General features: G+C 62.7%; 108 protein-coding genes and 3 pseudogenes (1 of these 111 running past the window's edge). 40 read left to right on the forward strand and 71 right to left on the reverse strand.

The genetic code is table 11. The annotated features are described in order from the left end of the window. Positions 1-393 precede the first annotated feature (393 nt). Together JQ597_RS26015 and JQ597_RS26020 are read right to left on the reverse strand one after the other, a co-directional pair. The gene (locus tag JQ597_RS26015; protein ID WP_212268056.1) at positions 394-1,758 is read right to left on the reverse strand and encodes a hypothetical protein; all 1,365 of its coding nucleotides are present in this window, start codon (positions 1,756-1,758) and stop codon (positions 394-396) included. A 255-nt stretch (positions 1,759-2,013) separates the two neighbouring features. Further along, positions 2,014-3,285, reverse strand: coding sequence for an allantoate amidohydrolase (locus JQ597_RS26020; protein WP_212268058.1), 1,272 nt, complete (start codon positions 3,283-3,285; stop codon positions 2,014-2,016). 419 nt (positions 3,286-3,704) lie between these two features. Here JQ597_RS26020 and JQ597_RS26025 point away from each other — a divergent pair, with 419 nt between their 5' ends. The 10 genes from JQ597_RS26025 to JQ597_RS26070 all read left to right on the forward strand — a co-directional run bounded on the left by JQ597_RS26025 (position 3,705) and on the right by JQ597_RS26070 (position 14,381). Further along, positions 3,705-4,814, forward strand: a complete 1,110-nt coding sequence (locus tag JQ597_RS26025) for a BMP family ABC transporter substrate-binding protein (protein WP_212268060.1) — start codon at positions 3,705-3,707, stop codon at positions 4,812-4,814. Beyond that, on the forward strand, positions 4,811-5,920 hold the full coding sequence (locus JQ597_RS26030) for an ABC transporter permease (protein WP_212268062.1): 1,110 nt from the start codon (positions 4,811-4,813) through the stop codon (positions 5,918-5,920). Before JQ597_RS26025 ends, JQ597_RS26030 begins: the two co-directional genes overlap by 4 nt. Beyond that, positions 5,920-6,846: an ABC transporter permease gene (locus JQ597_RS26035; protein ID WP_212268064.1), complete on the forward strand. Its 927-nt coding sequence runs from the start codon at positions 5,920-5,922 to the stop codon at positions 6,844-6,846. Before JQ597_RS26030 ends, JQ597_RS26035 begins: the two co-directional genes overlap by 1 nt. Positions 6,847-6,859: 13 nt before the next feature. Next, positions 6,860-7,543, forward strand: a complete 684-nt coding sequence (gene biuH, locus JQ597_RS26040; RefSeq protein WP_212268066.1) for a biuret amidohydrolase — start codon at positions 6,860-6,862, stop codon at positions 7,541-7,543. Next, the gene (locus tag JQ597_RS26045) at positions 7,540-9,072 is read left to right on the forward strand and encodes an ABC transporter ATP-binding protein (protein ID WP_212268068.1); all 1,533 of its coding nucleotides are present in this window, start codon (positions 7,540-7,542) and stop codon (positions 9,070-9,072) included. Before biuH ends, JQ597_RS26045 begins: the two co-directional genes overlap by 4 nt. Before the next feature lie 9 nt (positions 9,073-9,081). After that, on the forward strand, positions 9,082-9,582 hold the full coding sequence (locus JQ597_RS26050; protein WP_212268070.1) for a nucleoside deaminase: 501 nt from the start codon (positions 9,082-9,084) through the stop codon (positions 9,580-9,582). Between the two features lie 92 nt (positions 9,583-9,674). Then, positions 9,675-11,246 carry an ABC transporter ATP-binding protein gene (locus JQ597_RS26055; RefSeq protein WP_212268072.1) on the forward strand — a complete coding sequence of 524 codons (1,572 nt, stop codon included), beginning with the start codon at positions 9,675-9,677 and terminating at the stop codon, positions 11,244-11,246. After that, on the forward strand, positions 11,230-12,321 hold the full coding sequence (locus JQ597_RS26060; protein ID WP_212268074.1) for an ABC transporter permease: 1,092 nt from the start codon (positions 11,230-11,232) through the stop codon (positions 12,319-12,321). The genes JQ597_RS26055 and JQ597_RS26060 overlap by 17 nt, the downstream gene beginning before the upstream one ends. Continuing rightward, positions 12,308-13,225 (forward strand): ABC transporter permease, encoded by a 918-nt coding sequence (locus JQ597_RS26065; RefSeq protein ID WP_212268076.1) that lies wholly within the window; start codon positions 12,308-12,310, stop codon positions 13,223-13,225. The genes JQ597_RS26060 and JQ597_RS26065 overlap by 14 nt, the downstream gene beginning before the upstream one ends. Positions 13,226-13,301: 76 nt before the next feature. Continuing rightward, positions 13,302-14,381 (forward strand): BMP family ABC transporter substrate-binding protein, encoded by a 1,080-nt coding sequence (locus JQ597_RS26070; protein WP_212268078.1) that lies wholly within the window; start codon positions 13,302-13,304, stop codon positions 14,379-14,381. A gap of 225 nt (positions 14,382-14,606) precedes the next feature. On the opposite strand, the gene JQ597_RS26075 is transcribed toward JQ597_RS26070, so the two are convergent. After that, positions 14,607-15,956, reverse strand: coding sequence for an 8-oxoguanine deaminase (locus tag JQ597_RS26075; RefSeq protein WP_212268080.1), 1,350 nt, complete (start codon positions 15,954-15,956; stop codon positions 14,607-14,609). A 144-nt stretch (positions 15,957-16,100) separates the two neighbouring features. On the opposite strand from JQ597_RS26075, the gene JQ597_RS26080 reads away from it, so the two are divergent. The 3 genes from JQ597_RS26080 to JQ597_RS26090 all read left to right on the forward strand — a co-directional run bounded on the left by JQ597_RS26080 (position 16,101) and on the right by JQ597_RS26090 (position 20,150). Continuing rightward, on the forward strand, positions 16,101-16,934 hold the full coding sequence (locus JQ597_RS26080) for an FAD binding domain-containing protein (protein ID WP_212268082.1): 834 nt from the start codon (positions 16,101-16,103) through the stop codon (positions 16,932-16,934). Next, positions 16,931-19,657 (forward strand): molybdopterin-dependent oxidoreductase, encoded by a 2,727-nt coding sequence (locus tag JQ597_RS26085; protein ID WP_212268084.1) that lies wholly within the window; start codon positions 16,931-16,933, stop codon positions 19,655-19,657. The genes JQ597_RS26080 and JQ597_RS26085 overlap by 4 nt, the downstream gene beginning before the upstream one ends. A gap of 220 nt (positions 19,658-19,877) precedes the next feature. After that, positions 19,878-20,150 carry a hypothetical protein gene (locus tag JQ597_RS26090; protein WP_212268086.1) on the forward strand — a complete coding sequence of 91 codons (273 nt, stop codon included), beginning with the start codon at positions 19,878-19,880 and terminating at the stop codon, positions 20,148-20,150. 17 nt (positions 20,151-20,167) lie between these two features. On the opposite strand, the gene JQ597_RS26095 is transcribed toward JQ597_RS26090, so the two are convergent. The 3 genes from JQ597_RS26095 to pucL all read right to left on the reverse strand — a co-directional run bounded on the left by JQ597_RS26095 (position 20,168) and on the right by pucL (position 22,015). Continuing rightward, entirely contained in the window at positions 20,168-20,434 is a 267-nt protein-coding gene (locus JQ597_RS26095) for a DUF3551 domain-containing protein (RefSeq protein WP_212268088.1), read from the reverse strand. A gap of 190 nt (positions 20,435-20,624) precedes the next feature. Further along, positions 20,625-21,059 carry a cupin domain-containing protein gene (locus tag JQ597_RS26100; protein WP_212268090.1) on the reverse strand — a complete coding sequence of 145 codons (435 nt, stop codon included), beginning with the start codon at positions 21,057-21,059 and terminating at the stop codon, positions 20,625-20,627. A gap of 113 nt (positions 21,060-21,172) precedes the next feature. After that, positions 21,173-22,015, reverse strand: coding sequence for a factor-independent urate hydroxylase (gene pucL / locus JQ597_RS26105; RefSeq protein ID WP_212268092.1), 843 nt, complete (start codon positions 22,013-22,015; stop codon positions 21,173-21,175). Between the two features lie 178 nt (positions 22,016-22,193). Between pucL and JQ597_RS26110 the strand changes: the two genes are divergently transcribed. Further along, a complete protein-coding gene (locus tag JQ597_RS26110) occupies positions 22,194-23,597 on the forward strand; it encodes a nucleobase:cation symporter-2 family protein (protein WP_212268094.1) in 1,404 nt (467 codons plus the stop codon). A 98-nt stretch (positions 23,598-23,695) separates the two neighbouring features. Here JQ597_RS26110 and uraD read toward each other — a convergent pair whose 3' ends face one another. From uraD to JQ597_RS26130, 4 genes are all read right to left on the reverse strand, one after another. After that, on the reverse strand, positions 23,696-24,580 hold the full coding sequence (uraD, locus tag JQ597_RS26115; protein WP_212268096.1) for a 2-oxo-4-hydroxy-4-carboxy-5-ureidoimidazoline decarboxylase: 885 nt from the start codon (positions 24,578-24,580) through the stop codon (positions 23,696-23,698). Between the two features lie 8 nt (positions 24,581-24,588). Beyond that, positions 24,589-25,527: an allantoinase PuuE gene (gene puuE, locus JQ597_RS26120; RefSeq protein WP_212268098.1), complete on the reverse strand. Its 939-nt coding sequence runs from the start codon at positions 25,525-25,527 to the stop codon at positions 24,589-24,591. Next, positions 25,528-25,941, reverse strand: coding sequence for a DUF3830 family protein (locus JQ597_RS26125; RefSeq protein ID WP_192734938.1), 414 nt, complete (start codon positions 25,939-25,941; stop codon positions 25,528-25,530). Positions 25,942-26,093: 152 nt separating this feature from the next. Next, positions 26,094-26,963, reverse strand: a complete 870-nt coding sequence (locus tag JQ597_RS26130) for an aldose 1-epimerase family protein (protein WP_212268100.1) — start codon at positions 26,961-26,963, stop codon at positions 26,094-26,096. Positions 26,964-27,158: 195 nt separating this feature from the next. Here JQ597_RS26130 and JQ597_RS26135 point away from each other — a divergent pair, with 195 nt between their 5' ends. The 4 genes from JQ597_RS26135 (at position 27,159) to JQ597_RS26150 (ending at position 32,372) form a co-directional block, all read left to right on the forward strand. Continuing rightward, positions 27,159-28,232 (forward strand): LLM class flavin-dependent oxidoreductase, encoded by a 1,074-nt coding sequence (locus JQ597_RS26135; RefSeq protein ID WP_212268102.1) that lies wholly within the window; start codon positions 27,159-27,161, stop codon positions 28,230-28,232. Between the two features lie 79 nt (positions 28,233-28,311). Beyond that, positions 28,312-29,289 (forward strand): NADPH:quinone oxidoreductase family protein, encoded by a 978-nt coding sequence (locus tag JQ597_RS26140; protein WP_212268104.1) that lies wholly within the window; start codon positions 28,312-28,314, stop codon positions 29,287-29,289. 10 nt (positions 29,290-29,299) lie between these two features. Beyond that, a complete protein-coding gene (locus JQ597_RS26145) occupies positions 29,300-29,887 on the forward strand; it encodes a DUF2889 domain-containing protein (protein WP_212268106.1) in 588 nt (195 codons plus the stop codon). A 250-nt stretch (positions 29,888-30,137) separates the two neighbouring features. Continuing rightward, positions 30,138-32,372: a hypothetical protein gene (locus JQ597_RS26150; protein WP_212268108.1), complete on the forward strand. Its 2,235-nt coding sequence runs from the start codon at positions 30,138-30,140 to the stop codon at positions 32,370-32,372. A 9-nt stretch (positions 32,373-32,381) separates the two neighbouring features. Here the strand turns inward: JQ597_RS26150 and JQ597_RS26155 are convergent, their stop codons facing one another. The 5 genes and pseudogenes from JQ597_RS26155 to JQ597_RS26175 all read right to left on the reverse strand — a co-directional run bounded on the left by JQ597_RS26155 (position 32,382) and on the right by JQ597_RS26175 (position 37,634). Continuing rightward, positions 32,382-33,008 carry a pyridoxamine 5'-phosphate oxidase family protein gene (locus JQ597_RS26155; protein WP_212268110.1) on the reverse strand — a complete coding sequence of 209 codons (627 nt, stop codon included), beginning with the start codon at positions 33,006-33,008 and terminating at the stop codon, positions 32,382-32,384. Positions 33,009-33,125: 117 nt separating this feature from the next. Continuing rightward, positions 33,126-34,361: pseudogene (locus JQ597_RS26160) on the reverse strand (SulP family inorganic anion transporter); the annotation flags it as partial. A gap of 111 nt (positions 34,362-34,472) precedes the next feature. Further along, positions 34,473-35,375, reverse strand: a complete 903-nt coding sequence (locus JQ597_RS26165; RefSeq protein ID WP_212268114.1) for a CHAD domain-containing protein — start codon at positions 35,373-35,375, stop codon at positions 34,473-34,475. Positions 35,376-35,620: 245 nt separating this feature from the next. Continuing rightward, complete coding sequence (locus JQ597_RS26170) at positions 35,621-36,757, reverse strand: NnrS family protein (RefSeq protein ID WP_349628884.1); 1,137 nt, start codon at positions 36,755-36,757, stop codon at positions 35,621-35,623. Between the two features lie 421 nt (positions 36,758-37,178). After that, the gene (locus tag JQ597_RS26175; RefSeq protein WP_212268116.1) at positions 37,179-37,634 is read right to left on the reverse strand and encodes a pseudoazurin; all 456 of its coding nucleotides are present in this window, start codon (positions 37,632-37,634) and stop codon (positions 37,179-37,181) included. 208 nt (positions 37,635-37,842) lie between these two features. Here JQ597_RS26175 and JQ597_RS26180 point away from each other — a divergent pair, with 208 nt between their 5' ends. Then, the gene (locus JQ597_RS26180; protein ID WP_212268118.1) at positions 37,843-38,541 is read left to right on the forward strand and encodes a Crp/Fnr family transcriptional regulator; all 699 of its coding nucleotides are present in this window, start codon (positions 37,843-37,845) and stop codon (positions 38,539-38,541) included. A 33-nt stretch (positions 38,542-38,574) separates the two neighbouring features. Here JQ597_RS26180 and JQ597_RS26185 read toward each other — a convergent pair whose 3' ends face one another. After that, the gene (locus JQ597_RS26185) at positions 38,575-38,769 is read right to left on the reverse strand and encodes a DUF1858 domain-containing protein (protein WP_212037499.1); all 195 of its coding nucleotides are present in this window, start codon (positions 38,767-38,769) and stop codon (positions 38,575-38,577) included. Positions 38,770-38,945: 176 nt separating this feature from the next. Between JQ597_RS26185 and nirK the strand changes: the two genes are divergently transcribed. Both nirK and JQ597_RS26195 read left to right on the forward strand, forming a co-directional pair. Beyond that, the gene (nirK, locus tag JQ597_RS26190) at positions 38,946-40,067 is read left to right on the forward strand and encodes a copper-containing nitrite reductase (RefSeq protein WP_212268121.1); all 1,122 of its coding nucleotides are present in this window, start codon (positions 38,946-38,948) and stop codon (positions 40,065-40,067) included. 55 nt (positions 40,068-40,122) lie between these two features. After that, positions 40,123-40,980 (forward strand): SUMF1/EgtB/PvdO family nonheme iron enzyme, encoded by an 858-nt coding sequence (locus JQ597_RS26195; RefSeq protein ID WP_212268123.1) that lies wholly within the window; start codon positions 40,123-40,125, stop codon positions 40,978-40,980. Between the two features lie 37 nt (positions 40,981-41,017). Here the strand turns inward: JQ597_RS26195 and uxuA are convergent, their stop codons facing one another. From uxuA to JQ597_RS26225, 6 genes are all read right to left on the reverse strand, one after another. Continuing rightward, positions 41,018-42,211 carry a mannonate dehydratase gene (gene uxuA, locus JQ597_RS26200; protein ID WP_212268125.1) on the reverse strand — a complete coding sequence of 398 codons (1,194 nt, stop codon included), beginning with the start codon at positions 42,209-42,211 and terminating at the stop codon, positions 41,018-41,020. Positions 42,212-42,236: 25 nt separating this feature from the next. After that, a complete protein-coding gene (locus JQ597_RS26205; RefSeq protein WP_212268127.1) occupies positions 42,237-43,277 on the reverse strand; it encodes an L-idonate 5-dehydrogenase in 1,041 nt (346 codons plus the stop codon). Beyond that, positions 43,274-44,680, reverse strand: coding sequence for a TRAP transporter large permease (locus tag JQ597_RS26210; RefSeq protein WP_212268129.1), 1,407 nt, complete (start codon positions 44,678-44,680; stop codon positions 43,274-43,276). The genes JQ597_RS26205 and JQ597_RS26210 overlap by 4 nt, the downstream gene beginning before the upstream one ends. 4 nt (positions 44,681-44,684) lie before the next feature. Further along, positions 44,685-45,263: a TRAP transporter small permease gene (locus JQ597_RS26215; protein WP_212268131.1), complete on the reverse strand. Its 579-nt coding sequence runs from the start codon at positions 45,261-45,263 to the stop codon at positions 44,685-44,687. Between the two features lie 129 nt (positions 45,264-45,392). After that, a complete protein-coding gene (locus JQ597_RS26220) occupies positions 45,393-46,370 on the reverse strand; it encodes a sialic acid TRAP transporter substrate-binding protein SiaP (protein WP_212268133.1) in 978 nt (325 codons plus the stop codon). 77 nt (positions 46,371-46,447) lie between these two features. Continuing rightward, positions 46,448-47,182, reverse strand: coding sequence for a FadR/GntR family transcriptional regulator (locus JQ597_RS26225; RefSeq protein WP_212268136.1), 735 nt, complete (start codon positions 47,180-47,182; stop codon positions 46,448-46,450). Between the two features lie 188 nt (positions 47,183-47,370). Between JQ597_RS26225 and JQ597_RS26230 the strand changes: the two genes are divergently transcribed. The 5 genes from JQ597_RS26230 (at position 47,371) to JQ597_RS26250 (ending at position 51,431) form a co-directional block, all read left to right on the forward strand. Then, entirely contained in the window at positions 47,371-48,840 is a 1,470-nt protein-coding gene (locus JQ597_RS26230; protein ID WP_212268138.1) for a mannitol dehydrogenase family protein, read from the forward strand. A gap of 296 nt (positions 48,841-49,136) precedes the next feature. Beyond that, positions 49,137-49,469: a hypothetical protein gene (locus JQ597_RS26235; RefSeq protein ID WP_212268140.1), complete on the forward strand. Its 333-nt coding sequence runs from the start codon at positions 49,137-49,139 to the stop codon at positions 49,467-49,469. Between the two features lie 78 nt (positions 49,470-49,547). Beyond that, complete coding sequence (locus JQ597_RS26240) at positions 49,548-49,742, forward strand: hypothetical protein (RefSeq protein WP_212268142.1); 195 nt, start codon at positions 49,548-49,550, stop codon at positions 49,740-49,742. A 306-nt stretch (positions 49,743-50,048) separates the two neighbouring features. Continuing rightward, entirely contained in the window at positions 50,049-50,498 is a 450-nt protein-coding gene (locus JQ597_RS26245) for a nuclear transport factor 2 family protein (protein ID WP_212001960.1), read from the forward strand. Positions 50,499-50,690: 192 nt separating this feature from the next. Next, positions 50,691-51,431 (forward strand): DUF3750 domain-containing protein, encoded by a 741-nt coding sequence (locus JQ597_RS26250; RefSeq protein WP_249148203.1) that lies wholly within the window; start codon positions 50,691-50,693, stop codon positions 51,429-51,431. Positions 51,432-51,988: 557 nt separating this feature from the next. On the opposite strand, the gene JQ597_RS26255 is transcribed toward JQ597_RS26250, so the two are convergent. The 9 genes from JQ597_RS26255 to JQ597_RS26295 all read right to left on the reverse strand — a co-directional run bounded on the left by JQ597_RS26255 (position 51,989) and on the right by JQ597_RS26295 (position 60,249). Next, positions 51,989-52,336: a RidA family protein gene (locus JQ597_RS26255; RefSeq protein WP_212268144.1), complete on the reverse strand. Its 348-nt coding sequence runs from the start codon at positions 52,334-52,336 to the stop codon at positions 51,989-51,991. Between the two features lie 18 nt (positions 52,337-52,354). Next, positions 52,355-53,476: an NAD(P)/FAD-dependent oxidoreductase gene (locus JQ597_RS26260; RefSeq protein ID WP_212268146.1), complete on the reverse strand. Its 1,122-nt coding sequence runs from the start codon at positions 53,474-53,476 to the stop codon at positions 52,355-52,357. Continuing rightward, entirely contained in the window at positions 53,473-54,891 is a 1,419-nt protein-coding gene (locus JQ597_RS26265; protein ID WP_212268148.1) for an FAD/NAD(P)-dependent oxidoreductase, read from the reverse strand. The genes JQ597_RS26260 and JQ597_RS26265 overlap by 4 nt, the downstream gene beginning before the upstream one ends. Next, positions 54,888-55,184 (reverse strand): (2Fe-2S)-binding protein, encoded by a 297-nt coding sequence (locus JQ597_RS26270; RefSeq protein WP_212268150.1) that lies wholly within the window; start codon positions 55,182-55,184, stop codon positions 54,888-54,890. The genes JQ597_RS26265 and JQ597_RS26270 overlap by 4 nt, the downstream gene beginning before the upstream one ends. A 44-nt stretch (positions 55,185-55,228) precedes the next feature. Then, on the reverse strand, positions 55,229-56,368 hold the full coding sequence (locus tag JQ597_RS26275; protein ID WP_212268152.1) for an NAD(P)/FAD-dependent oxidoreductase: 1,140 nt from the start codon (positions 56,366-56,368) through the stop codon (positions 55,229-55,231). Positions 56,369-56,378: 10 nt separating this feature from the next. Continuing rightward, on the reverse strand, positions 56,379-57,185 hold the full coding sequence (locus tag JQ597_RS26280) for an ABC transporter permease (RefSeq protein WP_212268154.1): 807 nt from the start codon (positions 57,183-57,185) through the stop codon (positions 56,379-56,381). After that, the gene (locus tag JQ597_RS26285) at positions 57,182-58,063 is read right to left on the reverse strand and encodes an ABC transporter permease (RefSeq protein ID WP_212268156.1); all 882 of its coding nucleotides are present in this window, start codon (positions 58,061-58,063) and stop codon (positions 57,182-57,184) included. Before JQ597_RS26285 ends, JQ597_RS26280 begins: the two co-directional genes overlap by 4 nt. Then, on the reverse strand, positions 58,060-59,103 hold the full coding sequence (locus JQ597_RS26290; protein WP_212268158.1) for an ABC transporter ATP-binding protein: 1,044 nt from the start codon (positions 59,101-59,103) through the stop codon (positions 58,060-58,062). The genes JQ597_RS26285 and JQ597_RS26290 overlap by 4 nt, the downstream gene beginning before the upstream one ends. Positions 59,104-59,214: 111 nt before the next feature. Beyond that, a complete protein-coding gene (locus tag JQ597_RS26295; RefSeq protein ID WP_192734967.1) occupies positions 59,215-60,249 on the reverse strand; it encodes an ABC transporter substrate-binding protein in 1,035 nt (344 codons plus the stop codon). 253 nt (positions 60,250-60,502) lie between these two features. Here JQ597_RS26295 and JQ597_RS26300 point away from each other — a divergent pair, with 253 nt between their 5' ends. Then, on the forward strand, positions 60,503-61,414 hold the full coding sequence (locus tag JQ597_RS26300; protein ID WP_212268160.1) for a LysR substrate-binding domain-containing protein: 912 nt from the start codon (positions 60,503-60,505) through the stop codon (positions 61,412-61,414). Positions 61,415-61,421: 7 nt separating this feature from the next. Here the strand turns inward: JQ597_RS26300 and JQ597_RS26305 are convergent, their stop codons facing one another. Then, positions 61,422-62,954, reverse strand: a complete 1,533-nt coding sequence (locus tag JQ597_RS26305) for a porin (protein ID WP_212268162.1) — start codon at positions 62,952-62,954, stop codon at positions 61,422-61,424. Positions 62,955-63,133: 179 nt separating this feature from the next. Here JQ597_RS26305 and JQ597_RS26310 point away from each other — a divergent pair, with 179 nt between their 5' ends. Continuing rightward, positions 63,134-63,388, forward strand: a complete 255-nt coding sequence (locus JQ597_RS26310; protein ID WP_212268164.1) for a hypothetical protein — start codon at positions 63,134-63,136, stop codon at positions 63,386-63,388. Between the two features lie 202 nt (positions 63,389-63,590). Further along, a complete protein-coding gene (locus JQ597_RS26315; protein ID WP_212268166.1) occupies positions 63,591-63,902 on the forward strand; it encodes a hypothetical protein in 312 nt (103 codons plus the stop codon). A 166-nt stretch (positions 63,903-64,068) separates the two neighbouring features. On the opposite strand, the gene JQ597_RS26320 is transcribed toward JQ597_RS26315, so the two are convergent. The 7 genes from JQ597_RS26320 to JQ597_RS26350 form a co-directional block, all read right to left on the reverse strand. Further along, on the reverse strand, positions 64,069-65,328 hold the full coding sequence (locus tag JQ597_RS26320) for a TRAP transporter large permease (RefSeq protein WP_249148205.1): 1,260 nt from the start codon (positions 65,326-65,328) through the stop codon (positions 64,069-64,071). A gap of 50 nt (positions 65,329-65,378) precedes the next feature. Further along, on the reverse strand, positions 65,379-65,906 hold the full coding sequence (locus tag JQ597_RS26325) for a TRAP transporter small permease (RefSeq protein WP_212268168.1): 528 nt from the start codon (positions 65,904-65,906) through the stop codon (positions 65,379-65,381). A gap of 36 nt (positions 65,907-65,942) precedes the next feature. Beyond that, positions 65,943-66,848, reverse strand: coding sequence for a TRAP transporter substrate-binding protein DctP (gene dctP / locus JQ597_RS26330; protein ID WP_212268170.1), 906 nt, complete (start codon positions 66,846-66,848; stop codon positions 65,943-65,945). Between the two features lie 94 nt (positions 66,849-66,942). Further along, on the reverse strand, positions 66,943-67,974 hold the full coding sequence (locus JQ597_RS26335) for an L-idonate 5-dehydrogenase (RefSeq protein WP_212268172.1): 1,032 nt from the start codon (positions 67,972-67,974) through the stop codon (positions 66,943-66,945). A 24-nt stretch (positions 67,975-67,998) separates the two neighbouring features. Further along, complete coding sequence (locus JQ597_RS26340; protein WP_212268174.1) at positions 67,999-68,766, reverse strand: SDR family oxidoreductase; 768 nt, start codon at positions 68,764-68,766, stop codon at positions 67,999-68,001. Positions 68,767-68,971: 205 nt separating this feature from the next. Continuing rightward, positions 68,972-69,640: a glutathione S-transferase family protein gene (locus JQ597_RS26345; RefSeq protein ID WP_212268176.1), complete on the reverse strand. Its 669-nt coding sequence runs from the start codon at positions 69,638-69,640 to the stop codon at positions 68,972-68,974. Between the two features lie 233 nt (positions 69,641-69,873). Then, a complete protein-coding gene (locus tag JQ597_RS26350) occupies positions 69,874-71,448 on the reverse strand; it encodes a hypothetical protein (RefSeq protein ID WP_212268178.1) in 1,575 nt (524 codons plus the stop codon). Positions 71,449-71,587: 139 nt separating this feature from the next. On the opposite strand from JQ597_RS26350, the gene JQ597_RS26355 reads away from it, so the two are divergent. After that, positions 71,588-74,290: an AMP-binding protein gene (locus JQ597_RS26355; protein WP_349628885.1), complete on the forward strand. Its 2,703-nt coding sequence runs from the start codon at positions 71,588-71,590 to the stop codon at positions 74,288-74,290. A gap of 56 nt (positions 74,291-74,346) precedes the next feature. Here the strand turns inward: JQ597_RS26355 and JQ597_RS26360 are convergent, their stop codons facing one another. Beyond that, positions 74,347-74,838, reverse strand: a complete 492-nt coding sequence (locus JQ597_RS26360) for a septal ring lytic transglycosylase RlpA family protein (protein WP_212268180.1) — start codon at positions 74,836-74,838, stop codon at positions 74,347-74,349. A gap of 711 nt (positions 74,839-75,549) precedes the next feature. On the opposite strand from JQ597_RS26360, the gene JQ597_RS26365 reads away from it, so the two are divergent. Continuing rightward, complete coding sequence (locus tag JQ597_RS26365) at positions 75,550-75,822, forward strand: hypothetical protein (protein WP_212268182.1); 273 nt, start codon at positions 75,550-75,552, stop codon at positions 75,820-75,822. Between the two features lie 140 nt (positions 75,823-75,962). Here the strand turns inward: JQ597_RS26365 and JQ597_RS26370 are convergent, their stop codons facing one another. The 21 genes and pseudogenes from JQ597_RS26370 to JQ597_RS26465 all read right to left on the reverse strand — a co-directional run bounded on the left by JQ597_RS26370 (position 75,963) and on the right by JQ597_RS26465 (position 97,254). Then, the gene (locus tag JQ597_RS26370; protein WP_212268184.1) at positions 75,963-76,781 is read right to left on the reverse strand and encodes a DUF2066 domain-containing protein; all 819 of its coding nucleotides are present in this window, start codon (positions 76,779-76,781) and stop codon (positions 75,963-75,965) included. 1,244 nt (positions 76,782-78,025) lie between these two features. Next, a pseudogene (locus JQ597_RS37785) lies at positions 78,026-78,190 on the reverse strand (aldo/keto reductase); the annotation flags it as partial. 81 nt (positions 78,191-78,271) lie between these two features. Then, complete coding sequence (locus JQ597_RS26375) at positions 78,272-78,973, reverse strand: HpcH/HpaI aldolase family protein (protein ID WP_212268186.1); 702 nt, start codon at positions 78,971-78,973, stop codon at positions 78,272-78,274. 16 nt (positions 78,974-78,989) lie between these two features. Continuing rightward, positions 78,990-79,793, reverse strand: a complete 804-nt coding sequence (locus JQ597_RS26380) for an SDR family oxidoreductase (RefSeq protein WP_212268188.1) — start codon at positions 79,791-79,793, stop codon at positions 78,990-78,992. Between the two features lie 8 nt (positions 79,794-79,801). Continuing rightward, positions 79,802-81,478, reverse strand: a complete 1,677-nt coding sequence (locus JQ597_RS26385) for a hydantoinase B/oxoprolinase family protein (RefSeq protein WP_212268190.1) — start codon at positions 81,476-81,478, stop codon at positions 79,802-79,804. Between the two features lie 12 nt (positions 81,479-81,490). Then, a complete protein-coding gene (locus tag JQ597_RS26390) occupies positions 81,491-83,554 on the reverse strand; it encodes a hydantoinase/oxoprolinase family protein (RefSeq protein ID WP_212268192.1) in 2,064 nt (687 codons plus the stop codon). 159 nt (positions 83,555-83,713) lie between these two features. Then, entirely contained in the window at positions 83,714-84,655 is a 942-nt protein-coding gene (nac, locus tag JQ597_RS26395) for a nitrogen assimilation transcriptional regulator NAC (RefSeq protein WP_212268194.1), read from the reverse strand. 103 nt (positions 84,656-84,758) lie between these two features. Continuing rightward, the gene (locus JQ597_RS26400) at positions 84,759-85,967 is read right to left on the reverse strand and encodes an aspartate transaminase (protein WP_212268196.1); all 1,209 of its coding nucleotides are present in this window, start codon (positions 85,965-85,967) and stop codon (positions 84,759-84,761) included. A gap of 22 nt (positions 85,968-85,989) precedes the next feature. Further along, the gene (locus tag JQ597_RS26405) at positions 85,990-86,730 is read right to left on the reverse strand and encodes a branched-chain amino acid ABC transporter ATP-binding protein (protein ID WP_212268198.1); all 741 of its coding nucleotides are present in this window, start codon (positions 86,728-86,730) and stop codon (positions 85,990-85,992) included. Continuing rightward, positions 86,723-87,493 carry an ABC transporter ATP-binding protein gene (locus tag JQ597_RS26410; RefSeq protein ID WP_212268200.1) on the reverse strand — a complete coding sequence of 257 codons (771 nt, stop codon included), beginning with the start codon at positions 87,491-87,493 and terminating at the stop codon, positions 86,723-86,725. The genes JQ597_RS26405 and JQ597_RS26410 overlap by 8 nt, the downstream gene beginning before the upstream one ends. Further along, positions 87,490-88,476, reverse strand: a complete 987-nt coding sequence (locus JQ597_RS26415) for a branched-chain amino acid ABC transporter permease (RefSeq protein ID WP_212268202.1) — start codon at positions 88,474-88,476, stop codon at positions 87,490-87,492. The genes JQ597_RS26410 and JQ597_RS26415 overlap by 4 nt, the downstream gene beginning before the upstream one ends. 17 nt (positions 88,477-88,493) lie before the next feature. Beyond that, positions 88,494-89,366: a branched-chain amino acid ABC transporter permease gene (locus tag JQ597_RS26420; protein WP_212268204.1), complete on the reverse strand. Its 873-nt coding sequence runs from the start codon at positions 89,364-89,366 to the stop codon at positions 88,494-88,496. A 22-nt stretch (positions 89,367-89,388) separates the two neighbouring features. Then, the gene (locus tag JQ597_RS26425) at positions 89,389-90,531 is read right to left on the reverse strand and encodes an ABC transporter substrate-binding protein (RefSeq protein WP_409363253.1); all 1,143 of its coding nucleotides are present in this window, start codon (positions 90,529-90,531) and stop codon (positions 89,389-89,391) included. 516 nt (positions 90,532-91,047) lie between these two features. Next, complete coding sequence (locus JQ597_RS26430; RefSeq protein ID WP_212268208.1) at positions 91,048-91,278, reverse strand: hypothetical protein; 231 nt, start codon at positions 91,276-91,278, stop codon at positions 91,048-91,050. A gap of 95 nt (positions 91,279-91,373) precedes the next feature. Continuing rightward, positions 91,374-92,243, reverse strand: coding sequence for an alpha/beta fold hydrolase (locus JQ597_RS26435; RefSeq protein WP_212268210.1), 870 nt, complete (start codon positions 92,241-92,243; stop codon positions 91,374-91,376). Between the two features lie 18 nt (positions 92,244-92,261). After that, positions 92,262-93,029: an enoyl-CoA hydratase/isomerase family protein gene (locus JQ597_RS26440; RefSeq protein WP_212268212.1), complete on the reverse strand. Its 768-nt coding sequence runs from the start codon at positions 93,027-93,029 to the stop codon at positions 92,262-92,264. 12 nt (positions 93,030-93,041) lie between these two features. Next, on the reverse strand, positions 93,042-93,947 hold the full coding sequence (locus JQ597_RS26445) for an amidohydrolase family protein (RefSeq protein WP_212268214.1): 906 nt from the start codon (positions 93,945-93,947) through the stop codon (positions 93,042-93,044). Then, positions 93,944-94,555 (reverse strand): carboxymuconolactone decarboxylase family protein, encoded by a 612-nt coding sequence (locus JQ597_RS26450; protein WP_249148206.1) that lies wholly within the window; start codon positions 94,553-94,555, stop codon positions 93,944-93,946. Before JQ597_RS26450 ends, JQ597_RS26445 begins: the two co-directional genes overlap by 4 nt. A 24-nt stretch (positions 94,556-94,579) precedes the next feature. Then, positions 94,580-95,824 carry a CaiB/BaiF CoA transferase family protein gene (locus JQ597_RS26455; protein ID WP_212268217.1) on the reverse strand — a complete coding sequence of 415 codons (1,245 nt, stop codon included), beginning with the start codon at positions 95,822-95,824 and terminating at the stop codon, positions 94,580-94,582. Beyond that, positions 95,817-96,431: a glutathione S-transferase family protein gene (locus JQ597_RS26460; RefSeq protein WP_212268219.1), complete on the reverse strand. Its 615-nt coding sequence runs from the start codon at positions 96,429-96,431 to the stop codon at positions 95,817-95,819. Before JQ597_RS26460 ends, JQ597_RS26455 begins: the two co-directional genes overlap by 8 nt. Positions 96,432-96,531: 100 nt before the next feature. Then, a complete protein-coding gene (locus JQ597_RS26465; RefSeq protein WP_212268222.1) occupies positions 96,532-97,254 on the reverse strand; it encodes a GntR family transcriptional regulator in 723 nt (240 codons plus the stop codon). A 131-nt stretch (positions 97,255-97,385) separates the two neighbouring features. Between JQ597_RS26465 and JQ597_RS26470 the strand changes: the two genes are divergently transcribed. Then, the gene (locus tag JQ597_RS26470; protein WP_212268224.1) at positions 97,386-98,393 is read left to right on the forward strand and encodes a Bug family tripartite tricarboxylate transporter substrate binding protein; all 1,008 of its coding nucleotides are present in this window, start codon (positions 97,386-97,388) and stop codon (positions 98,391-98,393) included. Positions 98,394-98,975: 582 nt separating this feature from the next. Here the strand turns inward: JQ597_RS26470 and JQ597_RS26475 are convergent. The 8 genes from JQ597_RS26475 to JQ597_RS26510 form a co-directional block, all read right to left on the reverse strand. Then, on the reverse strand, positions 98,976-99,923 hold the full coding sequence (locus tag JQ597_RS26475) for a ribokinase (RefSeq protein WP_212268226.1): 948 nt from the start codon (positions 99,921-99,923) through the stop codon (positions 98,976-98,978). A 22-nt stretch (positions 99,924-99,945) separates the two neighbouring features. Continuing rightward, positions 99,946-100,392 carry a ribose 5-phosphate isomerase B gene (gene rpiB, locus JQ597_RS26480; protein WP_212204225.1) on the reverse strand — a complete coding sequence of 149 codons (447 nt, stop codon included), beginning with the start codon at positions 100,390-100,392 and terminating at the stop codon, positions 99,946-99,948. Between the two features lie 66 nt (positions 100,393-100,458). Next, entirely contained in the window at positions 100,459-101,253 is a 795-nt protein-coding gene (locus JQ597_RS26485; protein ID WP_212268228.1) for a transporter substrate-binding domain-containing protein, read from the reverse strand. A gap of 17 nt (positions 101,254-101,270) precedes the next feature. Next, complete coding sequence (locus JQ597_RS26490) at positions 101,271-102,026, reverse strand: amino acid ABC transporter ATP-binding protein (protein WP_212268289.1); 756 nt, start codon at positions 102,024-102,026, stop codon at positions 101,271-101,273. 1 nt (position 102,027) lies between these two features. Next, positions 102,028-102,696 carry an amino acid ABC transporter permease gene (locus JQ597_RS26495; protein ID WP_212268230.1) on the reverse strand — a complete coding sequence of 223 codons (669 nt, stop codon included), beginning with the start codon at positions 102,694-102,696 and terminating at the stop codon, positions 102,028-102,030. 7 nt (positions 102,697-102,703) lie between these two features. Next, positions 102,704-103,387, reverse strand: coding sequence for an amino acid ABC transporter permease (locus tag JQ597_RS26500; RefSeq protein WP_212268232.1), 684 nt, complete (start codon positions 103,385-103,387; stop codon positions 102,704-102,706). Positions 103,388-103,397: 10 nt separating this feature from the next. Then, entirely contained in the window at positions 103,398-104,336 is a 939-nt protein-coding gene (locus JQ597_RS26505) for an NAD(P)-dependent oxidoreductase (RefSeq protein ID WP_249133588.1), read from the reverse strand. Beyond that, positions 104,333-105,073 carry a FadR/GntR family transcriptional regulator gene (locus tag JQ597_RS26510; RefSeq protein WP_212268236.1) on the reverse strand — a complete coding sequence of 247 codons (741 nt, stop codon included), beginning with the start codon at positions 105,071-105,073 and terminating at the stop codon, positions 104,333-104,335. The genes JQ597_RS26505 and JQ597_RS26510 overlap by 4 nt, the downstream gene beginning before the upstream one ends. A gap of 195 nt (positions 105,074-105,268) precedes the next feature. Between JQ597_RS26510 and JQ597_RS38525 the strand changes: the two are divergent. Together JQ597_RS38525 and JQ597_RS37790 are read left to right on the forward strand one after the other, a co-directional pair. Then, positions 105,269-105,541: pseudogene (locus JQ597_RS38525) on the forward strand (enoyl-CoA hydratase-related protein); the annotation flags it as partial. A gap of 13 nt (positions 105,542-105,554) precedes the next feature. Next, positions 105,555-105,773, forward strand: a complete 219-nt coding sequence (locus JQ597_RS37790) for a Clp protease/crotonase-like domain-containing protein (protein ID WP_249133576.1) — start codon at positions 105,555-105,557, stop codon at positions 105,771-105,773. Positions 105,774-106,078: 305 nt separating this feature from the next. Here JQ597_RS37790 and JQ597_RS26520 read toward each other — a convergent pair whose 3' ends face one another. After that, positions 106,079-106,456 carry a carboxymuconolactone decarboxylase family protein gene (locus JQ597_RS26520; RefSeq protein ID WP_192734580.1) on the reverse strand — a complete coding sequence of 126 codons (378 nt, stop codon included), beginning with the start codon at positions 106,454-106,456 and terminating at the stop codon, positions 106,079-106,081. A gap of 48 nt (positions 106,457-106,504) precedes the next feature. Next, positions 106,505-107,848 carry an MmgE/PrpD family protein gene (locus tag JQ597_RS38340; RefSeq protein WP_212268238.1) on the reverse strand — a complete coding sequence of 448 codons (1,344 nt, stop codon included), beginning with the start codon at positions 107,846-107,848 and terminating at the stop codon, positions 106,505-106,507. A 182-nt stretch (positions 107,849-108,030) separates the two neighbouring features. Between JQ597_RS38340 and JQ597_RS26530 the strand changes: the two genes are divergently transcribed. The 6 genes from JQ597_RS26530 to JQ597_RS26555 all read left to right on the forward strand — a co-directional run. Further along, the gene (locus JQ597_RS26530; protein ID WP_212268240.1) at positions 108,031-108,924 is read left to right on the forward strand and encodes an NAD(P)-dependent oxidoreductase; all 894 of its coding nucleotides are present in this window, start codon (positions 108,031-108,033) and stop codon (positions 108,922-108,924) included. Then, positions 108,890-110,353, forward strand: coding sequence for an MmgE/PrpD family protein (locus tag JQ597_RS26535; protein ID WP_249148207.1), 1,464 nt, complete (start codon positions 108,890-108,892; stop codon positions 110,351-110,353). The genes JQ597_RS26530 and JQ597_RS26535 overlap by 35 nt, the downstream gene beginning before the upstream one ends. 115 nt (positions 110,354-110,468) lie before the next feature. After that, on the forward strand, positions 110,469-111,419 hold the full coding sequence (locus JQ597_RS26540) for a branched-chain amino acid ABC transporter permease (RefSeq protein ID WP_312012289.1): 951 nt from the start codon (positions 110,469-110,471) through the stop codon (positions 111,417-111,419). Continuing rightward, on the forward strand, positions 111,416-113,200 hold the full coding sequence (locus tag JQ597_RS26545) for a branched-chain amino acid ABC transporter ATP-binding protein/permease (protein ID WP_212268242.1): 1,785 nt from the start codon (positions 111,416-111,418) through the stop codon (positions 113,198-113,200). Before JQ597_RS26540 ends, JQ597_RS26545 begins: the two co-directional genes overlap by 4 nt. Next, the gene (locus tag JQ597_RS26550) at positions 113,187-113,894 is read left to right on the forward strand and encodes an ABC transporter ATP-binding protein (RefSeq protein ID WP_212268244.1); all 708 of its coding nucleotides are present in this window, start codon (positions 113,187-113,189) and stop codon (positions 113,892-113,894) included. The genes JQ597_RS26545 and JQ597_RS26550 overlap by 14 nt, the downstream gene beginning before the upstream one ends. Positions 113,895-113,923: 29 nt before the next feature. Continuing rightward, positions 113,924-114,512 carry the 5' portion of an ABC transporter substrate-binding protein gene (locus tag JQ597_RS26555; protein WP_212268246.1) on the forward strand. It continues 680 nt past the right edge of the window, so only the first 589 of its 1,269 coding nucleotides appear in the window; its start codon is at positions 113,924-113,926; its stop codon lies off the right edge, out of view.

Below are 114,512 nucleotides of genomic sequence, written 5' to 3' on the forward strand. Positions count from 1 at the left end.
TTATCCACGCCGTCGTCGAGGCGTAAACCAGCGTCCACCGCAACCCGTCCAACGTCCGTGACGACGGCCGACGCCCTCTGAGAGGGACGGGATGGCCAAAGATATGCACCTGATTTGCCTTCTGTAAAACAGAAATATTTTTTATTTCGGGGCTTGACACGATTTCCGTAAATCGTAAGTGATTTGCCCGTCGGGCTGTTTTGTCGCACTCGGCCGTCATTGCGAGCGGAGCGAAGCAATCCATAGAGCGGCAAACGAAAGATGAATTGCTTCGTCGCTTCGCTCCTCGCAATGACGGAAGAGGTCCGTAGGGTGGGTAGAGCGCAGCGAAACCCACCAAATCCCACCACCCGCAAGGCGATGGGTATCGCTACGCTCCACCCATCCTACGAGTTAGCTCCCCAGCAGCGACGTCCCGAACGCGCGCTGCCAGACCGTCAGGAAGCGTGGAAACCAGGAGTGCGCGACGGCGCTCTGATAGGCCCAGGTGCGATATTTGAGGCCTTTTTCGGAAATCAGTTCCTGATATCCACCGTGGGTTTCGGTCACGGTGCGAATGTCACGCAGGATATCGCGCGCATAGGCCCGATAGGTCTCGGTGCCGGAGCATTCGTCGTGATCCAGCATGCGATCGGCGAATTCGACGTTGAAGGTCGGCCAGGACGAACGGCCCTGATAGGCCGGCGCCGCAATCTTGTGAATGAGCTTGTTCAGCGGATTATCGGCGGACACCAGAAAGTGCGATGTATTCGGGACTCGAAATCGCGGCTCGGCAAGGATGAAGTCGGTCGTGGCCGCGAACAGCGCGCGTTCTTCCGCGTCGTTCAAATCCCAAAAGCCCTGATGCACATTCACGAAATCGAGCGCGATGGAATAAACCGGCGACGGCGCGCGGCAGTCCAGGGAATGACTGATATAGCCGTGCCTGCCGAACAGCAGCAGGAGCTCCTTCTTGTACTGCGAAAGCGCGCGTCCGAGCAGCTGCTCCAGCTCAGTCCGCTCGATGATCCCAAGCTTGATACCGCGCAGGAACGTCGCATAGACGCAGGCATTGGTGACGAACCGCCGGCGTTCGGCACGGGTATCGGTCGCCGCAGAACGGGGCCCGCTGACGTCGCACAGCAGCGCTGTCAGACCCTTGTCATCGAAGCGTTCCAGCGCTCCGGCGAGCATGAATATCTCCCGCTTCAAGTCGGCGCGATACTCCGCGAGCAACAGACGGCCGGCATGCGCACCTTGCGACATCGCCAGATACGAAGCCGGCCTTTGCACGGCAGAGAGCAGTTGCTCCAGGCCTGCAAGGATGCCGAGCAGCGTATCCGACGGCCTCGAGAAATAGTTGATGCCGATGTAGCGGTTGCGCCCCGCAGGCACGATCGTCGTGGTGACGACGCCGGCGCGCACCGCTTCCAGCATCAGGCGGACGCTTTTCTCCAGCAGCCGAACCCTGCGGACGGCATCCCGGGAATCCATGATGGTCTCGGGATCGAGGACATCGGGATAGAACCAGGCAAAGTCGCGCGGATAATAGGCGGAGGCGTGCGGCGCCCCGGTAACCAGAAAGGCTTCCTTCTCGGCAAACGCGGCATTCATCGAATGCCGGTACAGTTCCTCGATGCCCGCCGACAGATGATATTTTCGCAGGAAACGATCACCGAGAAAATTGACGGCCTGGATGCTGTTGGCGACAAGGCTCGCCAACATGCCTTGATGAAATCGGTATCCGCGATGCGATGAAAATGTGATCTGGCTGTTCATGGGCGGGGATGAGAGCAATGTCCGGCGAGTCAGATATCACGCGTTGGTACTCCGAACATCACGATTCGTCTCTCCGCAACAGCGCGGGGGCGAAATGTCATCTAACTGTCATGTAGCCCCACGTCGTCCCGGCGAAGGCCGGGACCCATAACCACCGGCAACAATTGTTTTTGCACGCAGGACGTTATCTTCCTTTTACAGCAACAAGGGCCGCGGCGTATGGGTCCCGGCTCAAGGCCGGGACGACGACGTCAATTATGCTTCCCTCGGCCTGAAATTCTCCACCAACCTTAGCAGCACCCTCGCCCCTGCATCGGCATCAGCGAGTTCGACATGCTCCGCCGGATTGTGACTGATGCCGCCGCGGCAGCGGACGAACAGCATGGCGACGTCTGATATATCGATCATCGCCATGCCGTCATGCCCGGCGCCGCTCGGCAGTTCGAACACGCCAAAACCCTCCGCGGCGACGGAGTCCGCGACCTGCGCTTTGAGCCAGGGCGCGCAGGGCACGGTGCGGTTTTCGTGGGTGACGTCGAGCTGCAGCGCGAGATTACGGCGGTTCGCGATGGCTTCGATGCGGCGCACGATGTCGGCGACGGCCATCTTGCGGTGTCGATCTGATGGCGCGCGGATGTCTAGCGTGAAGGAGACGAGACCGGGGATCACGTTGGTCGCGCCGGGCATTGCGTCGATATAGCCGACGGTGCCAACGAGGCCGGCCGCATCGGTCTTGCAGAACTCCTCCACCATGCAGATGCATTCGGCGGCGCCCGCCAGCGCATCGCGCCGGAACGCCATCGGCACCGTGCCGGCATGGCCGGCCATGCCGGTCAGTTTTGCCGCCAGCCGCGTCGCGCCCGCGATCGCGGTGACGACGCCGACCGGCAGATTGTTCTCTTCCAGCACGGGGCCCTGCTCGATGTGCAGTTCGACATAGGCGTGGAGTTCGCGGCGGGTCCGCGCGGCCGCGCCGATATGATCGGGGTCGAGGCCGAATGTGACCAGCGCATCGCGCATCGAGATGCCGGCATGGTCGCGCGAATTGAGCGCGCTCTCCACAAAGGTGCCCGCGACCGCGCGGCTGCCGAGCAGCGTCGAAGCAAACCGCACGCCCTCCTCGTCGGCGAAACCGACGACCTCGACCGCGAATGGCAGCCGCCGTCCGCGTTTGTTCAGATCGGCGACGCAGGAGATCGCCGTGATCAGGCCAAGCGGGCCGTCCCATTTGCCGGCATCGCGCACGGTGTCGTAATGCGAGCCCAGCATGAGGCACGGCAGGCCGGGCCGGTCGCCTTCATAGCGGCCGCAGACATTGCCGATGGCGTCGAGATGCGCGGCCATGCCGGCCTCGCGCATCCATGACAGAATGAGATCGGCGGCGGCGCGGTGCTCGGGCGAAAGGAAGATCCGCGCCAGATGCTCCGGCGTCTCAGAGATCGCCGCGAGTTGGTTGATCCGGCCGACGATTTCATCGCCAAGCGCTGCCGGCTTAGGTCCGCTGCTGGCCACTTCTGTCTTGCTCATGCTTTTCCTGTACAGCACCGCGCCATTTCCAGCGCGGGCCGATCGATACACATTCAATACCGGCGGTATCGACGCAAGCCGCGGGCCCCTGACTGGTAGCAGCCTCAATTCGCCTGACCAGCCGGCAAGGCAAGAAATCCGCCGCCAATTCGGCCGGCTGACGGCTCTGCTGGAACTAACAATTGCTTAACGACCTTGCATACAATGATGAAATGCCGCCTAAAAAATAGACATTTCGGCCCTGCACAAATTTTACCTGACGGGCAACGTCCCCGGATAATTCAATCTACTCATTAGCTTATGCAGGAATGCCCGTGGCGCACGCTCTGGCATGAAGATTGCGACATCCCTCCCCGGGCCCGCCGCATCGGCGCGGCCCACGAAATAGGGGGCGGTCCAACCGCCAGAGGGAGCAGCACATGGAATTTGGCAGGATTTCACGACGGCATCTGTTGCAGGGCGGTGCGGCGCTGACACTCGGCACCGCTTTCGGCGCGGGCGCCGCGCGCGCAGCCGGCACCACCATCGGCTTCGTCTATGTCGGCTCGCGCGACGACTACGGTTACAACCAGGCCCACGCGCAGGGCGCCGCGGCGCTGAAGAAGATGCCCGGCCTCAAGGTGATCGAGGAAGAAAAGGTCCCCGAAACCGACGCGGTCGAGAAGACCATCGAGTCCATGATCAACCTCGACGGCGCGTCGCTGCTGTTCCCGACCTCGTTCGGCTACTACAACCCGCACGTCATCAAGATGGCGAAGAAGTTTCCAAAACTGCGCTTCGAGCATTGCGGCGGCCTCTGGAGCGATAAAGACCCGACCAACGCCGGCAGCTATTTCGGCTATATCGACGAGGCGCAGTACATTTCCGGCATCGTTGCCGGCTACTCCACCAAGAGCGGCAAGCTCGGCTTCGTCGCGGCGAAACCGATCCCGCAGGTGCTGCGCAACATCAACGCCTTCACGCTCGGCGCAAGGCTAGCCAACCCGAAGGCGACCACGCAGGTGATCTTCACCGGCGACTGGTCGATGCCGGTCAAGGAAGCCGAAGCCACCAACAGCCTGATCGACCAGGGCGTCGACGTTCTCACCTGTCACGTCGACGGTCCCAAGACCATGGTCGAGAACGCCGCGCGCCGCGGCGCGATGGTGTGCGGCTATCACGTCAACCAGTCGCCGCTGGCGCCGAAGGCGTATCTCACCGGCGCGGAGTGGAACTGGGAAGCGCTGTATCCGAAATTCGTCAAGATGATCGCGGCCGGAGAGACCATTCCGAACTTCTATCGCGGCGGCCTCAAGGAGGAGATCGTCAAATGCTCGCCCTATGGCGAGGCGGTCTCGGCCGAAGCGCGCAAGCATGCCGACGACATCAAGGCCAAGCTCGTCGCCGGCAACTACACCATCTTCAAGGGCCCGATCATGGACAACAAGGGCAACGCGGTCATTACGTCAGGCACCGATCGCGGCCAGACGGATCCTGAACTCGAGAAGATGAACTATCTGGTGGAAGGCGTGCTCGGAGCCACTTCGTGACAACAGGTTCGGCGGATCCGGTGGAGGCGGTCGGCGTTGCGCCGGCCGCTGATCCCGGCTTCCTCCAACGCTACGGCGCGACCATCGAATATATCCTGATCCCGGGCGCGGCGCTGGTCGGCGCGCTCGCGACCTTCGGGCTATTCGTGGCGCTGTTCGGCAAGAACCCGCTCGATCTCTATTTCTACATGTACCAGGGCGCATTCGGCACCTGGTTCTCCTGGCAGAACACGCTGACGCGCGCCGCGCCCCTGATCCTGACCGCGTTGTGCACGGCGCTGCCGGCGCAACTCGGCATGGTGATCATCGGCGGCGAAGGCGCGCTGCTCATTGGCGCGCTGTCGGCGACCTCGGTCGCATTGGCGATGCCGTGGGCGTCGCCGCTGGTGGTGCAAACCGCGATGGTGTGCGCCGGCGTGATCGGCGGCGGGCTCTGGATCACGCTCGCGGGCGCGCTCCGGCAATATCGCGGCGTCAACGAGACGATCTCGAGCCTGCTGCTGGTCTATATCGGGCTTGCGGTGCTCAACCATCTGGTCGAGGGCGCGATGCGCGACCCCGCCAGCCTCAACAAGCCATCGACCCGCGAAATCGGCGCGGCCAACATGATCGGCAGCATTCCCGGCACCGACGTCCACTGGGGGCTGGCGTTCGGCCTGGTCGCGGCGTTCGCGTCCTATATCCTGATCTATCACACCGTGTTCGGCTTCTCGGCGCGCGTCGCCGGCGGCAACATCCGCGCGGCGAAAATCGTAGGCCTCGGCGTCAACAAACTGATCCTGACCATCTGCTTCCTCGCCGGCGGCGCCGCCGGCATTGCCGGCATGGTCGAAGTCGCGGCCGTGCAAGGGCGCACCAACGCCAACCTCGCGGCCGGCTATGGTTTTACCGGCATCCTGGTCGCCTTCCTGGCGCGGCATAATCCGCTGGCGATTATTCCCGTGGCGATCCTGCTCGGCGGCATCAGCGCCAGCGGCGGGCTCTTGCAGCGCCGGCTCGGATTGCCTGATGCATCCGTATTGGTGCTGCAAGGCATCATCTTCGTATTCGTGCTGGCGAGCGATGCGCTGTACGGACGGATCGGCTTCCTGAAAGGAAAATCCTGATGGCGGATGGATCGCTCGGACTCTGGACCGTTCCATTGGCCGTGTTCGGCGGCGCCATCCGCGTCTCGACGCCGTTTCTGTTCGTCAGTCTTGGCGAATGCATCACCGAGCGTTCGGGGCGCATCAATCTCGGCCTCGAAGGCACGCTGGTCATGGGTGCGATGAGCGCCTACGGCATTTCCTATCTCAGTGGCTCGCCCTGGCTTGGCGTGCTCGCGGCCGGGATCACCGGCGCGATGCTGGGCGCGCTGCATGCCGGCATCTGCTCGCTGCCGCGCGTCAACGACATCGCGGTCGGCATCGCGCTGATGCTGTTCGGGACCGGTCTTGCCTTTTATCTCGGCAAGCCGTTGATCGAACCGACAGCGGCACGGCTTCCGGCGATCGATTTCGGCTGGTGGAGCGATATGCCGCAGGTCCGTGCGGCCTTGCGGATCAATGTGCTGTTCCTGATCGGCATCGCGCTGGCGCCGATATTGTACTGGGCCTTCAAGACCACGCGCTGGGGCTTGCTGATCCGCACCGCCGGCGAAAGTTCCGATGCCGCCCGCGCCATGGGCTATTCGGTGCTGGCGATCCGGCTGCGCGCGACGATGGTCGGCGGCTTTCTGTCCGGGATCGGCGGTTCGTTCCTGTCGCTGTTCTATCCCGGCAGCTGGAACGAGGGCCTGTCCTCCGGCCAGGGCATCACGGCCGTGGCGCTGGTGATCTTCGCGCGCTGGGACCCGATGCTGTGCCTGTGGGCGTCGCTGGCGTTCGGCGGCGCCGCGGCGCTGGGACCGGCGCTGCAATCGGTCGGCGTCACCTCGGGCTATCACCTGTTCAATGCCGCGCCCTACATCCTGACGCTGGCGATCATGATCATCACCTGTTCGCCGAAGCGCACGCTGACCGGCGCGCCGGCCGAATTGTCCATCACCCGATAAGCGAGAACGTGCCATGCCCGAGCGCTATATCTCATCCGAACCCTATGCCTGGCCCTACAATGGCGATCTGCGCCCGCAAAACACCGCGCTCGTCATCATCGACATGCAGACCGATTTCTGCGGCGTCGGCGGCTATGTCGACAAGATGGGCTATGATTTGTCGCTGACCCGCGCGCCGATCGAGCCGATCAAGAAACTTCTTTCGGTGATGCGCGCGCAGGGCTTTCACATCATCCACACCCGCGAAGGCCATCGTCCTGACCTCACCGACCTGCCCGCCAACAAGCAGTGGCGCTCGCGCCAGATCGGCGCCGGGATCGGCGACCCCGGCCCGTGCGGCCGCGTGCTGGTGCGCGGCGAGGCCGGCTGGGAGATCATTCCCGACCTGGCGCCGCTGCCCGGCGAGCCCATCATTGACAAGCCCGGCAAGGGATCGTTCTGCGCCACTGATCTCGAGCTGATGCTGCGGCTGCGCGGCATCGAGAACCTCGTGCTGACCGGCATCACCACCGACGTCTGCGTCCACACCACGATGCGCGAAGCCAACGACCGCGGCTTCGAATGCGTGCTGATCGAGGATTGCTGCGCCGCCACCGACAAGAGCAATCACGACCACGCGCTGAAGATGATCAAGATGCAGGGCGGCGTGTTCGGCGCGGTCGCGACCTCGGGCGCGTTCATCAAGGCCGTGTCATGATCATCGGCGAGACACCGCTTCCCGAAGGCCCGCTCGGCGTCGACGCGGTCGCGGTGACGATGAAGTTTGGCGACTTCCTTGCGCTCGACAACGTCGAGCTCAAGGTGCGGCCGGGTTCGTTCCACGCGCTGCTCGGCGAGAACGGCGCGGGAAAAAGCACGCTCGTCAAATGCATCATGGGTTACTATCACGCGACCGAGGGTGACATTCTGGTCGGCGGCCGCGAGCAGGCGATCGCCAACCCCAAGGATGCGCACGCGCTCGGGCTCGGCATGGTCTACCAGCACTTTACACTCGTGCCGGCGATGACGGTCGCCGAGAATCTCGTGCTGGCGCGCGATGACGTTCCTGCTGTCGTCAACTGGGCCAAGGAAAAGCAGGAGCTGGAAGCGTTTCTGGCGCGGATGCCGTTCAAGGTGCCGCTCAACGCCAGGGTCTCCGACATTTCCGCCGGCGAACGCCAAAAGTGCGAGATTTTAAAACAGCTCTATCTGAAGCGGCGCTTTCTCATCCTCGACGAGCCGACTTCGGTACTGACGCCGGGCGAGGCCGACGAGGTGCTCGGCATGCTGCGCGACATGGTCGTGAACGGCGGCCTGACCACCCTGATGATCACGCATAAATTCCGCGAGGTGATGGCGTTCGCCGACGAGGTGACGATCCTGCGCCGCGGCAAGCTCGCCGGCAACGGCAAGGTCGCCGATCTCACGCCCGACAGCATGGCGCGGATGATGATCGGCGCCGAGGAACTGACGGTTCAGCCGCCGCGCGTCGGACAATTGGGCGAGGCGCGGCTGGAACTGAGCAAACTTTGTGCGATCGACGATGCCGGCGCGGTCGCGGTCCACGACGTCTCGCTCACCGTTCGCGGCGGCGAGATCGTCGGCATCGCCGGCGTCTCCGGCAACGGCCAGCGGCAACTGGTCGAGGTACTGGCCGGACAGCGCGAGGCCGAGAGCGGCGAGGTTCGTGTTCGCGGCGATCTCTATTCAGCGAGCCGCGAGGAAATGCGCCGGCACAGGATGTCGCTACTCCCGGAGGAGCCGCTGAAGAACGCCTGCGTCGGCGGCATGAGCGTTGCCGACAATATCGCGTTCCGTGAATTCGACCGCGCGCCGTTTGCCACGCGCGGCTGGTGGCTCAATCGCTCCGCGTTCCGCAAGGATGCCGAGCGCAAGATCGGGCTGTACAAGATCAAGACCCGCTCGCCGGACACGCCGATCTCGGCGCTGTCGGGCGGCAATGTGCAGCGCGCGGTGCTGGCGCGCGAACTCGGCGGCGAGGTCGAGGTGCTGATCGCCGCCAATCCCTGCTTCGGGCTCGATTTCGCCGCGGTCGCCCAGATCCATGCCGAGATCATGGCGGCGCGCAACCGCGGCGCCGCGGTGCTTTTGGTCAGCGAGGACCTCGACGAACTCCTCGAATTGTCGGATCGTCTGGTGGTGATGTTCCACGGACAGTTCGTCCATGAAGCCCGCGCCAGCGAGGCCGATCTCACCGAGATCGGGCGGCATATGGCCGGACACTGACAGGCATTGATGGCGGATATCGCTGCGCTAACCCAACCAGAGCTCGACGCGCATTTCCTGCGCCTGAGCTTCGACGTCGCCCGCCGCGCCATGACCCACGGCAATCATCCGTTCGGTGCCCTGCTCGTCGATGCGAACCGAAAAGTGCTGCTCGAGGCCGAGAACGGCTACATGCCGTCCCATGACGGCACGGCGCATGCGGAACGGTTGCTGGCGACCCAGGCCTGTACCACGATTGATGCCAACATCCTGCGCGGCGCCACGCTCTATTCATCGGCCGAGCCCTGCGCGATGTGCGCTGGTGCGATCTACTGGGCCGGCATCGGCCGACTGGTTTACGGCCTGAGCGAACATCGCTTGCGGGAATTGACCGGCAACCATCCGGAAAATCCGACCCTCGACCTGCCGTGCCGGGAAGTGTTCGGCAGCGGCCAGCGATCGACCGAGGTCGTCGGTCCGCTGCTCGAGGACGAGGCCGCGGCGGTTCATGCCGGGGTGTGGAAGAAGTAAGAAAATCACGCCTGCTACTTACGCGCGGGTTTAAACTAGCCCAGTATTGAGGCATCCATTGCTTAGGACTCCCTGGGGACGCGTGACCACGAATGCCGGATTCGACGCCTGCCGTGCAGCACACGGGCGCCACACCGCTGCTCCAGACGGTGGGCCTGACCAAGCGCTATGGCACGCTCCTCGCCAATGAGGCTGTCAGCATCGATATCTGGCCGCAGCAGATCCACGCGCTGCTCGGTGAAAACGGCGCGGGCAAATCGACGCTGGTCAAGACCATCTATGGATTGATCCAGCCGAGCGAAGGCGAAATGCGCTGGCAAGGCGAGCAGATGGTTCTGTCCGGACCATCGGACGCCCGCGCGCGCGGCATCGGCATGGTGTTCCAGCATTTCTCGCTGTTCGACAATCTCACCGTTGCGGAAAACGTCGCGCTCGGGCTCGATGGCAAGGAATCCTTCAAGGACATGTCGGCGCGCCTTGAGGAAGTATCCCGCGTCTACGGGCTTCCGCTCAATCCCAAACGCGAGGTCTGGCAATTGTCGGTCGGCGAACGCCAGCGCATCGAGATCGTGCGCGCGCTGATGCAGAACCCCAAATTCCTGATCCTCGACGAGCCGACCGCGGTGCTGACGCCGCAGGAGGCCGATCAGCTCTTCATCGTGCTCGACCGTCTCAAGGCGGAGGGGTGCGCGATCCTCTATATCAGCCACAAGCTGGCAGAGGTGAAACGGCTCTGCGACACCGCGACCATCCTGCGCGACGGCAAGAAGGTATCGACCTGCAATCCCAAAGCGGAGACCGCGGCCTCGCTCGCGCGCATGATGGTCGGCGGCGAGATCAGGCGAGTGAAGGCTGCCGCCAACCGGCACACGAACGCGCCGAGGCTTGTTGTCAACGACCTCACCCTCGCACCGGACGATCTCCACGGCGTATGGCTGCAGCACATCTCGTTCGAACTCAGGGGTGGCGAAATCCTCGGCATCGCCGGCGTGGCCGGTAACGGCCAGGACGAACTTTTCGCGGCGCTGTCGGGGGAACGGCTGGCGTCGGACCCCGGCACAGTCGTAATTGACGGGCGTGCCGCCGGGCACCTTTCGATCACGGAGCGGCGCAAGCTCGGTGCGGCCTTCGTTCCCGAGGAAAGGCTCGGACACGCCGCCGCGCCGCGCATGAGATTGTCAGAGAATGCGCTGCTGACCGGCCATGCGGCCTCCGGCATGGTCCAGCACGGCTTCGTCAACACCGCAGCAATGCTGAAAACCGTCGACCGCGCCACCGAGGCCTTCGACGTGCGCAAGGCCAGGCGCGATCCGGAAGCCGCCAGCCTCTCCGGCGGCAATCTGCAGAAATTCATCGTCGGCCGCGAAATCCTGCGTAGTCCTGCCGTGCTGGTGGTGAGCCAGCCCACCTGGGGCGTCGACGCCGGCGCTGCCGCCGTGATCCGCCAGGCCCTGCTCGATCTCGCGGCCTCCGGAGCTGCGGTGCTGGTCACGAGCCAGGATCTCGACGAGCTCGCCGAGATCACCGACCGTATCGCCGTGATGTTCCACGGCCGTCTGTCGGAGCCGATGGCAACAGTGGATGCGAGCCGCGAGAAGCTCGGCCTGTTGATGGGTGGCAGCACATTGGAGCAGAAGGAAGCGGCGCATGCAGCTGGTGCTTGAAAAACGCGCCGAGCGGTCGAGCGCGATCGCGCTGATCTCGCCGCTGATCGCAATCGGCCTGACGCTGGTGACCATGAGCATCCTGTTTGCGATGCTCGGCAAGAACCCGATATCTGCGCTCGGCGTCTACTTCATCGCTCCCCTCGTCGACGGCTATTCGCTGCAGGAGATCGCGGTGAAGGCGACTCCCCTGGTGATGATCGCGATCGGCCTGTCGCTGTGCTATCTCGCCAATGCCTGGAACATCGGCGCCGAAGGGCAATTCCTGATCGGCGCCGTCGCCGGCAGCTGGCTCGCCGTCAAGACCCAGGGCACCGACGCCGGGCCCTGGGTATTGCCGGCGATGCTGCTGCTGGGGGCTGTCGGCGGCGCGCTCTATGGCCTGATCCCGGCGATCTGCAAGGTCCGGTTCGGCGCCAGTGAAATCCTCACCAGCCTGATGCTGGTCTATGTCGCCGACCTGCTGCTCGATTACCTGGTGCGCGGTCCGTGGCGCGATCCCAAGGGCTTCAACTTCCCGACCACCGCCGAGTTCGATCCGGTCGCGACCGTGCCTGTCCTGATCGAGGGCGGACGGCTGCACCTTGGCGGCGTCATTGCGCTTGTCGTGGTCGCGGCGGGTGCGGTGCTGCTCGGCAGGACCCTCAAGGGTTTTGAAATCCGCGTTGTCGGCGCCGCGCCCCGCGCCGCACGTTTCGGCGGCTTCAATTCCAACCAGCTGATCCTGCTGGCCTTCGCTATTTCAGGCGCGCTGGCGGGCATGGCCGGGATCATCGAGGTCGCAGGGCCCGTCGGACATCTGCAACCCGGCATCTCGCCCGGCTACGGTTTCACCGCGATCATCGTCGCGTTCCTGGGACGGCTGAACCCGATTGGAATATTAATTGCAGGACTTTTCCTCGCACTCACCTTCATCGGCGGCGAGCAGGCGCAGATCGCAATGAAAATCCCGTTGGACGTCACCAAGGTGTTCCAGGGCATTCTGCTGTTCTTCGTGCTCGCCTGCGACTCCCTCATTCTCTACCGGTTCAAACTCGTCTTCGCGTCACCAAAGGTGTCCCGTGGGGCTCATTGAGGCCATCATCCTTGCCGTGCTGGCGGCCTCCACGCCGCTGCTGCTGGCTGCGACCGGCGAACTCGTGACCGAACGCGCCGGCGTACTCAACCTCGGCGTCGAAGGCATGATGATCGTGGGCGCGGCCTGCGGCTTCGGCGGCGCCTGGCTGTCCGGTTCGGTCATCATCGGCGCGCTGTGCGGCATCGGCGCCGGCGTGCTGATGTCGCTGATCTTCGCGCTGATGACGCTGGGCCTTGCGGTCAACCAGGTCGCAACCGGCCTCGCGCTGACCATCCTCGGCGTCGGCCTTTCCGGCCTGATCGGCTCCCGCTTCGTCGGCGAAAAGATTTCGCTGGCGCCGCATCTGTATATTCCCGGCCTCACCGACATCCCGCTGGTCGGGCGCATCCTGTTCGGCGAGGACGCCTTCGTGTACCTCTCGCTCGCGCTCGTGATTGGCGTCTGGTTCTTCCTGTACAAGACGCGGACCGGGCTGATCCTGCGCGCCGCCGGCGACAACCACACGTCAGCGCATGCGCTCGGCTATCCCGTGCTCCGGATTCGGATGTTCGCGGTGATGTTCGGCGGCGCCTGTGCTGGTTTGGCCGGCGCCTATCTGCCGCTCGCCTACACACCGTTCTTCATTCCGGGCATGACTGCCGGGCGCGGATGGATCGCGCTGGCGCTGGTCGTGTTCGCGTCGTGGCTGCCGGGGCGCCTCGTCATCGGCGCTTATCTGTTCGGCGCGGTGACGATCCTGCAGCTTCATGCGCAGGGCTGGGGCGTCGGCGTGCCCTCCCAATTGATGTCGGCATTGCCGTATCTTGCGACCATCATCGTCCTTGTCCTGATTTCACGTGCACGAACCGGGGGCTCGACCGCGCCTGCGGCGCTCGGGACCGTGTTCGTGCCCGACCGGTAACATGCCCGAAGCGCGCGCGACGGGGCGCTGCGCATCGGGAAGAGCGCGTCCACCCGTCAGTGAAACGGAGAGATCCATGAAAAAGATTCTGATCGCGGCAACCGCAGCGGTGCTCGCCACCGGCGCAGGCCTCCTCAGTGCTTCCGCCGCCGACAAACTCAAGATCGGATTCATCTATCTCGGCCCGGTCGGCGATCTCGGCTGGACCTATCAGCATGACCTCGGCCGCCTCGAGATGGTCAAGGAATTCGGCGACAAGGTCGAAACCACGTTCCTGGAGAACGTCAGCGAAGGCCCGGACTCCGAACGCTCGATCGAGCAACTGGCGCGCGCCGGCAACAAGCTGATCTTCACCACCTCGTTCGGCTACATGGAGCCGACGCTGAAGGTCGCAAAAAAGTATCCGAACGTGCATTTCGAGCACGCCACCGGCTACAAGCGCGACAAGAACCTGGCGACCTATTCAGGACGGTTCTACGAGGGCCGCTACATCCAGGGCATCATCGCCGCCAAGATGTCGAAATCGGGCGTGCTCGGCTATATCGCCTCGTTCCCGATTCCCGAAGTGATCTCCGGCATCAACGCCACCATGCTCGGCGCGCAGACCATCAATCCCAACATCAAGGTCAAGATCATCTGGGCCAACACCTGGTTCGATCCCGGCAAGGAAGCCGACGCCGCCAAGGCGCTGATCGACCAGGGCGCCGACATCATCATGCAGCACACGGATAGCCCCGCCGCGATGCAGGTCGCCGCCGAGCGCGGCAAGCTGGCGTTCGGCCAGGATTCCGAAATGATCAAGTTCGGCCCGAAGGCGCAGCTCACCTCGACCATGAACAATTGGGGCCCCTACTACATCCAGCGCGTCAAGGCCGAGCTCGACGGCACCTGGAAGTCGGAAGATTTCTGGGGCGGCCTCAAGAGCAAGCTCGTCGTGATGGCGCCCTACACCAACATGCCCGACGACGTGAAGAAACTGGCAATGGACACCGAAGCCGCCATCATCGAAGGCAAGCTGCAGCCGTTCAAGTGCCCGATCGTCGGCCAGGACGGCAAGGAAGTCGAATGCAAGGGCGGGACGCATCTCGACGACGGTCAGGTGCTCGGCATGAATTTTTACGTGAAGGGCATCGACGAGAAGATTCCGGGGAAGTGAGGGGTGGCCTTTCACCTCTCCCCGCTCTTCGCGGGGAGAGGTCGGATCGCCCTTGCGATCCGGGTGAGGGGCGAGGCACATTGTCTCCACGTTGACGCTTTCGGAAGACTGCGCTCGCAAGACAATTCGCATCCGACTTGGGGAGAGAGCCCCTCACCCCAACCCTCTAAGAGCGAGCTTCGCTCGTCTCGACCCCGCAAGCGCGGGGCGAGGGAGCGCACCGCCTCACCCCGCATGCATCGCGCGGGCGGCGGCGCTGTGGCGGCGGATCAGGTCGGGTACGTCGAGGCTGGGGATCGCACCGTCAGTAACTACCCACTTGCCCGCAACCATCACGCGGTCGGCGCGGTGCGCGCCGCATAGCACCAGTGCGGCCAGGGGATCGCCATGGCCGGAAAAGCGCAGCTCATCGAGCTTGAACAGCGCGAGATCGGCCGCCTTACCGACAGCGATTTCGCCGAGCTCGGGACGGCCGATGCAGGCCGCCGAGCCCCTGGTGGCCCAGCGCAACGCGTCCCTGTGGCTGACGCGGCTGACGCCGTAGCGGGCCCGTTGCAAGAGAAACGCGGCGCGTACTTCCTGCATCAGGTTGGACTCGTCGTTCGAGGCCGAGCCGTCGACGCCGAGGCCGATCGAAACCCCCGCCTCCTCCATCTCGCAGACCGGGCAGCAGCCGGAGGCAAGAGTCTGGTTACTGCAGGCGCAATGCGTAATCGCGGTCCTGGCCTTGCCCAGCCGCTTCATTTCCGAGGCGTTGAAGTGGATGCCGTGCGCCAGCCAGGTCCGCGCATTGAGCCAGCCGCATTGTTCGAGATAATCGAGCGGCCGGCAGCCATGCATCTGCTCGCAGAACTTGTTCTCGTCCTCGGTCTCGGCCAGATGGGTGTGCAGGCGAACGTCGAGTTTATCCGCTAGCGTGGCGGTCGCCCGCATCAGCGAGCTCGTCACCGAAAACGGCGAGCAAGGCGCCAGCGCGATCTGCACCATCGCATCCTCGCCGCGCTGGTGGTGTTTTGCCACCACGCGCGCGCTGTCGGCCAAGATCGTGTCCTCGTCCTGCACCACGCTGTCGGGTGGCAGGCCGCCATCCTTTTGCGAGCGGTCCATTGAGCCGCGCGTCAGCAGCACGCGAATGCCAAGGCGCTGCGCGGCGGCGACCTCGATATCGATGGCATCCTCGAGGCCTGCCGGAAACACGTAATGATGGTCGGTGGTGGTGGTGCAGCCCGACAGCAGCAGTTCCGACATCGCCACGGTGACGCCGAGATGCAGCGATTCCGGCGTCAGCCGCGCCCAGACCGGATAGAGGGCCTGCAACCACGGAAACAGCTCGCGATCGAGCGCCGCCGGCAGCGCCCGGGTCAGGGTCTGGTAGAAGTGATGATGGGTGTTGATCAGCCCCGGCAGCACGACATGGGCGCCGGCATCATAGACGGCGGTATCTGATGTCGCGGGTTCCCGGCCGCGCGGCACCAGTTCGACGATCTTGCCGCCGCGGACCACAACGCCGCGCTCGGCGCCGTCGGCGAAAATAGAGAGCGGATCCTTGATCCATATCGCCTGCGTTTGGTCCATGATCCCACCTGATTTGCGGAAGGCGCCGTTGCGAACTTCCACCTTCACCAATGCAAAGACCATCCCAACGGCATTGGCAATTGGCGCTGGTCTTGCAACACTTCATAATCGGAGATGCATCACCTTGAAAGCGTTAGCGTATCCATGGACCTGAACACTATCCGCGCCGTTGCACGACCGACCACGCGGGACGAATTGCCTGTTTGGACGGCAGACGCTGCCTGGCTTGCCGGCGGGACCTGGTTGTTCTCGGAACCGCAAACCCATCTGACCCGGCTGATCGACCTCACCGGTCTGAAATGGCCGGCGCTGACCGTCAGCGAAACCGGCTTGTCGATTGCCGCCACCTGCACGGTGGCGCAAATCGATGCACTTTCCTGCCCGCCGGAATGGACCGCCTCGCCGCTGATCAACCAATGCTGCCGTGCGTTCCTGGCCTCCTTCAAGATCTGGAAGACCGCGACCGTAGGCGGCAACATCTGCATGTCGCTGCCGGCGGGGCCGATGATCTCTCTGACCGCGGCGCTCGACGGCGTCTGTACGATCTGGCAGGCCGGCGGCGGTGAACGGCAAATTCCGGTGGCGGATTTCGTCACCGGTGACCAGCGTAACGTGCTGGCGCCCGGTGATCTCCTGCGGCAGATCGATATTCCTCTTGCGGCGTTGAAGCGACGCTCCGCGTTCCGTCAGATCTCGCTGACGCCGGTCGGCCGTTCGGCAGCGCTCTTGATCGGCGGCCTGAACAGTGACGGCGGACTGGCGCTGACCGTGACGGCGTCTACCGCGCGGCCCGTTCAGTTTTCCTTTGCGGGTGTTCCAGCAGCAAAGGACCTGCGCGATGCGATCCTGCAGCGTATCCCCGACGGCCTTTATCACACCGACGTCCACGGCAAGCCGATGTGGCGCAAGGCAATGACGCTGCGGCTGGCCGAAGAAATCCGCGGCGAATTGCAGGCGGTGCCAAGAGTGACGCCATGAGCATCGAGATCAATGGCAAATCATTCTCGGAATCCCCACAGCCCGGACAATGCCTGCGCACTTTCCTGCGCGAGCTCGGGCATTTCGGCGTCAAGAAGGGTTGCGATGCCGGCGACTGCGGCGCCTGCACCGTGCTGCTCGATGGCGAGCCGGTGCATAGCTGCCTGATCCCGGCGTTCCGCGCCGCCGGTCACGCCGTCACCACGATCGAAGGCCTTGCGCCTGACGACGGCATTCACCCGATGCAACAGGCGTTTCTCGATGCGCAGGGGTTTCAATGCGGCTTCTGCACGTCGGGCATGATCCTGACCTGCGCATCGCTGAACCAGGCGCAGCGGCAAGACCTCAGCGCCGCGCTGAAAGGCAATATCTGCCGCTGCACCGGCTACCGCTCGATCGAGGACGCCCTTAACGGCAAAAGCAACATTGAGGATGCCGACGCCGGCGCCGCGTTCGGCCGCAGCCTGCCCGCGCCCGCCGGCCCGCATGTGGTGCGCGGCACGGAACGCTATACGTTCGATGTCGCACTGGGCGGATTGCTGCACGTCAAGATGCTGCGCTCGCCGCATCCGCACGCGAGAATCATTTCGATCGACAAGACTGCGGCGCTCGGCGTCCCCGGCGTGCATACCGTCTTGACGTCAGAAGACGCGCCGGATCGCCTGTTCTCGACGGCGCGCCACGAATGGGACTGGATGGACCCTGATGACACCAAGGTGCTCGACACCGTTGTTCGCTTCGTCGGCCAGAAGGTCGCCGCCGTGATCGCCGACACCGAAGCCGCCGCCGAGGAAGGCTGCCGGCGGCTCAAGGTCGAATATGAAATCCTGCCTGACGTAATCGATCCCGCCGCCGCGATTGCCGCTGATGCGCCCGTGCTGCACGGCGACAAGACGAAAGAAAACCGTGTCGCCAACGCTGCCCGCAATATAGTGGCCGAAATCCATGGCGAATTTGGCGATGTCGCAGCCGCGCTGGCGCAGGCCGCCGTCACCTATCAAGGCACGTTCACAACGCAGCGGGTCCAGCACGCCGCGCTGGAAACCCATGGCGGCCTCGCCTGGGTCGACGCCGACGGAATTTTGAACGTCCGCTCCAGCACGCAAGTGCCGTTCCTGACCCGGCGCACGCTCGCCGACCTGTTTGATTTGCCGCCGGACAAGGTGCGGGTGTTCTGTGAGCGCGTCGGCGGCGGTTTCGGCGGCAAGCAGGAAATGTTCGTCGAGGACATCCTGGCGCTGGCGGCGCTGAAGACCGGCCGCGCCGTCAAATTCGAACTGACGCGGGAGGAGCAGTTCGTCGCGACCTCGACGCGGCATCCGATGCTGGTCACCGTCAAAGCGGGCGCCGACAGCGACGGCAAGCTCACGGCGCTGCAGCTCGACGTGCTCTCCAACACCGGGGCCTATGGCAACCACGCCGGGCCGGTGCTGTTTCATTCGGTCGGCGAATCCCTCGGCGTCTATCATTGTCCGAACAAGAAGGTCGACGGCATCGCCGCCTATACCAACACCGTGCCTTCAGGCGCGTTTCGCGGCTATGGCCTGCCGCAAACCCTGATCGCGGTCGAAGCCGCGATCGACGAGCTGGCGAAGCAGCTCGGCATCAGCCCGTTCGAGATGCGCCGCCGCAATGTGGTGAAACCCGGCGATCCCATGCGTTCGCCGCCGGAATCCAAGTATCACGACGTGCTCTACGGCAGTTACGGCCTCGACCAGTGCCTCGACCTGGTCGAGCGCGCGATGGCGGCGGAGGCGCCGACGCCCGATCTGTCAGCGGACTGGCTGACCGGCGACGGCATCGCGCTGACCATGATCGACACCGTGCCGCCGGCCGGGCATTTCGCCGATTGCAGCATCTCGTTGCGCGACGACGGCGGCTTCGACCTCACGGTCGGCACCGCGGAATTCGGCAACGGCACCAGCACCGTGCATCGCCAGATCGCCGCATCCGCGCTCGCAACCACCGTCGATCGCATTTCCTTGCGCCAGTCCGACACCGCGCATGGCGGCCACGACACCGGCGCCTATGGCAGCGCCGGCATCTTTGTCGCGGGGAACGCAACGCTGGCGGCAGCGGCGGCGCTGGCGGATCAGTTGAAACAATTCGCGGCGTCGATGCTGGGCGAAAACCCTGATGCCTGCGCGCTGGACAACCACGCCGCGGTCTGCGCCGGACGCCGCACGCCCTACGCCATGCTCGCCGCTTCAGCGCAATCGCTCGGCAAGGTGCTGAGCGCCAGCGGGAATTCATCAGGCACGCCGCGCTCGATCGCTTTCAACGTGCAGGGCTTTCGCGTCGCGGTGAACAAATTCACCGGCGAACTCAAGATCCTGAAAAGCGTGCAGGCCGCCGACGCCGGCCGCGTCGCCAATCCCTTGCAGTGCCGCGGCCAGATCGAAGGCGGTGTCGCGCAATCGCTGGGCGCTGCGCTCTATGAGGAGATGGTGATCGACGAAGGCGGCCGCGTCATCAATCCCAAGTTCCGCGACTATCATCTGCCGTCGTTCGCCGACGTCCCCCGCACTGACGTGCTGTTCGCCGACACGTCGGACGCGCTGGGGCCGATGGGCGCCAAATCGATGAGCGAGAGCCCGTACAACCCGGTCGCCGCCGCGCTCGGCAACGCCATCGCCGATGCCACCGGCATCCGCTTCACGGCGACGCCGTTCAAGCCGGACCGGCTGTGGCCGGCGTTGCATGAGAAGTTTGGGTCCGGGTGAAGGGGCGCCTGTCAGCCCTGCGCGAATGACGTAAACTTGGCTGGGCGCCCGCGGATGGGCATATCTGCCCTACGCGCATTCGCGGAATAGTGATCCGCCGGCAGCACGCTTTTTCAGCGGCAATGCCTAGATGGCCCCTTAGAACAATCCGGAGACAGCGCCCGAAGGCAGCACGCGCCGCCGCAAACTATTGCGCAGAAAGCGATAATGGAGAATGACCATGACTGGACCCGGGACGCTGGTCGGGGCAGCGCTGATGTCGATCGTTCTGGCGACATCTGCGCTGGCGCAGGAGCCGGCAGCTTATGCGGCACAGAATCCGGATCGGGATGTGCTGAATGGCGGCGTGCTCACGCCTGCGGGCAGACTGGCGCGGGAGCAACCTGGTGATGCCGCTGCCGCGCTCTATGCGCTGAACAAAGCCAACGCGGGATTGGGCAGCGCTGCGCCATCAACCGGGGTCCAACGCCATCGACGTCGTTCGTTGCAGTGAAACGATGGCATGATAAATCAGTACGCGGGAGGATACGGCCGACGAGACGACCCGCGGGGCATTTGCGCGTTCGCAAAATAGGGATTGGCGAGGCACTGGGCGGAGAGACCCGACGCCGTCGCGGCGCACTGCTCCATCGACGTAAAGCGGCAATCGATGTCGCTTCCTCCCCAGCGGTAGTTCTGGATGCAGATCGGATAATTGCCGCCATACGTCTGGGCCGGAGCCGGCGCAGACGTCAGAACAGTGACGGCCGTCAATATCATCAAAGCCGGAATGCGCATCGGGACCTCCATCGGGATTGACGTCACAGCATCAACCTACCAACCAGACAAGCCATACTGCCGGCAGTCAATTCACATTCACGCGCGGGTCCGCGAAAGCGCCCTGCGTCGAATTCAGATGCCCACCATTCAGGGTTATTGAGATAGTTGCTCGGCACGGCGCAAGCGCGCCTTTAGCTATCTTTCGCAACTATCTCGCTGATGGCGGTGGCGCCGGAATAAGCCCATAGCGGAGCATCGTTGCCTTCATTTTTGCCGGATCGGGCGCGCCACCAACCAGCAGCGCGGACATCTCCTTGAAGTAAGACGGCCCCAGCACACCGGGGGTAAGCGTGCAGAGACAAACTGCCGGCCCGGCGGTGTTATTTGTAAAACCGTGGACGACGCCGCGCTTGATGAAGACACTTTTGCCGGGCGCTACATCGATGTCTTGGCCATCGATGCGCCAGGTTGTCGTTCCCGTCAGGCCATAGATGATTTCGTCCCAGTTCTCGTGATAATGCGGCACCGGCATGCGGGCATTCGGCTGCAGCGTCATCTCGAACATATCAAGACTGCCTCCGGTGTCATCCTTGGTGTGCAAGAACCTGAGCTGCAGCGTGCCCATATTGATCAATTCCGGCATTTGTTCCTCTTTTCGTGAGAACCTTGGGTAAGTCTCGTGCCCCGGACGCAACGTACTGGACGATGCTTCGCATCGCCAGGAACACGTTGCACCGCGTCCGGGACACGACAGAATTATCCCCGACCCACCGTGCACTCGATCTGGCCGTGCGGCTCGTCGGTCGGCAGGAATACGTCGTTGTTGTTATCGAGCCCGAACGCCGAGAGGTTCATCGGGATGAAGTGCATGTTCGGGCAGGCCATGCTGATCTCGGAAATCTCCGGCACCGTTGCCAGCGCCGCCTCGCCCATCCGGTAGAGGCTGTCCTGCACGCTCTTGCTGTAGGTCATCGAGAACACTTCGAGCACGGTGTCGAGGACCTTCCTGTTGGTCGCGGGATAGCTCAAAGGCTTGCCCGACCATTTCCACGACGCCACCATGCTGGTCGCGCACAGCCGGTCGGCGGTCGGGGGGATCGTGGTGTAGGCGTCCTTGACGTAATTCTCCCAGCCCGACTGCGTCGACTTCAGGAAGGCAAAGCCGTCGATGCCTGATGACATCGTGGTGACACCGCCGCGGACAGAAGAGAGTTCAACGGTGGGCTTGCCGTTGCTGTCGAGCACGAAACTATGCGGATGCGGCTTGCCGTCGAAACTGAGCCGGCTCCATTTGGTCTCGTGCACGGTCAGCGCGACGGAGGCGATCTGCGGATAGGTGTCGAGATATTTTGTCGCCAGCACCTGGCAAAATTCCTCGGTGCACAGGCCGGTGTTTTCGCGCGCGATGACGTTGACGACGTTCTTGATGGTGTCGGTCGAAACCGAAGTCGAATTGTCGCCATGGGTATAGGCAGGCGCAAAGTCGCCCTCGACCATCGCTTTGACGTTGAGCTGGCTGACCTCGTGACGGTCGCCGTCGCGATGGAGGCGCATCACGCGGACGCGGCCCTTCCCGTATCTGTTCCTGATCAGCGGCACGTGGAAGCCTCCAGTTCAGCCAGCAATCTTGCGGGACTATAGTCGCCCGATATGATCCAATATTGAGCAACGTTCGTGCCATTGAGCAAGTGCCGGGACTGGCTTCCGGGGGCAAGCTTTGGCACGGGCCTTGTAACGGTTCGCATGGGCCGGCGTGCCCGCGCCAGGGGAGCCATTCATGACCACGACCACCGAAATCCATCCGGTCGACCAGACGCTGCCGGCGCCACGGTTGCTGGCGCTTGGCCTGCAGCACGTGCTTGTCATGTATGCCGGCGCTGTCGCGGTACCCTTGATCATCGGCCGGGCGTTGAAACTGCCGCCGGAAGACGTCGCCTTCCTGATCTCGGCCGATCTGTTCGCCTGCGGGCTGGCGACCCTGGTGCAATGTATCGGCTTCCCCGGGGTCGGTATCCGGCTGCCCGTGATGATGGGGGTCACGTTCGCCTCCGTTGGCCCGATGCTGTCAATGGCCGCGGCGCCCGATATCGGCCTGCTCGGCATCTACGGCTCGGTGATCGCTGCCGGAAGCTTCGGCATCATTGCCGCGCCCTTCATCAGCCGGCTGCTGCCGCTGTTTCCGCCGGTGGTCACCGGAACCATCATCCTGGTGATCGGCATCTCGCTGATGCGCGTCGGGATCAATTGGGCCGGCGGCGGCCTGCCGACCCTGACCAAGGTGATCGACGGCGTCCCCGGCGCTTTCCCCAATCCTAATTATGGCCAGCTTCAAGGGCTTGGCATCGCGCTGTTCGTGCTGCTGGTCATTCTCGCCTTAATCAAATGGGGCACCGGTTTCGTCGCCAACGTGGCCGTGCTGCTCGGCATCGTCGCGGGTGCGGCGCTCGCCAGCGTGCTCGGCGTCATGCATTTCGACAAAGTCACGGCGGCGCAATGGGGCGCGCTGGTGATCCCGTTCCGCTTCGGCATGCCGACATTCCACCTGGTGCCTGTTATCACCATGTGCATCGTGATGATCGTGGTGATGATCGAATCGCTCGGCATGTTCCTGGCGCTCGGCGAGATCACCGGCAAGAAAGTCGATCGCGACGCGCTGACCCGCGGCCTGCGCGCCGACGGCGTCGGCACCTTCCTCGGCGGCATCTTCAACACGTTCCCCTACACATCCTTCTCGCAGAACGTCGGCCTCGTCAGCGTCACCGGCGTGCGCTCGCGCTGGGTCACGATAACAGGCGGCGCCATCATGCTGCTGCTCGGGCTGCTGCCGAAGATGGCCGCATTGGTCGAAGCGGTGCCGCTGGTCGTGCTCGGCGGCGCCGGGCTCGTGATGTTCGGCATGGTGGCCGCGACCGGCGCGCGGATTCTGGCGACCGTCGACTTCAAGAACAACCAGTTCAACCTGTTCGTGGTCGCGATCTCCGTCAGCTTCGGCATGATCCCGCTGGTGGCGCCGAATTTCTTCAAGAACCTGCCGCACGGTCTGCATCCGCTCCTGGAGTCCGGCATCCTTCTTTGTGCGCTGGTCGCGGTCGCGCTGAATGCGTTCTTCAATGGCCTCGGCGGCAAAGCGGCTGCGGAAGCGGATGCCGCGGCCACAGCGTCATCGGCGCAGCATGTGTGAGGACTGATGAGGATGGGTAGAGCGAAGCGAAACCCATCATCTATCCGCAAATCGCAATTGATGGGCTGCGCTCTACCCATCCTACGATTTAGCGAAACCTAACTCCCCCGATACGTCGCGTAGCTCCACGGCGTGACCAGGAGCGGCACGTGGAGATGGCCCTCGGGATCGCTGACCGAGAAACGTAACGGGATCTGGTCGAGAAAAGGCGGATCCGACATCGGCACGCTGCGCGCGGAAAAATATTCGCCGACGCGAAACATCAGCTCATAGCGCCCGATCGGGACCGGGCGGCCGCCGATCAGGGGGTGATCGGTGCGGCCGTCGCTGTTGGTGATCGCGCGCGCCACCACGCGGGCTTCGCCGAGATCGGACAGTTCGGTCAGTACCACCGAAATTCCCGCCGCAGGCTTGCCGCTGTGGGTATCCAGCACGTGGGTCGACAGCCGTCCCTGCACGGCTAGCTTGTCGTCCGCCGTCATCAGCTGGTCGAGACGCAGCGCCGCGATCCGATAAATTTCCGCGATCGAGACCTGCGTTTCGGTTTTGGTATCGTTCGGCAGCCGGCGCTCGAAATCACGCAGGATGGAATCCCGGGTCTGCCGGCGCGCACAGACGATGTAGGGGAAACCGAATTTTGCGCGGTAGGCATTGTTGACGCGCTCGAACGCCTCAAATTCGGCATCCGACAACCGATCGAGGCCGACACTGTTTTGTTCGGCGTTGGATTCGGCCGTGAGCCCCGCGGCGCGCTGGGTCTTGTTGGCGAGATCCGGATGCGCCTTGATCAGCGCCAGGCGAATGTCGGCTGGTGCGCGATCGACCACGGCCTGCATCGCGTCGAACAGCGTTTTCAGGCTGACAAACGGCCGCGCTGCGGCCGCCTGTTCGGCGATCCAGGGTGAATATTCGAAGATATTGCCAAGCGTTTTGACGAACTCGTCCTTGCCAGCGAGATTAAGATCGGAAAGCTTCATCGGCATTCCCCGGCCTATCCGATCTCAGCGGCGCTCTCGGCGAGATGGCTGAGATTGGCGTGAAAATGCTGCGCGATCTGCAACCGCGTCGGCACCCAGACGCCGTCATGCTTCATGACGTAATCGAGGAAGCGCAACAGGGACGCTGCGCGGCCGGGGCGGCCGACGACGCGGCAATGCAGGCCGACCGACATCATCTTCGGCGCGGTCGCGCCCTCGGCATAGAGCACGTCGAAACTGTCCTTCAGATAGGTGAAGAACTCATCGCCGCCGCCAAAGCCTTGCGGGTTCACAAAGCGCATGTCGTTGGCGTCGAGCGTGTAGGGAATGACCAGATGCGGCTGCAATCCGCCTGCCTTGATCCAGTATGGCAGATCGTCGGCATAGGAATCGCTGAGGTAGAGCAGGCCGCCGGCTTCCATCAAAAGCCGCAGCGTATTGATCGAGGAACGTCCGGTGTACCAGCCGAGCGGACGCTCGCCGGTCGCCTCGGTATGAACGCGGATCGCCTCGGCGATTTCCGCCCGCTCTTCGGCCTCCGACATGTCCTTGTGTTCGATCCATTTCAGGCTGTGGCTGGCGATATCCCAGCCGGCCTCCTTCATGGCCGCGACCACTTCGGGATTGCGCTTCAGCGCGGTCGCGACGCCGAACACCGTGGCCGGCATCTTGCGCTCGGTGAACATCCGCCACAGCCGCCAGAAGCCGGCGCGCGAGCCGTATTCGAACATCGATTCGATATTGGCGTGACGTTTGCCGGGCCAGGGCTGCGCGCCCAGCACATCCGACAGGAACGCCTCGGAGGCGCGATCGCCGTGCAGGATGTTGTTCTCGCCGCCCTCTTCGAAATTCACCACGAACTGCACGGCGACCCGCGCATTATCAGGCCAGCGCGGATCGGGCGGATTGCGGCCGTAGCCGCGGAGGTCGCGGGGGTAGCCGGGCTCCGTCACCTAGATTTCCTCGAAGCGGATCTTCTGTGCACCCTTCCACAGTACGGTCTTGCCGAATGCGGTGAGGTTCTCAAGCCCCGAGGTCAGGGTGATGAAGTGGTTGCCGGCGAGCTGGCCCATCTTGCTGGCGAAATGCACGCCGCCATAGGCGAGCAGGATTTCGGTCTCGCTGATGCCGCCGGGATAGAGAATGATCTGCCCCGGCGCGGGATAGCTGGTGTGGTTCTCGTAGGAAACGCCGAAATCGAGATCGCCGAGCGGCATCCAGACCCCCTCGCCGCTCCAGCGGACATGGATCGCCTGGCTCTCGAACGGCATCGCCTTGCGAAAGGCGGCTACCGTCTTTGGCGCCAGTTGCTCTTCGAAACGGGCCTCAAAGGTGAAGTCGCCGGCGCGGACAATTAGTTGGCTCATCGATCTCTTCTCTTGGGTGGGGATAGGGTTCAGCCATATCCATTGCAGCCGGGAAAAGCGGAAGCAAGGACCATTCAACCCGGAAAATGCGGTTTGTTTGGCGCCCTGCCCCTAAAATCAGCCGAAAATGCCGTCGATTGACGTTCGCAACCTCAACCCGCGCGTATCCGATAGCAGAGGCTCCGCTTTTCGCCCGGCGCAATCTGCATCAATCCGGGCTTGCCGGTGAATTCGCCGTCGAACTCCGACGGGCTGGCGAATCCATGCCAGGGTTCGATGCAGAGAAACGCCGCGCCATCAGGTTTCGACCAGACGCCGAGCTCGCAAAATCCTTCCCAGGACATCTCGATCGAAGGCCCACGATCCGCCGCATAGCAAACCGATCCGCTCGCGAGCTGGTCGATGATAACCGCATCGTCTTCGAACAGCCGCTCCGAAAGGGGGAGGCTGTTGCCGCGAACCGGCGACGGTTCGGCCTTGGCGCGCATCAGGCCGCCTGCCAGCCTGCGGATCGGCGCGGGCTCTTCGTCCGCGAAGGTAAGCGCGTAGGCTTCCTTTTCCAACCCCGGCAGCAATGGCCAGTTGAACGCCGGATGGGCGCCGATCGAAGCCGGCAAAGTCTCGTTGCCGGTGTTGGTGATGTCGAACGCCAGTTTCAGGCCGGCATTTTCAACGCTGTAGGTAACCTCGAGCCGGAACGCGAAGGGATAGCGGGCGCGCGTCGCCTCGCTGTCGACAAGCACCAGTTTGCAGGACGTCGCTCCCTGCTCCACCCACTCGAACCGGTGATCCCTGGCAAAGCCATGCTGGGTCATCGGATAGGTTTTGCCACGGTGGCGCAGTTGATCATTCTTAAGGCGGCCGACGATCGGAAATAACAACGGCGAGTGGCGCGGCCATGCCGGCCCCGCCTGCCAAAGCAGCTCTATCCCTTCACTTCTCAGCGAGCACAGTTCGGCGCCATCGGCCTTGATGGTCGCCTCGATCGCGCCGCTGCGAAGCGAATGCTTGTCCATGCTCATACTTCACCACGCGAGGTGCCCCTGCCCCTCTCATAAGTCATGGCATTGCCCCCAGCAACGGCGATGCCCTGGCGGCGTCATTTCCTGATGGCATGGTTGCAAGGCTGACACAGCTTCCGGCCCCTGAAGCGCTTGATTTCCCCTGTTGTTGCGCGTTTCATTCGGACAACGAACAAATACCCCGGGGAAACAGCCATGCCAGCGAAAATCATCGGTATGATCGGCACCCAGCAGGAGGGCGTCGCGGTTCACCTGATCAAGGGCCAGATATCGCGCGAATGGGTGATCGATTTCACCCGCCTGCATGAGCAGTGGAACTATGATTCCGTGCTGGTCGGATATTACGCCTCGGCCGCCGAAGGTTTTGCGATCGCGCTGTATGCCGCTGATCATACCGAGCGAATAAAATTCCTGATCGCGCATCGCCCGGGCTCGGTGGCACCGGCGCTGGCGGCACGGCAGATCGCGACCTTCGACCAGCTGACGCAGGGACGGATGTGGCTGCACGTCATCGCCGGCACCAGCGACCAGGACCAGGCCAGCGAAGGCGACTTCCTGCCCAAGAACGATCGCTACCGCCGCGCCGGCGAGTATCTCGACGTCATGCGCCGGATCTGGACCAGCGACAGCCCGTTCAACCACCAGGGTGAATTCTATCGCATCGAGGGCGCGTACAGCGATATAAAACCGTTTCAGCAGCCCTATCCCCGTCTGTTCTTCGGCGGCTCCTCGGAAGGCGCGCTGGAAATGGGCGCCGCGCATTGCGATGTGTTCGCTATCTTCGGCGAGCCGCTCGCCGAGACGCGCGCCCGCGTCGATGATTTCCGCCGTCGCGCCGCCGCGTTTGGACGGCGCGCCGATTTCAACATGTCGCTGCGCCCGATCATGGCGGAAACCGAGGGCGCAGCCTGGGACAAGGCGCATGCGCTGCTGGCTGATGTCGAACGCAAAACGGGCGAAGCGCCGAAGCCGAGCAACCATTCCAGCGAACGCCTGCTGGGCTATGCCGCGCGCGCCGACGTGCATGATGAGCGCTTATGGATGGGGATCGCGCGCGCCACCGGCGCGCCCGGCAATACGTCCTGCCTGGTGGGAACGCCCGAGCAGATCGCGGCTGCGGTGCTCAGGTATTACCGGCTCGGCATCCATTCGTTCCTGCTGCGCGGATTTGAGAATCCGTATGACACGATGGCGATCGGCCGCGACCTCATTCCCCTGATCAAGGCCGGTGCGGAGCAGATCGACCGGCAGGCCGAGGCGGCCGAGTAGCGTTGGCCCTCAGAATCTGCAAACACATCAAGATGCCGGGTCACAGCACGGCGCCGGGGAAGACTTTGGGACCAATTGCATGAAAGCCGTGGTGGTCGAGAATTACGATTCGATTGACGGCATCTCCATCAAGGAGATGCCGATACCCGATATCCCGCCCGGCGGTGTCCGCGTCAGGATCGGCGCCGCTGCCATCGGCTTCGTCGACGGCTTGAAGGTGCAAGGGCTGTATCAGACCAAGGACCCGCTGCCGTTCGTGCCAGGCACGGAATTCGCTGGCGTGGTCGACGCTGCCGCAGGCGACGTCGCCGCGTTCAAGCCGGGCATGCCCGTGGTTGGCATGGTCAGATCCGGTGCGCTCGCCGAATACATTTGCGTGCCGTCAGCGACGCTGAAGCATTTGCCGCCAAAGATTGCCTTCGAGGCCGGAGCGTCTTTTCAGGCCAATTACCTGACCGGACTTTACGCACTGGATGCGCGCGCCGAACTGCGCAAGGGCGAAACGCTGCTGGTGCTGGGCGCCGCGGGCGGCGTCGGCATCGCGGCGGTGCAACTTGGCAAGCTGATGGGCGCGAAGGTCATCGCCGCGGCTTCGACGCAAGAGAAACGCGAATTCGCCGCAGGTTACGGCGCCGATGAAACCATCGACTACACCAAGGCGGACTGGCGCGACACCCTGAAGACGCTGACCGGCGGCAACGGTCCGGATGTTATTTTCGACCCTGTTGGCGGCGAGGTGGCGCTGCAGGCGTTTCGCTCGATCGCCTGGCGCGGACGGCACCTGGTGGTCGGATTTGCCTCCGGCACCATTCCGGCCCTGGCCTTCAATCTGCCGCTGCTCAAGGGCGGCGCCCTGCTCGGCGTCGATCTGGCGCAAATCCAGAAGCGCGAGCCGGAAACCCATACCCGCCTGATCGCACAATTGTTCGAATGGCTCGCCTCGGGCCAGTTGAGTCCCGTGGTCGGCAAGGTCGTTCCGTTCGAGAATTTTCGCGAGGCGTTCAAGACCATGCAGTCGCGATCCGCGCTCGGTAAAATGATCGTCAAATTCGCCTGAGGACAGCAACATGCCCCAAGACAAGGCCGCCGACGGAACCGGGCGTCGCCTGATGCATACGCGAACGGTCGAATGCAACGGCTACATCAGGGACGACGGGCTCTGGGAAGTCGAGGCGCGGCTGGTCGATACAAAGCCGTTCACGCAGGCCGCCGACCACTATCGCGAGGAACTGAAGCCCGGCGATCCCGTGCACGATATCCGCCTGCGGCTAGCGATCGACGACACCATGAGGATCCACGAGGCCGAAGCCACCATGCAGGCGACACCCTATCCCACCTGCATCGACGTCGAGCCGATCCTGCAGCGGCTGGTCGGCGAGAGCATCGGCAAGGGCTGGCGCGAGGTGGTCCGCCGCAAGATCGGCCGGCTCGAGGGCTGCACCCATCTGTCGGAGCTATTGGGCCCGGCCGTGACCACGCTGTTTCAGACCATGTCGTACGGCAAGGATCCGGAAGGCCGCGATTCGATGGACGAGCAGCGCAACTCCGGTGAACGGCCGTTCTTCATCGGCGGCTGCTATTCCTGGCGCACCGACGGCCCCATCGTCGCCGACAAGTTCCCGCAATTTGCGACCAAGCCGGCCCCGCGGGATTAGGCGTGGCACCGCGTCCAAGCCCATCCGCGCATGCGACGATCCGGCGCGGGCCTGATCACGAAGTTGCAATCGCCGGCTATGCTGCCTTGTGAAACCACGCGCTTGACATCGCCCTAACCTATGGTTGTCTTTCCTCCGAGATAAGTCTCTTTCATTTTGTGAAGTCGCGAACGGCAATCTGACCGGACATCGCGCTTGAAGCAAAGCGCCTGTTCCGGCCGTTTCTCGCTCCTGGCGCGCGGGGGATCTCATGTCGAAGCGTTTTGGAGTTGGATTGCTGGCCGCCTGCGTGACGGCAGTTGTGCTTCCGGTGCTGATCGTACTCGTTGACATGATTTTCCTTCACCAGACGATGGTCAACTCCATCTACAAGAACGTCGATGACGTTTCCGACAGCGAGATGCCACCCACCGTTGCTTCCTTCCAATCCGGCCCCGACGTCGTCAGCACCATCGGCGGCAGCGGCGAAGGATTGAACTGCAGCCTCCCTGCCCTGACGAACATTTTCTTCGACCATCGCGCAGACGATAAAGGCAGACGCCATCTCGTGTTGCAAAGGTTCCGGCAGGCGTGCGTGTTTCACGATCTGTGCTATCGCCATGGCCTGGCCACCTACGGCTATAACCAGAACGACTGCGATCGCATCATGCAGAATGCGGCTTTCCGGCTCTGCCTCTATATCCGGAACGGCGACGATGCGGATCAGGCGGCACGTTGCGAGACCGATTCAAAAATGGTTCTGGCGGGCGTGAGCATCGGCGGCGCCGACGCCTATCGCGCCTGGGACCGGTCGACCTACTTCGAATTCGATTCGGATCCCTGGCGTTCCAGCGGATTCCTGGTCAGCCGGGTGGTCGATCATCCCTTTAAATCCATCGATCGGGAGAAGTACCACGACGAGCCCGATCAAGTCATTCTGACATTCGAGAATAAACGATCAAACCTTACGGTGACCTGTGTCACCTGCAAGGACGTACCGGTCTTTCAAACCACCGAACGCCGGAGCGACGTCAGCGCGGAACTCCGATCGGTCGGGATCGATCGGCTTCCCGACGCCTTGCTCAGGCGCGAAGATCAAATTCTATCCAACACCAGTCCGGTTTGGCTGCCGCCGCGACGTCATCACGCCGCACCGCATCTGCTGGTCGATGGTGCGGGCAAGAATCATCTGATCTGGGTGACGCGGAACAATCCGGGAGACACCATCTCCTGCCTGGTCCTGGCGGATGCCGCGAAGCTGTTGACCCACACATTGCCAAAGCGTGACCTCTGCTCCGAGGAGGCGGGCTCCCAACTTACAATGGTTGAGGTCGATATGTATGCGAGCTCACCACTTCCAATGGAGATACCAACTGCGAATGGCATTTTCGCAGCCGCGATCAGCGCGAAGCGGGAAGATGATCGCAGCCTGAGCTTCTGTCTGCGGTCCGCGTCCAGGAAGGTCGAGCGAGAAACGGTAAAGAACGACGACCAAGCCGATTGCATTCTCCTCTCCGGACCGGAAGTTTCCGGCGGCGCCGGCCTCGGCGCCTTTCAAAACTTTGCAGTCGTCCGTCCAGGTCAGCAAATCCTGTTCGCGCGTGATATTGCACCATCACCGGCATTGCTTCCGGTCAGACTTCTCCAGAATGCTCTGGGCGTCAAATACTCGTCTAAAGGAACCATGCTGGTTATCGATGTCACCGCGCACTCCCAGGAAAAAAGAGCTTCGGGATCAAGAATCAAGAAGACGGTGAAGTTTGACATCGACGACCGTTTTGATCCGATGATGCCGATCACGCGCAAAAGAGACGATCTCCGCTTCCTCAGTCTGGAGTCTTCGAAGGATGAAGTCGGTGTCCGTATGATTGATTTTGATAAAGAAAGCCCTGCCGTCGGCGATGTGAAGCTCACGATGAATGGAAGTGACGTAAACCTGCACCCATCCTGGGCCTCGCGGCCTGTCCTTGTGCTCGAAACACGCGAGGAGCATTCGAAAACCAAGCTTGTTTTCTCGCGTGCAGAAATTGCGGACGGATCTGCCGGTCCCAATGCCGAATCATTGAGTCTGGAAACGCTGGTATTCGAGCGCGCTGCGGACGGCCCCTCGGACGCGCCTTTCGTGAAGACCGGCGGGGCGGCCTGCACGGTGAAGTACAAGTTCCAATCGCTTCCTGATTACCCCTGCTATCGCCCGTTCGATCCGAAACGCCCGATGCGGGCATCGGCGGCCGCCAGGATGCAGGCATCCCAACTGCTGGTCGGAAAATTCGCAGGTCAGGACGGACACGGCATCGCATTCCCCGATTTCTGCCTGCAGGGGGAACCCATCATCCTGAAGACAAAAGACGGCAGCTTCGCGCCAATGACGAAAACAGTCGGCGAGGAAATCGACAAGACACGCACGGTCACGTGCGATCCGCTCGACTCACACAAGTATGTCAGCGGGCCCATCAAACCTGGCCCTGACGTGACGGTGTCGGCCGCCCACCGGCCGCGGCCTTAGGGCAAACGTTCAGCTCTCGCGCGGACCCGCCTTGACGACCTCCGCATGCGGATCGCCGGCGGGCAGGATGTCCCGGATGTAATCGCGGCCCTTCCATTCCGGCGGCGGCGGAGGCCCCGCGCCTTCGCGGGGAACGTAGGGCGACGGATTGGCGCCGGCGAGGTCCGGCACATAGCGCGGGCAGTTCGGATAGATTTCGCACTCGATCCGCACCACGAGTTGCGCGCCGTAATGCCGGCTGATCGCCGCCGCGTCGTCGAGGATAACAGCACGGCCGTTGATACGCATGCGCCGGCTCTTGCCGTCGAAGCGCACGAACAGCAACCCGACATTCGGATTTCGCGACAAATTGCCGAGCGTCCGGTACATCGAATTGCCGTCATACTCCGGATATTCGATTGTGTTGGGGCCAACGATTTTCACGAAACCGGGATCGCCCGACTTGATGTTGCAGTCGACATAATCCGCAAAGGAAGTACCGATGAAGAAGAACGGCGAACTCTCGATCAACGCCTTCTCGTCATCCCAGAACTCATAATGCTTGCGGTGCCGTTCGATCGCCTCGGCCACACGCCGCCCGTCGAACCGGTCCTGCAGTTCGCTCATTCCCTCGTGATAGAACGCCCGCTGCCACATCGATGTCGCTCCCTCTGTTGCCTGGGAAGTGTAACGCCGATCGCCGCTGGCGGCCAGCCGCGCTGGTGTTCAGGAGTTGCCGCGCGATCGCATGACGCGATCATAGACCGCGAACGCCGCCGCCAGCGCACAGCCGGCGATGATGCCTACCGTAAGGTCCTCGATCAGAGTGAGGCCGAAAGTGGCGAGCAGCACGCCGGCGCCGCGCCAATCGTGCAGCAGATCAAGGAATTCTTCCTTCTCCGCCATGTTCCAGCACACCACGACAAGCACGCCCGCCAGCGCCGACAGCGGGATGAAGCTTGCCAGCGGCGCTGCGACCACCATGAACACAAGCACGAACAGCGCATGCATCATGCCGGAGACCGGGCTGACGGCACCGGCGCGAATATTGGTGGCCGTGCGCGCGATCGTTCCGGTGACGCAGATGCCGCCGAACAGTGCGGAGGCGACGTTGGCGACACCCTGCGCCACGACTTCCATGTTGTAGCGGTGCTTGCGCCCCGTCATGCCATCGGCGACCTTGGCCGAGAGCAGGCTCTCGACCGCACCCAGCAGCGTGAAGGAGAGCGCGGCCGGCAGCACTTCGAGCACGGACGCATACGAGATCGATGGCAACCGCGGTCCCGGCAATCCGTCCGGCAGCTGGCCAAAGCGGCTGCCGATGGTCTCGACCGACAGGCCGAACAGCCATGCCGCCACCGAGGCGAGCGTCACCGCGATCAGCATGCCCGGCCAGTTCAACGCCAGCCGCCGCAGCATTAAGATCAAGGCGACCGAGCCGATGCCGACCGCAAGTGCGGCCGCGCTGATGGTCGGCAGCGCCTGACCGAGTGCCGCAAGCTTGGGCAGCAACGGTCCGGGTTCGGCACCGCCTAATTTCAGGCCGCCGAGATCGCGCAGCTGGCTGGCAAAGATCGTGACCGCGATGCCGCAGGTGAAGCCGACGGTCACGGCGTGCGGAATGTAGCGAATGAGCGCGCCAAGCCGCAGCAGGCCGATCAGGGCCAGCATGAACCCGGAGAGGAAGACGGTCAGCAACAGGCCTTCCAGGCCGAATTTGGTGACGGTGGCCGCGACCAGCACGATGAAAGCGCCGGCCGGGCCGCCGATCTGATAGCGGCTGCCCCCGAGCGCCGAGACTAAAAAGCCGCCGATGACGGCGGCATATAATCCCCGCTCGGGCGAAACGCCCGAGGCGACGGCGATCGCCATCGACAGCGGCAGCGCCACGATCGCAACCGTCAGCGCCGCCAGCATATCGCGGCGGAGGTGGCCAAGATTGTATCCCTCGGCCAGCACGGTAGCGAGTTTCGGACGATAGGTATGGGCCGTAGCGGAGCCGTCAGGCATTGCGGGTAAGCCGATTTGGACTTGGGCATCATAGCCGAGGACCGGATACGGGGCCATGCGCGGAAAATGCGTTTCCTCCGCAACTTTCGTTTGATCCGGATCAAGCGCCGGTCAGCATGCCCCTGCGTCCTTGAGACCGCGATAGGCTGATATCGCGGCGCTCCGCAACCTTTGCCGTTGCCGGCGATAGCCCGGTGGCCAGCGTTGGCCTGGATTATCGCCTTGAGCCGACAGTCCGGGCCTTGCGAAGCGCTTGAGATCGCGAAGATCGCCGAGCGTGCGTTGCAGCTGCTTCGCCGGCTTGTGGACGTGACGGAATTCGCTATCGCCGAACACCGGGACGATGCCCGTCAGCGCCTCCAGCATGTAGCGAAATCGCTTCGCCCTGATCCGCAGCCGGTGACGATCTGATGCGCCGAGGGCTTTGAGCCGCCGGCCTTTGCGGATCAGCCGCCGGCGCCAGCGATTGAGCTCGCGCTTGCAATAGGCCTTCAGCGGTCTTGCGGACTTGCGGCGCAGCATCCGCTCCCAACGCGGGAGCCATGATCCGCCCCCGATCCAGCCGGACATCGCCTCGATCAGGTCATGAAATCGCGGGGAACGCAGGCAGCGAACCATCCGGCGATGATCGCGCGTCTGATGCGCATCGATATCCTCGCCGATCATGCGTTGCGCCCAGTCCCGGTACCGTTCGCGGCGTGCATATTCCACGACCACGTCGCTGTCGCGCGCGGCGCCGAGCGAGCCGTTCAGCCATGCAAGCTCCTTCTTCAGGCGCCGCCATTCCGCATCAACCACGATCGAAGCGAAGAAGAATACGGCGGACCGCAGCCGGGTAATGGCGACACGAATCTGATGCACGGCTTCGGCATCGCCGGCGCAGGCGCTGCTGTGATGCAGCCTGACCTTGCCGACGCAGTCCAGCGCAATTTTCTGGAACGCGGTCGCGCAATCGAACTGCGCCGCCGCAGCGGCCTTGCGCAGGCCCATTTTGGTTTTGCCAGCGTCCTTCATCTGACACGCCCGATGGCGCGCCGAGCGTATAGGCTGCCGCACCGCAAAGGTTTCATCCCCGTCACGCGCTCCGGTCGAACTCGCCTAACATGGCCTGACCCGTCGCACGGCGCCAGCCCGTACGGCCGGCCAAAAGCAGGCCGCGGCTTGCGGAAATGATCACCGCAACCGTCGAGCCGGGATAGAGAGTTTTGTGTCAGGCCAATCAGCAGTTGAGATGCCTTACGTCGTTCGGCCTATCGCTCTTAGTGCCGGCGTGGCGACCAGAACGCCACCGAGTAGATTGCGGCAAATCCGAGAAACGCCGCAGCCCAGGCGATACCGGCAGCCACCAGCAGCGGACCCGTGTGGTCCGTTTCCAGCACGGCGCAGACCCGCGCGAGGGCGGCGATAATCACCGCAGCGTAAATCAGCTGTGTCGCCGGAGACGCTTGGAGCCGCTGTCCGGTATGACCGAGCGTTGCCCGGCTCATCACCGCCAGTGTCATAGTGCCGATCGCTCCTCCCGTCCACGCATGGATTCCAGCGCTCGGCGCCACGAGGTCGAAGGCGCTGAGCGCGGTGAGGATGAATCCCGCCGGGACGAACGCATAGGCAACGTGCAGGATCAGCACCAGCCGGTCGGCGAATGTCCGGTATCCGGTCCAGCGCACAAGCCGGATCAGGTGCATGCCGCCGCAGACCAGCAACAATCCGCCGGTGGTCCGGTCCAGCGGTCGCACAACCCAGAACAGGAGGACGAGCACGCTCAAGGCGATGGTCGCGACATCGAAGCGGCCGAACGGCGCGGGCATCTGGCCGGGAGTTCGTTTTGCCAGCCAGTTGCGGGTGAAGCTTGGAATGATCCTCCCGCCGATCAGCGCAATGAGGCTGATCACCACGGCGATGCCGCCACGGGTGGTGTATTCGGCCAAGCCTTCGAAATGCGCCTCCAGATGAAACGCCAGATTGCCGGCGGCGAGCAGGCTGATGATGGCGACGATCATGAGATTGCCCCACTTCTTGCCCGCAATGATCTCGCGCGCGGCGGAAGCCGCCAGCAGGATGAGAAACACCGAATCGATCGCCGCGGCCGGCGCCCAGCCAATCCAGGCCGAAAAGCTGACGGCAATTCGGCCTGCAACCCAGGTCGAGAACAGCAGGATCAGCGGCCTGCCCTGCAGCGGCAATCTGCCCGTCCAGTTCGGCACCGCTGTGAGCAGAAAACCGGCGACAACGGCCGCGATATATCCGAACAGCATCTCATGGACATGCCAGTCCCGGGGCGCGAACGCCGTGCTGAGCTGCAGCCGACCGTAAAACACCGGCAGCCACATCAGAATGCTGGCACCAGCATAGACGGATCCGAAAAAGAAGAACGGTCGGAAGCCATACGAAAACAAGGCGGGGCCTCGATAATCTCTCAAGCGCGATACTGACATGATTTGGACCCTGCTCTGGCTGTTGCTGGCCGCACCCTAGCCGGCGCGAAGCGCGTCCTCTTTGTCGAGGCGCAAAGACGACGGCCCCGCCCAGGCGTATTCGCAAGAAGGTTCAGCAAAATGGAGATAGACGATGCGAATCTTTGCGCGACTACGGACGGGCTTGGGACTGTTGCCGATCCAGCCTCAGGACGACTCGAAAATCACTCGCGACGGGACAGAAATGGTTGCGACGGCACCATCCAGTTCCCCTACAGCCGAAAGCATGTGCTGCGGCCATTGTTCAGGCAACGCCGAAGGGCACATTTCGGAACTGCCTGGCGCGCGATAAAACAAGGAAAGCGGCCGACAAGGCCGCTTTCCTTTCTTTCATGCCATCAATTTATTTCGCTGCCGTCTTTGTCGCGGCAAGCTTTGCGAACAGCCCGGCAAATACCTGTTTGGCTTTGCCGACCTGAGGCACGGCCTTGGCCTGCTCCTCATTGGCGGGCGTCCCCACCACGATCATCGCCACCATGCCCATGCCGTAATGTGGCGCGCATTTGACGCCATAGATTCCGGCCTGATCGAATTTGGCGGCGACATCCTCACCCATCTTTCCGATGAAGGTGGCCCCGCCGTCCGGCAGCATGCCTTTGATGGTCTCCGCGTTATGCCCCTTGTCGGTCGACACGAACTTGACGGTATCGCCCGGCGCAACCTTTACCAGGGCCGGCTCGAAAACCATCAATCCTTCGGTTCCCTTGTTGAGCATCTTGACTTCGACTTCGGCCGCCGTTGCGCCACCGGCCACCGCCATGGCTGCGGCCACCACGACCATTACCAAATATCTGCGCATCCTGATCTCCTGTCGATCGGTCGGGTCTCCATTCGGACCCCATGCGCGCCTTCTAGTCCCCAATCGCCGGGCGGAACTTGTTTTAGCGCAAGCTCCCAGCCGATTGTCGCGGTATGATGAGGCTGCAGCGCCGGTCACGCCAAATGAAGGCGGCCGATTGCCACCCCTAGTTCTACGTCCGATTTCAGAACGGCATCCGGAACCTCCCATGGCCCCCCTCGACCGTTCAATTGTCGCAAATGTCCCCATCTTCGCCTCCTTGAGCGCCGACGATCTCGACGCCATCCTGTGCGACGCCCGATCGGTCAGATATCCGAAAGACAGCAGCGTATTCGACCAGGGCGGCGAAGCTCATTCGTTCTTCGTTTTGCTGCACGGCCATCTACGGGTTGAAAAGACCACGCCGCAGGGTCAGCAAATCGTGGTTCGCTACGTCTCGGCGGGTGAATTGTTTGGCGTCGCGCAGGCGCTGGCGCTCAAAAATTATCCGGCAACTGCGATTGCGGTCGTCGACAGCGTGGCCTTGTCGTGGCCATCGCCGCTGTGGCCGCAGCTGACCGCGAAGTTCCCGGCGCTGGCGGCAGGCGCGTTGCAGACCGTCGGCAGCAGATTGCAGGATACGCAGGACCGCGTCCTCGAAATGTCCAGCGAACAGGTCGAGCAGCGCGTCGCGCATGCGCTGCTGCGCCTGGCCAAGCAGGCAGGCCGCAAGGTCGAGCATGGCGTCGAGATCGATTTTCCGATCAGCCGGCAGGATGTCGCCGAGATGACCGGCACCACCCTGCACACCGTGAGCCGCATTCTCAGCGCATGGGAGCAACAGGGCCTGGTCGAGGGCGGACGACAGCGCATCGTGCTGCGCGATCCCCACCGACTGTTCGAAATCGCGGAAGGCCAAGGCAAATAAGATCGACCGGTAAGATCGGCAACTAGGACCCGTTCAGGCTTGAACGACGGCGCGCAGTGCCGTCAGGAACGCACCGCCGTCTACCTCGTGCTCGCGGCTGGCTTCGTCAATCGAGTGGAATGTCGCGATCGGGCAGCCGACGCAGCCCATCCTGAAATCCATGAACACCCGTATCGAAGCAGGCCAGCGGTTCATCACCTGGTCGACCGTCATGTCAGGCGTGGGCATGCTCTTTTTCATGCTGCCAGCCTAGGCACCCGACCACTTCTTTCTTTGTTCGGGAGCAAACAGCGGCGCGATTGGTCTTCTTTCCGGAAAGCTTGCGCTGGCGCAAAGAGCGCTTCCGATCCTTGGGGCACAAGGGTGACACGAAATTCAAATGCAGACACCAACAGGAGAGTGTCATGATCACCCGCCGTATCGCATTGCTCGGCGTCGCAGTCGCCGCGCTTGTCGTTGCCGTCCCCGCGCTGGCCGCCGACGATCTCAACCTGCCGCGTCAGGCGGTTGCGCTGGTGGCGCCGCCGTTCGTGCATCCGCACGAACAGGCCACCAAGGAAGGCCCGAAGATCATCGAGTTCAAACTTGTCATCACGGAGAAGGAAGTCGTCATCGACGAGGCCGGCACCAAGTTCCAGGCGATGACCTTCAACGGCTCGATGCCCGGTCCGCTGATGGTCGTCCATGAGGGCGATTACGTCGAGGTGACGCTGGTCAACCCCGAAACCAATGCGATGCCTCATAACATCGACTTCCATGCCGCGACGGGCGCATTGGGCGGCGGCGCTCTGACCCATGTGAACCCCGGCGAACAGGTGGTTCTGCGCTGGAAAGCAACGCGCACCGGAACGTTCATCTATCACTGTGCCCCGGAAGGCATGATTCCCTGGCACGTCGTGTCGGGCATGCACGGCACCGTGATGGTGCTGCCGCGCGACGGCCTGAAAAACCGCGAGGGCAAGGCGCTGCGCTACGACCGCCTCTATTACGTTGGCGAGAACGACCTCTACGTGCCCAAGGACGAGAAGGGAAAATACAAGAGCTACGAAACGGTCGGAGAATCGTTCGCCGACACCACCGAGGTCATGCGCAAGCTGATCCCGACCCACGTCGTCTTCAACGGCAAGGTCGGCGCCCTCACCGGCAAGAATGCGATGACGTCGAAGGTCGGCGAGACCGTCATGATCGTTCATTCGCAGGCCAATCGCGACAGCCGTCCGCATCTGATCGGCGGTCACGGCGATTACGTCTGGGAGACCGGCAAGTTCGTCAACCCGCCGGAGAAGGATCTCGAGACCTGGTTCATTCGTGGCGGCTCAGCAGGAGCGGCGCTCTACACGTTCAGGCAGCCCGGCATCTACGCCTACGTCAACCACAACCTGATCGAGGCCGTCGAACTCGGCGCCACTGCCCACTTCAAGGTCGAGGGCAAATGGAACAACGACCTCATGAAGCAGGTACAGCCTCCCGGCCCGATCCTGCCCGGCAAGTCCAGCGCGGCTGATGCTGTGGTGAAAACCAGATAACGACCTCGCGGCCTGAAGCAATTGCTGCGGGCCGCGGTGACCGGAGGACCGCCCCATGCTGCTCGCCATGAAAATTAAGGCCGCGATAACAGCGGCCGTTCTGGCCAGTCCGATCGCGCTGACGGTCGCCCCTGTTGCCCACCCCGTCGATTCCGCGATCACCGAAATTGCCGCAAAACCGTTTCAGTATCGGCTCGCCGGCGATTTCTCCCGCGACGGCAAACCCGCGCCAGCCCCGCTAGGTGAAGCGCTTCTAGCCGCCAGCATCAAGATCATGAACCGTCAGGTCACCGCGGGCGAATATGCGCGCTGCGCCGATGACGGCCGATGTCCTAAAATCCCGCAAGCCTCCGCGATGGCGGAGCGTCCAATGGTCGGCGTCAGCTGGCGGGATGCAACGGCCTATGCCGAATGGCTGACGAACCAGACCGGGGTCCTGCACCGCCTTCCCACCGACGAGGAATGGGTGTTCGCTGCCGGCCAGAAGGTCCGCGACGAAGCGCTGCCGCTGGTCGACCCGGTCGATCCCGCGCAGGCCTGGATTGCGCGTTACGAGGCGGAAGCCAACCGGGCGCGGCCCGGCGCGCTCGACCCGCAACCGGTCGGCGCCTTCGGTCGCAACGAAAACGGGCTGCTGGATGTCGGCGGCAATATCTGGGAATGGACCAACAGCTGCTTCCTTCGCATGACGCTGGAGCCGACGGGGCCTGCGCGCGTGACCAACACCAATTGCGGCGTTCGCGTCGTGCAGGGCGCCCACCGGACCTATATGACCGACTTCATCCGCGATCCTCGCACCGGCGGCTGCGCCGCCGGCGTGCCACCCGCCAATCTCGGCTTCCGCCTGGTAGTCGAAGACAAAAACTGGCCAGCGCTGCAAAGAATGATCGTCGCGACCTTCACGTCGGGTTAGAACCGCCTACGTCAGGTCATGAATTGTCGCGCCGCGATCAACCCGCGTGCTCGATGGCGCGGATGGCGCCGCGCAGTTCAGCCAGCCCACGCAGCCGGCCGATCGCGGTGTAGCCGGGATTGGTGCGCTTGGTCTCGGCGAGATCGTCGAGCATGCGATGGCCGTGGTCCGGCCGGAATATGATTTTTTCACCTGCCGAACGTTTCCGGTTTTCGCTCAGCAATGCCTTGAGAACAGCGATCATGTCGACGTCGCCATCGAGATGGTCGGATTCGAAGAACGACAGGCAGTCGGCCTCGCGCTTGGTCGCGCGCAGATGCGCAAAGCCGATCCGCGGCGCGAATTGTCTCGCGATCGCCGGCAGATCGTTCTGCGCACGTACGCCGAGCGAGCCGGTGCAAAAGCAGATGCCGTTCGCCTTGGAAGGAACCGCGTCGAACAGCGCCTGGTAGTCTTCCGCCGATGAAGCGATGCGCGGCAGACCGAACAGCGGCCGCGGTGGATCGTCCGGATGCAGCGTCAGCGTCACGCCAAGCTGCTCAGCAACGGGCGTGACGCGCGCGAGAAACTCGATCAGATGCTGGCGCAGCACCGCGGTGGTGATGCCGCTATATTGCTGCAAGCGGTCGCGGAACTGCGGAATGGTCAGGGGATCGGTGGTCGATCCCGGCAAGGCGCTGGCGATGTTGGTGACGAGGACATCGATATCGGCCTGCGTCATCCCGGCGTGAAGCTGCTTGGCACGGGCGCGCGCGCTTTCCGAATATTCCGCCGCCGCTTCCGGGCGCTGCAGGATGTGCAGATCGAACGCCGCGAACCGTTCCTGGTCGAAGCGCATCGCCTTGGCGCCGCTCGGCAGTTCCCATTCCAGATCGGTTCGGCACCAGTCCACGACAGGCATGAAATTGTAGCAGATGATCTTGATCCCGGCGGAGGCCACCGCCTCCAGACTCGCGATCCAGGCCTCGATCGAGCGCGTCGCCCTACCGCCGAGCCGCTTGACGTCGTCGGGGATCGGAATCGATTCCACCACCGACCAGGTCAGCTGCGAACGACCGGGCTGGCTTTTCTCGATGATGTGCTTGCGCTGCTCGACGCCTGATCGCGTCCAGGCTTCGCCGATCGGCACCTGGTGCAGCGCGGTGACCACGTCGGTGGCACCGGCCTGGCGGATATCGTCGAGCGACACCGGATCGTCCGGCCCGTACCACCGCCATCCCTGCAGCATCATGGGAAATCTCCTGAATATCTTCCGGTCACTGTGCCGTCAGCACGACCTTGACGCTCTGCGAGCGGTCGAGCGCGAGGCGAACCGCATCGGGTGCGACCGACAGCGGACGCTCGGCGGTCACCAGCGACAGCACATCGACGCTGCCGTCGGAAATCAGTTCGACCGCGGTCATGAATTCCGGGCCAAAGCGGAACGAGCCGCGCAGGTCGATCTCCTTGGCCATCACGGCGTTCGCCGGCATTGGAATTTGTCCGCCCGGCAGGTTGCCGATCTGGACGACGACGCCGCCACGCCTGACCGCGCCGATCGCGCTGGCAAGGCCGGCCGCCGTGCCGGAAACTTCAAACGCCACGTCGTAGGGCGCCACCGCCTTCAGGGCCTCATCGCCCTTGGAGATGTCGATTACGTGATTGGCGCCGAGCCGCGTGGCGAACGCCAATGGCGCGGCGGCGATATCGACGACGGTCACTTCGGCAATGCCGGCGCGGCGCGCGGCCAGCATCGTCAGCAGCCCAATGGGGCCCGAGCCGAACAGCACCGCGCGTTTTCCGCTGACGTCGCCGGCGCGGGCCACCGCGTGCAGGCAGACTGCCAGCGGCTCGGCCAGCGCCGCCGCCTGGTATGTCACATGGTCTGGAATCCTCACGCACTGCGCCGGGATGGCGTCGAACAGGCTGGAAAAGCCACCCTGCATATGCGGCGTCTTGGAAGCCGAGCCCATGAAGAAGATGTTCTCGCACAGGTTCAACCGGCCCTCGCGGCACGGCGTGCAGTGGCCGCACCAGCGCGACGGATTGACGGCGACGCGATCGCCGGTCTTCAGGCCGGGCGCGCTGCCCGAGATCTCGACGACTTCGCCTGCGATCTCATGGCCGAGCACCAGCGGCGAGGTGACGACGAAATCGCCGGTGCGGGCATGGCGGTAGTAATGCATGTCCGAGCCGCAAATGCCGCCGGCGCCGAAGCGAATCCGCACCATGCCTGACGCCAACGGATCGAGCGGCCGCTCGACCATGCGCAGGTCCTCGGGGCCAAACAGTGTTGCAGCCAAAGCCATCGATGTCATTTTGCAAGTCCCATATATTTTGGCAGCCAGAGCGTCAGCTCCGGGATGTAGGTGATCGCGACGAGCGCCAGCAACAGCGGCACCAGCCAGGGGAGGATCGCCATCGTCGTGCGCTCGACCGAGAGCTTTGCGACGCGGGCGAGAACGAACAGCACCATGCCGAGTGGCGGGTGCAACAGGCCGATCATCAGGTTCAGCGTCATGATCAGCCCGAAATGAATGGGATCGATGCCCAATTTCAGCACGATCGGCAGCAGGATCGGCACCAGAATGGTAATCGCGGCGATGGTGTCGATGAAGCAGCCGACGAACAGGATCAGGATGTTCGCCAGCAGCAGGAACACCCATTTGTTCTGGGTGATCCCGAGCATCGTGTCGGTCAGGATTTGAGCAGCCTGCGACACCGTCAGCAACCAGGCGAAGATCGAGGCCGCCGTGACGATGAACAGCACGGACGCGGTGGTCTCGATGGTGTCGAACGTCGCCTTCGCCACGGTCTGCATCGTCATCGAGCGATAGCGCACCAGCCCCAGGAACAGCGACCAGATCACGGCGGCAACCGCGGCCTCCGTCGGCGTGAACCAGCCCAGCGTCATGCCGCCGATCAGGATGACCGGTGCCATCAGCGCCATCACGGCGGAGAAATCGAAATACCAGTCAATCGCCAGCAACGCCGCAAGGCCGATCCCGACCGCCATGTTGGTCGAGAGCCCGGCAAGCACCAGCAACCACACCCCAAGCGGAAAACACAGGACGACGACGATCTCGAGCCCGGCCGATCCAACCTGCCGCCAGGAGAACGGCGTATCGGCGCCCCAGCCGTTCTTGTGGGCGAAATAGGCCACCGTCGCCATCATCATCAAGGTCATGACGAGGCCGGGAATGAGGCCTGCGAGAAACAGCGCGCCGATCGAGACGTTAGCCATCATGCCGTAGATCACGAACGGCAGCGACGGCGGGATGATCGGCCCGAGAGTAGCCGAGGCCGCGGTCACGCCGACCGAAAATTCCGTCGAATAGCCGTGGTCCTTCATCGCCTTGATTTCGATGGTGCCGAGGCCCGCGGCATCCGCGATCGCGGTGCCGGACATGCCGGAAAAGATCACCGAGCCGACGATGTTGACGTGGCCGAGGCCGCCGCGCATCCAGCCTACCAGCGCGACCGCAAAGCTGTAGATGCGCCCGGTGACGCCGGCGATGTTCATCAGATTGCCGGCGAGAATGAAGAAGGGAACCGCGAGCAGCGGAAAGCTCTCGACACCAGCGATCATGCGCTGCGCCAGCGTCACGTCGGGCGTGATGCCGGTGACGAGAATATACAACAGCGACGACACCGCCATCGCCAGCGCGACGGGAAGGCCGACCAGCATCAACAGCAGAAATGCCCCAAGCAACAGCAGCATGGCGTCAGCCTTCCGTTCCGTCGAACGCGCCGGGGCGCTCCAGTATCGAATAGCCCCGCCGCCAGTTTTCGATCGCGATCTGGATCGAGCGGCCGAACATCAGCACGAAGCCGAGCAACACGGCGTAGTAGACAAAACCTTTTTCAATCTTGATCGTCGTCATCCGCTCTTCGCCGATGATCTGGATGTAGACCCAGACCAGCTTGATCGCATATCCGAAGAACGCGATCCGGATCAGGTCGATCACGGTCGAGAGCGCACGCGCCGCCGCATGCGGCAGATACCGGAACACCAGGTCGACCTGGATGTGCCGCGACAGCCGCACGCACATCGACGAGCCGATAAACACCACGCCGATCAGGCAATAGGTCGCGATCTCCTCGGTCCAGGCATAGCTGTCGTTGAGGACATAGCGGGTGAAGAACTGCAGGAATACGCACAGCGCCATGATCCAGAAGATCGCGAGCGCCAGCCAGTCTTCGAACGCATACCCACTGAGGTCGGCGCCCTTCGGCGCCTCGTCCTCGAACGTATGCGCGATCTCCTCCGCCGTGATCTGCTTGTGCACTTCAGCCGTAGACATGCGTTTAATCCCCAAGTCGCGTCGCGTGATTGACTCACGTCATTCCGGGGCGGCTCGGAGAGCCGAACCCGGAATCTGGAGATCCCGGGTTCGACGCTGACGCGTCGCCCCGGGATGACGACTTCGTCGTCACTTCACCGCCTGGATGCGATCCCAGTCGGCCTTGCGGTAGTCGAAGCTTTCAAAGCTCGTGGTCTTGATCACGGTGTCACGGAACGCGGCCTTGTCGACCTCGGTGACGGTGAGACCCTTCTGCTTGAAGAAATCGACCAGCTTGGCTTCGTTGACCTTGATCTCGCCGGTTGCCTTGGCAGCGGCTTCCTGGGTCACTTCGGTGAAGATCTTGCGATCCTCTTCGCTGAGCTTCTTCCAGAGCCCACCGGAAATGATCGTGTTGAGGTGGTCGACGATGTGACCGGTCAGCACGATGTGCTTCTGCACCTCGTAGAACTTCTTCGCCTCGATGGTGGTGAGCGGATTTTCCTGGGCTTCCACGGTGCCGTTCTGCAACGCCAGGTAAACCTCGGCGAAGGCGATGGGCGCGGTGTTGGCGCCGCAGGCGCGCGGCATCGCCAGATACGCCGGCACGTCGGGCACGCGTATCTTGAGGCCCTTCATGTCCGCGCAGGCCTTGATCGGCCGGTTCGACGAAGTGTGACGCACGCCGTAATAGGTCACCGCCACGATGCGGTGGCCGGTCTTGTCTTCATAGCCCTTGGTGAGGTCCTTGAAGACATCGCTCTTGGTGTAGGCCAGGAGATGATCGGCATCGCGGAAGGTGTAGGGATAATAGGTCACGCCGATCGGCGGGAAGCTCTTGGCGGCGAAGCTGGAGCCGGAGATGATGATGTCGACCGAACCCAGCGAAAGGCCCTGGTTGATGTCGGCTTCCTTGCCGAGCTGCGAGGCCGGATAGACGTCGACCGCATAGCGGCCGTTGGTGCGCTTGCCGATCTCCTGCGCGGCCCACACCGAAGCGGTGTGGAACGGCTCTGACGTCTCATAGACGTGCGCCCATTTGAGTTTGGTCTGCGCCATACCGGCGCTGGTGGCGGCAACAAGCGCGGCAGCGGAAGCCGCCACTACAATCGTCAATTTCTTCAACATGAAATCTCCTCCGTTGTTACATTTGCTTTTCTTACTCAACCGTCTCAGCCATTTGGCCGAACCGTTCGAATACCTGATCAGCCGCTCCTGGCCTGCGCGCGAGGCGATGCGGCTTCGGTTCCAAAATTTTGTGCAAAGCGTTCCTGCGAACGCGCCAGATGCTCGCGCATGGTAAGGCGCGCGGCGTCGGGATCGCGCGCGGCGATGGCATCGCGGATCGCCTGATGCTCACTGAGCGCGGCGCCCCAGGATTCCGGGTTCTCGAAATAATGCGCCAGCTTGGCGAAATAGGGATTGAGCCGCTGGTCGAACAGTTCGCCGACGACGCGAACCAGCACGGCGTTATCGAGACTTCCCGCCACCGCGACATGGAACGCGCGGTCATGGATCATCGAGGCGTCGCCGGGATGTTGCGTATTCGCCATCGCCAGCAGCGAGGCGTCGATGCGCGCGATATCTTCCGGCGTGGCCACCCTCGCCGCCTGCTCGGCGATGGCGCCTTCGATGAATTCGCGGGCGCGCAGCAGCTCGAACGGCCCTTCGATCATTGCGGAGGCCGGCAAAGGCGTGGCAAGCGCGGCCGGGTCGCTGACATAGATTCCGGAGCCGACACGAATGCGAACACGTCCTTCGACTTCGAGCGCGATCAGCGCTTCGCGCACGGTGGGACGGGAGACCTTCAATTGTTCGGCGATATCGCGTTCGGTCGGGAGCCTGGAGCCGACGGCGTATTCGCCGCTGTCGATCAAGGCGCGCAGCTGATCGGCAACCTGGCGGTATAGGCGTCGCGCTTCCACTGCCTCTAACGGCACGCTGGTTTCCTCCGAACGACCTCGTGGATCGATTCTTTTTCTGGCTGGCTTTGGCCAATCGGTTGGCCTTGAGTTCCGGCGCCGATCGGTCAATTGGCCTTACCAATTGACCAAACATTGACCTTACCGGCGCGCTATGTCAAGGCGAATGGCGAAAATTCCGCCATTCCAACCCAAAGGAGGCTGATTTGCGCCTCTCGAACGCCAGCCTTGACCGGCTTCCCGGCCATATCCGCCGCCCCGGTTACGACCGCGGACGCGTCACATCAGGCATCGTCCACCTCGGAATCGGCGCGTTCCACCGCGCGCACCAGGCGGTCGTGATCGACGACCTGCTCGCAAACGGCGCGACGGACTGGGGAATCATCGGCGCCAGCCTTCGAAGTTCGGACACCTACGACGCCCTCGCCCCGCAGGATTGTCTCTATGCGGTTGCCGTTCGCTCCGGCGCGGGCACCGAACACCGGATCATCGGCTCGGTGCTGCAGACGGAAGTCGCCAAGAGCAACCCCGCGCAATTGATCGCGCGCATGGCTGATCCCGCCACGCGCATCGTCTCGCTGACGATCACCGAGAAAGGTTATTGCCACACGCCGCAGACCGGCGAACTCAACGCTGACCATCCCGATATCGTCCACGACCTTGCAAACCCGGATGCACCGCGATCGGCTCCGGGATTCATCGTGGCCGCGTTGGCGCGCCGCCGCGCGGCTGATATCGCGCCCTTCACCGTCCTCTCCTGCGACAATCTTTCGGCCAACGGCCATACCGTGAAACGGATCCTGACGCAGTTCGCTCACCTGCGCTCGCCCGAGCTTGGAAAGTGGATCACCGATCACGTCGCCTGCCCGTCGACGATGGTCGATCGCATCGTGCCCGAAACCACTGACGCCGATCGCGCGTCGGTCTCGTCCGAACTCGGCATGATCGACGCATGGCCCGTGATATCAGAGCCGTTCACGCAATGGATCGTCGAAGACAATTTTCCGGCCGGCCGCCCCGATTTCGCACGCGCCGGCGTGCAGCTCGTCACTGATGTGACACCGTTCGAACACATGAAGCTGCGGCTGCTCAATGCCAGCCATTCGGCGCTGGCCTATCTCGGCTATCTCGCGGGCCATGAGACCATTGCCGCTGCGATGACTGACGATCGCTTTGCGGCGTTCGCCCATGGCGTGATGCAAGAATCCGCCGTGACGCTTTCGATGCCCGAGGGGACTGACCTGGCGGGATACAGCGCCTCGCTTCTCGAGCGCTTTGCCAACCCCGCCCTGCGTCACCGCACCTGGCAGATCGCGATGGACGGATCGCAGAAACTGCCGCAGCGGCTGCTCGGCACCATGCAGGACCGGCTGCGGCAGGGCTTGCCGATCGATACGCATGCGCTCGCCGTCGCAGGCTGGATGCGCTACGTCACGGCCAGCGATGAAAAGGAACAGGCGATCGATGTCCGCGATCCCCTCGCGGCGCACCTGGCCGCGATCGCCAAAAAAGCCGGCCCCGTCGCAGATCGGCTGGCGCCGGCGTTGCTCGACGTTAGTTCGATCTTCGGCGAATTTGGAAACGACCCCCGCCTGCGCGACGCCGTGACGCGCGCGCTGGCACAGCTCTACGAATTGGGCGCCCGTCGGGCGGTGCAGGCCTGGCGGCCGGCATAAACTGATCGGCGAGCGCACCCGATATGAGAAAGGCGGCCCGAAGGTCGCCTTTCAATCCGAATACCGTCAGTCGATTTCCTCGATCACCATTCGCTCGCCCGGATCGACAAGATAGGCCGGTTTTCGCGATGAATGTACCGATACTCGCGCAGCGCGGGGCGTCCGGGGTAAACGCGCCCGAGGCTGCCGGGTTCCTATTTCCGCAGCGCCCAACGTCCGTGGCCGGGAACATTCCAAATCCGGGAACATTCGGTAAGCGGTGGGGTTGGTGGTCATCGACCTGAAGGAGTTCAGTCATGAAGAAATTTATCGTAGTGCTCGCGATTGGCGCCGGCACGCTGCTCGCTACCGGCGCAACAGCCGCACCGCTCTCGAATGGCATTACCGTGATGCCGGATAACGGCATCGAACATGTCAGAATGGTCTGCGACGAATATGGCCAATGCTACCGTACTCGTGGCGGCCGCCGCGTCGTCGTTGAGCGGGAATACGGCGACAGCTACAATTATTACGCTCCGCGCGAGCGATACATTGAACGCCGCGGCTATTACAATGACGGCCCGAGCGTCGGTATCGGCGTGGGACCGGGCGGAGTCGGTGTTGGATTTGGCGTAGGACCGCGCTGGTAGGATTTCAATTTCGCAAGTCGAGGCCGCAGAGAAATCTGCGGCCTTCGGCGCGCTCGGCCTCCGCTTGAGGGTTTGTAGATGGACGAAAACAAATTCGCCGCACTGCTCGGTCACGCAGCGCTGAAGGTGTGGCCGGAGCTGTCGCGCGACGCCCAGGAAATGTTGTTTGCGGCTGCCGTCGATGACGGCGTCATTGCAAATACGCTCGCAACCTACCTGCACGATCATCATCCCCGGACTGTCCATCCGCCAAAGCCGACGGCGCTGGCCTGATTCTGATCTGCATGGCGGCAGAATTTTACAACCGCCGTAGAACTATTCGAAAACTCTGCTCGCCTGACGCTGACGCTCGCCAGATTGCAAGCACCAAGATTGCAAATCTGGCGCGGGCTACGGGAGCGACTTCGCTTCCTCTCGCAGCGCACACCGCTGATAATACTTTCAGAAGACACAACCCTGTGTTTCAATCGGTCCTGCGGAAACCGCAACCGAGTGCGTCCGCAGGCCGGCTCCTGCCCAGATCGCGAGTCCCGGCCAGCACAACGCACGGTCTCAAAACCATAACAACGGAGGAAATCCATGGACATCGATCGTCGTCAGCTTGCGTTACCGGTACTCGCCATCGGACTTCTCGGCGTGATGCCAGCCTTCGCCGGCGCCGATGAAGATGCGGTCGCCAAGAACCTTGAGGCCTTCCGCACCGCGCAGGCCGCCGCCAACGCCGAGGGGCTCGCCGCGCTTTGCGCAGCCGAACTCAGCTACAGCCACTCGGATGGCCGGGTCGAGGACAAGGCGGCCTTCATCGCCGGCGCGACCAGCGGAAAATCGAAGTGGCTGTCGCTGACCTATAAAGACCCCGCGATCCGCGTCGTCGGCCCGGCCGCGATCGTCCGGTTCCACTGGCTCGGCGAGCAGGAAGCCGTCGCCGACGGCAAGAAGAGCGCCACCAACCTCCACATTCTGATGAACTGGCAGAAGCAGGGATCGGACTGGAAACTGCTGTCGCGCTCGGCGACCAAGCTCGGATAGCAGCCGCGGATTGCAGCGCTCAAGCCAGCGCGCCGGATCATCGGTGCGCTGGCTGACGCCTCCCGATGGATCGCGCCAGTCTCCCTTGCCAGCGGCGCCTCTTCATAAAGCCACGGCACCAAACTGGCGCAGACAGAAAGTCGAACTATATCAGGGATCGTTGTTTCCATATCAATCACTCCCGACGCCCCCTTGATCAAACCAGTCATCATCTTTCTGTCGTTGGTTTTTTTCCCGATCGGTGTATCGGCGGCCCGCTATTGGTCCGATGACCCGCGTGGAAGCTGGCAGACGGCGGACCGCTCCAGCGCCGGGCTTTTGCCCGAGGCATCCCGCCATCCCGATGCGGTCATTCGCATTTATGGCGCGCGCACGCTGCGATGGAAGGCGATCTTCGCGATCCACACCTGGATCGTTATCAAGGAGCAGAACGCCGCGACCTATACCCGCTATGACTACACCGCCTGGGGCGAGCCGATCCGCACCAACGGCTTCGCGGCCGATGCGCGCTGGTTCGGCGCCACCCCTGAAAACATCGTCGCGGTCGATGGCGAGGAAGCAAGTCGCCTCATCCCCAAGATCCGTCACGTCGTCGAAAATTATCGATTCCGGGCCTACGGCGACTACAGCCCGTGGCCGGGTCCGAACTCCAACACCTTCGTGCAGGCCGTCCTCAATGCGGTCCCCGAACTGATGGCTGTGCTGCCGCCCACCGCGATCGGAAAAGACTATCCCTACGAGGGCAAGTCATTCGGACTGACGGCTTCCGGTACCGGCGTTTTTGCGTCGCTCGGAGGTTATCTCGGCCTCACCATCGGATGGGTCGAGGGTTTCGAAATCAACTTCCTCGGCGCGGTGCTGGGATTCGATGTTCGCCGGCCGGCGCTGAAATTTCCGGGCATCGGCCGATTGGGAATGACGGCCGGAATTTAACCCGCCGTTAACCTTGTGCCGAATTGTCGCTCACCCGATGCGGCAAAAATTGATGCCTGATGCGCGCTTTTTGACCTCGCATTTGTGCGCTGCAATATCTATGTAGGAATCAGGAAGGAAATTCGCCCCAAGGACAACTCCGAAAAGGAGCCATCTAATGGCGAATGTTCTAACCACTGGGGCCTGGCTTTCTGCCCCGACCAAAAAACCCTCATTTCTTGCAAGATTATTGCGCGTCCGTATCGAATCCAATGAGCGGCGGGCTGCCCACATTGTTGAGACATACGTTGCCGCCCACGGGCTGCAAAACCTGTCTGATGATGCCGAGCGCCAGATTGATCGCTTGTTCTCCAGGGCGGGCCGATAGCCATGGTCACACTCATCATCATGCAGGTCGCAACCAGGCTCGCTCGTTTTGGCAAACAGGCTCGTGAGACGTGGCGCGAAACCCAGCGCCTCCGTCGCAGCCTCGCCGGCCCAGCGGAAGAATAGCTGTACCCCGCACGGTCCCCCTCGTTTCACTGGTCAGCCGGTGAAACGAAAGGGAAATGCCCGCGTCAGCCTTTGAGCGCGGTGACCACGACCTCAATCAATGCGCCGCCACCGAGATCGGCCACGCCGACGGTGGCGCGTGCCGGCAAATTGTCGCCGAAGAATTCGGTCCAGGCCGCGTCCATCTCCTTTTTCCCGGAGAGATCCGTCACAAAGATCGAGGCGCTGACGACGCGCGATCGATCCGTGCCCGCCTCTTTCAGATAGCCCGCGATCTTGCCGAGGATGTTGCGGGTCTGCTCGCCCATCGAGACGCTGGTGTCGTCAGCGATCGTGCCGCCGACAAAGACAAAACCGTTGGCTTCGACCGCGCGGTGCATGATCGGGGTGCGGATGTTGCGGATGATGTTCATGATGTCCTCATCTTGGTTCTAGGGTGTGGAAGAATGAAAGCGGTCGATGCCGAGATCGCCGATCCGGGTCTGGGTGCCGCCGCTCGCGATCAGCTCCGTCATTACGGCGCCGGCGCCGGGGCCGAGCTGGAAGCCGTGCAGCGAAAAGCCGAACTGGTGATAGAGCCCTGCATGGCGGGCACTCGGGCCGAAGACGGGCAGTTCGTCTTTTGTGCGAGCCTCGATGCCGGCCCAGGCGCGCACGATGGTGGCACTGCGCATCACGGGAAACAGTTCGAACACGGTGCGGGCGCTGATGGCGAGGCTGCGCCAGTCCAGCACCGTCTCGTTGCGGTCCTGGTCCGGCGTCGCCAGATGACCGCCGCCGATCAGCACCGTGCCGTTGGCGAACTGTTTGAAGGACAGCTTGCGGCCGCGCAGGATCACCACGGGATCTATGAAATGCGGCACGCGGGAGGTGATCATCAGCATCGGCGCCACGGTCTCGACCGGCACCGGCTCGCCAAGATCAGCGGCGATGCGGCCGGCCCAGGCGCCGGCGGCATTGACCAGCACCGGCGCCGCAAAGGTTTCCGCACCGACATCGACCCGCCACAGCCCATCCTGCTTTCGAATGTTGGTTGCGGCGACGCCCTCAACGACGGTGGCGCCGAGCGCTTCGGCCTTGCGGCGGATCGCGGTGGTGGTCCGGGCCGGTTCGGCCGCACCGTCGCGCCGCGACACCACGCCGCCAGGGCAGCTCTCCGCCACCGCCGGCACCAGCCGCCGCAACTCCGGCCCATCGATCAGTTCCTCGTGGGTGAAGCCGAGCGCGTTCAGCTCGGCGACGCGCGCGCGACAGGCATCGAATTCGGCGTCGTTCTCGGCGACCAGCACCTGGCCGTGGCTTTCGAAGCCGCAGCTATCGTCGACCAGTTCTTCGATCCGCTCCCAAATTCCCATCGAGCGGATCGAGAGCGGGATCTCGGCGACATGCCGTGCAAGCTGGCGGACGCCGCCGGCATTCACGCCCGAGGCGTGGCGGCCGGCATAGTCCTTTTCGATCAACACCGGCTTCATGCCGGCGAGGCACAGGTGAAGCGCGGTCGAGCATCCGTGGATGCCGCCACCGACGATGATGGCATCCGCAAGCTTCGTCATCCGCGCACCACCGCATTGACGTCGGCCTCGGTCTTCGGCACGGCCGCCAGTTCCGCCAGCGTGATCGGCTTCACCGGTGCACGCAGCCGGTAATAGCCGATCTCCTGGGGCGTCTTGTTACGGGCTTGCGCCATCAGCTCGGTGACGGTCAGGCCGCAGAGCCGGCCCTGGCAGGGACCCATGCCGGTGCGGCGATAGGCCTTGAGCTGGTTCGGACCGGTCGCACCGATCGCGACGGCGTCGAGAATGTCCTTGGCCGATACCTCCTCGCAGCGGCAGACGATGGTGTCGTCAGAGGGGATGCGAAATTGCGGGGCCGGACGGAACAGCGTGTCGAGAAAAATGCGACCGCGCTCCGCCTTTACCAGCGATGCCCTGAACGTCGCCATCGGCGCGAGCTTGAAAGCAGCCGCAGGCGCCAGCGCCTCGACCGCTGCGCGTGCAGCGATACGGCCGCGGATAATGGCGGCTTCAGCGCCGCCGATCCCGGCCCCATCGCCGGCGATCGCGATTCCCTTGACCGATGTATTGCCGTCGCGATCAAGCACCGGCGACCAGCACAGCTGCAAATCATCCCAGCGATGCTCGATCCCTGATGCCATCGCCAGGTTGACGTTGGGCACCACGCCCTGGTGCAGCAGCAGCAACTCGGCCGGAACAGTCTCGCGTCGGCCGCCCGACACATACGTTACAGTTGCGAGCTGGCCGTCACCGGCGGCAGCGAGTTCGCTGATACCAGTCACGACAGGCACTTTCGCGCGCACCTGCTTCATCAACGCAAAACCCTTTGCGAAATAGGGCGACGTCATGAAGGCGAAGGCGTGAGGCAGCGCGGCAAGATAGTTGCGACGCTCGGTCGTATCGAGGATGCGGTCGATGCGACCGCCAAGGCGCAGGATCTGCGCGGCGAGCAGCCAAAGCAGCGGTCCCTGGCCCGCGATCACCGTCGGCCGGTCCGGCACGAGGCCCGACGACTTCAGCATCGTCTGCGCGGCGCCTGCGGTCATCACGCCCGGGAGGGTCCAGCCGGGAATCGGAAACGGCCGCTCCAGCGCGCCCGTCGCCAGAATCACCCGACGCGCCTTGACGAAGCACGACGCGCCGCCGAGGGATATGCCGATCTCGAGATTCCGGTCGAGGCTCCAGACCGTCGCGCGCTGGATGATTTCCGCGCCGCTCGATCGCACCGCCTCGACAAGTTCGGTGCCGGCCCAATAGTCGGCGCCGAGATGGCCGCGTTCCGTGACCGGGGTCGAGGCGATGGCGCGCCAGACCTGGCCGCCGGGGCCGGCATTCTCGTCGAGCAGCAGCGCCGAGAGGCCCGCCTCGGCCGCGGTCGCGGCGGCGGCGAGCCCGGCAGGCCCTGCTCCGATCACCACGACATCATAGCTGTCGCGCCTGGGCGTCGTATTCATCGGCCGATCCCCCGCTTGCCCTTCTGGATTTCGATCTGCATGCCCTCGGCAACGGGCACCAGGCAGCCTTGCCGATTGCCGACGCCATCGATGGTGACGAGGCAGTCGAAGCACACGCCCATCATGCAATAGGGCAATCGCGGCGCACCGCTCACTGCGGTCGCACGGCGCACATCACGGCCGGAGGCAAGCAATGCTGCGGAAACCGTATCGCCCTCGCGCGCCGCGACGGCGGCCCCGTCCACGACGATGTGCACGGATGGTCTGCTGTCCTGATCGGATCGTTTGAACATTGGCTGCCTCTTCGCCCTTCTGTCGCGTTCGGGTCGTATCGATGTCAGTAATAGCCGCTGCCTGCCGCAGCATGGTTCGCGTCGAAGCGGCGGGCCGAGAACGCGCCGACCAGTTCCGGTTCGAGCGCGCCCGCCGCCACCATCCGCGCAATCTCGAAGGCGTGGTTGGAAGCCAGCGTCACGCCGGAATGACAGCAGGTGACGAAAGCGCCCGGCTCGCTCTCCGACTGATCGTAAATCGGGAAACCATCCTGCGGCATCACGCGGATGCCGGACCAAGTCCTGATGACGTTCAGGCGCGCCAGATGCGGAAACGTGCGCTGCGCCCGATCCGCCATCACGGCGCTGACCGAATGGTTCAGTGTGCGATCGTCGAGTTGATCTTCCTTGCTGTCGCCGATCATCACCGTGCCCTCGTCGGTCTGGCGAATGGTGGTCAGGGGATGCGGCAGGAACGGCATGGTGCGCTCGGTCACCACGATCTGGCCGCGGGTCGGGCCCATCGGCGCCGACAGGCCGACCATCGGCGCGAGCGACTGGTTGGCGTTGCCGGCGGAGAGCACGACCTTGCCGGCGCGGATCTCGCCCTGCGCTGTCGAGAGGTGGAATTCGCCGCCGCGCCGCGCGATCGCCGAGACCGGCCGCTCGGGAAAATAGTCGATGCCGAACAATTTCAGCCCAGTGTGGAAGGCGCGGAAGGTGCGCAGCGAATTGACGTGCCCGTCCCAGGGGCAGAAGCTGCCGCCGGAGACCTCCGGCCCGATCAGCGGCAGCATCTTCTTGACCTCGGAGGCCGACAGCATCTCCATCCGGTAATCAGCCGCGCCGACCTGGTTGTGCATCCGCGTCACAAGCTGCGCGCGCTGCGCAAACTCGTTCTCGCCGAGGGTCAGGTGGAAACCGCCATTCTGCTGCAGGGCGACGTCGAGCCCGGTCTGGTCTTTCAATTCGGCGGCGAGCTTGCCCCAGGTTTCGGAGGCCCGCATGGTCCAGCCGGTATACGCCGGCATGCCGAGGCCCTTGCTCTGCACCCAGACCAGCGCGAAGTTTGCCCGCGAGGCGCGCTTGGCGATGTCGCCCTCGTCGAGGACAACGACCCGCTTTCCGAGCCGGCCAAGACCCCAGGCGATAGCGGAGCCGAGCAGTCCGCCGCCCACGACCGCGACGTCATAGTCTTTTGACATATGGGTTCTCCTAGCGCCCCGGGTCGTTCTTGCCGGCCAGCACGCGGTCGAGCCCGTAGAAGCGGTCGAGCAGGATCAGGGCGGTCATGGTGATCGCGATCACGCTGGCCGAGACTGACGTCACCAGCGGATCGATGTTGTCCTGGATGTAAAGGAACATGCGAACCGGCAGCGTCTCGGTGCCGGGTGTGGCCAGGAAGACGGTCATGGTCAGATCGTCAAAGGACTGAATAAAGGCGAGCGCCCAGCCGCTGATGACGCCCGGCAGGATCAGCGGCAACGTCACGCGGCGGAACAGCGTCCAGTCGCCGGCGCCGAGCGAGACCGCGGCCATCTCGATCGAGCGATCCATGCCGGTCGCCGCGGCCAGCGTCAGCCGCAATGCGAACGGAAACACCACCACCACATGCGCGACCAGCAATCCTGCGAAACTGCCGCCAATGCCGATCGCCGTGAAGAAGCGCAGGAAGGCGATGCCGAGCACGACATGCGGGATCATCAGCGGCGACAGGAACAACGCTGCGAGCGTGTCGCGGCCACGAAAACTGTAACGCGCGATGGCAAGCGCCGCCGGCACCGCGAACAGCACCGCCACCAGCGAGGACAGCGCACCCAACCCGAGGCTCACCCAGAACGCATGGACGAACTCGGGATAGTTCGCGATCGCCCTGAACCAGCGCAGCGAGAAACTGGTGGTCGGCAGCGACAAATAGCCCTCGGGCGTGAAAGCGACGAGGCAGACCACCAGGATCGGCGCCAGCATGACGACAACGAAGATCGTATGGAAGATCAGCGCGAGCGGGCCGTTGGTCCTCATCGGAACACCTCGGCATAGCGCCGCTCGATCAGCGCGTTGCTGCCGACGACGATCAGCACCAGCGCCACCAGCAGCAGCACCGCCACCGCCGCACCGAGCGGCCAGTTCAGCGTGTTGAGAAACTCGTCATAGGCCAGCGTCGCCGCGACCTTGAGCCGGCGGCCACCGATGATGGCGGGCGTCGCGAAAGCGCTGGCCGACAGCGAGAACACGATGATCGCGCCCGACAGCACGCCCGGCATGATCTGCGGCAGCACGATGCGGCGGATGATCGTGAACGGGCCGGCGCCGAGCGACAGAGCGGCGTTCTCGATCTGCGGGTCGACGCGCTGCAGCGCGGCCCAGACCGACAGCACCATGAACGGCATCATCACATGCGCGAGTGCGATCACGATGCCGGTCTCGGTGAACATGAAGGGCAGCGGCGATCCGATCAGCCCGAGCGACATCAGGAGCTTGTTGACCAGGCCGTTATTGCCGCCGAACAGCAGCGCCCAGCCCAGCGTGCGCGCCACCACGGAGATCAGCAACGGGCCAAGGATCACGAGCAGGAAGAAGCTCTTCCAGCGTCCACTCATGCGGTTGAGGATGTAGGCCTCCGGCGCGCCGAGCACGGCGGTGATCAGCGTCGTCAGCAGCGCGATGCGGAACGTCCGCCAGAACATCTCGGCAAAATAAGGATCGGTCGCGACCTCGTGCCAGTTCTTCAGGATGAAGACCGGCTCGATGCCCTTGTACTGGCCCCAGTCGTGGAACGAGAGCATCACCGTCATGGCGAGCGGAATCACCAGAACGCCGACGAACAGCATCAGCGCGGGCGCGGTCAGCAGCCACGCCGTGCGCGCATCGCGCCCGTCCGTCGCAGGTTTCGCGCTCATGCGGCGCCTCCGGCGCGGCGCAGGCTCATGTCCTCCGGCCGCCAGGCGAGCCGGACGGCCTCGCCCTCCACGGGCTGTGGCTGGCCGTCGTTCTGGCGGATCACGATCACCGAGCCGCATTCGCTCTCGCACTGGAACAGCCAGTGATTGCCCTGGAAGATGCGGGTGACGATCTTCGCCGCGAGCCCGGCGTCGCCGAAGCCGATCCTTTCGGGGCGGATGCTGACCGTCACCGGACCCGCAAGGCCGGCCGGCGCCGGCGCGCTCCAGGAGCCCGCGATCAGCTGTCCCGGCGTGGCGGTCCGGTCGATGGTCGCGGCGAAATCATTGGTCTTGCCGAGGAACTGGGACACGAAGGCGGAAGCCGGCCGCTCATAGGTTTCCTGCGGCGTTCCGATCTGCTCGATGCGGCCCTGGCTCATCACCACAATCCGGTCGGACAGCGACATCGCCTCGTTCTGGTCGTGGGTGACGAGAATCGTGGTGGTGCCGAGATTTCGCTGGATCTGGCGCAGCTCGATCTGCATCTCCTCGCGCAGCTTGGCGTCGAGGTTCGACAGCGGCTCGTCGAGCAGCAGCACGCTCGGCCGGATCACGAGCGCGCGGGCAAGCGCGACGCGTTGCTGCTGACCGCCGGACATCCGGCGCGGATAACGCTCCTCGTAGCCGGCGAGCCCGACCATGGCCAGCGTGGCGCGGACGCGCTCGCTGCACTCGGACCGCGGCACGCGCCGCATCTCGAGGCCAAAGGCGACGTTCTCGGCCGCCGTCATATGCGGGAACAGCGCATAACTCTGAAATACGATGCCGAGCCCGCGCTTCGCCGGCTGCACCACGGTCAGGTCGTGTCCCTCGAGCCGAATCGCGCCGCGCGTGGGATCGAGGAAGCCCGCGATCATCTGCAGTGTCGTGGTCTTGCCACAGCCCGACGGACCGAGGAAGGAGACGAACTCGCCCTTGCCGACGGTCAGACTGAAGTCATCGACCACAGTCTGCGCGCCGAACTGTTTTGCGACACGGTCGAGCTCAAGAAAGGACATGGATGCTTCCGGGTGCTGCTGTGGCAAAGCGCGACGATGGGCCTGCGGCGTCGCGCGGAGCCATCGCCGAAATCGTGTCCGCCGGCGCCGAGCTGTGGCTCAGCTCTTGGCTCAGCGCTCGACCTCGCGATTCCAGCGCTTGGTCCATTCCTCGCGCTTGTCGTTGATGACGGTCCAGTCGGGCGTATAGAGTTTTGCGGCGCGCTCGCCGATCGGCGCCATCTTGCCGAGCTCCGGCGGGACCACGACCGACTTCAATACCGGGCCGTAGCCGTAGTCCTTCAGCAGCACGAGCTGTATTTTCGGCTCGAGCAGCGTCTTGACGAATGCCGAGGCAAGCGGCGATGCGTTTGGCTTGGTGATCGGACAGGCGGTCGTCAGCAGCGTGGCCGCACCTTCCTTCGGATAGACGAAGTCGACGGGGAAGCCGGTGTTGGCGAAGCTCTGGACCCGGGCCGTACCCCACACGGCCAACACGGCCTGGCCGGACTGGAACAGCTCGGTCATCTTGCCCGGCGAAGGCTCATAGGCCAGCACGTTGGGATTGACGTCGGCCTTGATGATCTTGAAGCCCGCGTCGACGTTGGCCTCGCTGCCACCGTTCATCCGGGCGAGCATCAGCAATGTGTGCAGACCATAGGTGTTGTTGATGGGCGGAATGACCAGTTGCTTCTGATATTTTGGATCCTTGAGATCGTTCCAGGAGGTCGGCGGTGCCCAGCCTTTCTCAGCGAAGATCTTGGTGTTGTACATCAGGCCGGTTGCGACCAGACCAATGCCAACCGCGCGGTCGTCCTTGAAGCGTGCGGCCTCGTAGATATCAGCGGGAAGGCCTTCGAGCTTGCCGCAGAAGCCGAGCTGGATGGCCTGGTACATCGGACCGTCATCGACGATCGCCACATCGATCTGCTGATTGCCCTTCTGCGCCTGCAGCTTGGCGAGCGTGTCGGTCGAGTTGCCGGCGACATATTCGACCTTGACGCCGTTCGCCTTTTCGAAGGCCGGGATGACCTCGTCGCGGATCGTCTTCTCAAACGAGCCGCCGTAACCGGCGACATAGAGCGTCTTCTGCTGCGCCAAACCCGCCGACGGGGCTAAGGCGATCGCGGCAATGCTGACGGCTCCGACAAGGGCGAGATGCTTCATATCGATCGATCTCCGTATCCGTTTGCTAGGTGACACCCGGAGCGCATCCTTGTTCTGACCGGCTCTCGGTATCGCGGTACGACGCAACGTCGGATCCGCGTGGAAATTTGGCCTTCACCGGTCCGCTCCCGACCGGCGTCGCCCAAAAAATCAGCTACCTCCACCCTTGATGAAAAAGATCGCAATCCACGCTTTCGTCGTCCAATTAATAATGGCACCCTCTTCATGCCGGAATATTATGGATGGAATGAAGATGGCGCGGATCAATTCGCGGCAGGTCGAGGCCTTCCGCGCGATGATGCTGACAGGCAGCGTGACGGAAGCGGCAAAGCTGATGGCTGTGACGCAGCCGGCCGTCAGCCGGTTGCTGCGCGACTTCCAGGCGCTGCTGAAAATGGAGCTGTTCGACAAGCGCGGCACCGGACTGGTGCCGAGGGCTGCCGCGACGGCGCTCTACATGGAGGTCGAACGGTCCTTCGTCGGTCTGGAGCGGATCGCGGCGGCAGCCGAGGAAATCCGCAGCCGCCGGACCGGCACGCTGCGGATCGCGGCCCTGCCGGCGCTGTCCAACGGCTATCTGCCGAGGCTCTCCGGGCGATTCCTGATGGAGCGGCCAAACCTCAATCTGTCGTTCTTCGGCGTGATCTCACCGATTGTGGTCGACTGGGTGCTGAACAACCAATGTGACATCGGTTTCGCCGAAGTGCCGATCGCCCATGCAGGCCTGTCGAGCGTGCGGTTGCCTGCGCCGGCCCGCGTCGCGGTTCTGCCAGCCGGACACCGGCTCGCGGCCAAGGCGACGCTGCAGCCGCGCGATTTCGAAGGCGAGACCTTCGTGTCCCTGACGGCGGGATCGACCGGCCGACATCTGATCGACCAGGCCTTCAATCGCGACGATGTCCGCCGGGTTCTTCGGGTCGAGACCAGCCTGTCCGAGATCATGTGCGGGCTGGTGTCATCCGGGCTCGGGGTTGCGATCTGCGATCCCTTTACGGCACAGGAGTTCGAGAGCCGCGGCGTCGTGGCGCGCCCTTTCCTGCCGCGGATCGATTTCGAATTCGCTGCGGTGTTTCCGCCGCAGCGCAGTCCCTCGCCAGTGGCTTTGGACCTAGTGGAAGCCATGCGGCAGTCGCTCAGCGAGATGAGCAACCCGCCGCAAGCGTAGGCCCGTCTTACCAGTTACGCTGCGCGCGGAAGGCGAGTGACAATGTGCCCTGGTCCTTGAGTTCGTACAGGGCTGCCGGCTTGACACTGACGGCCGGCAAGGCGGCGACGCCGGAATATTGCTGATCTACCAGTGTGTACATCAGCTCACTCGTGAAAGTGAGGTTCTTCACCGGGGACCAGCGCGTGTTCGCACCGATCTGCGCGACGTTGAAGTTCGGGTTGCAGGTCGAGCCGGGCGTCAGGAAGGTGGCGACGGTGGCGCAGATATAACCTCTTGCCGTGGCATTGTAGCTGACCGACGTGTAGGAGCCGAAGAGCGCTGAATTCCACTGGCTGTTCCAGTTGTGCGTGTAGCCAGTACGAAAGCCCCACAGCTTGGTCGTCTCGATCCCATTGCCGGTCGTGAAAATGCCGTCAGAAACGCCCCCAATACTCAGCCCTTGGTAAACGCCAGCCAGGCCGCTGCTGCCATACATGGCGACGGTGGGCGCGACCAGACTCTGCCAGACGTAACGGCTGGCACCGTCCGAATAGCCAAATGAAATATCGATGTCGTCGCCCGGGCCGGTCGGCAGGTTCTTGATCGTCATGGCCAGTTGACCAGCCCAGCCCCACTTGTCGCTGGGATGACCTGAAGTTTCTGTCCCGCCGTAATAGGCCGCGTGGATGTTGTGCGCGGCTACCGAGGCCTGGAACATGCCCCAAGCCTGGTCGACGCGAAGCATGCCGACGATGTCCGGAGACCGCGTGCCGCCGAAGGCATTGGCGCCATACACGCCGCCCGCGAAGTTGGCCGCGGTGAGGGTGGACGCGTTCCACAAATTGGTCTGGTAGTAGGTGACTTGATCCTGCAACGAGATCGCACCGGTGATGCCCTGACCAAAATCCGCCGTATAGGAGAACTGGTTCACGCCTGTCGTGTCGGAGTGGCCGCCGAGCAGCGCGTCAGTGATGTTGGCGGGATAGCCGGCGAATGGTGTGTCGAACTGGGATATTGCCCTGCCGATCGTGAAGCCGGCGAACTGGATGAACGCGAGGTTGAGGGCGAACGAACCACCGGATAGACCGCCGTCAGAGGGGTTACCAACACCACCAAAGCCACCAGCCTGGGCGGCCGCAGAGTAAACGGTGCCGCCAGCGCCGGTGGAGGCATAGGTACCCGAGGTCCAGGAGAAATTCGCATCGAAGTATGTACGGAGCACACCATATTCGGTCGCGGTACGCGTATCGATGTTGAGGTTTTCGCGGGCGCGCGCGAAATAGTAGTTGCTCAGCCGGCTTTTTTGACCCGCGGCGCCACTCCAGGCCGGGGTGCCCTGAATGCCACCGCCGTTGAAGGTGACATCGGCGCGCAGGTATCCGCCGAGCTTGAAGCAGGTGTCGGTACCCGGGATGAAGTAGAAGCCATTTCCATAGAGGGAGCATATCCTGACATATTCGACCGCCTTGGCCTTGACTGGAAGATCCGCGGCCTGGGCTCCGCCCGTGGCGACGAGACATGCTACCGAGGCAAGCACTGCGCTGTTGATTGACTTCATGGTCCGCTTCCTGCTGTTTCGGAGGGACCTCGTTCAGGCCTCGCTCCGAAACGATTCGATTATCTTAGGTCACAGATTTAGGTAACGATCCAAGCACCAGACAGTCAGCACATGTGTCTTCAGACTTCTTTCCTGGAGAGTGTTACGCGAAAGGCACAGGGACCGGCTTCCCTCATAAAATGGAAGCACTGCTCTGCGTCGTTTGCAGTGCTGCGCGCCTTGCGCTGGCGATGATCGCGGAAGCCGAGCGGGCGCTGCTGGAGGCACAGATTGCAACGATGCCGGCCGCTGCTGAGACGGCCATCGAAAAAGATCAGGCAGTCGACACTACCGCTCATCGCGATGAGTGGTTGTCGTCACCGGGACTTCAGCAACCGGGATCGTTTTGGCACCTCAGGCCCTGGAAATGCTCAGGGCAACGCCACTGTTCGTAGAAGGAAAAAGCCCCAGCTCGGAGGCTTGCGAGCTGAGGCCAAGGCTTGCTGGACCAGATGCGCTGAAAGCCCAGCGGCGTGAGCATAGGCTCCCATCGCGCCCTCATCTATCATCCGTTTGATTTACCTCGGATTTTCCAAACACAAGGGATTGGAACAGAGTAAGGTTCCATACCCTGTTCTCGCGCGGGAGTTATTCCGCATGCCTCGCTCCCCGTCCATCGTGCCGCATCGCGGCGATCACGACATCTATCTGGTGCTAAACGATTTTGGCAGGCTCGGACGCGCCTGGTGCGAGGCAGACGAGGAAGGCACCGACCGCGAGGCGCTGATCCGCCGTCTTCTGGAAGACCAGTTTAGCCATCCGGTGCGGATCGTCGCCTTCAATACGGCCGAGGGCTGGTCGCGCGACGTCACGGTGGATATTGCCGACGAGTTGCGTCGGCGCTTTCCTGAATTCGATGAGGTGCCGCACTCGGTGCAGGAGTTCTTGGAAACCGCTGTCCGGCGCTGAGCTGTAGCGGGACCATTGTCGTCCTCAACACTCACACCGCCGAGATCGAGGGAGCTCAGTAATCCTTCTTGAGTACCCAATCCGTCATGTCGCGTTTCGCTTAAACCGGGAGCCTGGCTATGCGACCAAAACGATCCCTTGCCGGCATCGTGCCAGGTCTCATGCGCTACAACGCCTTCGTCATCCAGGTCGCCACTCCAGGCACCAGATAGACCAGCGCGAGAACTGCAATGCTGATGACGAGGTATGGAACGACCGCCTGGAAGATATGCCCCATCGATACTTGAGGCGGCGTCACCCCCTTCATCGTCATCAGCAACAGGCCGTGGGGCGGCAGCAGCATTCCAAGTTGCATGCAGATCAGGAACAGCACCCCAAACCACACCGGGTCGATCGCAAGTGAGTTCACCAGAGGCATGAAGATGGGAAGCGTGATCAGCATCATGCTGACCTGATCGATGAAGACGCCGAGCGCGATCAGGATCAACAACATGACGATGACCAGGGCGTTGGCCGAAAGCCCGCTTTGCGTGATGATGTTGACGATTCCATTCGTGGCGCCGGAAAACGACAATATTTGAGAAAAGGTCGTTGCTCCGATGATGATGAAGAGAATCATCCCGGAAATAAGCACCGTGCCATGCAGGGATTGCCACAGAACTTTCGGCGTCAACGCTCGGTAGACGCCCGCGAGGACGATCGTCGCGAAAGCGCCGATCGCAGCAGACTCTGTCGGCGTTGCCCAGCCGGCCACCATCGCACCGACCACGAGCCCGAAGATCGAAACCAGCGGCACCACGTAAAGTACGAGGGGACTGAACCTCGCCCATCCGCTGTATTCCTTGAAATCGCTATCGGGCGCCAATTCCGGCTTGGATAGCGTGCGCAGGATAATCCACCCCACGAAGAGAACCGAAAGAATGATGCCCGGCATAACTCCCCCGATGAGGAGTTTGGAGATCGAAATGCCGGAGAGACTCCCCAACAGAACGGCAAGGGCGCTCGGCGGAATCAGCATATCGACCGCGCCAATCGCCATGATGGGGCCCGTTGCCATCGTGGGATGATAGCCCCTCGACAGCATGATCGGCACCATCAGGCTGCCGAGCATCGCCGTCGTTGCGATTGTCGATCCCGAAATCGCGCTGAACACGGTTCCGGCCACGACCGCGACCACCGCAAGTCTGCCCGGGACGTGCTTGATGACCCTCTCAATTCCGTCGATGACCTTGACCGCCAAACCGGTGTGAAAAAGGACTTCACCCATCAGGACAAAAAGCGGAATCGGCGTCAGGGAGAACGTGGTGATCGAGGAGACCGAGCTGCGCACGAGTTGGGACAGGCCGGCTTCACCGGCCATAAAAAGGTAAGCTCCAATCAGATTGATGAGGAGAAACGCAAAGCCGACCGGCAATCCGGCGAACATCAGAACGGTTGATCCACCAAGCAGCAACCAGGCTGCAGCTTCCCAACTCATCATGACACCGACACCTGCTCGTTGCGCGGCTGCCGCGGCCCGTCAATGAGGCTTCGCAGCCGGAAGATTGCCTCGAGCGACAACAGCACGAACACACACGGCAGCGGCAGCAGGCTCCACCACTCCGGATAAACCACCGTTTTAATGAGCATTGCGCTACTGCCCGCGCTTCGCCCGGTAACAACGAAGCCGTACCAGATCATCGTAACGCAACAAGCCAGCATCGCGCAGGCAGCAAACAACTCCATCAGCCAGCCGATCCGCGCCGGCACCATGTGGAGCAAAATATCGATCCGGATATGCCGACCGCTTCGCAACAGATACGGCGCCGACAGCAAGGTCATCAGGTAGATCGCAGACTCGGACAAGTCGCTGGCCAAAGCGAAGCCGCGCGGCATCCCTGGCACGGCCACATTGCGCAAGAACACGTCAACGCAAATGACCAACATCATCCCGAACAGTAACGCACATGCCAGGGATACCAACGCGAGGCAAAGCTTGCCAATCGACCGATCCAGCACATCCATTGACCACACTCTCGACACTGGCGGACGTCGCAAATATCAGCGATTCCCGAACAACGCTTTCAGCTTTTCAGCATGCACCGGGCTCGCCTTGCTCGCAGCCGCCCAAGCGACGCTATAGGCGGTATCGACGAAGACCTTCGCTTTGTCGCCATCCAGCTTGATCGTCTGGATGCCGGCATCCGCCTGCCGCTTTTCCTCATCGACGGCGTACTGCTTCCAGAAGCCGTTGCCGGCCTCCAGCTCCAACGCCATGCCGTTCAGGAAGTCACGCTGCTTCTCGGTAAGGCCCTTCCATTTGTCCAGATTGACGATGATGGAAACCTCCGCATCGTAAAAGCCCGGATCGACGCGAAATTTGGTGTGCTGCTGCCAGTTCAGGTCGAACAACCCGCCGATCGGCCAGCCATAGCCATCAACAACCCCTCGCTCCAGCGCTGTATAGACTTCACCTGGAGCCGTCGTGACGACATTCGCATTGAGCGCCTGAAAAAACTCGCGATAAACCGGCGTGATCCGGATCTTGAGGCCGGTAAGGTCCGCCTTGTCGATCTTCTTGTTGAGATAGAGATGGAACGGCTGGTTCTCGACCATCCGTGCCAGGTACTGCATGTTGGCCTTCTCGTTCCACACCTTGTTGATGTAGTCGAAGGCTCCGTTCCTTCGTTGCTCAGCGACCGGCCTTTCAGCGAGCTTCAACATGTCGGCTTCGGGCATGACATTGGTGTAAAAAGCCCCCGTCGACAGGGCTATGTCGACGACACCCGTCTTCACCGCGTTGCCGACTTCAAATGTGGGAATGGCGCGCGGGCCGCCAATGAAGTTTATCTGCAGGACCCCTTTGCCGCGCTCGTTTACCGATTTCACCCACTTCAAAAGATGGGAAACGTAAAAACTGTTTTCCGGAAAGGCCGTAACGAGACGCAGCGACACTTCCTGCGCCATTGCCGAAGCCTGAAACAGGATCAGGCACGCCACCGCACCCAACAGACGTACGAGCTTCATTTTGTACTCCCCCTATTATCTTTGTCCGGTATCTTCAGAAGCTTAGCTGAACCTTCATGGATCGGCTGCGATCTCCCGCAACCTCGAAGGCGTGTATCGCCTCTTCCAGTCCAAAAACGCCGGTCAGCAGCGGCGCCAGATCCACCCGTTTCTGGTTGATGAGGTCGACGGCGAGTCCGAATTCTTCATGGAAGCGGAAGGTGCCGCGCATTTCGATCTCCTTGGCCACCACCATGTTCTGCGGGATCGAAACGTCGCCGCCGAGGCCGAGCTGAACCAGTATGCCGCGCGGCTTGAGCACCTCCAGCCCCGAGCGGACCGCCCGTTCGTTGCCGGACGCCTCGAACTGGACATCGAAATAGCCCTTGTTGGCCGAATAGGCGCCGAGTTGATCGGGGGCTTCAGCGACATTGATCACCCGGTCGGCGCCGAGCCCGAGCGCTTTCTGGAGAACCGCGGCCATGACGTCGGTCGCAACGATCTCCCGCGCACCGTGCAGACGCGCCGCCACGATCGCCAGGGCGCCGATCGGGCCGCATCCCGTTACCAGCACCCGCTTGCCGAGCAGCGATCCGGCGCGGTTGACCGCATGCAGGACAACGGCGAACGGCTCGGCAAAAGCCGCCTCGTTGATCGAGACGCCGTCGGCGACCTTGTGGCATTGCCAGGCTTCCGCGACGAGGCGCTGGCGAAACGCACCCTGGATATGCGGCATCGGCATCGCGCTGCCGTAGAAGCGCATGTTGAGGCACTGGTTCTGCTGGCCCTTCAGGCAATAGTCGCAGGCGTTGCAGGGCCGGCTCGGCGACACCGCGACGCGGTCGCCGATCGCAAGCCCTGATACCGACGCCCCCAGCGCCCTGATGGTCCCGGCCACTTCGTGACCGAGGATCATCGGCTCGCGCACCCGCACCGTGCCGAAGCCGCCATGGTTGAAATAATGCAGATCCGAGCCGCAGATGCCGCCGGCCTCGACGGCGATCTCGACCTGTCCCGCGCCGGCAGCCTCGGGTTCGCGTTCCTCGACCCGCAGATCGCGGGCGGCATGGATGACGACGGCTTTCATGGTGAAACTCCCGCGGCACGAACCTTACAGACTGGTGGTGATCCCGCCATCGACATAGAGCGTGTGCCCGTTGACAAAGGACGACGCCTTGCCGGACAGGAACACGGCGGCGCCGACCAACTCCTCGACATTGCCCCAGCGTCCGGCAGGGGTTCGCTTTTCGAGCCAGCCCGAGAATTCCGGATTGTCCACCAGCGCCTGGTTGAGCGGGGTCTTGAAGTAACCCGGCGCGAGCGCGTTGATCTGCAGGCCGTATTTGGCCCAGTCGGTGCACATGCCGCGGGTCAGATTCTTGATCGCCCCCTTGGTTGCGGTGTAGGGCGCAATGCCCGGGCGCGCGAGTTCGCTCTGCACCGAGGCGATGTTGATGATCTTGCCCCGGCCGCGCGGGATCATGTGGCGGGCGACGGCCTGGCCGACATAGAACGCGCTCGAAATGTTGGTGGCGAGCAATTGCTCCCATCTCTCGATGGGAAAGTCTTCGAGCGGCGAGCGGAACTGCATGCCGGCGTTATTGATCAGGACATCGATCGGCCCGGTATTCTGCTCGATCGCCCCGACGCCATCCTTGGCGGCTTGCGCGTTCGTGACGTCGAAGCCGGCGACCGATACCTTGTGTCCGGCGGACTTGAGTTTCGCCGCGGCCGCCTCCAGCTTGCCGGCGTCGCGGCCGTTGAGGACGATCTCGGCGCCATGTTCGGCAAGGCCCTGCGCCAGCGCGAAGCCGATGCCCTGCGACGAGCCGGTAATGAGCGCCCTTTGGCCGGTCAGTTGGAACAGTTCAAATGCCATGTAACGACCCCTGCTGGCGTCGGGGGCAACAGCTCACCGCCCGAGCAGCTCCTTGATACCGCTCAATCCAGGCCGCAGGAAGGGGGCGGAATGGTGTTGCGGGTTGGCTCGAACGCGACGAGCTCGGCTTTGTCGACGACCAAAAGCGCCTGGACCGTATCGCGGCTCATGATGCGCGTTGGCGCCTGGGGTGAACGCCGCTCGGCTATCTCACGGCTGCATCGAGCCACCCCGGCACCGGTCGCCCCTGACTCGACAGGTAACGCGCCAGCGCGGTGACAACCGGCATCACGGCGGGCCGCAAGGTCATGCGGTCGCGCCATGCAAGCAGCCTCGGTGTCTCCTGCCCCAGCACCGCTCCCATGCGTTCGCCGAACAGGGCAGCCATGTAGAACGCAATGTCTGCGTAGGTGTAATCGCCAGCGAGCCATTCGCGATCAGCCAGAAGCGCATCCATCTCCAGGTAATAGCGTGACGCACGGTCACGTGCTGCGACTGCGGCCGGGTCGTCGGCCCTGTCCTGCAGTCCCATTAACTTAACGACGTGCGGGAAGTAAACTTCATCGGACTTCATCTCGAGCAGGCGTGCAGCGGCCCGCGCGGCGGGCTTGCGGGGCCACAGCGGCGGCGCCGGTTGCACGTCCTCCAGGTACTCGAAGATCTGTGTCGAGTCGAAAATCTCCACGTCACCGTCGATCAGCACCGGCACCTGCCGCTTCGGATTGACCCGCAGCACCTCGGGATGTTTCGGCTCGTAGCCGCGATCGCGATCGTATGGCACCATGACCAGCTGGAAATCGATTGCCTTCTCGATCAGGGCGATCTGGACCTTGGCACCAAACATGCTAAGCGCTGCGGAATAGAGGATCATCATTTTCAGCTTCTTGTTGTTCTGAGTTTGCGACCGGTGCGATGAACGCGTGCGCCATGGTCCAATGCATCACAGTTTGATGTCAACGCAAAACCGCAGGACACCTGTGAAGTGATCGAAGCCTGGCCGGATACGCGCGACAATCCCGTCGAGCGTCCTTGCGGGCGATTGCCCCTCCCCTGCTTTCGTGAGAAGCCGCCGGTGCCACCGCAGATTGGCACATTTCCATCGCCGATTTACGTTCCCATTTTGAAGGCGTGAGAGCTCTTTTCCCACAAGGATCTGCTCAGCGAATACAGACACGCCGCGTACAGCAAAGCGCCTCCTCCATAGACACACACATAGGCGACGATAAACGTGTCGACGCTCCAATGAAACAGAAACATAAGAGCGCTGATCAGCACCATCCCCGCAAGGGTAATGTTGGCGCGACGGGCGAGCGCCTCAAATTTTCCCGCGCCGACCAGCACAAATGCGCACGTTGTTTGTATCAGCATGAACACGAGCATTGCACAAAGTGCGGTGCGCATGGTCGGCGAGACTATTCCGCTATGGTTCAAAATAGTACCAAATATCCTTTCGCCGAACATGGAGACCGCGACAATGCCCAGGGTCATCGGCAATAAACCCAACAGGAATCCGGCCGCAGTTGCCCTACCCAATCCGGACGCATTTGCGTTATGTAGCGCGCGCGTTTGATGAGGGAGGGCCGTTTCTGCGCCAATCAGGTAGGTCACCATCGCGAAGCGCGACACCTTATGGAACATATCGAACGCGACAATTGCCGATCCATCCCCTGTTGCAGACAGCAAGTAATACGGAAAAATGCTGATCACAAACTCAGCCGATGACGACACGACCGCCGCGCGCGCCTTCCGAAATTTGCGCCTCAGAAAAAGCAAACCCTTGAAAAACACCCCACTCTGCAATGCAAAGCCGTGTGGGCGGGCGAGCCAGACCAGAGTTACTATCGACGTCACCCATATGAACAAGCTCAGCGCGCCATATGCGACAAACGAAAGGCCAAAAAGCATCGCGATGGTCACCGCCAGGATTGCAACACGTCTCACCAGATCAACGCCCTCCGTCCAAACAAAGCCATCCCTGGCGTTGATGGCCGCGCGAAGCGGCATACGTGGCAAGGGACAGACAGCTCCGGCGAAAATCAGGAAGTAGGCGATGCCATGATGTGCGACAGGAACAATGCCGGCAATCAACGCCACACCCAGAATTGTGACGGCGATGGCAGCCATCGCAGTGTAGATCGTCACGGTCGCTCGCACCAGGTCATGGTCACCCTGGTTCGCCTTACGTTTGTGAGCCTCACTCAGGTAGTGAGACCGCAGTTCGGAAAATGTCAGAACGGTAATTCCGAGATCGCATTGCACCACGAGAGCAGCGACCGCCAGCAAGCCCGCAATAAAAGCATACGACTCGAGGCCAACTGTTCGAATCAGCACATACGCGAGGACAAAATTCGATACCGCCATAAGTGCGGCATTGAGCCCCTTCAGCACAAGAAGAGCTGGCCAGCTATGCGTGCCGCGGCCCAGGCCCGCTAGTATTGCACTTCTCAGGCCTCGCTTGCGAATTGCCAGTGGTGGATGAAACCGGAATAGAGACATAGAATCATCCGCGCCCATCGGAGCTTGGCCGGCCGCACGTGAGCAAACAAGGCGGGCGACCCCTGTTACATGACGAGCAAAGCCTGCCTGCGACCATTTTCGTAGGAAAGGCCATGCGCCTTCCAGAGCTCTATCGCGTGCCCGATACGCTGCCAACGGATACAGAACTCCATAGGCAGAATTCACCTACCCATCCGAGGTACTCATCATTGCCAGTTGTCCGGTCAGTGGGGAGGTGGATGTAATCCTTGCCACTGGCGATTGCAGTGGCTTGGTGTAGCGGCGGCACACAGCGGTCACATTCTTGTGGTCACGGGAGGCTTGTGTGACGAATTTGCTCCTGGAGAACGCGAACTCCGCTCGCGCGATCTGGTCCGAGGGAGCCTCGTCCGTCCGCGACGGCGCAGAGCCCGAGGTCCAATGCACGCTGGGCCAAGTCATCGGTCGGACTGCCAGCCGGTTCCCGGACCAGCCTGCGATCGTCTCCACCAAGTTTGCGCCGCTGACGTACTGCGATCTTCAGGGCCAGTTGGACGGCATCCGCCGGCAGCTTCGTTTGGCCGGGTTCGATTGCAAGGCCCGCATCGGGGTACTGATGCCGAACGGCGCGGAGGCGGTTCTCGCCATCGTGGCAGTGGCCTGCTGCAGCATCGCGGTTCCTCTCGATCCGCGACTGTCCGAGGCGGAATTCGATCAACGTCTCGACATGCTGCGCCTGGACGCGCTTCTCGTGCCGCAAGGCAGGGCCTTTGAAGCGCGTCAGGCGGCTGAGCGGAGAACGATTGCCGTGATCGAAGCCGCTCCGATGGGACACGGTCAGCTTGGACTAAATATCGCCGTGCAGGTCTCCAACTCGCCTGCGATCGACGCCGAGCCTGATCCGGGCTCGCCTGCCTTCATCCTGCAGACGTCGGGCACGACCGCCCAGCCCAAGCTCATTCCGTTCAGTCATAGCAATATGCTGGCGGCGGCCGCACGGCTTCAGGCCTGGTTCGGCCTCACGCCTGAGGACCGCTGCCTGAGCGTGTCGTCCCCTCACTACTCCCATGGGCTCAAAGTAACGGTCTTCACACCACTGCTGACGGGCGGCAGCATTGCTGTCCCGGCGAACTTTGCCATCGTGGCGCTCGATGAATGGCTCGATGTCTTGCGGCCGACCTGGTACTCGGCGGGTCCCACGCTCCACACTGCCGTGCTCGACAAGGCAAAAAGCCTTGAGGATGCGCAGGCGGCGCACACTCTGCGGTTCGTTGTATCGGGCGGCGCGCCACTCCCGAAGGAGGTGCAGAACGACCTGCAGCGCATTTTGGGCGTGCCGGTGCTGGAGCATTATGGTTCCAGCGAAGCCGCGCAAATCGCCACCAACCAGCCGTCACCTGGTCCAAACAGGCCAGGGACTTGCGGGCAACCTTGGCCTGATACCGTGGCCATTGTTGGTGAGGATGGACATCCCTTACCAGCTGGCGAGCGGGGCGAGGTCTGGGTTCGCGGCCCCACCGTGATGTCTGGCTATCTCGATGCGCCGGAACTCAATCAAGCTGCTTTCAAAGAGGGTTGGTTTCGCACGGGCGATATCGGCAGCCTCGACCAAGACGGCTTCCTGTCGCTGCACGGGCGCCTGAGCGAACTGATCAACCGCGGCGGTGAGAAAGTCGCCCCTGCTGAGGTCGAATCCGCACTACTTCGCCATCCCGCCATAGCCGAGGCCGCTGCTTTCGCAATCCCCCATCCACGCCTTGGCGAGGACGTCGCAGCCGCCATCGTTCTCCATCCTGGTGCGCAGGCGACACCTGCGGAGCTTCGCCAGTTCCTGCAATACGCCTTGGCCTCGTTCAAGATTCCGCGGCGCATTCTGATCCTCGACCAACTGCCAAAGGGGGCGACGGGAAAGGTTCAGCGGCGACGGCTGCGCGAGTCGCTCGACGGGCTGTTGGGTGATCAGGGCGCGATGCCCGTGCAAGCTGTGAACAAAGGGCCATTGGACCTGAAAGCTGAATTGCTGACCCTGTGGCGGAGGCTGCTCAAGTCCGAGGCTGTGACGATCGACGATGATTTTTTCGCCAGCGGTGGTGACTCCCTTCTAGCGATGGAAATGCTCATCGAAGTCGAGCGGCTCATCGGCCACCGCTTACCGGAAACGATTCTGTATGGGGCAGAAACCATCCGCCAACTTGTCCCAAGAATCGCCATGCAGACAGGCACCCCGGCGACGCCGTTCTTCCAGTTCGGTGCCAGTTGCGATCGGCCCCCCCTGTTCTTTTTCAATGGGAACCTCGTTGGCGGCCACTCGGGTATGCGGCGGATGGTAGAGCTTCTCGGGCCCGATTATCCAATCGTTTCGATCGATCCCCATGGTCTTCATGGGGAGCGGATTCCGCCGTCGATCGAGCAGATGGCCGCCGACCGCCTGCCGCTTGTTCTGCAGAGGCAGAGCAGCGGTCCTTTCCTCCTGGGCGGCAAATGCAACGGCGCCATGGTGGCGTTTGAAACAGCCCGCCTGCTGATGGCAGCCGGCCACAAGGTTGATATGGTGGCGATGGTCGACCCGCCGACCGTCAGTGCCCGTCCGGTGCCGCGGGCGATCATCGGGCTGATGAAGCCCCTGCTTCCGCTTTACCCTCTGCGCTGGGCATTTGAAAAAATGGCGGAGCTGGAGCGTCACTCCAAGGCGTCGACGAGCGCGCCGATTACGACTGCCGAGCTCGAGATTCCGCCGGCGTTGTGGCACGCTTATTCAGCCGCAATGGCGCAGTATCTTCCGGCACCGCTTGAGGTCCCCGTGACTTTTTACGCGGCCGAACACGACGGCCGGGCGTGGCGGCATCTCAGTTCTCAACTCGACGTGGTCGAGGTGCCATGGGGACATCATGGCTGCCTGACTGTCGGCGCTGAATATCTGGTTGATCATCTGCGGCAAAGAATTGACGTTCTGGTTGACGGCGCGCCCTCTGCCGTTGAACCGCACTTTTCGCCGATCGGCTGTCACGGCGCGCAAATCGGTGGCCCCGCACTGGTCATCGAAACTTGAGGATCGGACCAGGGCGGCAGCAACGCAAATTGCGCCGTGCCAGTGCCTTGCGATGTTCAGCCAACCGGTCCGGGGATCCAATAGTCGCCGGAAAGCGGCCTGACGCTTACGCCGTAAATTACCCCGAGCTGCAGGCTTGGATCGAAATGGCGCATCGTCCGCTCATTGAGGTCAATGATGCGGCCAGGCGTCAGCGGCCCCACGTCATTTATCTTGACGATGACCTTCTTGCCTACAGCCTCAACCAGGGCATATTTCGGCCTCGCGCCATATCGGACCCCACCAAATTTCTGGCGCAGACTCGTCTTGATGGCAGCCGCCCAGACAGTGGGCTCATAGCGCTCGCCGGAGGCTGTGTTCGGGCCGCCCTCCCGCCATCCGGGCCGGAACGGATTGTACGTGGATGCTGCGCCAACGATCGCATCCCCAGAAGCGGCAATGACGACGGCGCTTGAATGAACTGCAGCCATTTCACTTCGAGCAACGGTAACAGAAATGGCAAGCAGCACTACGACGCCGCAAATTGCGGCGCTCGAGCGAAACAACATCGTAACTCCTCGATTGATTTTCTGGATCGTTCGGTTCCCGATCCCGCAAAAAATGGTCAAGCGAACGCGGATGCGTTAACGAGCTTGCACCGATTTTGCGGATTCGTGCCGACACTGGCGACGGAACCGTTGTGGGAACCAGGATGGTCCTCCCACAGGTGTCTTTCCCACCGACTAAGAAAGAAATTGCGTCAGCAGCATGACTGAATAGAGGCGCTTGGTGAGGGCGTGAGCAGGAGCACGCGTCTGGCCGATGTCGGCTCGGGTCACAAGCAGACGTTCCAGCTGATCCATGAGCAAGTCTGCTTCGGCCTCACCAGCGGACATGAGAGGCGACGGCGACACGTGATCAGGTAAGCGTCTCATCCGGATGTGAGCAAGAGAAGTCTGCCTCGGTCCGTCGAGAAGCGGTCGAGGACGAATTGAGAGGCGTCAAACAATCGGGGAATTCGTCGGCCGGATTCCACTGCCGGCCCACAGCTCAGCGGGATCGAAATTTGTCTCCGTTGAAAATCTCCTCACAACGGGCGTTTCAGCGGTTAGCTGAGTGGAGCACTCCTGTGGTCCCTGGCTGCCCTCGGGTGCCAACGTCTGCCCTGCATCGTGGGCGGGCAAGCCAATTATCAGTCGCATTGGTCTCACTTCCAGAAGCGTACAGGTTGCTGCAAACTGCATATGTAATCTCGCGATTCGTAGATGTCTTGAGGACCCATGAACGAGACCTTGATATCCGCCTGCACGATGTTTCTCATTCCAGCAACGCTCTTGTTTGGCGCTTTAGGTGTCGCGAACTCGTCCTTTCTCAAGATGCTGGTCTGCTTGCTTGGCATCGCCACGACAGGGTTATGGCTTTACCGGATATGGTGGTGGGCAAACCTGTCTTTGATTGATCGCAGAACGGCGCTCGGTCTCGCGGGCATGTTTGCGTGCGCATGGCTGGTGACATTCCTGGTGCAGTTGAAGAACGTGTTCTCGTCGCGCTGACTGGCTTCGTTCCGTGGGGTGCATCGGCTGACAGCACCTTGGCTCACGACGTCGGCGAGGGTGGTGTAATCGTCTCGGTCGACAACATCCGTTATCGCGCATCGATCCGAGTCACCGCTGCCTTCCCGAATTGCGGCTCGCTATTGGTGCCCGGCAAGGATTTGCGCGGCAGCGCCGATGCCTTGCCGGAAGGCCTCGTCGAACGTGACAGCCGCAAGCTGCCATTGCTGCGACCTGCCCTGCCAATCGAGCTGCCAGTCCGAGTTCCACCGCAGCTCCTGATCGTCCCAGACGAGGCGCACGATCAGCACGACCTCTCCGCCCCGCCCGGCCACGGCTTCAGCGATCTTCGCGGGCGCGATGCCCGCAAGCGCAAGCTCATTGGCGCCGACGCCGGCGAGCGCTGCGGCATCGGGCAGCACGATGGGCATTCCCCGCTTGGCCGCGGCCGCCAGGAGAGCAGCCCGCTGCAGATCCGTCTCTTTCGAGTCGCCTGCAACCACGTATCGTCGCGCGCCCGGCTGCATCTCCACGAAGACGCCAAGCACCGGGCGGCGGGTAAGCCATGGCTTGACGCCCAGCTTGGCAAGCATGCCGTTGATGGCGGCCTCGTCGAACTCGGCCGTCAGAATGAAGGAGCGGTCGCGGGTGCCCTGCTCGTCGTTCTTCGGCTTGCCGCCCTTTTCATCGCGGTAGGAAAAGTCCCGAACCAGTTTCGCAGCATCGGCCTTGTATGGGTCGAGACGCGGGTCGCCCGCGAGCCGCAGCATGCCGCTTACCTTGATGAGAACGTCTTCCAGGCACGATGCGAAGCCGAGGATACGGTTTGCCTCGCCCTGCCCCGTCACGATGGTCTGCGCGCGATAGAGCTCTGCCGGTGGAATAGCGTTTGCCGCGTCGACGAGCCCCGGTTGCTGTGGCGTGGGTTCGGCAGCGACGGCGGGGAGCGCGAGCAGCACTACCGCCGCGATTGCCGCCAGAAAGCAGGGAATGGAGCGTGCCGTCGCTGGATGCGTCCTCAAGGCCGAAAGCCCTCACTTGATGCTGGCTGGCGACGCAATGCTGATCGCACCCGTCTCCAGGCAAATCCTCTCCTGACAGGGTATTCTACAGGGAAACCGACGATATTGGGGGCCAGCGAGAGCTGCCTTGCAGCTTCCGATTAGAGCACGAACATGACCAGTTGATACAGCGCATAGGCCAGCTGCACGCCCAACACGGCCAAGGCTACGATCATCAAAAAGGAGCTGAAATGCATGAGGGTTGAAACCAATATGCCCTCTTGAACTGATTGTTCTCGCAAGAAGACTTCGAACTGATCAGTACGTCATGCTGCCCTACAAACGTTTGGCAGTTCGAGAAGGAGGCTTCCGCCGCCGCGGAAGTAATGTCATTGCCGCGAACCTCTTCTTGGCCGGAGGTCGCTTGTTGGACGGAAGTTCACGCCTACGTGCCGTAGAAAATCTTCATCCCCCACACCACGACGACGACGGCCGACACCAGCGTGGCCGCCGTCAAGATACTTTCTAAGGAAGCGACTCTCATACTACTACTCCGCTTCCCAGCCCCGTTTGCGGTCTAGTTGATTCGTTCGGTCCGCCGCAATCGCGCGGGCGACTGTGTTGAGCGCTCGCATGGCAATTGTGGTTTGCGGGCCACATCATTCCCGTAGAATTACTGGCGCAGCGAGTGGGATTCGAACTCCCGGTACGGCCGGGCGGCAGTCGTGATCAAACCAGTCTCCACCGATAGTCTCCGCAAAACGGGAACATCCGGCATCGGCGACTTCCACCCCAGGAGCGGCGAACAGGGAGTCTGGAGACGAAATCGAATGCGCGAAAAGCCGGGATGCCCGGCCCTATCTCGCGTTTCTTGGGAAGCCTCGCCGAACGCCGGAATCGCTGGCTGGGGCGGGAGGGTACTCAGCCCGATTGGCTCCACCATCAACCAATTGAAAACGCTACAAAAATTGGTGCGATTCTGGGGTAGTAACGGGGGGCGTCCGACAGAAATCCGCCTACGCTGTTCCTACGACGTCCTTCTTGTGGAACAGCTTTCGAGGCCTCGATAAGGTACCCCATTGTAGGCGGAGCAATGAAGCCGGCAGCGGCGGCCACCCCCGTTCAAGTCGCGGGACTGCCCGCATTCTGAAACCTCCGGAGTGCAGAGCATCGGCGATGAGCGGTGCGCTGCCGCGGGAGCCCTACAATGAGAGGCCCGTCATCTTAAGCACAGCCTCGGGCCGTTCACCCTGGACTGCGATCTTCGAAAGCGCTCTTGCGATCTCCTCCAGATCTGTTGCCGTGAGCGTCACGTCGACCGTGCCGCGGTTCTCCTCCAGACGATGTAGCTTGGTGGTGTCGGGGATCGACGAAGAACCGGTAATGAGCCCCCTCTTGCCCTTTGAGGGTCATATGACGGTCCCATACCGACTACGAGCGTAAAAATCTCATCGCCCGAGCGATTTCTTGATACCGTTCAGTCCAAGGCGCAGGAAAGGGTCGGAATGAATATAATAGAATTGGACGCCTTTTTCGCGCCAATGCGGCAATTCGTCGGCCGTCACCAGCGTACCAGCAATCTTGCCGGCGGCGCGTATCTTGTCGACGGTGAAACCGACCTTGTCGATAACGGCCTGTGGGCGGGGTTGACCGAAGGCTGGCGCCGGCGGGTATCCCATGTTTTGCGACAGGTCGCCGGGGCCGATGAAGAACACGTCGATCCCTTCCACCGCGAGGAGTTCGTCGATATTGCCGATCGCCTCCAGCGTCTCCACCATCGAGACGACTAGCCGCTTTTCGTGATCGGCCGGACAGGCGTAGCGAACCGCATCGACGATAGCGCGGGCCTGATCCGCGGTATCGACCATAGGCACCATCAGGCCATCAGCCCCGGCATTCAGATAGCGGATTAGCAGCGAGCGCTGGTGGGAATCCGGCCGTACGATCGCGGCCCCGCCGGCACCACGTATGACCTGCGCGGCATTCCGCACATCCTCGAAACCCCACGCACCATGCTCGCAGTCGACGAAGATCGAGTCCGCGCCAAGCTCCACCAGCCGCGTCGAGAGGCTGGCCGATACATGATGGGGATTGAACATGGTGATCGCCTCACCCTTCGACAGGCGTTCGCGCAGCTTGGCTCCATTCATGGCCGTTCCTTCCGGTCTATCTCTTTGGCTTGTCGGGGGTGTCGTCCGGCGCGCCGACCCAGCGCGCGGTCTCGATATCGGCTGACGTATCGCGCATGAAGGTCGGGCAGATCCGCAATTCGGGAATCATCGCGCCCTTCTGCAGGCTGGCGCAGAGCAGCACCGCCCGGGCCACGTCATACGGATCGAGCATCACGGCACGTTCGCTCTCCAGCGGCGGTCGCGCGCGATTGTCCATGATCGGCGTGTTGGTCTCGCCGGGCAGGATCGTGGTCGCGCGGATCCCCTGGTTGCGGTAGGTGTTGTGCAGGAAGGTCATGAAGTTCTTCACGCCCGCCTTCGCCGCGCCATACGCAGCACCGCCCAGCAGGTTCGGATTGAGCGCCGCGAGCGACGACACGGTGATGATCGTACCCTCGCCTTTTGCGATCATGCCCGGCAGCACCGCCTGGGTGAGGTTGAATACCGCGGTGAGGTTGACGTTGACCGTGGAATTCCATTCCTCCTCGCCGATGAAGCGGGCGTTCAACACTTTGCTGGCACTGCCGGCATTGTTCACGAGAATGTCGACAGCGCCGACAATGGCGCCGACCCACGCAACCGCTTCAAGGATCGCCGCGCGAGACTCGATATCGAGGGACCGGCTGATCGCTCGGCCGCCCTGCTTCTTGATCTCCGCTGCGACTTCCTCAAGCGGTTCGATCCGGCGGCCGGTGAGCACGACGGTCGCGCCTTCCCGCGCCAGCAGGATAGAAGCCTCCCGACCGATGCCGGTGCCGGCGCCGGTGACGAGGGCTATCTTCCCATCGATCAGACCCATGATGTCTCCTATTCGGCGGCCGCAGGCGTCGCGCGCGTGTGGCGGTAGATTTCCCTGGCCGCCTCAGGGGTAATCAGTCCCTCCGCGAGATCAAGTTCGATCAGTTCGCCGACGCGCTCGGACGTCCGGCCCCATCCGCCGCCGCCGGGCGTTTCGACCTCGAGCCGATCGCCGGTCTTCAGCACGACCTTACCTTTCGGAAATTGCGGCTGGCCATTTTTTTGCACCTTCCCGGCGCTCCCGGACTGGCCATCCACCACACCGAAGCAGGGATGCCGCACGCGCTCAGAGGCCAAATAGATGCTCATGGGGCCCTTGCCGAGATTGCGCAGGATCACGCGCTGGCCGAGCCCTCCGCGATATTTGCCGGCGCCACCCGAGTCCGCAATCAGTTCCTTGCACTCGGTCAGAACGGGCACGGCGATCTCAAACATCTCGATCGCCGTTACCTTGCAGTTCGACGGAAAACTCAGGGTGTCGAGACCGTCAATCTCCGATCGCGCGCCCTGCCCGCCATGGAAGTTCTGGACCGAGCCGTACTGCGTGCCATCGTCGCGTTGGCCGACGCAATTGGCGGCCCATATCGGCGCACCGCCGCTGTCGCCCATCACCTTGTCCGGAACCACGTTCTCCAGCGCCTTGAAAATCAGCGAGGGGATGACGTGCCCGATCAGATTGCGCGAATTGCCCGCCGTCCATGCGTTCGGATTGAGGATGGAGCCTTCCGGCGCTTCGTCGGTGATCGGGGTGATACAGCCTTCATTGTTAGGCGTGTCGGGGTCCAGCAGGCATTTCAGGGCATAGACCGAATGGGCGTAACGGTAGTTGGTCCGGCAATTGATCGAGTGCAACACCTGGTCCGACGAGCCGGCATAGTCGACGTGAATGGAATCGTCCCGCACGATCACGGCCGCCTTCAGCTTGACGTCGACATCGTAGCCGTCGAGCAGCACTTCTGCCGTGTACGTGCCGTTGGGCCATTGGCGGATCGCCTTGCGGGTCTGCGCTTCCGAACGCGAATGGATGGCGTCGGCGAGATCGTCGATCTCGTCGAGCTCGTATTCATCCAGGAATTTCAGCAGCTCGCGTCCCATGACATTATTCGCCGCCACCATCGACTCGAGATCGCCCAGCACTTCCGTCGGCAGGCGCACGGACGCGGCGATGATGTCGAGCACGTCTTGGTTCGGAACGCCGGCCTTGTGCAGCTTGACGATCGGGAAGCGAATGCCTTCCTCAAAGATGTCGCTGGCCTCCGAATGCAGCGGCCTTCCGCCGACATCAGGCAAATGCGCGATCGAGCCGGCATAGGCGACGACCTTGCCGTTCTTGAAGATCGGCGTAATCATGGTGACGTCGGGCAGATGGCCGGTGCCGATCTCGGGGTCGTTGGTGGCGAGCACGTCGCCTTCGCTGAGCGTCTCGGCTGGAAACTTCGGCAGAAAATACTTTTGTGCGGCGACCGGCAGTGACGTGATGAACACCGGGATCGACCACGTGCATTGGGCAAGCGCCCGGCCGCGGCTGTCCAGCAACACGGTCACATAATCGTGGTTCTCGCGTACGATCGGCGAGAAGGCGGTACGTCCCAAAACATTGTCGGCCTGATCGGCGATGAAGATCAGGCGATTCCACATCACCTGGAGATTGATCGGATCGTTGAAATCGGGGGTATTTTTCGACATCGCGCGCCGTCCTCAGAGAATGTTGATCACGAGATTGCCGTGCCCGTCGACATGAGCGATGCCGCTTGGACCAACGACAGCCGTGGACTCGCGCTGCTCGATGATGGCCGGGCCCTTCACCGGCTGATCGAGCGGGAGCTTGTAATGATCGTAGACGGGCGTCTCGACGTAGGCGCCCAGCTCGTTGAAGTACACCGATCGCTTGCCCTTGAGGGCGTCTGCGACCTCCGCTTGATGTGGACGGGTGACCTGATCCTTGCCGCCGCTGGAACGAAGCCGCCAGGTGATGACCTCGAGCGACGCCGCTACGGTTCGGCCAAACAGCTCGCGATAGAGCTTGGTGAAGTTGTCCATCAACTGCCGGAGAAATTCGTCCTTCGGCAAATTACGGTCAGGCAACGCAACCGTAATCTCGTGGCCCTGCCCGACATAGCGCATGTCGACGGTGTAACGGTTGGTGATCGCCGCTTTCGCGACGCCGGCAGCGCTCACGACTTCGGCTCCTTGTGCGGCCAGATCGTCAAGCAGCAGCCGCATTCCGTCAAAATCCCAATTGTCTACGCCCATCGGGAAACTGGCGGACAGATCCACGGCAACAGGCGCGATGAGGAGCCCGATTGCTGATGTGACCCCGGCACCCGTCGGGCAGATGATGCGCTTGATGCCGAGCTTGCGCGCGATCCCGTAGGCATGCACCGGACCGGCGCCGCCGAAAGCCACCATCGGCAGCGAGCGTGGATCGACGCCAAGGTCGGTCGCATGCATGGCCGCCGCCTTGCTCATGGATTCATTGACGAGGTCGTGGATACCCCAGGCGCAGCGGTCGACGCTGACGTCGAGCGCGGTTGCAAGCTTTTTCATCGCCTCTTGGGCTGCATCTTTCGAGACCTTGAACGAGCCGCCGACGAAGGATTCGACGCCCATATAACCGAGCAGGATGTCGGCGTCGGTGACGGTCGGCTCGGTGCCGCCGCGCTGGTAGGCCGCCGGACCCGGAAGCGCGCCGGCCGAGCGCGGACCGACATCGAGAAGACCAAGCGGATTCTTTGCAGCGATGGATCCGCCGCCCGCGCCGATCTCGATCATCTGGATCGACTGGATCTTGAGCGGAAAACCGGACCCTTTGCGGAAGCGCTGATAATGCGCCACTTCGAGGTCGGTGCCGACGGTGGGCTCGCCATTCGGGATCAGACAGAGCTTGGCCGTGGTGCCGCCCATGTCGAACGAAAGCACGCTCGCCTCGCCCGCTGTTCTGCCGAATTCGGCGGCAGCGACCGCACCGGCGGCGGGCCCCGACTCAATCAGACGCACCGGCAATTCGGCGGCGCGCAGGCTCGGAACCAGGCCGCCGGACGACGTCATCCACAACACCTGCCGGTCGATACCCTTGTTGGCGAATTCGCGCTGCAAATGGGCGACGTGGCCGGCCATCTGCGGCCGGGTATAGGCATTGACGACCGTCGTCGAGGCGCGATCGAACTCGCGCACTTCCGGACAAACTTCCGAGGAAAGTGATACGAAGATGTCGGGGCTCTCTTCCCGCAGCAGCGCGGCAATGCGCTGTTCGTGCTTCGGGTATTTGTAGGCGTGCAGCAGGCAGACCGCGACGGATTTGATGCCCTTGCTACGCAGCCGCCCGGCGATCTCCCGGATGGCGTCTTCCTTCAATTCGGTGACCACGGCGCCATCGGCAGTCATGCGCTCCTCGGCACCAAAACTGTTGGCGCGCGTGACCAGCGGATCGGGATATCGGAGGTTCAGGTCATAGAGATCGTAGCGGCCCTCGTTGCGGATGCGCAGCATGTCCTGGAAGCCGGCGGTCGAGATGAAACCGGTTTCCACACCCTTGCGTTCGAGAACGGCGTTGGTGACGACGGTGGTGGCGCCGAGCACCTGGAGTTTGGCCAGATCGATCACGCTGGCAAAGCGGTCGAGCAATTCCGTCGCACCCTGCACCACGGCCTCCGCCGGATTTTTCGGCGTGCTCAAAACCTTGTGCAGATGCAATTCGCCGTCGTCGTCGAGCAGGGCGAAATCGGTGAAGGTGCCCCCGGTATCAAATGCGAGCTTGGCCATTGTTTCCTCGGCGCGACGGTTCTGCAGGCAGCGCGGGAACGGTCCCGAACGACCCGATGAATCATCGAGTCCGGATCACTGGAATCCCGTTATGGTTGAGGCTACGGGATGCAACTGGCGCCAGCCAACACAAGTGCGGTCTGCCGCCATAGACTTTGGTTATGGCGCCGTCCGGATCCCCTGCGGGTGCTTGCGCATCAGCTTCTCCACCACATCGAGGAGCACCGATCGGACCGCCACTGCGGGTTCCGACAGCGGTAAATGATCGGAGGTGCAAAGCGAGACCGTGGCCTCGATCACCGGACGCACTAGGCGCCTTATATCAGCGCCGGCAAAGCTCGAGGCGCCGGCGGCGACAGAGGCAGGCAATATCGTCGAACCGAGACCGTCCATGACCGCCGCCCCCAGCGACGAGACCGACTCGATTTCGGAGGCCACGTTAGGGACGACCCGCGCCCGGGCAAGGGATTCGTCGATCAGGCGGCGCAGAAAGTGGCCCCTGCTCGGCAACAGCAGCGCAACATCGGTGAGGGACGAAAGCGGCAGCGCCTCGGTCGCCGGCTTGTCGAATGCAGTTCCCGGGGGCGATACCAAAAACAGTTCCTCCCGAAACAAGGGCCGCAACACGACCCCCTTGATCGGCTCCGAACCATAGATGATGGCCATGTCCATCTTGCCGGTCATGATCAACTCGCTCAGCACATGACCGAAGCTGTCATTGATATGGACGATGATCTGGGGGTGAAGCACCCTCATCTCCTTCAGGATCGGCAAGGACAGCGCACTCGACGTCGAATAGGTCGCAAGGCCGATCGAGACCCGCCCGGCCAAGGATTTCGAGGAGTTATCGATGTCGATCTTCGCCTGCTCGATCTGCTTGAGTAGCAATTGTGCATGCCGATACAATACGAGGCCGGCCTCGGTCGGCGTGATGCCAGTGTTGCTGCGTGTCAGCAGCTTGTGCTTGAAATGGCTCTCAAGGGCTGCGACCTGCTGGGACAGCGCGGGCTGAGCGGTACGCAGGATGCTGGCGGCGCGGGATACGCTGCCGGCGTCGACGATCTTCACGAAGCTCTTCAGTTTGGTGAAATCAACGCTCATGGCCCCGCCGCTTCGATCCTGCAAGATGCAGGATAGGTCGATGACGACAGGAGAACAAGGCGCTGCCGGCCCGGGCACTGTCGGCCCGGGTACTCCCGCCGCCTCAGCGCAGGTCGGCGCACGCCTTCTCGATGCGGTCGCACGCCTCCTTGATCATCTCCATCGATGTCGCGGTCGAAAGCCGGAAATACGGCGAAAGCCCATAGGCCGCGCCGTGGACCGACGCGACCCCGCCCTTGTCGAGGAGGTAGAGGACGAAGTCGAGGTCGCTGCCGATCGCCTTGCCCTCCGGCGTGACCTTGCCGATGGCACCGGCACAGCTCGGATAGAGATAGAACGCGCCGTCCGGCACGAGGCAGCGCAGATGAGGCACAGCATTCAGGCGGGCGCAGGCATAATCGCGGCGCTCCCGGTAGAGCTTGACGCTTTCGCCGACGAAGCTCTGCTCGGCGACAAGCGCGTGTGCCGCGGCGGCCTGGCTGATCGAGGACGGACAGGACGACATCTGCGACTGCAGCTTGTTGATCGCCGCGATCAGGCCGGCGGGACCTGCGGCGTAGCCGATGCGCCAGCCGGTCATCGCGTATGATTTCGAAACACCGTTGGTAAGAAGGATGCGATCCCTGAGCGCCGGCACCACTGCCGCGATCGTCGTCATCGGCTCGTCGCGGAACCAGATCTGATCGTAGATGTCGTCGGACAGCACCATGACATGCGGATGGCGGAGCAGCACCTCGCCCAGCGCCTGGAGTTCGGCCTGATCATAGGCGGCGCCCGTCGGGTTCGAGGGCGTATTGAGGATCAACCATCGCGTTCGCGGCGTGATCGCCGCCTCCAGCGCGGCCGGGGTCAATTTGAAGCCGACGTTCTCGGAGCACGCAACGATAACAGGCTTGCCGTCGTTGGCGATCACCATGTCCGGATATGACACCCAGTACGGTGCGGGGATGATGACTTCCGCCCCCTCCTCCACGCTTGCCATCAATGCCAGGAAAAGGATCTGCTTGGCGCCGCCGCCGACACAGATTTCGCTTTCCACATAGTCAAGTCCAAGGCGGCGCTTGTAGTCGGACATGATCGCAGCGCGCAGCCCCGGTGTCCCATTGACGGCGGTATATTTGGTCTCGCCGGCGTCGATCGCCGCGTGCGCAGCGGCCTTGACGTGGTTCGGGGTGTCGAAATCCGGCTCGCCGATCGTCATATCGACGATGTCGTGCCCGGCGGCCTTCAACTCGCGCACGCGAGCCGCGGCGGCCGTGGTCGGAGAAATCTTGATGCGCGACACACGCGCGGCAGGTACGAAGATGGTCACGGTAGCTTCCTCTGAACGATGATCAGTGTTCGGCTTTGGCCTCGCCCCGCATCCGGCCCGTCAGGAAGAGCTCGCCGAGCTCATCGTGGGTGATGTCCGCAGGCCTGCCGTCCCAGATTACCTTGCCGAGACGCAGGATGACCGCGCGGTGCGCGACTTCCATTGCCTTCTTGGTATTCTGCTCGACGAGCAGGATGGTTTGCCCGCCGGCGTTGATGCGCAGCAATTCGTTGAAGACGATGGCAATGGCCGCCGGGGAAAGACCGACCGACGGTTCGTCGACGAGCAGGATCTTCGGCCGTTGCAGGACGGCCATCGCCACCTCAAGCAATTGCTGCTCGCCGCCGGACATGTTGCCGGCCAGTGTGTTGCGTCGCGCTTTCAGGATCGGAAACAGGTCATAGACATAGTCGCGGTCGGCCTTGACCCTGGCGTCGCGAAGCGTATAGGCGGCCATTTGGAGATTTTCGTCGATCGTCATGACCGGAAAATTGCAGCGGCCCTGCGGCACGAAGGCGATGCCTTCGGCGAGGATCGCCCGCGACTTGTAGCCGGCGATATTCTTGCCCTGCCATTCGATGCTGCCGTCCTTGATCGTCGTCATGCCATAGAGCGACTTCAGGAGCGTCGACTTGCCCGCGCCGTTCGGCCCCATCAGGGCGACAAATTGCCCCTGCGGCACGTCGAGGTCGACGCCGTTGAGGATATCGAGCGAACCGTAGCCGGCGCGCAGACCCTTGATCGAGAGACTGGGATCAACCACCGAGATAGGCCTCCCGCACCGCCGGGTTGCGAACGATTTCGTCGGGTGTTCCTTCGGCCAGCTTGCGCCCCTGATCGAGCACGACGATTCGTTCGCAGATGTCGGTGACGACATCGATGTTGTGCTCGATCACCAGGAAGCTGACGCCAAATTTCTCGTTGGCGAAGCGGATGCTCTCGACGACGCGCTCGATCAGCTTGGGATTGATGCCGGCCATCGGCTCGTCGAGCAGGATCAGTTTGGGCTCCGGCATCAGCATCGACGCGAACTGGATCAGCTTCTGCTGGCCTCCCGACAGTTTTCCGGCGGGCTGATGACGGACATCCCAGAGTCCGGCGATCTTGATAAACTCGCGCGCGCGTTCCCGCAACGCCTCGACACGGGCGCGCGCCATGGCACCGATTCCGAAAGTGGACCAGAGGTCCGGAAAGGTGAACATCTGGCCCGCAATGACGAGGTTTTCCTCAACGTCGAGGGCGCTGAACACCACGGTCTTTTGGAACGAGCGCAGCATGCGGCCCTCGCGGGCGATGCGGTTGAGCGACCATCCCGTGATGTCCTGACCGTCGAGTTTCACCGCACCGGCGTTCGGCTTGGAGAGACCGGTCGCACAGTCGAAAAAGGTCGACTTGCCCGAGCCGTTCGGGCCGATAAGCCCGCAGATCTCGCCGCGATTGACATGCAGACTGACGTCATCGACCGCGCGCACCGCGCCGTAGGACTTGTGCAGTCCGGAGATTTCAAGGATGGGCAGACCGGTCATTTGCGCTCCCTGAGAAAGGTCCAGAAGCGATCAATCAGCGGCGCAAAGCCCTTCGGGAACCAGAACACCAGCGCCAGCAGGCAGAACCCGTAGGCGATCATCCTGACTTCAGGCGCGACGCGAAGGGCTTCGGAGAGGCCGACGAACAACAGGCTGCCGAACACGACACCCGAGATCGTTCCCGCACCGCCGCCCAGGACGATGATGAGCATCGTCGTCGAATAGTACATCTGAAACGTGAGCGGACTGACCACCGTCAGGTAATGCGCATAGACGCTCCCGCCGAGACCTGCGAAAGCCGCGCTGATCATGAACACCACCAGCTTGTAGCGCCAGGTCGGAATGCCGACGGATTCGGCCAGCGTCTCGTTCTCGCGGATGGCGACCATGTTGCGCCCGGCCGCCGACCGCACGATCAGATACGCCGCGAGCGTGGCCATCACTGCGATGACCAGCACCAGATAGTAGAAGCTCGTGGTTCCCGAGATCGTGAATGATGCCGGCCCAAGCGCGAAATAGGGTTTCGGAATGCCCGACAGCCCCATGTCACCGCGGGTGAGGCTGATCCAGTTCTTGGCGATCGCCTGCCCGATGATGACGAAGCCAAGCGTACACATCACAAAGGACGTGGCGCGCAGCCTGAGCGCCGGAATGCCAAGAGGCAGGGCGATGGCCGCGGCAAGCAACCCCGCCGCTAGGAAGTTCAGATAGAACGGCGTGCCGAAACGGACCGCCATCAGGCCGGACGTATAGGCGCCGATGCCGAAGAACGCGGCCTGCGCCAGCGATAGCAGGCCGGTATAGCCGACCAGCAAATTGAGGCCGTGGGCCGGCAACAGGAAGATCAGCGCGATGATGATCGCGTGCAGGGCATAGTTGCCGAGAAACAATGGGGCCAAACAGGCGGCTACCGCCAGCGCCGCGCCGAACGGCAACCGCAGATCGCGTCGGGGCGCCGGGAGTGAGAGATCGTTGGGCGACATCGTCTGTCCTCGAACAATCAGAAGCGGGCTTGCGCGGAGAACAGCCCGTGGGGACGCCACATCAATACGAGCATCAAGGTTGCAAAACCGACGGTGTCGCGGAACTGGAGGCCGACATAGGTTGCCACCAGGCTTTCCGCGATGCCGAGGATCATCGCCGCGAAGAACGTGCCGCGAACGTTACCCAGCCCGCCCATGATGATGACCGGCAAGGTCTTGAACGTGATGATCTCGCCCATCCCGCCATAGACGCTGACATTCACCGGCGCCGTCAGCACGCCGGACAACGCCGCCAGGCAAGCTCCGAGAATGAACGTCCGAAGCGCCACTTGGGGTACGTCGATGCCGACCACCGCGCAGCACTCGATATTCTGGGACACCGCGCGCATGGCTTTTCCCATGCGGCTGTAGGTAACCATCAATTCCAGTCCGACGAAGACCAGAATGCAGACGATGATGATCAGGACACGTTGCTCTGCCAGCGTGAAGCCAAAGATCGAGACCGGCTCGATGTAGCCGCCGGAGAAGAATTTATAGCCGCCGCCGAAGACGAGGATCACGGTGTTCTGCAGGACCAGCGCGATGCCGAGCGTCGCCAGCACTCCGGTTTCCGGCGGGGCGCCCACGATGCGCTGCATCACGAACTGGCCGACGACCACAGCTATGACCGCGGTCGCCACCACGCCAATCACGATCGCAACGGGATAAGGCAGATCGAAATATTCGATCGCGAACCAGGCACCAAAGGTGCCCAGCATGTAGTATTCGCCATGCGCAAAATTGATGGCGCGCAGCACACCGAAGATCATCGTCATTCCAACGGCGACGATGGCGTAGACGGAGCCGGAAACGATGCCGTTGACGATCTGCTCGAAGATCGCGGACACCATTTTGGTTACTCCTCTTTCGCGTTCACTTGGCGGGATACTTGATTTCGGCTGCGTAGGCTCCCTTGATGGCCGGCTTGCCGTTCTCGATCTGAAGCAGGATCATCGGCAGGCGTGCCTGGTTATGATCGTCGAAGGTCACCTCGCCCATCGCGCTATCGTACTTGATCTTCGATAGGGCGTCGCGGACCTTGGCACGGTCGGCACTGCCGGCCGCTTCGATGGCCTTGGCCAGAAGATGCACGGTTTCCCAATGCACATAAGCGTGATTGTTGGGAGTCTCGCGATATTTGGCTTTGAACTTCTCCACGAAAGCGAGGCTCTTCGGAGCGTCCCACGCCGGCAGCCACGCAGCGGCCTCTACGGCGCCTTCGAGCGCCTTCGGCGCAGCCTTGATGGTGCTTTCGGTATTGAATTCCGCATTTCCGATCAGCGGTACCTTGCCGGCCAGGCCGACTTCGATCATCTGGCGCCCGATGATCGGCGTCGTGTCCGCATTGCCGTACATGATAATCGCCTGAGCACCGGAGTCGCGGATCTTGGCGAGCACACTGCGAAAATCGACCTCGCCTTCCTTGTAATAGTCCTCCGTCAGGATCGTGCCCTTGAGCCCGGGAAGATATTTCTTCGTGAAGTCGACTGCCGCGCGCCCATAGTCGGTATCGACGGAGAGCACGGCAAACTTCGTGAAGCCTCTTTTCTCGGCAGCATATTGGATGACGATGAGGGCGCGGTTTTCATCGGTCGGATAGTTACGGAACGTCCATTTGAAACCGCCGACGCCCGCAGCATAGGTGATCTTCGGGTTGGACGAGGCGGCATTGAGCAGCAATACGCCCGCGTCCTCGGCGACGGGCTGCATGGCGAGCGTCACCGAACTCGACACGTCGCCGATGATGAAGTCGACTTTGTCCAGGTCGATCAGGCGGCGCGTGGCCGAAACGCCTTCGACCGGCGTGCCCTGGCTGTCGCCCGAATTGATCGCGATCTTGCGGCCAACAACGCCGCCGGCATTATTGATTTCCTCTATGGCCAGTTGGGCTCCGCGCAGCGAGAAGGAACCGTAGCGGGCGTTCGGCCCGCTCATGGGAGCGACGATGCCAAGGCGGATCGTTGCATCCTGGGCCCAGACATCGACCGATCCAACCCCCAGCCCGATCAAGCCCATAGCGAAGCAGAATGCCCTGCGATCAAGTTTGTGCATCATGACCTCCTCCATCCAAAACACTGGCGGCTTGCCTCACCGTAGCTCACCGTCTCGCGAACGGGCGCATCCGGTTTGTGACAATGAGACTATGGTCGCGGGCCAGACCGGGGGAACCACAACTGCAATCTGCCGCCATAGCGTTTAGTTATGGCGACCTGCATGGACGCGTGCGCATATCAATTGCATCCATCCTCGGGTTACTGAGCAACAGGTCTTGCGGACTAAAAACGCCCATGCTGCGCGCGGATCTCCGCGTTCGAGGCTCTCCTGGTGGGGTGGAAGGCGATCGAACGCCCCTAGGCGCTTAGCTCATTTCGAAGGCCAAAGTAATTGGATTGCCCCCGCTTTCCATACTCCGTCCGAACCTGCGATACCCCCCCAAATACCCTAGTTCTCGGCGATCTGCGCAAGACATCGACGCTGGTACGGTCAAGCGCTATTGCGCAGGCGCTTCCGGAAAAACGCGCGCACTTCACCTCAGCACCCCGCCGCCAGCTTCCGGAACAGGCCGTCCCTGTAGAGCAACGCATGCTGATCGAGCGAGGCTGCCGCCACGACACGGCCGATATAGCCGATATAGATGTGATGCGTCCCGGAGACGATCGAGATTGCCGATCTCGCTTTGCTGCCGGCTACAACCAATGGAATCCGCGAGAGACCACGCGAGACGACTTCCGTCGAATGCTCGATGAACTCTACTGATCGCAACCCTGCACGCCGCTATTGTCGAGACCCAGCCTCGACGCAAAGTGCGAGTTAGCGCGGGCGATGACTGCGATGTCGGTATGACGTGCCGAACAACGTCATGGCAGTTTGCGGACCCAGTCGACGATGACCTTAACGACGGCCTGCGGCTGCTCGGGGATCAATGCGTGGCTCGCGCGCGGGATGATCATGACAGTGGCGCGCCCGCCGAACTCGTCGCGGCTCTCGTACCATTTTTCCCTGGGCTTGAATGGGTCGCTATCAGGCACCAGGTCCAGTATCGGCACGGTGCCCGCCTGCCAGTATTCCGCCTGGCTGGTGGCGGCGGCAGCGACGCCCTGGCTGCGGTGGGCGGCCGGCGCCCAGCCGTTCAACCAGACCGATGCATCGTGGCCTTCCAGGAAAAAACCACGGCGCAAGGCGGCGAGACGCACGTCATCCGGCAAACGCGAGTCCGCGGCCTGCTGCACATCGTCGCGCAGGTAGTCCGGAAACGTCTTCCCGGCTGCCGCGACAAGCACGATGCCGCGTACGAGTTCGGGATGATCGGTCGCCGTCATGCGGGCTACCCAGTTTCCGTAAGCATGCCCCGCGATGACCGCGGGCCCGGCCTTTTCGCGACTGATCACGAACGCAACGTCGCGCGCGAGGTCCTGCAGACGGACGCCTTCCAACGGCCCGGTGCTGCGGCCGGCGCCACGCGGTTGCGGCCTCAGCACGCGGAACCCGGCGCCAGCGATGCCGGCGGCGACCTCGTCGAAGTCCTCGGAACCGCGTCCACGCGACGGCAACATGACGACGAGCGGACCGCTGCCCTCAGCGATCAGGTCGATGGCAACGTCGTCATAGGTGACGACCTCGCGCGTTCGCGGCGCCTGCGCCGCAGTTGACGCCGCATCGCAGACGACGAACACGAAGAAGATCGCCACAGCAAGCCGGCGCATCGGTGCATCGTCGGTTTCACGCACGGAAGCGATCATGGTCGGTCAGAACGTCGGCTTACGCTTCTCGCGGAAGGCGGCCTGCGCTTCCTTGAAATCCGCCGTGGTGGCGAGCATCGCTGTCTGCGACTGCTCGAATTTGTAACCCTCCTGCAACGGCTGGTTTTCCGTGACCAGGAACGATTTCTTGGCGGCGCGCACGGCGAGCGGGCTCTTCGACGCAATCTGGCGGGCGATTCCTTGCGCCGTCTCCATGAGTTCATCGCGCGGCACCGACATTGACGCTACGCGCATGCGCAGCAATTCCTGCCCGGTGACGCGACGCGCCGTGTAGATCATCAGGCGAGCATCCGACTCGCCGAAATGGCGGCGCACATGGGCGACGCCGCCCGCGAGCACATAATCGACCTCGGTCATCGACAGATAGGCATCGTCCGCGGCGACGATGATGTCGCAACAGAGCGCCAGCACGCAGCCGGCGCCGATGGCCCCGCCGTTGAGCGCCGCGATCACCGGCTTTTCGCACTCCATGACGCAGTTGAAGCCTTCACGCACTTTACGTCCGTGGGTCGTGTAGGCGCCCGGCACGCTCGGGTCGGGGCGGTCTTTGAGGTCGGCGCCGGCCGAAAACAGCTTGCCCTGCCCGGTGAGCACGATGGCGCGAACGTCCGGTCGCTGTCCCAAACTGTCAAAAATCCGCGTGATCTCTTCCCGGAATTTTCCATTCTGGGCATTCACCGGCGGCAGGTTGATCGTGACCGTCGCGACGTAGTCGGCGACGTCAACGAGGCAGGTTTCATAGGTCTCGGTCATGGTGGTTTCCTCTCAGTCAAGCGGGGCTGCGGCGTCGAACCCGTAGAGCCGTGCGGGATTATCGACGAGAATGCGGGTGCGAAGCGCGGCGTCGCCTGTCCAGGCGTCGAACAGATCAAGCAAATGCCCGGCATCCGGCGCGGGTGACAGGCGCACATAGGGCCAATCGGAGCCCCACAACACGCGGTCGGGATTGGCTTGGACAAGCGCGTCATGAAGCGGACGCACGTCGGCGTATTCGGGCGCAGCCGACGACACCCGGCAGATTGACAATTTGACCCAGATCCGCGCCTCGCGCAGCGCCGCGAGCAGCAGCTGAAAGCCCGGGTCGGCAACGCCGCGGGCGGGATCCGGCTTGCCCATGTGGTCGAGCACGAGAGGCACGCCGAGCGGCAGCAGGCGCGGCAACCACTCGAGATATTGGACGGTGCCGGCCCAGAGCTGGGCGTGCAGTCCGTGCTCGCGAATTCTCGGCGCCAACGCGACGAACTGATCGAAGCCGACGCTGCCGGGGTAGCGCACGCCGCCAGGAGCGTGTGCCTCGACAAAGCGCAGGCCGACGATGTCTCCGAGCTTCCAGGCAGCGAGCGTCGCGTCGCTCACCGTTGTATCGGCTGCGGCTACGGCCTTGAGCGCGCCCGCGGAGGCGGCAAGGGCATTCAGCATCGCCGACGGATCGAAGCCGTAGGGCGCCGCCTGGGTCAGGACGCCGCGCGCAAAGCCGAGTTTCGTGCGAATCTTCGTGTGCACATCGGGCGTGGCTTCGGGAAGCGCATAGACAGACGGCGCAGACGAAACGAAGCGGTCAAATGGGCCGAACACGTGGCTGTGCACATCGCACGCGCCCGGTGGAAGCGGCCGTCGCGGCGGGCTGGCGTCCGGAGCGATGATCGTTGGCGGCTGCGATGCTCCGGTCATGACTTTTCCGATCTGGAAACAAGCGCCGGCGGCAATAGCGTCAACTCTCCGTTGCCGAGTTGTTTCAGCGGCGGTTCGACGCCGTCGGGAAGCGGGATCTCATGCGAGTTGAGCGTCATCGAGACCATCGTGTAGTAGCCCACGAGTGCGGTCAGTTCGACGACACCGCGCACGCCCCAGCGCTGCTCGACCTCGCGATAGGTGGTGACATCCGGCTCGCCCTGCTGCTGGAGCTGGCGGGCAAATTCGTAGACGACGGTTTCGTCGCGGGTTTCAAACTGCGGCGCCTTGCCTACGCGGATCGCTTCGATGGCGGCCGCGGCCAACCCAGCTTCGCCTGCCGCTCTGGCGTGCACCCACCACTCGATCTGGCTGGTCCAGCGCCGGCCAGTCACCAGAATCGCAAGCTCTTTCAGCAATGGCGGCAGGCACGTCTGGTAGCGCAGATATTCCCCGAGGCTCGACCAGCGCGCCGCAAGTTCCGGAGAGTGGATGACGGCACGCAGCGGCCCGATCAACTGTCCGCGCGGCCCAGACACGGCCGCATCGTAGACGCGACGCTGATCCGCGCTCATCTCATCGGGGGTTGGCAGTGGAATGCGCGCCATGACTTTCCTTCGCATCGCTTGATTTCAGATGATGCCGCGCGCCGCGAGCGCATGGATGGCCGCTGCGTCGAAGCCGATCTCGGCCAGGACTTCGTGCGTATGTTGGCCGAGCAATGGCGGCGCGGCGTCGAAGCTCAACGCGGCATCCTTAAAGCGCATCGGACTGACGACTTGCGGCACAGTGCCGGCACTTTGGTGAGGCAAGTGCCGCAGCATCTGCCGGTGCTTGATCTGCGGGTCGTCGAACACCTGCGGAATGGAGTTGATCGGCGCGCACGGCACGCCGGCGGCATCGAGCCGTGCGGCAAGATCGTCGCGCGAAAAATCGCGGAAACGCTCCGTCAGCAGGCCGGTCAGCATGGCGTTGTTGCGAACGCGATCGGCATTTCTGGCGAAACATGCGTCGGTCGACCACGTAGACCGCCCGATAGCTTCGCACAGCTTGGAGAACTGCCCATCGTTGCCGACCGCGAGCACGAGATGCCCGTCGGCGCAGGCAAATACGTCCTGCGGCTGGATGTTCGGATGACGGTTGCCGCCGCGTTGCGGCGTCTTTCCGCCAACCAGGAAATTCATCGCCTGATTGGCGAGGAACGCGGCCTGCACATCGAGCATCGCAAGGTCGATGGTTTCGCCTTGGCCGGTCTCGTTGCGCCGGGCGACCGCGGCAAGGATGGCGACCGCTGCGTACATGCCGGTCATGATGTCGACGACCGGCACGCCAACCTTCTGCGGGCCGCCGCCGGGCTGGCCGTCGCGTTCGCCCGTGATGCTCATCAGGCCACCCATGGCCTGAATGGCGAAATCATAGGCGGCCTGGTTGCTACGCGGCCCGTCCTGGCCGAAGCCGGTGATGGAGCAATAGATCAGCTTCGGGTGCTTCGCGCGCAGCGTCGCCGCGTCGAGGCCGTAGCGAGCAAGCGCGCCAGCCTTGAAATTCTCGATCACAATGTCGACGTCAGCAGCCAGCCGGCGCACCAACTCCTGACCCTCGGGCGCGGCCAGATCGATGGCGACCGAGCGCTTGGCCCGATTGACCGACAGGTAGTAGCCCGACTCCTTCGTGGGCTTGCCGTCACGATCTTCCAGAAACGGCGGCCCCCATGAACGCGTGTCGTCGCCGCTGCCGGGACGCTCGATCTTGATGACGTCGGCGCCGAGATCGGCAAGCATCTGCGTTGCCCACGGCGCCGCCATGATACGACCAAGGTCCAGCACCTTGAGATGCGACAGCGGACCAGTGCGCTGCCGTTTGTCCGTTTCAGCCATCGACGATCTCCGTGGCCTTGGCGGACGGGCGCTCGCTGAACGATTGATACCATGCCGTGAGTGCCGGGTGACCGGCCCGCCAGTTGAGATCGGCAAAGCGGAAGTCGAGATACGACAGGGCACAGCCGATTGCGATGTGGCCGATGTCGAACGGCGCATCGCCAAGACGCGGCGCGAGCTGCTCGAAACGCTCGAGCGCCGCGCGCGTCTTCAGCGCAAAGCCTGCGATCCATTCCGGCGTCTGCCGGGCTTGCGGCTTGTCGCGCTCGTTCCGCCAGAGGATCAGCACGTCGAGCAAGCCGTTGGCCAAGGCGTGCCGGGTAAGGGTATTCCAGCGCTCCGGCTTTGACGCGGGAAACAACCGGCCGCCGCCCGCGAGCGCGTCGAAATATTCGCAGATCGTCAGGCTGTCGAAGATCGCCGTTCCATCGTCCAGGACCAGCGTCGGAATTTTGCCGACGGGGTTGTCCGACAGCAGCGCCTCGTTCGGCTTCGACATGGCGACGACGGTGCGCAGCAGCGTCAGCCGTTGCTCAAGCCCGAGCTCATGCGCCGCGATCATCACTTTGCGGACGAACGGGGACCGTGGGGACCAGTGCAGCTTCACGATGGGAACTCTTTTCGGTACCTAAAACTCTAAAAGCTAGCTTTATAGCCTTTTGATGTGCTGTCTACTGCAGACCGCGCAGGCGCTGCCGCGGCACGGCTCAGCGCAACTTGATATCGACCCGCACCAGGTCACCGCGATAGATGCCGTCTGCGATGAGCACGATGTAGCCTTCCTCATCGACGGCGGTACGCTGGACGAAAGCGACGGGTGCATTAAGCGGCACGCCGAGCAGTTCGGCTGTCTCGAGATCGGCACCGCCGATCGTCAATATCTGTTGCGCATCCTTGATGACGAGGCCTGGAACGTCAGCCACCAGCTTCAGCGCCGTCTTCGACGTGAACGCGTCGGGCGGAATGCGCGGCACGAGCCGCTCGTCGATGAACACGTCCGCGAGCAGAAAGGCTTCACCGTCGCGCGAGTGCCTGCGCTGCAGCCGTTTGTAGCTCGGAGCCAACTCACCGATGCCGTGCGGCACGATCATCGGGAGCTGACCGTCGGCGGCCGACAGCACTTCGATCGTGGCGCCCTCGCGTGCACGGAGCAACCCCGCGAAATTGGTCTCCATCGTACACCACAGATGATCCTTGGGCTGGCGGCGCACGAACGTGCCCTTGGCGCGGAACCGCTCGATCAATTGCTCACTCTCGAGGATGCCGAGCGCCTGCCGGAGCGTTGCCCGTGCGACGCCCACCTCGGAAGCGAGTTCATCGACCGTCGGGATCTGCTCGCCGACTTTCCACCGTCCCGTCTCGATATGTCGGCGGAACAGGGTTGCCAGCTGGATGTAACGCGGCACGGCGCTTTGGCTGAGGGTGCTCATGACAACGTCTGCATATGTGATTCCGGCCTGACTTGCAATAAATAGGATAATAACCTAGCCTAACGACCTGTTACATTCAAGATCGCATTCCGCGTCATGGCGCTTGCCTGCGCAAAAAAGGAGGGGAGGCCATGGCTTCTGTAATCCGTCTCATGCTGCCAACACGTCTTGCCTGCGCCGCATCGGCCCTGGCGTTTGTTGCTGCCATGGCAGGCCCACTTCCGACGGCCGAGGCCCAGGACTTCCCGGCGAAACCGATCACGCTGATTATCCCGTTCCCGGCGGGCGGCGCGACCGACATCGCGGGGCGTGTACTCGCCGAGAGGATGGCGATCTCGCTCAAGCAGCCGATCGTTGTCGACAACCGCGCCGGCGCCGCGGGCGCCATCGGCATCAAGGCGGTCGCGACGGCGGCGCCCGACGGCTATACGCTCGGCGTCAGCGGCGTCGGCACCACGGCATTGCTTGAACCGCTCGGACGTAATCTTGGCTTCAGCCCCGGCAATGATCTCAACTATGTCGGCCATATGGGCTCGTCGGCGATGCTGATCGCCGCCAAGTCCGATCTTGGCGCGAAGTCGATGTCAGAATTGATCGCGCTGGCCAGATCGAAGCCGGAGCAGTTGACCTATGGCACATCGGGGATCGGCTCGCCCGGCCATCTCGCGATGGAATGGCTGTTGTTCGACGCCGGCGTCAAAATCATGCACTTGCCCTACAGGGGTAACGCGCCGCTGTTGAATGACCTTGTCGGCAAGCACGCCGACCTCGGTGTACTGACCATCCCCGACACGTCGGATCAAGTGAAGGCCGGCAATATCGTTCCGATTGCCGTGACGAGTACCGTGCGCTCCGATGAACTTCCCGACGTCCCGACCACGCGTGAGGCCGGGATCAGGGATTTTGCGGCCGAGTTGTGGAATGTGCTGGTCGCACCGAAAGGCACACCTCAGCCGATCGTGGACAAGATCAGCGCCGCCCTCGCCGAGGCGATGAAGGATCCACGCGTGCACGCCCGGTTCAAAGCCAACGGCCTTGTGCCTGTGACCATGACGCCAGCCGAAACCCGCGCCTTCGTCGATACCGAACGCGTCAAGTGGGCCGATGTTGTCAGGAAATCCGGAGTGAAAGCCGATTGAGCGGGACGTCAGCTGCATTTGTGGGGACTCTCGAAAATACCCAATGCGAGGTCGGCATACTCACAAAGGATGTTGCCGATGCCGGCGACGTCTCCACTCCCGTGCGAATCCACCAGCGCGATGTTCTTTGCCGCGAGAACCCCTTCAGAGGCCCGTCATCTTGAGCACAGCCTCGGGCAGGCGTTCGCCCTGGACTGCGATCTTCGAAAGCGCTGTTGCGATCGCCTACAGATCTTTTGCCGAAAGATCGCGATCAATTGATGCCGCGGCAGGTTGGGCGTGATCGTGATATCGCCGATCTCGGACGATGCGTTGCATTCGAGCTTCGTAGTCGCCTTACTCGTCGCGAACGCCTCCAGCTATCCCTCGGGCCGGGTGGAGTACGACTGACACGCTGACCGGCGACGTTCACTGCCGCTGTGCCGCGGCGAATCAACCGTGGCGCTTCACCGAGCGGCGACCAGACACCGCCTTCATCATTTGATCGACAGCCCAGATCGGGCGTTCGTTCGGCCAAAAGAAAAAAGTGGAACGTTAGCCATCGGCGCACCGGCGTCAAATCCCACGCATTGAGTGCGGGTGCTATGTCGGAGGAACTGTCGTTGGCCCCCTGGGCGGCACCTCGCGTAATGCGTCTCTCATCGGCATGCCCTGCTGCGCGCCGGCCTTGAGGCAACTCAAGCCGGCGGCCTCGCATCCGACTTCCAACGCCTTTTTGAGCGACGATTTTTCGCCAATCATGGAAGCAAAGGCGCCAACAAACGTATCGCCGGCACCGGTGGTGTCGACCGGTTGGATGCTCGGCGCCGGCGCGCGAAAACGGGTATCGTCGGCCGTCACGGCTATGGCTCCCTGTGCTCCAGCTGTCACCACGCAAGTCAACCCGTCGGATCTGGCCAGCCAGCCGCAGGCGGCCTCGAAATCCGTCACGCCTGCGTCGAGCGCGGCAGCAAGGTCGAGCGCCTCGTGCTCGTTGACGATGAGGTAATCCGTCGCGTCGAGCAGACCGCGGATCGTCGCGCCTGTCATCTGATCCGGGACCGGCGCCAGGTTCCAGATGACTTTGCCATTGGCCGACTTGACTTTGCACGCCAGGTGGAGGGACTCGGCGTACGGCACCTCCATCTGCAGCACCAGAACGGTGTCGGCGTTCAAGAGTGTCTCCGAGACGTCGGCGGCGCATGCCGTATTGTTAGCGCCGCTTGCCACCGTGATCGCGTTTTCTCCGTTCGGATCTACGGTGATGAACGCGCAGCCCGTCGGCTCATGGACCCTGACGATACGGCTCGTGTCGATGCCGTTGCCGGTCAGGTTCTTGAGAGCCTCATCACCAAACACGTCCTGCCCCAGCCGGCCCGCCATACGGACCTTTCCAGGACCGGCGATCCGTGCGGCGGCGACCGCCTGGTTGGCTCCCTTTCCACCGAACTGGATTTCATAGGATGGAGCGAGCACCGTCCGGCCGGGGCCGGGAATGACCGGCACTCTGGCGACCAGATCGACATTGAGTGAGCCGAACACAAGGATCATCGCCCGCCCCCAAGCAAAAACCTCAGCCTTCCGCATCCATTTCGTGAAGCTTCTGGACGCGTCGCCGGAAATCCTCATCCGTCGAAAACTCGGCGGCAAGAAACGAGGAGATCAGATCGTTGGCGAGCCACGGTCCGACGATCTGGGCGCCAATGCACATGACATTCACATCATCATGCTCGACGCTCTGATGGGCCGAATGGACGTCGTGACAGACCGCGGCGCGGATGCCCTTCATTTTGTTGGCCGCAATCGAGGCACCGACACCGGTACCGCACACCATGATGCCGCGCGCGACTTCGCCAGAAGTGACCTTCTTGGCCACGGCCCGCGCGATATCGGGAAAATCCACCGGCTTCTCGTCATAGGAGCCGACATCGACGACCTCGTGGCCGAGGCTGCGGATATGGTCGATGACGGCTTGCTTGAGCGGCCAGCCGGCGTGGTCGGATCCTATGACGAGGCGCATGTGATTTCCATTTCGTTGTTCTTGGGACCGTGACAGCCGCACCCGGCTGTCACGGTTGGGCTTCGTTCAACCACGCATGTCGGGCGGCAGCTCGACCCCGTGGAATTTCTTGTAGATGGCGTTGAGCTTGCCGTTCTTGACGTTTTCGGTGATCCACGCGTTGAGCTTCTCCAGGAGGCGCGGCTCACCCTTCTTCAGCCCGATGGCGAGTTCGAAGCTGGCGAGCGGGATCTTGGATTCGAAAATGCGCGCCGGATTCTTGACGCCAATCTGGTTGATGATCGTGGCCGACGAGCCGACGCAATCGACCTGGCCGGAGACGGCCGCCGTCACGCCGGTGGCATCGTCATCATAGCGCGCGATCTTCAGCTCCTTGTCCTTCATATTCGACAGCATCGTATCCTGCGTGGTGCCGCGCGAGACGCCCACGGTCTTGTCCTTCAGGTCCGGCCAGTCCTTGACGTTCAGTGACTTCAGACAACCGATATCCGATTGCAGCGTGGCGTACTTCTTCGAGAAATCGATAACCTTGGCCCGCTCAGGCGTGACCGACAGGGTGGATATGATGATATCGGCCTTGCCGGTCTGCACATTCGGGATCCGCGTCGCGCCAGTCGTCTGGATGAATTCCAGCTCGAGGCCCCAATCCTTGGCCAGCATCTCGGCAACTTCGACATCGGAGCCGGTCGGCTTCATGCTGCTGTCCATCATGCCGGACGGCGGGATCGCAAGGTCGGTCGAGATGCGGATCTTCTTGGCCTTGGTGATGTCGTCGAGCAGGTCGGCAAAAGCCGGCTGCGCTGCCAGTGCGAGAAGGCAACATGCCGAAATGGCCGCGCCCAAAAGTTTCCTGTTTTTCATCATTTGTTTTCCTCCGGTTATGATTTCAAATTGCCCGTGCCGACGAACTGCGCGAGTTCGAGGGTAGTTGGCGACGTCAGGATCGAGGCCGGCCCGGTTTCGTGAACCTTGCCGCGATGCATGAAGACGATCCGATCGGCGATGCCTTTGGCAAAACCCATTTCGTGCGTGACCATCACCATGGTCATGCCATCGGCAGCGAGCTGTTCGATTACCTTCAGGACTTCGCCTGTCAGTTCGGGATCGAGCGCCGAAGTCACCTCGTCGAACAGCATGACCTTGGGCTGCATTGCGAGTGAACGCGCGATGGCGGCACGCTGCTGCTGACCACCGGATAGCTGCTCGGGATAGGCATGAATCTTCTCTTCGAGGCCGACCTGCGCCAGCACCTTGTGCGCCAGCGCTTTCGCTTCGGACAGGCCCATTCGTTTCACCGAGCAGGGCGCCAGCGTGATGTTCTGCTCGATCGTGAGGTGCGGAAACAGGTTGTAGCTCTGGAATACGATACCGACATCCTGTCGCAGAGCCCGCAGATCGACGTCTGGAAGATCAACCCTGCGCCCGCAGACGGTGATCTCGCCTCCGTCGACCTTCTCGAACCGGTCGATGCAGCGTAGCGCGGTGCTCTTGCCGGAACCCGACCGGCCGATGACGGCAAGGACCTCGCCGCGCTCGACGGTAAAGCTCACGCCATCGAGCACCTTCAGCGAGCCAAAGCTCTTCTGCACGTCGCGGAGCGACACGATGGGAGTGGAAGATGCGGGTTGCTGCATGTCAGGCCAGACTGAAGTTGGCACTGCCACGTCCCATCCGCCGCTCCAGCTTCTGGCTGAACAGGGACAGCGGGTAGCACATGGCGAAGTACACGGCGGCGATGATCGCGTAGACGATGAACGGCTCGAACAGCGAGTTGTTGACGATCTGACCCGAGCGCATCAGTTCGACGAAACCGACCACCGAGGCGAGCGAGGTGTTCTTGATGATCTGCACCATGAAGCCGACGGTGGGCGGCGTCGCAATGCGGATCGCCTGCGGCAGGATCACCTTCATCATGCGCTGGGTGCGGCTCAGCGCCAGGCCTTCCGCCGCTTCCCATTGCGGCTTTGGCACCGATTGTATCGAGCCGCGCCAGATCTCGCCGAGATAGGCGGCGACATAGAGGGTGAGCGAAGCGCTGGCGGCTGCAAGCGGGGACATCTTGAGGCCAATGGCTGCCAGTCCAAAATAGCCGAGGAACAGGATAACGAGGAGCGGCGTACCCTGAACCAGTTGCACATAGGCGGCACTGAGAAGCCGCACGGACCTCAAGGGAGAAATGCGCGCGAGTGCGATCACGAAGCCGACGATACCGCCGCCAATGAGAGCGATCAGGGAAAGCCCGATCGTCCATAGCGCGCCGTGGCCGAGGAAAAGCAGGTGGTTAGCGTTGAGATGTCCGCCCATGCTTACCTCACAACGCCGTGCCGAGCCGTCGCCGGCGCGGAAACAGGACGAGGCCGAGGCCCCAGAATCCCGCGCGCATGACCAGCGACAGCAGAATGTAAAGCACGGCGACGATGATGTAGGTCTCGAAGGCTCGATAGGTATCCGACTGGATGTAGTTGGCTACGGCCGTCAATTCCTCGGCGGATATCTGCGAGCAGACCGACGAGGCGAGCATCAGCAGAACGAACTGACTGGTCAGCGCCGGATAGACCCTTTCGACGGCGGGCAGCAGGATGATGTGCCAGTAGATCTGGAAGCGCGAGAGCGCGAGCCCTTCGGCCGCCTCGATCTGACCCCGCGGGATCGCCTCGAAACCTGCACGCATGATCTCGGCCGTGTAGGCCCCGACATTGATCGTCAGAGCAACCACCGCAACGGTGAAGGCGGACAGTTTCAGTCCGATGCTGGCAAGTCCGAAATAGACCAGGAATATCTGGACCAGCAGCGGTGTATTGCGGATGGCTTCCACATAGACTTTGCAAATGCGGGCAATCAGCCGGCTATGGTTTCCGCGGCCTACGGCCGCAAGTGTACCGATAAGAGCTCCGGAAACTGTTGCGAGGAACGCGAGTTCGAGCGTCAGAATGGCGCCGCCGAGAAAGTTCGGCCACCGTTCCAGTACCGCGGGAAAGTCGAGTTCGATATTCATTGCAACAGGATCATCCAGCGCTCTGATTGGTCATGCGGTCGTAGACACGGAACAGAGCCTGATTACCGTTCGCGCCTTCGCCGTGCGCCCGCGCGTCGACATATTGGCTGGTGACGAGCGCGGTTCCGGGCAGTGGTACGTTCAACGCCTGGGCATGCTCCTGCACCAGCCTGAGGTCCTTGAGCATCAAGTCGATCCGAAAGCCGGCGCCGACGTCGCCTCCGATCATCGCCGGACCGAGCTTGTCCAGCATCCAGGATGCGGCCGAGCCGCCCAACAGGACGCGGCGAAGCAGGTCCAGGTCGACGCCGGAGGCGCGACCCAGAGCGAGCGCTTCGCAAATCGCTTGGATGTTGATGCCGCAAATCAGCTGATTGCAGAGCTTGACCGTTTGTCCAGCGCCGGACGCGCCGACATGGGTGATGGTGGTGCCCATGGCCCCAAAGAACGGTTCAGCCTTGCCGAAGGCTTCCGCTTCGCCGCCGGCCATGATCGACAGCGCTGCATCTCTCGCGCCGAGCGGTCCGCCGGAGACGGGCGCGTCCATGAAGCTCACGCCGGCCTGCTGCAGATCCGCATGGATGCGGCGGACGGCAACCGGCGAGATCGTGCTCATGTCCACGATCAGCTTGCCGGGAGGCGGCGACTTCAGGAGCCCGTGCTCGCCATAGATCACCGCTTCGACATGCGGCGTGTCGGGCAGCATGGTGATGACGATGTCGGCGTCCCGCGCGGCGTCTGCCGGGTTCTGCGCGCGGACCGCGCCATCCTTTGCGACGTCTGCGACGGCCGCCTCGTTGAGGTCGAAGGCACGGACCGCGTGACCGGCCTTCAGAAGGTTGCGGACCATTTCCCGGCCCATCGTGCCAATGCCGATGAAGCCGACGCTTCCCTTGCCATCCCGTCCCATACGCTTACTCGTCTTCTTGTTGGTTGGAGTTGCAGTCAGCGCGATGCTTTGCGGCCTTCCTTCTCGCCGACGACGGCGCGCCTTCTGTATTCGTCGCCGATCTCAAAATGCTTGCGCAGCGTGGCATCCGCCCGCTCCGGATCGCGTGCGATGACCGCCTCGAAGATGCGCCGGTGATCGTCGATCAGGTACGTCTTCATCGAGGGGAACGACTGCACGAGTTCGCGGCGGCTTCGATGCGAGCGCGTCAAAAGGCCCGCCACCGAATTATGCAGAACCGTCAGCGTTTCCGAGCGCGATGCCAACACGATGGCGCGATGGAATTCGAAGTCGGCCATGCCGCCCGCATCGGCCTCATCGATCGTTTCCTCGATATTCGCGAGGGCGCGTTGCAAGCGTTCGAAATCGGCGATGCCGGCGCGTTCGCAGGCCAGCCTGATAGCCTGACATTCGATTGCGACGCGGGCCTGCATTACGTCATCCAGCATGTCCGCCTGCTGGGCCAGCGCAAAGGTGAAGAAGTCGTTCAGGACCGAGACGTCAGGACGCGTCACCACGGTGCCGATGCGGTCGCGTATTTCGACGATGCCGAGCATGGTTAGCGCGCGCAGGGCTTCCCGGACAAGCGGCCGGCTGACGCCGAGCTGTGTCGCGAGTTCGCGCTCGGAATCCAGGCGGTCGCCCGGCTTGAGTGATCCGACGATCAACCGGTCGCGTAGGAAGGCAAAGACCTTCTGGAAGCCCTTTTCACCCTCGGCCGCTCGCTTGAGTTCCATTCCCGCAATCTTTTGGATGTTATCTTGGTAAGACCAGTAGGATGACCAGGGTGTAGACGTCAAGCCCCTAATGGCGCGGCGGTCAGCATGAGTGGCAGTCAGATGCGGGGGAAACCGATCAACAGGTTCAGCCTTTGACCGCGGTGACCACAGCTTCAATCAAAGCCCTCGCCACCGAGATCGGCCACACCAACCATTGCTCGCGCCGTCTATCATCTCGCGATCGAGCGGCTGACCAGCATCGACGCACCTGTTGTCGCCGCGGTGCGCGGTGGCGCAGGCGGCGGCGGGTTGGGCCTGATGTATGTCGCGGACATCGTCGTTGCGGCCGAGGACGCGCGGTTCGCACTGGGTTATGGCGCGCTCGGCCTCACCGCCGACGGCGGCAACACCTGGTTCCTACCGCGTATGGTCGGGATGCGGCGCGCGCAGGAGGCGCTCGCCTTCGGATTGGTATCGCGTCTGAGACCAAGCGACGCAGTTGAGCGAAGCGGCTGCCATCGTCGCCACGCTTGCCGCGGGGCCGACCCGCGCTTACGGCGCCGTCCGCCGCATGCTGCGGCAGTCATTCGAGACGGGGTTGTCAGATCAGCTCGACGCAGAGAAGGAATCGATCGTGGAAGCCAGCGACACCGGCGACGCGCAGGAGGGAGTCGCCGCCTTTGTCGCCAAGCGCCGCCCGCAGTTCCGAGGCGAATGAGTGGAGCGATCGGACGACAACACACATCACCACTGACCGCAGCGCCGTTCCGTTCAGCCTGCTCATATTGGATGCTGCTAGATTTCTTTGATCTCTCGGTGCACACATCGTGCACACGCCGCCGTCTAACTGATTGAAAAACCTGAACTCTCGTTCCAATCCATCATGGGCAGCTATGTCCAGCATCCGTGGTCCAGTGAAATCATATTCACTCGGCGCTGAGAATGTCGCGGTATCTGAACGGCAAACCGCGACATGATCTCTTGCCCGTTATGATTGCAGATGAAACCGCCCCGAAGGCCGCGTCATTGCTCTTCTACTTCCTTGAAGGCCTCCCGCGCGTTTCGGAAGGCATCGATCCCTGACGGGATGCCACAATAGACGGCGACTTGAAGCAGGATCTCCTTGATCTCGTCCTTCGTGAGCCCGTTCACGAGGGCCCCCTTTACGTGCAGCTTCAGTTCATGGGGACGGCCCAGTGCGCCTAACATAGCCAGGTTGACGATGCTGCGGGTACGACGGTCCAGACCCGGCCGCGTCCACAGAGCACCCCAGCAAAACTCGGTCGACCATTCCGCCATCGTCCGGGTGAATTCGTCGGCGCCTGCGATGGATTTGTTGACGTAGTCCTCGCCGAGCACTTCCTTGCGAACCTTCAGGCCCTTGTCGAACAACTCAGTCATCGTTGGTTCCTTCCATTGTTTGAGAACTGTTTTTCAAGGCGGCGCGGCTCAGCCGTGCGCCCTCATCAGGCTGGAAACGTCGGCAAGCTCGTCGAGACGCCAAACACCATCGATGATGCGATCTATATCCCAATCGGTCCCACCCAGCCGCGCACAATCGCGCAGTTTCGCTTCGATATCCCGATCCGATAACGGGTCGGCAAGACTGCCCTTCGCTGCCATCACGATCTCGCTGAGCGTCTCTCCCGACGTCAGGCGGATAATGACACGCGCAGCACCATCCGGAAGCGAGGCGTCAAGCTCCGCCCCCACCTTCTGGCGCAGCGAGACGATGTCTGGCCGAAATACCGTCGCATCCGCGAACTCGGTAACGCCGGCCGTTCCCAGCAGCAGCGCACAGGCGGCGCAGTGATGAATGCTGACCCGTGCGTCGCGCTCGTTGCGAACCGGGCGGTCGCCGCGCGCCAGCAGCAGCGCCGAGCCCTGCACTGTAATGGAAGCGATATCATCGATGCGGCGGTCGAGCTTCGCCCGCAAATTGAAACAGGCGTCGATCACGGCATGAAACACGATGCCCGCCGGATAGGGCTTGTAGGTATTCTTCGCGATCTCCCAGGTCTTGCCGAGGCTGCCCGTCAATCGCCCAAGATCAGGTTCGTCTCCCATAGCGCGCGCCCAACCGAGCGGTCCCTCAATGGCCCGGGGCGATGCGGAATAGCCCTCGGCCGCAAGCAATGCTGAGAACAGGCCGTTGCGTGCCGCGTTGCCGACGCTGACATTCTTGGCGGCACTGGGGAGGTTCTCGATGATCCCGGCCGACTGGCTGGCGGCGATTCCGATCGCATTAGAAATCTGGTCCGCCGGAAGCCCAAGCAGCTTCGCGCAGGCCGTGGCCGCGCCGAACACCCCGCACGTCGAGGTGATGTGCCAGCCGCGCGCGTAATGTCCGGGAGACACCGCGTTGCCGATGCGGCATTCGACCTCCACGCCGAGAATGAATGCCGTGAGCACAGCCTGCCCCGAATATCCCCGCGCTTGCGCCAATGCCAGCACCGGCGCTGCGACGGGCGCCGCAGGATGAATGATGGTGTCCAGATGGGTATCGTCAAAATCGAGCAGATTGGCCGAAATCGCGTTGACGAACGACGCAGCCAGCGCATCGAGCCGTTCCAGACGACCGATGACCGCGGATGTCGCGGCGCCGCTGAACGGCAACAACGTGCGCAACGCGGCAGTGACGGCAGGATCATTCGCCGACCCCAGCGCGGTCGCGAAGAAGTTCAGGATCGAGCGTTTAGCCTCGTGATTTTGCGCGGCGACATCCGCCCACACCGTGCCGGCAACGAAATCGGCGAATGTCGTGCCGGCGCCTTGCGCTTCATCTTGCCGCACTGAGCGAATTCCTCGGACCTTGTTTTTCCGACCCTATTCCGGCGCGACATCCCCTGTCGACAAAAATCTTATGCTTGACAGATTGACAGACAATCTGGAAATTTGGCGAAACGCGACCGGGGAACCCTGGCGCGACAAGAACAAGAATGCGCCCGTGCTTGCGGCGCGACAGGGAGCGAACCATGGCAGCAGAAACAATCGGCTTTGTCGGAACGGGCCGCATGGGCGGACCGATGGCCGGCCGCCTGCTCGACGCCGGCCATTCGCTGTGCGTTTACGATTCGCAGGTTGAGGCGACCAATGCGCTGGTTGCGCGCGGCGCACGGCTTGCGAAATCACCTGCCGAAGTCGCATCGAGCGCCGATATCGTGCTATGCAGTCTGCCCACCCCCGATATCGTCAAGGCGGTTGCGCTGGGGCCCGATGGAATCGTTGCCGGAAACCGCGCCACGGTGCTGATCGACCTGTCCACCACGGGACCCGGCGCTGCCAAATTGATTGCCAAGGGATTCGAGCCGAGGAACCTGACCCTGGTCGATGCGCCGGTCAGCGGCGGCATCAAGGGCGCGGTGAACGGCACGCTCGCGGTAATGGTGTCCTGCCCGAAGGCGACCTACGACCGGGTTGAGCCGATCCTGAAGCATTTCGGAAAGCTGTTTTACACCGGCGACAAGCCGGGCACGGCACAGACGGCAAAACTCGCCAACAATCTGATGGCCGCGGCAGCACTGGTGATCACCTCCGAAGCGGTGGCGATGGGCGTCAAGGGCGGTGTCAATGCCAAGGTGCTGATCGATATCATCAACGCCAGCAGCGGTCGCAACAGCGCCTCCGAGGACAAATTCCCCCGCGCCGTGCTTCCCGGCACCTTCGATTTCGGATTTACCACCGGCCTCTCCTACAAGGACGTGCGACTCTGCGTCGATGAAGCCGAAGCCATGGGGGTCCCGATGGTCTGCGGCTCGGTGGTCCGGCAGATGCTCGCGATTACCAACGCCAAATATGGCGCGTCATCCGACTTCACCTCGATCGCCAAAGTGCTTGAGGAATGGGCCGGCGTCGAAATGCGCGGCTAGACCGAAGCCACCGGCGCGAGAGGCGATTGCCATGACGATCGGATCGACCGGACCAAACGAGGTTTCGTTGGCGCGAGCGCTGACGCGCACCGCGCTTGCCGTCGACCGCGGCCGTTTCGACGCTGAAGTCATCGCCAAGGCAAAAATCTGCCTGCTGGATTTTCTCTCCTGCGCCTTCGAGGCGCGCAATCACCCGTGGAGCCGCCAGGCGATCGCCATAACGCGCGAGGTCGGAGACGGCGCAACCGTCATCGGCACCCGAACCCTCGCCTCGCCCGGCGACGCGGCCTTCGCCAACGCCACTATGGGTCACGGCCTGGTGCGCGAAGACATGCACGCCGCCAGCATCTGCCATCATGGCGTGGTGATCTGGCCGATCCTGCTCGCATTGTCGGAACGAACGCCGCTATCAGGCGCGACATTCCTTACCGCGGCAATCATCGGCTATGAGACCGGCGCGCAGATCGGCCGCGCGCTCTTTACCGCCGACCTCGCCCGCCTCTACCGGCCGACCGGTCTCGTTGCGCCGCTCGGCGCAGCGTTGGCGGGAAGCTATGCGCTTGGACTTACCGAAGATGCCGCAACCAGCGCAATTGCCATTGCCGCCAACACATCGTCCGGCTTGAACGAATGGCCGCGCGCGGGCGGTTCCGAAATGTATTTCCACCCAGGCTTTGCAGCGCGTAACGCGATTGCGGCGATCGAATTGGCGGAGGCCGGCGCCCTCGCTTCGGAAACGATCCTTGAGGGCGAAGCCGGATTGTTCGCTGCCTTCCGCCGCCAGCCTGCCCCCGACGATATCCGTTTGTTCACCGGCGCCGAGCCGGAAATTATGGCCGTCTACAACAAGCCGGCTCCCGCCTGCAATTTCGCGCAAACCGCAGCCCAGGCGGCTCTGCGCGCCGCGCGCGAACTCGGATCATCGGACGACGTCGCGACCGTTGCCATTCGAGTCCCCGAAGCGGCGGCCCGCTACCCCGGCTGCGATTCGAAGGGACCCTTTCACAACGCGCTGCAGGCCAAGATGAGCATTTCCTTCAGCGTCGCCGCGGTGCTGGCGCGCGCCGCGCTCGAAGAAGAAAACTACGCTGACATCAACGATCCCAGGATACTGCGCCTGGTCGAGCGGACCGAGCTGCAAAGCGCGCCTGATCTCACCGCTGCATTCCCCGCGAACCAGGGCGCTGAGGTCCTTGTTGGCCTGCGCAATGGAAAGACCATCCATCACCGCCTCGAGAATGTGATTGCCGCGACGCCGGAGCAAATCCGCGCCCGCTTTCGGCGGGCTGCTTCCGACGTCATCGGCGACAAGCGCGCGCTGTATCTGGAAGAGCTGGTGGACAATTGCACATCGCTTCCTGTCAGCCACGTGATAGCCGCTCAGTGCCGGCTTGAACCATCCGAGCAACGGCTGCGGCCAGCTTCATGATCGATCACGACAAACGGAAAATGAGGGGCACCATGTTCAAACCGGAAATGGCCGAAACAGCCACACCGATGGCCGGCACGAAACACGGATACTCCCCTGCCGCGCGAGGTCTCCGGTGACCCAGGCGCTGGAAGGCTTCCTGCAAGCGCTGTCCGCCGGACTTTTGATCGGCGCGGTCTACGGCCTGATGTGCGTCGGGCTCGGGCTGATTTTCGGCGTCATGCGGGTGATCAATTTCGCCCAGGGCGATTTCATGATGCTCGGCATGTATGCCGCGTTCTATTTCTTCACCGCGTTCGGCGTGCAAGCCACGTTCGGCAACACCTTCGGACCGTTCGTCGCGATCCTGCTGGCCGGCCCGGTGCTGGCCGTGTTCGGCTACTTCGTCCATCTTACGCTGATCTCGCGCGTATCAGGCATGCGCACTTCCTCGCTCGAGGGCGAGGGTCACTATGCCCAGCTCATCCTGACGCTGGGGATCGCGCTGATCCTGCAGAATGGCGGCCTGCTCGTGTTCGGCTCGGTGCTGGCCTCGATCCGGACGCCGCTGTCGAGTTCGGCGTGGGAGCTTGGACCGATGTTCTATGACGTCAGCGTCTTCATCAACAAAGCGCGCGGCATAGACGCTGTTGTCTCGCTGGTGACGATGCTGCTGCTGACGCTGATGATCACGCGGTCGCGGATCGGAAAATCGCTGCGCGCCGCCGCCGATAACCCCACCGCGGCAACCTATATGGGGATCGACGTCGACCGCGCGCACCGCATCGCCTTCGCAATCGGCACCGGCATCACCGCGATCGCGGGCGGCCTGCTCGCCACCAACTATCCCTTTCACCCGTTTGTCGGCGTCGAATACGTCATCGTGATGTATGCCGGCGTCGTGCTTGGCGGCATGGGCAGCATCATCGGCGCCTTCTGGGGCGGCATGACGATCGGCCTGGTCCAGCAGATGTCGACGCTGATCCTGCCGACGCAATTGCAGAACGCTGCGATCTTCGTCGTGTTCCTGCTGATCATCTTCTTCCGTCCGCAAGGCTTCTTCGGGCGTATGGTCGAGAGGACATGACCATGCGCGGATGGCGATCGCTGTTGCCTATCCTTGTCTTCACCGCGCTCTATGCCGCGGTGTCGCTGAGCGTGACCAATTCCTATTACCAGCTGGTGATGACGCTGGTTCCGGTCTGGGCGATCTTCGGGCTGTCGTGGAACCTGCTGAGCGGATACACCGGGCTAATCTCGTTCGGTCATGCCGCCTTCTTCGGCGTCGGCGCCTATACCGTCGTGCTCTGCCAGATCCATTTCGATCTGTCGCCGTGGGTGACGATCCCCATCGCGGCCGTTCTCGGCGGTATCGCCGGATTGCTGATCGGCTTTCCGACCTTCCGCCTGCAGGGGCACTACTTCGCATTGGCGATGCTGGCCTACCCGCTCGCCATTCTCTACGTGTTCGAATGGCTCGGCCTGCAGGAAGTCACGCTGCCAATCAAGCGCGACAATCCGATCGCCTATATGCAGTTCGCCGATCACCGTCTCTACACGTTGCTGGCGCTGGCGATGATGCTCGGCACCATCCTGCTGACACGCGCCATCGAGCGGTCGCGCTTCGGCATGGCGCTGCTTGCGATCAAACAAAACGAAGCCGCCGCGGAAGCCGCGGGGATCAACACGCTGGCCTGGAAGCTCCGTGCCGTCACGCTCAGCGGCGCCATCGCCGGAGCGGTTGGCGGGTTCTACGCTGTCGTGTTGCTGGTGGTGACCCCGCAATCTGTGTTCGGCATGCTGGTGTCGGCACAGGCGCTGACGGTCGCCATGTTCGGCGGTGTTGGAACAGTCTGGGGTCCAGTGATCGGATCGGTGATCCTGATCCCATTGGCTGAAACGCTCAATGCCGAAGCGGGTTCGCGCTTTCCCGGCATTCAAGGGGTCATTTACGGCCTTGCTATCATATGCGTCATTCTTCTCGCGCCTGAGGGCCTGTACTGGAAAGCGCGTGACTTCCTGCGAAAACGCTCGGCACTACCGGCTGCGGCGACGCAGAGCGCGCCGAATGTCCCGGTTGCGGCGCCCGTCCCCGCCGCGCCAGCGCGTGTCAAACGATCCGTCGGAACGGGCGACGTCGTCCTCGAAGTCCGCAACCTGTCGCGTTCCTTTGGCGGGCTGAAGGCCGTGCAGGATGTCAGCTTCAAGCTGCGGCAAAACGAGATCCTTGGAATCATCGGTCCCAACGGCGCCGGCAAGACTACGCTGTTCAACCTGCTGAACGGATTCCTGCGGCCGGGTACCGGCGAGATTCTGCTCGGCGGACGCGAGATGTCCGGCCGCAAGCCGCACGAACTCTGCGAGGCCGGCATCGGCCGCACCTTCCAGATCATGCGTCCGTTCCTGCGCATGTCGATCTCGGACAATGTCGTGGTCGGAGCCTATGTCCGCGCCAAGACCGATGTCGAGGCAAGGAAGCTGGCAGCCGATGCGATTGCCCGCGTCGGACTGTCGGAGATCGCCGAGCGCATCGCGGGCGAACTCACGACCAAGGAATTGCGGCTGATGGAACTCGCCCGCGCGCTGGCCGGACAGCCACGTATCTTGCTGCTCGACGAGACGCTCGCGGGCCTCGGACACGACGAGGCTGACGAGGTCGTCGCGGTAATCCAGCGGCTTGCCCGCGACGGCATGACGATTGCGATCATCGAACACACGATGCAGGCGATGGTCCGCCTGGTCGACAGTTTCCTGGTGCTTGACCATGGCGCCGTAATCGTTGAGGGCGAGCCTGAAGCGGTCACCCGCGACAGCCGCGTCATCGAGGCCTATCTCGGCAAAAAATGGGTGGCCCATGCTCCGCATTGAAGGGCTTACCGCCGGCTATTCCGCGATCCCCGTGCTGAACGACGTCTCGATCAAGGTCGACGAAGGCCAGTTCGTCGCGATCGTCGGACCGAACGGCGCTGGCAAGACCACGTTGTTCAAGACGATTTCCGGCATCGTGCAGCCGAGCGCAGGAACTATCACATTCGAAGGTCATGACCTGCTGGCGATCCGGCCCGCGCAACGCGCGCATCTTGGCATCGCCCACGTACCGGAAGGCCGTCAGGTCTTTCCTTCGCTCACGGTGATGGAAAACCTCGAAATGGGCGCGATGACCGAGGCCGGCCAGCGCGACTGGAAACACAACATCGAGCGCATCTTCGAATGGCTGCCCATCCTGGCCGAGCGCCGCGGCCAATTCGCGGGCACGCTCTCGGGCGGTCAGCAGCAGATGCTGGCGATCGGCCGCGGGCTTGCAGGCTCGCCCAAACTCCTGATGCTGGATGAACCCTCGATGGGTCTTGCGCCCACCATCGCCGATTTCATCTTCGAACGGCTGATCGAAATCCGCCGGCAATCCAACCTGACGATCCTGCTGGTCGAACAGCGCGTGGCGGAGGCCCTCGAATCCGCCGACCACGGCTACGTGCTCGAAGCCGGCCGCGTCGCGCTCGAAGGCAACAACCAAACCTTGCGAGCGGACGACCGCATCCGCAAGGCCTATCTCGGCATGTAACCAACAACAACACCATTGGGAGGACGAAAATGGGCCAGGACAAGATTGAGGACAATCTATCCGACAAGATTTCGAAGACGTCGCTGACGCGGCGAACCGTGCTCTCGGGAGCGGCCGCGATCGGCCTGTCGACTGTGGCGCGAGCGCAGCAACCTGCCGAAGTCAAGGTCGGCCTGATCGTGCCGTTGTCCGGCATCTATACCCGTCCGGGCCAGGTGATGCGCATGGGCGCCGAGATGGGCATCGAGCACATCAACGCGCAAGGCGGCATCAAATCGCTCGGCGGCGCAAAGATGAAGCTCGTCGTGATCGATTGCGGCGACACCACCGAAAAGGCCAAGAACGCAGCGCAGCGCATGGTGGCGCAGGAGCCCGATCTGGTTGCTGCGACCGGCTCCTATCTGAGCTCCTTCACGCTGGCGGTGACTGAAGTCACCGAACGCGCCGAACTACCTGTCCTGACGCTGTCTTATTCGGACCTGCTGACCGATCGCGGGTTCAAGTTCATTTTCCAGACCGCAGCGCCCGCCAGTGTGCAGTCCCAACTCGGCTTACCCGAACTGATGAAGCTGGCCGAGACCGCTTCCGGCAAGCGACCGAAGACCGTCGCCATGCTGA

Source organism: Bradyrhizobium sp. AUGA SZCCT0177, from assembly GCF_018130125.1.
Classification (GTDB): Bacteria; Pseudomonadota; Alphaproteobacteria; order Rhizobiales; family Xanthobacteraceae; genus Bradyrhizobium.

What these genes read in the sequence shown, in the direction of transcription:
- JQ597_RS26340 (WP_212268174.1), bottom strand. Translation starts at nt 68,766, where the DNA reads ATGGCATTTGAACTGTTCCAACTGACCGGCCAAAGGGCGCTCATTACC.
- JQ597_RS26325 (WP_212268168.1), bottom strand. Translation starts at nt 65,906, where the DNA reads ATGGATGTGCTGGATCGGTCGATTGGCAAGCTTTGCCTCGCGTTGGTA.
- JQ597_RS26110 (WP_212268094.1), top strand. Translation starts at nt 22,194, where the DNA reads ATGACCACGACCACCGAAATCCATCCGGTCGACCAGACGCTGCCGGCG.
- JQ597_RS26100 (WP_212268090.1), bottom strand. Translation starts at nt 21,059, where the DNA reads ATGCCGGAATTGATCAATATGGGCACGCTGCAGCTCAGGTTCTTGCAC.
- JQ597_RS26280 (WP_212268154.1), bottom strand. Translation starts at nt 57,185, where the DNA reads ATGAGGACCAACGGCCCGCTCGCGCTGATCTTCCATACGATCTTCGTT.
- rpiB (WP_212204225.1), bottom strand. Translation starts at nt 100,392, where the DNA reads ATGCGCCTCGTCATAGGATCCGACCACGCCGGCTGGCCGCTCAAGCAA.
- JQ597_RS26150 (WP_212268108.1), top strand. Translation starts at nt 30,138, where the DNA reads ATGTCGAAGCGTTTTGGAGTTGGATTGCTGGCCGCCTGCGTGACGGCA.
- JQ597_RS26295 (WP_192734967.1), bottom strand. Translation starts at nt 60,249, where the DNA reads ATGAAGCATCTCGCCCTTGTCGGAGCCGTCAGCATTGCCGCGATCGCC.
- JQ597_RS26510 (WP_212268236.1), bottom strand. Translation starts at nt 105,073, where the DNA reads ATGGAACTCAAGCGAGCGGCCGAGGGTGAAAAGGGCTTCCAGAAGGTC.
- JQ597_RS26045 (WP_212268068.1), top strand. Translation starts at nt 7,540, where the DNA reads ATGATCATCGGCGAGACACCGCTTCCCGAAGGCCCGCTCGGCGTCGAC.
- biuH (WP_212268066.1), top strand. Translation starts at nt 6,860, where the DNA reads ATGCCCGAGCGCTATATCTCATCCGAACCCTATGCCTGGCCCTACAAT.
- JQ597_RS26185 (WP_212037499.1), bottom strand. Translation starts at nt 38,769, where the DNA reads ATGCCCACGCCTGACATGACGGTCGACCAGGTGATGAACCGCTGGCCT.
- JQ597_RS26070 (WP_212268078.1), top strand. Translation starts at nt 13,302, where the DNA reads ATGAAAAAGATTCTGATCGCGGCAACCGCAGCGGTGCTCGCCACCGGC.
- JQ597_RS26130 (WP_212268100.1), bottom strand. Translation starts at nt 26,963, where the DNA reads ATGAGCATGGACAAGCATTCGCTTCGCAGCGGCGCGATCGAGGCGACC.
- JQ597_RS26025 (WP_212268060.1), top strand. Translation starts at nt 3,705, where the DNA reads ATGGAATTTGGCAGGATTTCACGACGGCATCTGTTGCAGGGCGGTGCG.
- JQ597_RS26165 (WP_212268114.1), bottom strand. Translation starts at nt 35,375, where the DNA reads ATGAAGGACGCTGGCAAAACCAAAATGGGCCTGCGCAAGGCCGCTGCG.
- JQ597_RS26135 (WP_212268102.1), top strand. Translation starts at nt 27,159, where the DNA reads ATGCCAGCGAAAATCATCGGTATGATCGGCACCCAGCAGGAGGGCGTC.
- JQ597_RS26310 (WP_212268164.1), top strand. Translation starts at nt 63,134, where the DNA reads ATGGAAGCACTGCTCTGCGTCGTTTGCAGTGCTGCGCGCCTTGCGCTG.
- JQ597_RS26490 (WP_212268289.1), bottom strand. Translation starts at nt 102,026, where the DNA reads ATGCAGCAACCCGCATCTTCCACTCCCATCGTGTCGCTCCGCGACGTG.
- JQ597_RS26520 (WP_192734580.1), bottom strand. Translation starts at nt 106,456, where the DNA reads ATGACTGAGTTGTTCGACAAGGGCCTGAAGGTTCGCAAGGAAGTGCTC.
- JQ597_RS26495 (WP_212268230.1), bottom strand. Translation starts at nt 102,696, where the DNA reads ATGGGCGGACATCTCAACGCTAACCACCTGCTTTTCCTCGGCCACGGC.
- JQ597_RS26300 (WP_212268160.1), top strand. Translation starts at nt 60,503, where the DNA reads ATGGCGCGGATCAATTCGCGGCAGGTCGAGGCCTTCCGCGCGATGATG.
- JQ597_RS26390 (WP_212268192.1), bottom strand. Translation starts at nt 83,554, where the DNA reads ATGGCCAAGCTCGCATTTGATACCGGGGGCACCTTCACCGATTTCGCC.
- JQ597_RS26095 (WP_212268088.1), bottom strand. Translation starts at nt 20,434, where the DNA reads ATGCGCATTCCGGCTTTGATGATATTGACGGCCGTCACTGTTCTGACG.
- JQ597_RS26080 (WP_212268082.1), top strand. Translation starts at nt 16,101, where the DNA reads ATGGACCTGAACACTATCCGCGCCGTTGCACGACCGACCACGCGGGAC.
- JQ597_RS26145 (WP_212268106.1), top strand. Translation starts at nt 29,300, where the DNA reads ATGCCCCAAGACAAGGCCGCCGACGGAACCGGGCGTCGCCTGATGCAT.
- JQ597_RS26500 (WP_212268232.1), bottom strand. Translation starts at nt 103,387, where the DNA reads ATGAATATCGAACTCGACTTTCCCGCGGTACTGGAACGGTGGCCGAAC.
- JQ597_RS26075 (WP_212268080.1), bottom strand. Translation starts at nt 15,956, where the DNA reads ATGGACCAAACGCAGGCGATATGGATCAAGGATCCGCTCTCTATTTTC.
- JQ597_RS26085 (WP_212268084.1), top strand. Translation starts at nt 16,931, where the DNA reads ATGAGCATCGAGATCAATGGCAAATCATTCTCGGAATCCCCACAGCCC.
- JQ597_RS26270 (WP_212268150.1), bottom strand. Translation starts at nt 55,184, where the DNA reads ATGTTCAAACGATCCGATCAGGACAGCAGACCATCCGTGCACATCGTC.
- JQ597_RS26410 (WP_212268200.1), bottom strand. Translation starts at nt 87,493, where the DNA reads ATGACCGGTCTGCCCATCCTTGAAATCTCCGGACTGCACAAGTCCTAC.
- JQ597_RS26425 (WP_409363253.1), bottom strand. Translation starts at nt 90,531, where the DNA reads ATGGGCTTGATCGGGCTGGGGGTTGGATCGGTCGATGTCTGGGCCCAG.
- JQ597_RS26305 (WP_212268162.1), bottom strand. Translation starts at nt 62,954, where the DNA reads ATGAAGTCAATCAACAGCGCAGTGCTTGCCTCGGTAGCATGTCTCGTC.
- JQ597_RS26055 (WP_212268072.1), top strand. Translation starts at nt 9,675, where the DNA reads ATGCCGGATTCGACGCCTGCCGTGCAGCACACGGGCGCCACACCGCTG.
- JQ597_RS26140 (WP_212268104.1), top strand. Translation starts at nt 28,312, where the DNA reads ATGAAAGCCGTGGTGGTCGAGAATTACGATTCGATTGACGGCATCTCC.
- JQ597_RS26545 (WP_212268242.1), top strand. Translation starts at nt 111,416, where the DNA reads ATGACCATGCGCGGATGGCGATCGCTGTTGCCTATCCTTGTCTTCACC.
- JQ597_RS26215 (WP_212268131.1), bottom strand. Translation starts at nt 45,263, where the DNA reads ATGTCTACGGCTGAAGTGCACAAGCAGATCACGGCGGAGGAGATCGCG.
- JQ597_RS26175 (WP_212268116.1), bottom strand. Translation starts at nt 37,634, where the DNA reads ATGCGCAGATATTTGGTAATGGTCGTGGTGGCCGCAGCCATGGCGGTG.
- JQ597_RS26195 (WP_212268123.1), top strand. Translation starts at nt 40,123, where the DNA reads ATGCTGCTCGCCATGAAAATTAAGGCCGCGATAACAGCGGCCGTTCTG.
- JQ597_RS26255 (WP_212268144.1), bottom strand. Translation starts at nt 52,336, where the DNA reads ATGAACATCATCCGCAACATCCGCACCCCGATCATGCACCGCGCGGTC.
- JQ597_RS26485 (WP_212268228.1), bottom strand. Translation starts at nt 101,253, where the DNA reads ATGAAAAACAGGAAACTTTTGGGCGCGGCCATTTCGGCATGTTGCCTT.
- JQ597_RS26345 (WP_212268176.1), bottom strand. Translation starts at nt 69,640, where the DNA reads ATGATGATCCTCTATTCCGCAGCGCTTAGCATGTTTGGTGCCAAGGTC.
- JQ597_RS26050 (WP_212268070.1), top strand. Translation starts at nt 9,082, where the DNA reads ATGGCGGATATCGCTGCGCTAACCCAACCAGAGCTCGACGCGCATTTC.
- JQ597_RS26090 (WP_212268086.1), top strand. Translation starts at nt 19,878, where the DNA reads ATGACTGGACCCGGGACGCTGGTCGGGGCAGCGCTGATGTCGATCGTT.
- JQ597_RS26275 (WP_212268152.1), bottom strand. Translation starts at nt 56,368, where the DNA reads ATGTCAAAAGACTATGACGTCGCGGTCGTGGGCGGCGGACTGCTCGGC.
- JQ597_RS26035 (WP_212268064.1), top strand. Translation starts at nt 5,920, where the DNA reads ATGGCGGATGGATCGCTCGGACTCTGGACCGTTCCATTGGCCGTGTTC.
- JQ597_RS26020 (WP_212268058.1), bottom strand. Translation starts at nt 3,285, where the DNA reads ATGAGCAAGACAGAAGTGGCCAGCAGCGGACCTAAGCCGGCAGCGCTT.
- JQ597_RS26475 (WP_212268226.1), bottom strand. Translation starts at nt 99,923, where the DNA reads ATGATCCTTGTGTTCGGCTCACTCAATGTCGATCTGGTCGCCAGAGTG.
- JQ597_RS26530 (WP_212268240.1), top strand. Translation starts at nt 108,031, where the DNA reads ATGGCAGCAGAAACAATCGGCTTTGTCGGAACGGGCCGCATGGGCGGA.
- JQ597_RS26465 (WP_212268222.1), bottom strand. Translation starts at nt 97,254, where the DNA reads ATGAGCACCCTCAGCCAAAGCGCCGTGCCGCGTTACATCCAGCTGGCA.
- nac (WP_212268194.1), bottom strand. Translation starts at nt 84,655, where the DNA reads ATGAGCGTTGATTTCACCAAACTGAAGAGCTTCGTGAAGATCGTCGAC.
- JQ597_RS26015 (WP_212268056.1), bottom strand. Translation starts at nt 1,758, where the DNA reads ATGAACAGCCAGATCACATTTTCATCGCATCGCGGATACCGATTTCAT.
- JQ597_RS26220 (WP_212268133.1), bottom strand. Translation starts at nt 46,370, where the DNA reads ATGTTGAAGAAATTGACGATTGTAGTGGCGGCTTCCGCTGCCGCGCTT.
- dctP (WP_212268170.1), bottom strand. Translation starts at nt 66,848, where the DNA reads ATGGCGCAGGAAGTGTCGCTGCGTCTCGTTACGGCCTTTCCGGAAAAC.
- JQ597_RS26385 (WP_212268190.1), bottom strand. Translation starts at nt 81,478, where the DNA reads ATGTCGAAAAATACCCCCGATTTCAACGATCCGATCAATCTCCAGGTG.
- JQ597_RS26415 (WP_212268202.1), bottom strand. Translation starts at nt 88,476, where the DNA reads ATGTCGCCCAACGATCTCTCACTCCCGGCGCCCCGACGCGATCTGCGG.
- JQ597_RS26180 (WP_212268118.1), top strand. Translation starts at nt 37,843, where the DNA reads ATGGCCCCCCTCGACCGTTCAATTGTCGCAAATGTCCCCATCTTCGCC.
- JQ597_RS26445 (WP_212268214.1), bottom strand. Translation starts at nt 93,947, where the DNA reads ATGACCGGAGCATCGCAGCCGCCAACGATCATCGCTCCGGACGCCAGC.
- JQ597_RS26265 (WP_212268148.1), bottom strand. Translation starts at nt 54,891, where the DNA reads ATGAATACGACGCCCAGGCGCGACAGCTATGATGTCGTGGTGATCGGA.
- JQ597_RS26285 (WP_212268156.1), bottom strand. Translation starts at nt 58,063, where the DNA reads ATGAGCGCGAAACCTGCGACGGACGGGCGCGATGCGCGCACGGCGTGG.
- JQ597_RS26320 (WP_249148205.1), bottom strand. Translation starts at nt 65,328, where the DNA reads ATGTTCGCCGGATTGCCGGTCGGCTTTGCGTTTCTCCTCATCAATCTG.
- JQ597_RS26450 (WP_249148206.1), bottom strand. Translation starts at nt 94,555, where the DNA reads ATGGCGCGCATTCCACTGCCAACCCCCGATGAGATGAGCGCGGATCAG.
- JQ597_RS26235 (WP_212268140.1), top strand. Translation starts at nt 49,137, where the DNA reads ATGAAGAAATTTATCGTAGTGCTCGCGATTGGCGCCGGCACGCTGCTC.
- uxuA (WP_212268125.1), bottom strand. Translation starts at nt 42,211, where the DNA reads ATGATGCTGCAGGGATGGCGGTGGTACGGGCCGGACGATCCGGTGTCG.
- JQ597_RS26360 (WP_212268180.1), bottom strand. Translation starts at nt 74,838, where the DNA reads ATGTTGTTTCGCTCGAGCGCCGCAATTTGCGGCGTCGTAGTGCTGCTT.
- JQ597_RS26365 (WP_212268182.1), top strand. Translation starts at nt 75,550, where the DNA reads ATGAACGAGACCTTGATATCCGCCTGCACGATGTTTCTCATTCCAGCA.
- JQ597_RS26125 (WP_192734938.1), bottom strand. Translation starts at nt 25,941, where the DNA reads ATGAGCCAACTAATTGTCCGCGCCGGCGACTTCACCTTTGAGGCCCGT.
- JQ597_RS26455 (WP_212268217.1), bottom strand. Translation starts at nt 95,824, where the DNA reads ATGGCTGAAACGGACAAACGGCAGCGCACTGGTCCGCTGTCGCATCTC.
- JQ597_RS26290 (WP_212268158.1), bottom strand. Translation starts at nt 59,103, where the DNA reads ATGTCCTTTCTTGAGCTCGACCGTGTCGCAAAACAGTTCGGCGCGCAG.
- JQ597_RS26420 (WP_212268204.1), bottom strand. Translation starts at nt 89,366, where the DNA reads ATGGTGTCCGCGATCTTCGAGCAGATCGTCAACGGCATCGTTTCCGGC.
- JQ597_RS26240 (WP_212268142.1), top strand. Translation starts at nt 49,548, where the DNA reads ATGGACGAAAACAAATTCGCCGCACTGCTCGGTCACGCAGCGCTGAAG.
- JQ597_RS26205 (WP_212268127.1), bottom strand. Translation starts at nt 43,277, where the DNA reads ATGACATCGATGGCTTTGGCTGCAACACTGTTTGGCCCCGAGGACCTG.
- JQ597_RS26375 (WP_212268186.1), bottom strand. Translation starts at nt 78,973, where the DNA reads ATGAATGGAGCCAAGCTGCGCGAACGCCTGTCGAAGGGTGAGGCGATC.
- JQ597_RS26550 (WP_212268244.1), top strand. Translation starts at nt 113,187, where the DNA reads ATGCTCCGCATTGAAGGGCTTACCGCCGGCTATTCCGCGATCCCCGTG.
- uraD (WP_212268096.1), bottom strand. Translation starts at nt 24,580, where the DNA reads ATGCCGATGAAGCTTTCCGATCTTAATCTCGCTGGCAAGGACGAGTTC.
- JQ597_RS26260 (WP_212268146.1), bottom strand. Translation starts at nt 53,476, where the DNA reads ATGACGAAGCTTGCGGATGCCATCATCGTCGGTGGCGGCATCCACGGA.
- JQ597_RS26335 (WP_212268172.1), bottom strand. Translation starts at nt 67,974, where the DNA reads ATGAAAGCCGTCGTCATCCATGCCGCCCGCGATCTGCGGGTCGAGGAA.
- JQ597_RS26315 (WP_212268166.1), top strand. Translation starts at nt 63,591, where the DNA reads ATGCCTCGCTCCCCGTCCATCGTGCCGCATCGCGGCGATCACGACATC.
- JQ597_RS26155 (WP_212268110.1), bottom strand. Translation starts at nt 33,008, where the DNA reads ATGTGGCAGCGGGCGTTCTATCACGAGGGAATGAGCGAACTGCAGGAC.
- JQ597_RS26380 (WP_212268188.1), bottom strand. Translation starts at nt 79,793, where the DNA reads ATGGGTCTGATCGATGGGAAGATAGCCCTCGTCACCGGCGCCGGCACC.
- JQ597_RS26470 (WP_212268224.1), top strand. Translation starts at nt 97,386, where the DNA reads ATGGCTTCTGTAATCCGTCTCATGCTGCCAACACGTCTTGCCTGCGCC.
- JQ597_RS26210 (WP_212268129.1), bottom strand. Translation starts at nt 44,680, where the DNA reads ATGCTGCTGTTGCTTGGGGCATTTCTGCTGTTGATGCTGGTCGGCCTT.
- nirK (WP_212268121.1), top strand. Translation starts at nt 38,946, where the DNA reads ATGATCACCCGCCGTATCGCATTGCTCGGCGTCGCAGTCGCCGCGCTT.
- JQ597_RS26060 (WP_212268074.1), top strand. Translation starts at nt 11,230, where the DNA reads ATGCAGCTGGTGCTTGAAAAACGCGCCGAGCGGTCGAGCGCGATCGCG.
- JQ597_RS26245 (WP_212001960.1), top strand. Translation starts at nt 50,049, where the DNA reads ATGGACATCGATCGTCGTCAGCTTGCGTTACCGGTACTCGCCATCGGA.
- JQ597_RS26440 (WP_212268212.1), bottom strand. Translation starts at nt 93,029, where the DNA reads ATGACCGAGACCTATGAAACCTGCCTCGTTGACGTCGCCGACTACGTC.